The organism is Kitasatospora herbaricolor, from assembly GCF_030813695.1.
In the GTDB taxonomy this organism is placed as follows: Bacteria; Actinomycetota; Actinomycetes; order Streptomycetales; family Streptomycetaceae; genus Kitasatospora; species Kitasatospora herbaricolor.
Genome location: NZ_JAUSVA010000002.1, coordinates 3,079,112 through 3,194,012, shown reverse-complemented (window position 1 = coordinate 3,194,012; position 114,901 = coordinate 3,079,112). Strand labels below are relative to the sequence as shown.

Here is a 114,901-nt window from a genome sequence, read left to right as displayed (position 1 = left end):
GTCCTCGCCTGCGGCGCGGACGCGGAGAGCCTCTACTGGACGTGCATCGACGGGGTCGACGCCGGGTCCGAGTGCAAGGACCTGGTGGCCGAACTCCACCGGGCCGTCCGCAGGGCGGAGCCGGCGGGGGAGGAGGACAGGGGAACGGGGGCGGGAGCACGACGCGGGCGCGAGCCGGCGCTCGGCGAACGGATCGACGCGAGAGCCCGCCGACGGTCCGGCGAAAGGGCCGGTGGAAGGGCCGTTGAACCGCCGGACGACCTGACGGCCGAGGGGGCCGGGGACCGCACCACGGATCCGCTCGACACGGTCTGCTCGGCCGCGTCCGGGCGGGCCGGGGCCCGGGGCCGCCCCGACCGGCCCCGCCAACGGGCCGGCGCCCTGGGCCCGGCCCGGGGGAGCAAGCCGACCTGCGGTGCTCGGGCGGGTGGCGGCCCATCCGATGGCGGCGCGTCCGGTGGAGGCGCGCCGGTTCTCGTCGTCCCGCTGTCCCCGCCGTCCGGGGCCCGGGGCTACCGCGCCCCGGCGGAGCCGGAGGCGGCCGCCGGATCGGCGTGCTCGGCGGCAGCGGCCGGCCGGGCGCCCGAGGACTGCAGGGCGGCGCCCATGCCGGCCAGGTCGGCGTTCACGGACGCGAGCAGCTCCTGCATCTGCTCCAGCAGGCTCTTCGGAGTGGCGGGGGCGGCCGGGGCGCTCGGGTCGTGCGGTGCGGCGGGTGCCTCGGACCAGTGCTCGGACATGAGGGGACCTCTTCGGATCGGTGGCGTGCTGTGATGCGACGGACGTCGGTGCTGCCCGTCGTACGCCGCGCAGCAGGGGCAGCGCCGGCCGGCGCCACCGGGGCGGGGCCCCGCCGTTCCCAACGACCGCTGTCGGTGGCCGGTCACCTCGGACCACCCGATGCGGTCCAACACCCCGCCCGGGTACGTCCCACGGGTGAGCCCGGCTTGCGGGCGGCCACTCGGCTCGGCTAGGGCGGCCGTCCGCCGGACGGGCGCCGGCCCGATCCGCAACGCCCGATCCCCGTTCGGCTGCGCCCTCCGGGGCCGGGCCCGGCCGGCGCAACGCGACGGGCTCCCGACGCCGTCCGTGCGGACGGCGTCGGGAGCCCGGGGCCGCCGGCACGGCCGGCGGCGGACAACCAGTGAAGGAGGTCAGTTGTGCGCGTGCAGCTCCGCGTTCAGACCGCCCCAGGAGCCGGACCGGGCGATCACCTCGACCGCGCCGGTCTGCGAGTTGCGGCGGAACAGCAGGTTGTCCTGTCCGGACACCTCCACCGCCTTGGCGACCTTGCCGTCCGGCAGCGCCACCCGGGTGCCGGCGGTGACGTACAGGCCCGCCTCCACCACGCAGTCGTTGCCCAGCGAGATGCCGATGCCCGCGTTCGCGCCCAGCAGGCAGCGCTCGCCGACCGAGACGGTCTGCTTGCCGCCGCCCGAGAGCGTCCCCATGATCGAGGCGCCGCCGCCGATGTCGCTGTGGTCGCCGACCACGACACCCGCGCTGATCCGGCCCTCGACCATGGAGGTGCCCAGGGTACCGGCGTTGAAGTTGACGAAGCCCTCGTGCATCACGGTGGTGCCGACCGCGAGGTGGGCGCCGAGGCGGACCCGGTCCGCGTGCGCGATCCGGACGCCGGACGGGGCGACGTAGTCGGTCATCCGGGGGAACTTGTCGATCCCGTAGACGGCCAGCTGGCCGCCCTGGGCGCGGACCGCGAGGCGCGCCTGCTCGACGTTGTCCACCGGCACCGGGCCGATGCTGGTCCACGCGACGTTGGCGAGCAGCCCGAAGACGCCCTCCAGGCTCTGGCCGTGCGGCTTGACCAGGCGGTGGCTCAGCAGGTGCAGTCGCAGGTAGGCGTCGTGCGCGTCGATCGGCTTCTCGTCCAGCGAGGCGATCGTGGTGCGCACCGCGATCACCTCGACGCCGCGGCGCGCGTCGCTGCGCAGTGCGTCGACGGCGCCCGGGCCGAGTTCGGCCTCGGCCTGCTCGGCGGTCAGCCGGACGGTGCCGGCCGGGCCGGGCCCGGCGGCGAGCTCCGGAGCGGGGAACCAGGTGTCGAGGACGGTGCCGTCGGCGGCGATGGTCGCCAGACCGGCGGCGACGGCGCCGTTTGCGAGGGAGGTGGATTCAGCAGTCACACGGTGCACGTTAACCAATTCCGGCCCGGGCCGCCGAACGCGCTCACCGGACGGACACCCCCGCAAAACCCGATGCCCCCACCGACCGGCCTCGGCGATACTCGGGCGGGTGTTCATCTCGATCTCCACCACCGGCACGGCCGAGCGCCCCGCCACCGACCTGGGATTCCTGCTGCACAAGCACCCCGGCAAGGTGCAGCGCTTCGCGACCTCCCACGGCGAGGCCCATGTCTTCTACCCGGAGGCGACCGACGAGGTCTGTACGGCGGCGCTGCTGCTGGACATCGATCCCGTCGCGCTGGTCCGGCGGGGCATGGGCAAGGGCCGGGGCGGCTCGCCCGACTTCGCCCTCGCCCAGTACGTCAACGACCGCCCCTACGCCGCCTCGTCCCTGCTCGCGGTGGCGCTGCGCACCGTGTTCCGCACCGCCATGAAGGGTGTCTGCGAGAACCGGCCCGGGCTCGCGGACGAGACCCGGCCGCTGCGGATCGTGCTGCCCGCCGTGCCCGCGAACGGTCCCGGCGAGGGTGGCGGCGCGGCCATGGTGGCCCGGCTCTTCGAGCCGCTCGGCTGGCAGGTCGAGGCGGAGCCGATCCCGCTCGACGAGACCTTCCCCGAGTGGGGGGAGTCGCGCTACCTCCGGGTCGGGCTGTCGGGGACGCTGCGCCTGGCCGACGCGCTCCAGCAGCTCTACGTCCTGCTGCCGGTCCTCGACGGCGCCAAGCACTACTGGGTGGCGCCCGACGAGGTCGACAAGCTGCTCGCCGCCGGCGAGGGCTGGCTCGCGGACCACCCCGAGCGGGCCCTGATCGCCGGCCGCTACCTGGCCCGTCGCTGGTCGTTGACCCGCACGGCCATGCAGCGGCTGGAGCTGGCCCGGCTGGCGGAGGCCGACGACCGGGAGGCCGAGGAGTTCGACAACGCCGTCGACGACTCGGGGGAGACGGTGGACGCCACCGGGCCCGGCGCCGGCGGACCGGCCGACAGCCGGCCCGCCGAGGCCGGGGTGGCGTCCGGCTCCGACCCGGAGCCGGACGCCCCTGCGGCGCCGAAGGCCCCTTCCCTGGCCGAGCAGCGCCGCGCGGCGATCCTGGACGCCCTGCGCGAGGTGGGGGCGGCCCGGGTGGCCGACCTCGGCTGCGGGCAGGGCGAGCTGATCGCCGCTCTGCTCAAGGACGCCCGGATCACCGAGGTGATCGGCGTGGACGTGTCCTCCCGGGCGCTGTCCACCGCCGCCCGCAAGCTGCGCCTGGACCGGATGTCCGAGCGTCAGGCGGCCCGGGTCAGCCTCGTCCAGGGCGCCCTGACCTACACCGACGCGCGCCTCAAGGGGTACGACGCCGCCGTCCTCTCGGAGGTGATCGAGCACCTGGACCTGCCCCGGCTGCCGGCTCTCGAAGAGGCCGTGCTGGGGGTGGCCCGCCCGTCGGCCGTCGTCGTCACCACGCCCAACGTCGAGTACAACGTCCGCTGGGAGAGCCTCCCGGCCGGGCACGTCCGGCACCACGACCACCGCTTCGAGTGGGACCGCGCGCAGTTCCTGGCCTGGGCCGAGCGGGCCGCCGCGGCCTACGGCTACTCGGTCGTCGTCCGGCCCGTCGGGCCGTACGACCCGGAGGTGGGCGCCCCGACCCAATTGGCCCTGTTCCGCCTCGGTACAGCGGCGACCACCGAAGCCGCTTACGCTCCGGCCGGCGCTTCGGCTTCCCCCTCCGCCACCGGTTCCTCCTCCGCTTCCGCGACCACCCCCGAAGGGGGCGACACCCGATGACCGACGCCAACCGCCCCACCGGGCCGACCGGGACCGCCCCCGGGACCGCCCCTCCCGCCGCGGCCGGCTCCGCCGCGCCGCGCGTCCTCCCGGTCACGGACGTCTCCCTCGTCGTGCTCGTCGGGACGAGCGGCGCGGGGAAGTCCAGCTTCGCCCGCAAGCACTTCCGGCCCACCCAGGTGGTCTCCTCGGACTTCTGCCGCGGCCTGATCGCCGACGACGAGAACGACCAGTCGGCCTCCGCCGAAGCCTTCGAGCTGCTCCACCACATCGTCGGCAAGCGGCTCGCCGGCGGGCGGCTGACCGTCGTGGACGCCACCAACGTCCAGCCCGAGGCCCGCAGGCAGCTGATCAGGATCGCGCGGGACCACGACGTGCTGCCGATCGCGATCGTCCTGGACGTCCCGCCCGGCGTCTGCGCCGAGCGCAACAGGACCCGCCCGGACCGTCAGCTTCCGCCGCACGTCGTCCCGCGCCAGAACCGCGAGCTGCGCCGCTCGCTGCGCGGCCTGGAGCGCGAGGGCTTCCGCAAGGTGTACATCCTGCGCGGCGAGGCCGAGGTCGACGCCGCCGAGATCGTCACCGAGAAGCGCTACAACGACCTGCGCCACCTCACCGGCCCGTTCGACATCGTGGGGGACGTCCACGGCTGCCGCTCCGAGTTGGAGACCCTGCTCACCCGCCTCGGCTACACCGTCGACCGCGACGCCGAGGGCCGTCCGGTCGACGCCACGCACCCCGAGGGGCGGACGGCCGTCTTCGTCGGCGACCTGGTCGACCGGGGCCCGGACACCCCGGGCGTGCTGCGCCTGGTGATGGGCATGGTCGGCGCCGGCCACGCCGTCTGCGTGCCCGGGAACCACGAGAACAAGCTCGGCCGCGCCATGGACGGGCGCAACGTCACCGTCTCGCACGGCCTGCAGGAGTCGCTGGACCAGTTGGCCGCCGAGCCGGAGGAGTTCCGGCAGGAGGTCCGCGCCTTCATGCGCGACCTGGTCAGCCACTACCTGCTGGACGGCGGCCGGCTGGTGGTCTGCCACGCCGGTCTGCCGGAGAAGTACCACGGCCGCACCTCCGGCCGGGTCCGCTCGCACGCCCTGTACGGGGACACCACCGGCGAGACCGACGAGTACGGCCTGCCGGTCCGCTACCCGTGGGCGGAGGAGTACCGCGGCAAGGCACTGGTGGTCTACGGCCACACGCCCGTCCAGGTGCCCGGCTTCGTCAACAACACCATCTGCCTGGACACCGGCTGCGTCTTCGGCGGCAGCCTCACCGCGCTGCGCTACCCGGAGCGCGAGCTGGTGAGCGTCGAGGCGGAGCAGGAGTGGTACGCACCGGTCCGCCCGCTGACCACGGACGCCCCGGCGCCCCACGAGGGCCGGCCGCTGGACCTCGCCGACGTGGCCGGCCGCCGCGTCGTGGAGACCTCCCTGCACGGCCGGGTCAGCGTGCGGGAGGAGAACGCCGCGGCCGCTCTGGAGGTGATGAGCCGCTTCGCCCTCGACCCGCGACTGCTCGCCTACCTGCCGCCGACCATGGCGCCGAGCGCCACCTCGCGCCGCCCCGGTTACCTCGAACACCCCGAGGAGGCCTTCTCCGGCTACCGCACCGACGGCGTCCAGCACGTCATCTGCGAGGAGAAGCACATGGGCTCCCGGGCGGTCGTCCTGGTGGCCAGGGACGACACCGCGCTGGAGAAGCGGTTCGGCATCGCCGGCCCGGGGGCGATCTGGACCCGGACCGGCCGGGCCTTCCTCAGCGACGACGCGGTCACCGGCGCCGTCCTGGAGCGGGTCCGCGGCGCCGCCGAGAAGGCCGGGCTCTTCGACGAGCTGGAGACCGGCTGGCTGCTGCTGGACGCCGAGCTGATGCCGTGGTCGCTGAAGGCCCTGGAGTTGCTGCGCCGGCAGTACGCGGCCGTCGGCGCGGCGGCCGGGGCGGCCCTGCCCACGGTGCTGGCGGCCCTGGAGCAGGCCGCCGGCCGGGGGCTCGATCTCGGCGAGCTGACCGAGCGCCAGCGTCGGCGCGCCGCCGACGCCGAGGCCTTCGTCGCGGCCTACCGCCGCTACTGCTGGCCGACCGAGGGCCTCGCGGGCATCCGGCTGGCGCCGTTCCAGGTGCTGGCCGCGGAGGGGGCCAACCTCGCCGTGCGCCCGCACGACGAGCACCTCGGCTGGATCGACCGGCTGGTAGCGGCGGACGACCACGAGGTCCCGCTCCTGCGCGGCACCGGCCGGCTGCTGGTCGACACCTCGGACGAGCGGTCGATCGAGGCGGGCATCGCCTGGTGGGAGGAGCTGACCGGTGCGGGCGGCGAGGGCATGGTGGTCAAGCCGCTCTCCTCGCCGGCCCGTGGCAGGGCGGGGGAGGGACGCCCGGGCGGCCTGGTCCAGCCGGGGGTGAAGGTGCGCGGAAGGGAGTACCTGCGGATCATCTACGGCCCCGACTACACCGAGTACCTGGACCAGCTGCGCCAGCGGTTCCTCGGCCACAAGCGCTCCCTCGCCCTGCGCGAGTACGCCCTCGGCATGGAGGCGCTGGACCGCCTGGCGGCCGGCGAGCCGCTCTGGCGGGTGCACGAACCGGTGTTCGCCGTGCTGGCCCTGGAGTCCGAGCCGGTCGACCCCCGGCTCTAGGAACGCGGGCGGGTGGCCGGCGGCGCGTCCGCGCACGCCGGCCACCCGCCGACCCGCCCCACGACGAGGGCGGGTCCAGGGTCGCGAGGGAGTCCCGCCGCGGGCCGCGACGGTCACTCCGACCCGTGCGCCCACCGGGTCTCCGGCGGGCCCCGCCCCCTCTGCATAGAAATTCGAAGGATCGTATATAATTGCCGCTTCACGGTCCGCGTCACCCACTCAGGAGCCCGGCATGGCGTTCAACCTCCGGAACAGGCACTTCCTCAAGGAGCTCGACTTCACTCCCCAGGAGTTCCGCTTCCTGGTGGACCTCGCGGCCCAGCTCAAGGCCGCGAAGTACGCGGGCACCGAGCAGCCCCGGCTGCGGGGCAAGAACATCGCGCTGATCTTCGAGAAGACGTCCACCCGGACCCGCTGCGCCTTCGAGGTCGCCGCCCACGACCAGGGCGCCAGCACCACCTACCTGGACCCCTCCGGGTCGCAGATCGGCCACAAGGAGTCGATCAAGGACACCGCCCGGGTGCTCGGCCGGATGTTCGACGGCATCGAGTACCGGGGCCACGGCCAGGAGATCGTCGAGGAGCTCGCCGCCCACGCCGACGTCCCGGTCTGGAACGGGCTCACCGACGAGTGGCACCCGACCCAGATGCTCGCGGACGTCCTGACCGTCCAGGAGCACTCGTCTAAGCCCTTCGCCGAGACCGCCCTCGCCTACCTCGGCGACGCCCGCTCCAACATGGGCAACTCGCTGCTCGTCACGGGCGCCCTGCTCGGCATGGACATCCGGATCGTCGCCCCCAGAGAACTCTGGCCCGCCGAGGACGTCCGGAAGGCGGCGCTGGCGCTCGCGGAGGAGACCGGCGCCCGGATCACCCTGACCGAGGACGTCGCCGCGGGTGTGGCCGGCGCCGACTTCCTCTACACGGACGTCTGGGTCTCGATGGGCGAGCCCAAGGAGGTCTGGGCCGAGCGGATCGAGCTGCTCAAGCCGTACCAGGTCTCGATGGACACCGTCCGGGCCACCGGGAACCCGGCCGTGAAGTTCCTGCACTGCCTGCCGGCCTTCCACGACCTCGGCACGGCACTCGGCCGGCAGATGTTCGAGGCCACCGGGATGACCGAGCTGGAATGCACCGACGAACTCTTCGAGTCGGCGCACTCGGTGGTCTTCGACCAGGCGGAGAACCGGCTGCACACCATCAAGGCCGTCCTGGTCGCGACCCTGGGCGCCTGAGCGGGCCGGGCCGGCCGCGCCGGCCCGGCCCGGCCTGTTCGGGCCCGGCCCGGTGCGGCCCGGTGCGGCCTGGTTCGGCATGGCCCGGCCCGGCGTGGCCTCGTTCGGTCTCTCCAGGCGGCCCTCAGCCCTCGCCGCGGGTGATCCCCTGGATCTCGCAGCGCGGTCCGCTGGCCCGCATCAGCCGCAGGTCGGCCGTCACCAGCGGGACGCCGTACCGCTCCGCGACCGCCACGTACGCGGCGTCGTCCGGCGTCAGGTTGTCCTTCAGCTCCCAGATCCGCTCCAGCAGCGGCGCGACCGCCACCGTGCGGACCGTGAGCCCGGGCAGCTCCGCTGCCACTTCGGCCACCCGCGCGGCCGTGAGTTCCTTCGCCAGGTACAGCCCCCGCAGGGACTGCATCACCTCGATCAGCAGATGCTCCGGGGCCACCCACTCGCCGCCGGCCGCGAGCAGCGCCCGCGCGCGGTCGCCGCGCCCGCCCTCGTCCGCCAGGGCCAGCACCAGTGCGGAAGCGTCCACCACGATCATTCACGGCCTCCGGCCTGTCGGTACGTCACGGTCGGGGCCCGCCGCGGGCCCGCCCCGCTCACGCTGGTGCTCCGACCGCCTGGGTCCACCGGGTCGGCGGTGGCATGGTCCGGACCTGTTGGACGGCAGTCGGCATCCAGGGTTCGGGGAGGCCTGGTGGCGGAGCCGGTCAAGGTTCGGAGACCGACGGATCCCGCCACCCCGACGTCCTCGCAGCCCAGCGCCGCGAACCCGCCCGCATCCGCAGCGAGAGGGGAATTCACCGGGGCGGACACCCCCTCGCTGCCGCAGCCTGACCGAGTGAGGGATCCCGCCGTGCCCGGTTGTGGAGATCAGCCAGCGGCCAGGCTCTTCGCCATGACCCGTTCCCGGCCGACGCCATCGGGCAGAAGATCGCCGGGCTCACCCGTGTCCGTGAAACCGCGCCGCTCGTAGAGCGCGGTTGCCTCGCGGTTGTCCGGCATGACGGACAACCGCAGCGTCGTGGCCCCGCGCTCCACCGCCCACCGCTCGACCGCCTGGATCAGGCAGTCGCCCACGCCCTTGCCCCGAGCCGTGGGGTCGACCCACATCGAGATCAACTCCACCTTCTCCGCTCCGTCGCCCGGCACTCCGCTGGCCATGCCCACCGGAAGGCCGTCCAGGAGCGCGACGAGATCGTGCGCGCCGGGGATCGACAGGCGGGCACGCCAGCGTTCCTCCCGGTCGCCCGCTCCCTGCCACTGGGCCAGTGTCGATCCGAACGCATAAGGCGCCTCGGCAAGGGCAGCCAGTCGCAACTCCCGCCAAAGGGGCCAGTCGTCCGATTTCAAGGTCCTTAGTTCAAGCATGATCCAGACCCTGCCCGCCCGCCGGGGCGGGCAGCAAGTCGATTACCACCGTGCACCGGGGTCGTTCACCCCTGCGACCGACCGAGACCGGGGAGCAACGGTGACTCGCGCACCCGCCGACCACGAGACTTCGGTGACCCTGTCCGGTCACGGCACCGGCCGCCGTCAGCCGGCCGCCAGGCCCCGCGCCACCAGCATCCCGGCCAGTACCGAGGCCGCGTTGGCGGTCAACGAGGCCGCGTGGGGCAGCGGTCCGCGACAGCCGGCGAGGCGTCCGACCAGGGCCGCCTCGACGGCGACGACGGCCAGCTCCGCGAGGGCGACGGCCGTCCAGTATTCTGCGGCGGTCGCGCCGGTGAAGCGGCCGAGGAACCACCAGAGCGGCGGGTGCGTCGCACAGTTGACCGCCACGGCCGCCGCCGCGGCGCGGGCCCGCCCGGCGCCGCCGAGCGCGAGGGCCCCGACGTACAGCGGCACCTCGACCAGCAGGGTGAGCGCGAAGGCGAGGAGATACGGCACGGGCGTGATCGTGCCAGGTGCGGGCCGGCGCCGGAACGCGGGGGACAGGGAGGGGACAAGAATGGCCACTGCGGCACTCGCCGCCCCGACACGCGGGGTGGGCGCCGCACCGCTGGCGGGGTTCCTCGCGGCCACCGTCCTGGCGCTGGCCGCCGCGCTGCGGGCGCCCGCAGGCACGGCCGTCCTCGGCCTCGCGCTCTTCGGCATCCTGCACAACGTCCTCGAACTGCGCTACGTCACCGGCCGCTTCGAGACCGTGCTGGCCGGGCCGTTCCTGAAGCTGCTGGTGGTGCTGATCACCGGCATCGTGCTGTGCCGGCTGCTGCCGGTCTCCGACGCCTCCCGCGCCGCCGAGATCATGCTGGTGTACGGGCTGCTGGCGGCGGCCTGCCTGCACGCCCTGCGCCGGCGCCCGTGGCTGCTGGCGGCGTCGGCGGTGCTCCTGCTGCTCGCGGCCGCCGCCTCGCTGAGTTTTCCGGGCTACCACTTCGTGGTGCTGACCCACCTGCACAACCTGGTGCCGCTGCTGTTCCTGCTGGAGTGGTCGCGCGGGCTGCCGCGCGGGCGGGCCGCGTTCATGGCGGTGCAGTGCGGCTGGGTGCTGGTCGTCCCGGCGCTGCTGCTCGGCGGGGCCCTGGACGGCTGGGCGGCGCCGGCCACCGCCACGGCCGACCGGCTGGCCGCCTCCTACACGCCGCCGGGCTGGCTGGACGGCTCGGCCGGGCTGCGCTTCGTGGCGGTCTTCGCCTTCCTGCAGACCATGCACTACGTCGTCTGGGTGTGGTTCCTGCCGCGCTACGCCCCCGAGGCGAGCGCCGCCTTCGAGCGCCGGGCCCCGGCCCTGCGCGGTCGCCGGGCCTGGGCGCTCGGGGTGGCGGCCGGCGCGGCGCTGGCCGTCCTGTTCGTCAGTGACTACGCCCAGGGCAAGGCCTTGTACGCGGCGTTGGCGAGCTACCACGCCTACCTCGAGTTCCCCGTCCTGCTCGTGCTCGTCCTAGGTATCGACCCCACCGGGAGGAACCCCCGTGCGTCTCGCTGACATCGCCCCCGAACCCGACGGGTCGGCCGGTCTGCTGGTGGCCGTGATCGTGGTGACCGCCGCCGTGCTCGTCGGGGTGGTGCTCCTGGTCCGGATCGCCCGCTCCCGCCGTCGGGACTGACCGCCCCCGCCGGCGGCCGGCCCGCCGCGCTGTCCGGTGCCGGTACCCCTGTCGCCGGGCGCCCGTACGGTCCGGCGCCCGGGCGGGCGGCGCCTGTGCCGCCAGGGGTCCGTGCCGCCAGGGGTCCGTGTCGTCCGGCGCCCTGGCGCGCGGCGCGCCGGGCCGCCTCCGGCCACCTGCCGCTTCCTCGCCGTTCGTGTCCCCGCGGGACCCTTGGCGGGTGAGCGGCCTGCCCCGCGTCATGTCCCGCGGGGCCGAATCCGGGCAGGGCGGCACACGGGCATGCCGGGCGCGTGCTTGCGCGAGACATGCACTATGGTTTATCTCGACATCGAGATAACTGCCCACTACTATTTATCTCGACATCAAGATACTTGCCGAGAGGCGCTCACCGGCGATCCGGGTTAGGTAGACCTAAGTTAGGCAGACCTTAGCACCGAGGGGCCGGGCACCGCACGAAGCACCTAAAAGGAGTCAGTCGTGTCCGCGAACAGCTTCGACGCCCGCAGCTCGCTGCAGGTGGGCGACGAGTCGTACGAGATCTTCAAGCTCTCCGCCGTCGAGGGCTCCGAGCGGCTGCCCTACAGCCTCAAGGTGCTGCTGGAGAACCTGCTCCGCACCGAGGACGGCGCGAACATCACCGCCGACCACATCCGGGCCCTGGGCAACTGGGACGCCACGGCGGAGCCGAGCGAGGAGATCCAGTTCACGCCCGCCCGCGTGATCATGCAGGACTTCACCGGCGTCCCGTGCGTGGTCGACCTCGCCACCATGCGTGAGGCCGTCAAGGAGCTGGGCGGCGACCCGGCGAAGATCAACCCGCTGGCCCCGGCCGAGCTGGTCATCGACCACTCCGTCATCGCCGACAAGTTCGGCACCAAGGACGCCTTCACCCAGAACGTCGAGATCGAGTACGGCCGCAACAAGGAGCGCTACCAGTTCCTGCGCTGGGGCCAGACCGCGTTCGACGAGTTCAAGGTCGTCCCCCCGGGCACCGGCATCGTCCACCAGGTCAACATCGAGCACCTGGCCCGTACGGTCATGGTCCGGGGCGGCCAGGCGTACCCCGACACCTGCGTCGGCACCGACTCGCACACCACCATGGTCAACGGCCTGGGCGTGCTGGGCTGGGGCGTCGGCGGCATCGAGGCCGAGGCCGCGATGCTCGGCCAGCCGGTCTCCATGCTGATCCCGCGCGTGGTGGGCTTCAAGCTCAACGGCCAGCTCCCGGCCGGCACCACCGCCACCGACCTGGTCCTCACCATCACCGAGATGCTGCGCAAGCACGGTGTGGTCGGCAAGTTCGTCGAGTTCTACGGCGAGGGCGTCACCGCGATCCCGCTGGCGAACCGCGCCACCATCGGCAACATGTCGCCGGAGTTCGGCTCGACCTGTGCGATCTTCCCGATCGACGCCGAGACCATCAGCTACCTCAAGCTCACCGGCCGCGACGCGCAGCAGCTCGCCCTGGTCGAGGCGTACGCCAAGGAGCAGGGCCTCTGGCACGACCCGTCGGTCGAGCCGGTCTACTCCGAGTACCTGGAGCTGGACGTCTCCACCGTCGTCCCGTCGATCTCCGGCCCGAAGCGCCCGCAGGACCGCGTGATCCTGGCCGAGGCCGCCGAGCGCTTCGCCGAGGCGCTGCCGACGTACTCCTCCGAGGCCTCGAAGCCGACCACCGTCACCGCCCCCGACGGCTCGTCGTACGAGATCGACAACGGCGCGGTCGTGATCGCCTCGATCACCTCCTGCACCAACACCTCCAACCCCTCCGTCATGCTGGGCGCGGCCCTGCTGGCGAAGAAGGCCGTGGAGAAGGGCCTGCACGTCAAGCCGTGGGTCAAGACCACCCTGGCCCCCGGGTCCAAGGTCGTCATGGACTACTACGAGAAGGCCGGCCTGCTCCCGTACATGGAGAAGCTGGGCTTCAACCTGGTCGGCTACGGCTGCGTCACCTGCATCGGCAACTCGGGCCCGCTGCCCGAGGAGGTCTCGGCCGCCGTCAACGAGTCGGACCTCGCGGTCGTCTCGGTGCTCTCCGGCAACCGCAACTTCGAGGGCCGGATCAACCCGGACGTCAAGATGAACTACCTGGCCTCGCCGCCGTTGGTGGTCGCCTACGCCCTGGCCGGCAACATGAACGTCGACATCACCAAGGACGCCCTGGGCCAGGACGCCGACGGCAACGACGTCTTCCTCGCCGACATCTGGCCGACCGAGAAGGAGGTCGCCGACACGGTGGCCGGCTCGATCGACGAGGCCATGTTCGACAAGGGCTACCAGGACGTCTTCGCCGGTGACCACCGCTGGCAGTCGCTCCCCGTCCCGACCGGCAACACCTTCGAGTGGGACGCCGAGTCGACCTACGTCCGCAAGCCCCCTTACTTCGAGGGCATGGCCAAGACCCCGAGCCCGGTGAGCGACATCGCCGGCGCCCGCGTGCTGGCCAAGCTGGGCGACTCGGTCACCACCGACCACATCTCCCCGGCCGGCAACATCAAGCCGGGCACCCCGGCCGCGCAGTACCTGACCGAGAACGGCGTGGAGAAGCGCGACTTCAACTCGTACGGCTCGCGTCGCGGCAACCACGAGGTGATGATCCGCGGCACCTTCGCGAACATCCGCCTGCGCAACCAGATCGCCGAGGGCACCGAGGGCGGCTACACCCGCGACTTCACCCAGGCCGACGCGCCGGTGTCGTTCATCTACGACGCCTCGCAGAACTACCAGGCCGCCGGCATCCCGCTGGTCGTCCTGGCGGGCAAGGAGTACGGCTCGGGCTCGTCCCGCGACTGGGCCGCCAAGGGCACCGCGCTGCTCGGCGTCAAGGCCGTCATCGCCGAGTCCTACGAGCGCATCCACCGCTCGAACCTGATCGGCATGGGCGTCCTGCCGCTGCAGTACCCGGCCGGCCAGACCGCCGAGTCGCTGGGCCTGACCGGCGAGGAGACCTTCTCCTTCACCGGTGTGACCGAGCTCAACGAGGGCCGCACCCCGAAGACCGTCAAGGTCACCGCGGGTGACGTCAGCTTCGACGCGGTCGTGCGCATCGACACCCCCGGCGAGGCGGACTACTACCGCAACGGCGGCATCCTGCAGTACGTGCTGCGCAGCCTGATCGGCTGACCGACGCCGTAGGCACCGGGCCGGGCCGCATCCCCACGGGGGTGCGGCCCGGCCTTCGTCGTGCCAGGAACCGTGCCCGGACGGGATGTTGGCGGCCCGTCCGGGCGAATCCGTGGGCCGCTACCCCTTGTGCGGAGGTGCCCGAGTGGACTAAACCTCTGTTTCAGCTTGGTCCAGACCATTAAGTGCTGACTCAGAGAGAGCCACGGGGTCTTCTCGTATGCGCATGCCCAGCCGCACGGCCGCCCTCCTCGCCGCCCTCACGGTGGCGACCCTGGCGGCGGCTCCCGCCGCCCAGGCCCACGACGACCACCACGCACCCCGCCTGAAGGGCCAGCGCGTCGGCTACTTCACCCAGTGGGGCATCTACAGCGGCTTCTCCGCCAAGAAGGTGCAGGACTCCGGCCAGGCCGGGAAGCTCACCGTCATCAACTACGCCTTCGGCAACGTCTCCTCGGACGGCACCTGCTTCGAGGCCAACGCGGCCGGTGTCGGTGACGCCTGGGCCGACTACCAGCGCCCGGTCGGCGCCGAGGAGTCGGTGGACGGCGTCGCCGACACCGCCGAGCAGCCGCTCAAGGGCAACTTCAACCAGCTGCGCAAGCTCAAGGCCAAGAACCCCCAGCTCAAGTCGGTGATCTCGCTGGGTGGTTGGAGCTGGTCGAAGTACTTCTCGGACGCCGCGCTCACCGACGCCTCGCGCAAGAAGTTCGTCGCCTCCTGCATCGACCTGTACATCAAGGGCAACCTCCCGCAGCTCGGCTCGGCCGAGGGCGGCGCCGGCGCCGGCGCGGGCACCTTCGACGGCATCGACATCGACTGGGAGTACCCGGGCGGCGGCGGTGACGCCGGCAACATCGTGCGCCCGGAGGACGGCCGCAACTACACCCTGCTGATGCAGGAGTTCCGCAAGCAGCTGGACGCGCTGAGCGGCCGCAAGGGCCCGCACTACCTGCTGACCGCCGCCGTCGCCTCCAACGAGGGCCGCGCCGACCAGCTGGAGCTGCGCAAGGTCGCCAAGTCGGTGGACTGGCTCAACCTGATGACCTACGACCTGCACGGCAGCTGGGACACCCTCGGGCCGACCAACCACAACGCGAACCTGTACGCGGACAAGGCCGACCCGGCCACCGACAACAAGTTCTACAGCGTCGACCGGGTGGTCCAGCACTACCTGGACAACGGCCTGCCCGCCGACAAGGCCGTGCTCGGCGTGCCGTTCTACGGCTACGGCTGGACGGGCGTGCCGGCCGGCACCCGCAGCGGCCTCTTCCAGCCGGCGACCGGCCTGGCCCGGGGCGGCAGCCTGCCCTACAACCAGATCAAGGACCTGCCCGGCAAGGTCAGTTACGACCGCCAGCACGGGGCGACCTGGAAGTACGACGGCACCGAGTTCTGGTCCTTCGACACCCCCGAGCTGCTCACCCGCAAGGCCGAGTACTCGCGCTGGAACGACCTGGCCGGCGTGATGGCCTGGGCGCTGGACAACGACGACGCCCAGGGCTCGCTGGTGAAGGCGCTGGACAAGGGCCTGCAGGGCCGCTGAGCCGGCGAAGGGGCCGTCCGGGGTGGGAGTGCCACCCCGGACGGCCCCTTCCGCGTGCCGGGGTCAGACGCGGTCGCAGGCCTGGGCCCGCAGCGCCCGGGCCAGGTCGTCCCGGCACTCCAGCACGAGCCGGCGCAGCGCGGGCGCAGCGTCCGGGTGGCCGCTCAGCCAGGCGTCGGCGGCGGCCAGCGTCCGGGTGCTGATCTGCAGCCGGGGGAAGAACCCGCCGACGATGCGCATCGCGATCTCGATGGTGCGCTCCGCCCAGATCCGCTCCAGCACCCCGAAGTACCGCTCGGCGTACGGGGCGGTGAGCTCGCGCTGGCCGGCCGGGGCGAAGCCCGCGATCTGCGCCTCCACCAGGGCGTTGGGCAGCTCGTCGGACTCGATCACGGCGGACCAGGCGGCGGCCTTGGCCTCGGGGGTCGGGCGGGCGGCCAGGCACTGGGTGTACTGCCGCCGGCCGCCGGCGGTGTTGTCGGCGGCGAGTTCGCCGGCCAGTTCCTCGTCGGTCGCCTCGCCGGCGGCGGCGAGCGCCAGCCAGAACGACCAGCGCAGCTCCTGGTCGACGGCCAGGCCGTCGATCCGGGCGCTGCCGGCCAGCAGGCCGCGGACCAGGCGCAGGTGCTCGGAGCCGCTCGCGGTCTGGGCCAGGAAGCGTGCCCAGGCCAGCTGGTGGTCGCCGCCGGGCGCGGCGGCGCGCAGCTCCCGCAGCGCGCCCTCGGCGAGCAGCCGGCCGCCCTCGGCCCGCCAGGCCGGGTCGGCGTAGAGGTCGACCGCGTCCTTGACCTGCTGGTGCAGGGACTGCAGGACGCCGATGTTGGACTCCTGCCCGGCGAACCGCAGCACCAGCGCGACGTAGTCGCGGGCGGGCATCAGGCCGTCCCGGGTGAGGTTCCAGACCGCCGACCAGCTGAGCGCCCGGGCGAGGCCGTCGCTGATGTCGCCGAGGCCGGTGCGCAGGGTCTCCAGCGACTCCGCGTCGAAGCGGATCTTGCAGTACGTGAGGTCGTCGTCGTTGACCAGCACCAGGGCCGGCCGGGGCCGCCCGGCGAGTTCGGCGACGACCGTGCGCGCGCCGGTGACGTCGAGCTCGATCCGGTCGGTGCGCACCAGGGCGCCGTCCGCGTCCCGGTCGTAGCAGCCGACGGCGACCCGGTGCGGGCGCTGCGGCTCGCCGTCCTGCAGGACGGCGAGCTCGGTGATCCGGCCCTCCGCGTCGACGGTGAGCTGCGGGGTGAGCGCGTTGACGCCCGCGGTCTGCAGCCAGGCGCGGGCCCAGGAGGTGAGGTCGCGCCCGCTGGTCTCCTCCAGCGCGCCGAGCAGGTCGTCCAGGACGGTGTTGCCGTAGGCGTGCCGCTTGAAGTAGCGCCTGGCGCCCTCGAAGAAGGCGTCCCGTCCGACGTACGCCACCAACTGCTTGAGCACCGCGGCGCCCTTGGCGTAGGTGATGCCGTCGAAGTTGAGCTTGGCGTCCTCCAGGTCCCGGATGTCGGCGGTGATCGGGTGGGTGGTCGGGAACTGGTCCTGCCGGTAGGCCCAGGCCTTGCGCTGGTTGGCGAAGGTGATCCAGGCCGAGCCGTACTTGGTGCCCGCGGCGAGCAGCGCGTACGAGCCCATGAAGTCGGCGAAGGACTCCTTCAGCCACAGGTCGTCCCACCAGCGCATGGTGACCAGGTCGCCGAACCACATGTGCGCCATCTCGTGCAGGACGACGTTGGCCCGGCCCTCGTAGGCGGCCTCGGTGACCTTGGAGCGGAAGATGAACTCCTCGCGGAAGGTCACACAGCCGGGGTTCTCCATCGCGCCGATGTTGTACTCGGGGACGAAGGCCTGGTCGTACTTGCCGAACGGGTACGGGTAGTCGAACTCCTGGTGGAAGTAGTCCAGGCCCTGCTTGGTGACGCCGAGGATCTCGTCCGCGTCGAAGTAGGGGGCCAGCGACCTGCGGCAGAGCGCCGAGAGCGGGATCTCCAGGGTGCTGCCGTCGGGCAGTTCGCGGCTGTAGTGGTCGCGCTCGACGTGGTACGGGCCGGCCACCACGGCGGTGAGGTACGTCGAGATCGGCCGGGTCGGCGCGAACTCCCAGGTGCGGGCGGTGCCTTCGTCCTTGACGTTCTCGTGGACGGCGTTCGACCAGACGTCCCAGGCGGCCGGCGCGGTCACCGAGAAGGTGAACGGCGCCTTCAGGTCGGGCTGTTCGAAGTCGGCGAAGACCCGGCGGGCGTCGGCCGGCTCGTAGTGGGTGTAGAGGTAGGTCTCGCCGTCCGCGGGGTCCGTGAACCGGTGCAGGCCCTCGCCGGTGCGGCTGTACGCGCAGTCCGCCTCCACCTCCAGGACGTTCTCCGCGGCCAGGCCCGCCAGGGTGATCCGGGCGCCGTCGAAGACCTCGGCCGGGGCCAGCTCGCGGCCGTTGAGGCGCACCGAGCGCACGGCGGGTGCCAGCAGGTCCACGAAGGTGGCGGTGCCCGGCTCGGAGCAGCGGAAGCCGATGGTGGTGCTGGAGCGGAAGGTACCGGCCGCGGGGTCGGTGGCCGAGGTCACGTCGAGGTGCACCCGGTAGCCGTCCACCTCCAGGATGCCGGCCCGCTGCTGGGCTTCCTCACGGCTCAGGTTCTTGCCCGGCACGGCGGTACTCCTTTGTCCGGCTCGCACGGTGGTGCGTTCTGCGGTCCGCGGGCCGCTGGTCGGCGGCCGGCGCTTTCCCGGGCATCCTTTCACGGGCCCGCCGGTCGGTACCATTGCACAGGCCGGTGACGGCCGGGCGGAATCAGCGGGCGGGTTGGGGCGTTGGGCCCTTGGGTACTACCCGTGTCCGGAGCCCGACTCACCGAAGGATCACAAGGCCGTGACTGCTGCCGAAGACCGCAAGACCGCCGACTTCTGGTTCGACCCGCTGTGCCCCTGGGCCTGGATGACCTCGCGCTGGCTGATCGAGGTTCAGCAGCTGCGCCCGGTGGACGTGCGCTGGCACGTGATGAGCCTGGCCGTGCTCAACGAGGACAAGGACATCCCGCCGGCCTACCGCGAGCTGCTCGCCGGCGCCTGGGGCGCGGTCCGGGTCTGCATCGCGGCCGCCGAGAAGCACGGCGACGAGGTGCTCGGCCGGCTCTACACCGAGATCGGCACCCGCTTCCACAACCAGGCCCTGCCGCGCGACCGCGCCACCATCGAGGCCGCCCTGGTCGCCGCCGGCCTGCCGGCCGAGCTGGCGGACGCCGCCGACACCGACATCCACGACGAGGCCCTGCGCGCCTCGCACGCCGAGGGCATCGGCCTGGTCGGCGAGGAGGTCGGCACCCCGGTGATCGCGGTCGAGGGGGCGGACGGCGAGCGCGTCGCCTTCTTCGGCCCGGTCGTCACCCCGACCCCGCGCGGCGAGGCCGCCGCCCGGCTGTGGGACGGCACCCTGCTGGTCGCCTCCACCCCCGGCTTCTACGAGATCAAGCGCACCCGTACGGCCGGCCCGTCCTTCGAGTAGGCGGCGCGGGCGGTACGACGAAGGGCCTCGTGCCCGTCCGGTCAGGACGGGCACGAGGCCCTTCGTCGTGCGGGTCGCGGCCCGCGCCGTCAGGGACGCAGCGCGCGGGTGCGGGCGTCGCGGCGCTGCTTGAGGTAGCCGCCCAGCGAGAGCACCGCGACCAGCACGCCCGCCGCGTACAGCTGCTCGCGGTTGCCCTCGGTGGTGGTCATCAGGCCGAGGATGGCGAGGACCGCCAGCAGCGCTGCCCAGGTCAGGTACGGGAAGCCCCACATCCGGACGGTGAGCAGCTCGGGGGCCTCGCGCTCCAGCCGGCGGCGCATCCGCAGCTGGACGACGCAGATGAAGAACCAGACCACCAGGATGGCCACGCCGGTGGTGTTCATCAGCCAGGTGAACACGGTGTCCGGCCAGAACTTGCCGGCCAGCACGGCGCCGAAGCCGAAGCCGCAGGAGGCGATCACGGCCAGCCGGGGCACCCCGCCGCTGATCTTCGCCAGGGCCTTCGGACCCTGGCCGCGGGCGACCAGCGAGTACGCCATCCGGGAGGAACCGTAGATGTTGGCGTTCATCGCGGAGAGCAGCGCGATCAGGACCACGACCTCCATGATGGTGCCCGCGCCGGGCACGCCCAGGTGCTGCAGGACGGTCACGTACGGGCCGTTCTCGACGATCGACGGGTCCTTCCAGGAGACCAGCGTGACGACCAGGGCCATCGAGCCGATGTAGAAGATCGCGATCCGCCAGACCGCGGTGCGCACCGCGTTGGCGACGCTGCGCCGCGGGTCCTCGGACTCGGCGGCGGCGATGGTGACGGTCTCCAGGCCGCCGTAGGCGAACACCGAGGCCAGCAGGCCGACGATCAGGCCGCTGGTGCCGTTGGGCAGGAACCCGCCCTGACCGGTCAGGTTGCCGGTGCCGGGGTGGCCGTCGCCGAGCACGCCCAGCACGCCCAGGGTGCCCAGGACGAGGAACGCGACGATCGCGGCCACCTTGACGGCGGCGAACCAGAACTCGAACTCGCCGAAGTTCTTCACGGCGGTCAGGTTGCTGGCGCAGAAGAAGGCCATGAATATGCCGACCCAGACCCAGGCCGAGACGCCGGGCACCCAGCCGTTCATGATCTTGCCGGCCGCGGTGGCCTCGGCGGCGACGCCGCAGCAGAGCATCACCCAGTACATCCAGCCGCTGGTGACCCCGGCCCACGGGCCGAGCTCCTTCTCCGCGTGCACCGAGAAGGAGCCGGAGGCCGGCCGGGCCGCCGACATCTCGCCGAGCATCCGCATGATCAGCATGACCAGCAGGCCGGAGAGGGTGAAGGCCAGGATGACGGCGGGGCCGGCGGCCGCGATGCCCGCGCCCGAGCCGACGAAGAGACCGGCCCCGATGACGCCGCCGAGGGCGATCATCGAGAGGTGCCGCTGCTTGAGTCCGTGGGCGAGCCGGGGGCCGTCGGCCGGTGCGGGGGCCGAGGTCGGGGCGGACGTCTCTTCGATCGCCGGTGGCGCGGTGATACGGGCCATGAGGGTGGTCCAGACTGTTCGGATACCGGGTGGAGCGGTCCAATATCCGGTGCCACCTCTGTCCATGCCAAGAAACCCGGGCCGGGGCTCAGCATGCGGACCGGATCATGACGAACCGTGACCGGATCCGTGCCATCCGGTCACGGTGGGTGCTGTCGGTCACGCCGATCCCGACAACGGCGCCGGGCGGCCCTTTGTCGGTTTCCCTGACGGTGCCGCAGCTGCCGGACGCGTAGGTTCACAAGGGTTGACCGGCTTCCAGACTGCGGAGATCCCCGATGGCCACTGCCAGCACCACCGCCAGCACCCCGATAAGCACCGGCGCCGTCCTCGCCGACCTGCTGCCCTCGGCGTCCACCCGCCTCGGCGCGCAGGCCCGCGACCTCGCCCTCGTGGCAGGCGGCGCGGCCCTCACCGGGCTGGCGGCCCAGCTCTCGGTGAACGTCCCCGGCTCGCCCGTGCCGGTCACCGGCCAGACCTTCGCCGCGCTGCTGGTGGGCACCGCCCTCGGCGCCCGCCGCGGTATCGCCTCGCTCGGCCTCTACCTGCTCGCCGGCATGGCCGGCCTGCCCTGGTTCGCCCAGGGCACCTCGGGCTGGGCGATGCCCTCGCTCGGTTACGTGATCGGCTTCGTCCTGGCGGCCGGTCTCACCGGCGCGCTCGCCCGCCGCGGCGCCGACCGCAGCCCGTTGCGGACCGCCGGCGCGATGATCCTCGGCACCCTCGCCATCTACGCCGTCGGCGTCCCGTACCTGGCCGTCGCGCTGCACGTCCCCCTCGCCCGCGCGGCCGAACTCGGCCTCTACCCGTACCTGGTGGGCGACGGCCTGAAGGCCCTGCTGGCGATGGGGGCGCTCCCGCTGGTCTGGAAGCTCCTCAAGCGCGGCTGAGCGCTCCCGGCGCGCCGCTGGGCCCCCGGCGGGCCGGCGCGCGCGGGGGTCCCGGCCGGCGGCGGGGGGCCGCGCCGGCCGTGCGAGGCACGGCCGAGCCCCTGCCGCGGTCGGCCGAGGGCGCATGCCACACTCATACGCATGCGCGTGTACCTGGGTTCCGACCATGCCGGATTCGACCTCAAGAACCACCTCGTCCAGTGGCTGAAGGAGGCCGGCCACGAGCCGGTCGACTGCGGACCGCTCATCTACGACGCCGAGGACGACTACCCGCCGTTCTGCCTGCGCGCCGCCGAGCGCACCGCCGCCGACCCCGAGGCGCTGGGCATCGTGATCGGTGGTTCGGGCAACGGCGAGGCGATCGCCGCGAACAAGGTCAAGGGCGTCCGCGCCGCGCTGGCCTGGAGCGAGCAGACCGCCGAGCTGGGCCGCGAGCACAACAACGCCAACGTGATCAGCATCGGCGGCCGGATGCACACCGAGGACGAGGCGACCAAGTTCGTCGAGATCTTCCTCAACACCCCGTACAGCGGCGCCGACCGGCACACCCGCCGGATCGAGATGCTCAGCGACTACGAGATCACCGGCGAGCTGCCCCCGATCCCGGCGCACCACCCGCAGGGCTGATCCCCCCTCACGACCACGTTCGTACGGCCGGCCGCTCGCCCGCAGCGGCCGGCCGTCGCCGTTCCGGGCCGCGCGGCACCCGGGACGCCGTGATCGGCCGCGGCCCGCCCGGTCGGCTGCCACCGCTTCGCCCGGTCGCCTGCCCGCAGGGCCGCCCGGCCGGCCGTTCGTCCGGCCGGATGTGCCCTTCCGTCCGCCCGCTTCTGCCCTTCCGTCCGCAGCCCGGCGCGGGTGCGGCAGGGCGCGGCTGTGGCGTGCGACACAGCAGTGGCAGCGCCCGGGGGCGCGCGGAGAGCACCGCGCGCGTCCCGCGCACACCGCGCTCCTGTTCCGCCGACCCACCCGTCCAAGCCTGTTGACGGAACGGTTGGCCGCTGCGGCACTCGGCCGAAACCCGTTGGCGCCCCGCAGGAACTCCGGACGGCACTCGCGCATCCCGTCGACGGCGGCCAGTGCCGGTGGATATGGTCGGACCCCATGGCTGGCAGACCTCCGGGCGCAGCGCCCCAGACAACAGCGACGAGGCCCGACGCCGCCCAGGTGGCCACGGACCCCGTCGCGGCCAGGCTGCGCAAATGGCAGCGCAAGGTCCGTCGCAAACTCCGCACGGCGGGCGTCGACTACTTCCGCGGCGGCGCCGCCGACTGGCCCGTCCTCGGCGCGCTCGCCCTGCTCGTCCCGGTCCTGGTGGTGCTCAACGTCTGGGCCCCCGCCTGGGCCCCTCCCACCGCCCTCGTCCTGCCGATCCTGGCCGCCGCCCTGCTGCTGCGCCCCGGCAGCCTGGTGGTCCTCTACGCGCTGGCCGCGGTCGGACTCTCCGCCGAGTCGGTCATCCACACCGGCGAGCGGGTCGCCAGCGAGAACCCCGACGCCTACACCTACGGCGTCACCCCCGGCGCCGCCCTGGTGGTCGGCGCGGCCGGGGTGGCCGGCCTGCTGCTGGCGCAGTTCCGCAGCCGGGTCGGCGTGCCCTGGTGGGGCGGGTCCACGATGCTCTTCGACCTCCGCGAGCGCCTGCGGGTGCAGAGCCGGGTGCCCGAGCTGCCGGTGGGCTGGCACGCCGACATGGCGCTGCGCCCGGCCGGCGGGCAGTCCTTCTCCGGGGACTTCGTGGTCGCCTCCCGCACCGGCCCCGCCCAGCGCGTGCTGGAGGTGGTGCTGGCGGACGTCTCCGGCAAGGGCATGGACGCCGGCTCCCGGGCCCTGCTGCTCTCGGGCGCCTTCGGCGGCCTGCTCGGCTCGCTGCCCGCGCACGAGTTCCTCCCCGCGGCCAACGGCTACCTGCTGCGGCAGTCCTGGGACGAGGGCTTCGCCACCGCCGTCCACCTGGTGCTGGACCTGGACACCGGCGAGTACGAGCTGCTCTCGGCGGGCCACCTGCCCGGTATGCAGCGGCTCTCCGGCGCCGGGCGCTGGGAGGTCAAGGAGACCACCGAGGGCCCGCTGCTCGGGATCTACGACGGCGCCAAGTTCGAGGGCGTCCGGGGCCGGCTGAACCGCGGTGACGTGCTGATGCTCTGCACCGACGGGATGGTGGAGGCGCCCGGCCGGGACCTCTCCGAGGGCATGGACCGGCTGATGGGGGAGGCGGACCGGCTGGTGCCGGGCGCCGGCCCGGCCAGCCGGCACGGCGCGGCCGCCCGCCTGATCGAGACGGTGGCCAAGGACATCAACGACGACCGCGCGGTCCTGCTGCTCTGGCGCGACTGACCGGAGGTCACCCTGGCCGGCGCGCCCGTCCGAAGGTGCGGTCGGTCCGTGCGGCCCGGTCGGCTGCCCGGCCCCGGGGCTCCGCGCCGCTCGCCGTCACCCGTCGTGGCTCCCCGCCGGCCCTGCCGGCCCGCCGACCTGGCCGGACGGGCGTCACCGGGGCGTCGCCGCCCACCCCTCGTGGCCCGTTCGCCCCGGTGCATGTGCCGCTGTCAACCCCTGTTCCGCGGCGCAGCTGATCTTCGGCCATTCCTGGTCGGCGGTCAGGGGAGCGCGGGCCCCCCGCGCGCGCTCCCTCGGACCGGCGCCTGCCGGTGCCCCCGCACCGTTCAGCGCCGCCCCGCCGACGATCCGTCAGCACCGCTCCGCTATCGTCTCGGTCGGCGGAAATTCGTCTCACATCGCAGGATCTCGGGCTCCTGCTGCCGGTAACACCTTTACGCAACCCGCACGGTCGACCACACTGAGTCCGGGCGGGACTGGTTGTGACTCGGGGACTCGGGGGATTGGGGGCGTCAGGTGCGGCGCGGTATGCACCGTAGGGCCGCCGGGCGCGCCGACCGCGATGCGATCGATCGACTTCCGCCTCGGGACCGTCGGACAGACCGGGGTCCGGCTTCGCACGGAGCTTCTGGGCGAAGCTCCCAATGAAACGAGGAAGTGAGTCCGGGTGGCACTCTCCGTCTCCGCGCTGGTCCTGTTCGGCGTCATCTGCATCATCTTCATCCGCAACAAGCAGCTGAAGATCGGTCACGCGATCCTGGCCGCGCTCTTCGGCTTCATGCTCAACCAGAGCACGGCCGCCAAGCCGATCCAGGACTTCCTCAGCCAGTTGGCGAAGACCATCTCCGGCGTCGCCAGCTGACGGGTCAGTAGGCCCCGGCGGCCGGGACGGGGCCCGACAGGGCTACTGGCCGGCCCGCCGGGCCTGGCGCCACCGGCCGAGCAGTCCGCGCGGGCGCACCCGCGCCGGTCCCGTCGTGGGCACCGGTGCCGATCCGGCATGCCCCGGGGCGGCGGGGGAGAGGCCTTCCGCCGTGCTCAGCAGGATGAACAGGCGGGCCCAGCAGAGCCGTTCGCCGCGCGGCCAGTCCAGCGCGCGCAGGGCCGCCGACGCGGCCTCGGACACCTCGCCGTCGACCCGGACCTCGGCCACGTCGTCACCGGCCTTGCCGCCCAGGAACAACTTGACGCCGTGGACCGGCGGACCGCTCAGTGCCGGCAGCAGCGCGGGGGCGAGCGCCGGCAGCACCTGGTGCTCCGACAGCCACTGGGCCAGCCGCTCGTTGCCGAAGCCGAACACGGCCGCCGGGCCCTGGACGGCCTGCCAGCCCGGCAGTTCCCGGGGCTCGTAGTGGTCGCCGTGCTCGCCCCGCCCGTCCTGCACCTCGACCAGCGTGGCGGCGGTGGTGGTCGCCCACATCCGGACGGCGTTGGCGAGCTTCTCCTCCTCGGTCTGCCCGAGCCCCGCCGCGCAGTCCCAGACGACGGGGGCGTCCGCCCGGCCGAGCCGCAGCACGAAGCCGAGGTCGACGTGCCCGGCGCCGTCCTGGCCGGGGTGCTCGCGGACGGCCACCGCCGTCGTCCCGGGGCCGCGGACCACACTGCCCTCGACCGTGAACTCCTGACCGAGCCGTGCCATCTCCTGGACCACGCTGCGTTGTATGACGTCCAGTCGCTCCTGGGGACGCACGGGACACTCCTCACCCTTGAAGCTCGAACGCCCGGGTGGGGCTCGAACGTACGGTCCGGCGTCGAACTGACGTCGGACGCCAGCGAGGCTATCGGCCGTGGCCCCGGCCGGGAAACCGTCCTCACGCGGGCGGCGTCAGCCACTCCTGCAGTTCCACCAGGTTCCCCTCGGGATCGGTGAGGTAGGCCACCCGCAGGCGTCCCCACTGCACCTGGGGCTCCGCCAGCAGCTCGTGCCCCCGGGCGGCGATCCGGGCGGCCGCCTCGTCCACGCTGTCGACCTTGAGCACGACCAGGGCCCGGGGGCCTCCGGGGGTTCCGGTGTCGAGGGCCCCGTCCGGCAGTGCCCGGGCGAAGTGCTCCCGCTGCTGCAGGGTCACGGCCGCCGCGCCGGCCGGCGGGCTCAGCTTGCCGTACGGGCCGCTCTCGTCGTCCTGCTGCGGGGTCAGTCCCAGGACGTCCCGGTAGAAGCGGAAGCAGCTGCCGAAATCGTCCACGAGCAGCCGTACTTGCGTGAGTTCCATGCTGTCCTCCCCGAGTCCGGCGGCGGTCCGCCGCCGGACGGGAGCCTACGCCGGGGGTGCGGCCCCGGGGTGGGTGGCCCGGTGGTCGGGAGCGGGCCGGGCGGAGCCGGGGCGCGGCGCCCCGGCTAGCGGAATGCGCCGGTATGCACCATTTTGGGTAGCAATACCCGCCGGCCCGCGCAGGAGCAGACGCCATGACCCGCACCACTCCGAGGCCCCCGCCCCCGCCGTTCGTCCTCACCCCGGACGGCTCCGGCCTCGCCGAGGAGATCGAGGCCTACCTCGCCACCCTCCCGGCCCCGGCCCGGCACCCGGCGATCCCGTACGTCGCACCGCTCGGCAGCGTCGTCCAGCCCTGGAACGCCGCCCACCCGCTGCCCCGGCCCACCCTGCTCGACCGGATCGCCCGCCGCCCGCCCCGCCCCCTGCGCCTCACCGCGGCCGGTCACCTGCGGCTGACCTCGCGCTACATCGGCGCCTTCGGCTGGCTCCAGGGCGCCATGTGGGACGAGGCCGGCCGGGTCTGCCTGCTCGGCGCCCAGGCGGCCGTCCTCGCCCACGGCTACGGCACCCCGCTGACCGTCCAGACCGCCCGCGTCCAGGTGATGGAGATCCTGCACGCCACCGGACGCCCGGTCAGCTCCCCCGACGAGTACAACGACCGCCCCACCACCCGTGAGGCCGACATCCACCAGCTCCTCGACCGGGCCGCCGCCCGCGCCCAGTCGCTCGGGCTCTGACCGCGCCCGGCCCCTCGGCCTCCGACCGCCCTGCGGCGTGGCTCCGGCCCTGAACCCCACCCGGGCGTGGATCAGGGCCGGAGGCGGTGACGGGTGCCGGCCGGCGCCCCCCAACGGCAATGCCCCGCAACGACTTCGGCCCCTGGCCGGCGGAAGTACCGCCGGCCAGGGGCCGAAGTGACGGAGCGGGCGACGAGAATCGAACTCGCGTGGCTAGTTTGGAAGACTAGGGCTCTACCATTGAGCTACGCCCGCACGCGTGCCCGGGAGCACGCACCCCGCGGCCGTTGCCGGTCGCGAGGACGGGGCCAGCCTACCTGGTCCGGTCGGGTGTGTGCACACTCCTTTCGCCGCGGCGGCCTCGGAGAATGTCGGCGAGCCGTGGGGGCCCGGCGTGTACGCTTCCTCTCGGCACCACGGGGTGTGGCGCAGTTTGGTAGCGCGTCCGCTTTGGGAGCGGAAGGCCGTCGGTTCGAATCCGGTCACCCCGACAGTGCGGCAGGGTCTCGTCGGACAGGCGGGGCCCTGTTGTCGTTCCGCGGTGCGGGCGCTGTTCGGCCGGGTGTTCCGCGGCCTGGGCCGGTGCGGTGCGACGGGTGCTGCCAGGGGTGGGTGCGTCCCCCTTCAGGCCTTCTCCGTGCTTCAGGCCTTCTCCGTGCCGGGTCGAACGTGCACGTCCGCCCGGTCCGGTCACGGACTCGCGCTTCGCGCCGCGGTCGGGCAAGGTGGAATGTTGATTGTTCACCAAAAGCTGGAGACCGGATGCCCGCCCCCGACCCCACCGTCCCACCGCGCCGGGGGATCAACGCGAAGACCGCCGTCGGCGTCGTCTTCGTGGCCTCGCTGTTCATGTCGATCATGGACACCACCATCGTCAACGTGGCGCTGCCCTCGATCGGGCGGCAGTTCGGCGTGGACCCGGCGGGCGTCGGCATCGTCAACGTCGGCTACCTGGTCAGCCTCGCGGTCTTCGTCCCGCTGTCCGGCTGGCTGGGCGACCGCTACGGCACCCGGCGGGTCTTCCTGGTCTCGCTCTCCCTCTTCACCGTCGCCTCGCTGCTCTGCGGCGCCGCCGACTCGATGGCGCAGCTCACGCTCTACCGGATCTTCCAGGGCGCGGCCGGCGGCATGCTCACCCCGGTCGGGATGACCATGCTCTTCCGGGCCTTCCCGCAGGAGGAGCGGATGCGGGCCACCCGGGTGCTGATGCTGCCGACCGCCGTCGCGCCCGCGCTCGGCCCGGTGCTGGGCGGCTGGCTGGTCGACGGCTGGTCCTGGCACTGGGTGTTCATCGTGAACATCCCGGTCGGCGTCGCGGCCCTGGTCTTCGGCCTCCTCTTCCTGCCCGACTACCGCGTCGAGCGGGCCGGGCGCTTCGACGCGGCCGGGTTCCTGCTCTCCGCGGCCGGCTTCGGCCTGCTGATGTACGCCCTCGCGGAGGGGGCCGGCCAGGGCTGGGGGAGCGCCCGGATCCTGGTGTCCGGCGTGACCGGGGCGCTCGCCCTGGCCGCACTGGTCGTGGTGGAGCTGCGCCGCCCGGAGCCGATGCTCGACCTGCGGCTGCTGCGCGACCGGATCTTCCGGACGATGAACCTGCTCTCCCTCTTCTCCGGCGCGGCCTTCCTGGGCATGCTCTACCTCTTCCCGCTGCTGATGCAGGACGCGCTCGGGATGGACGCGCTGCACAGCGGCCTGATGGTGTTCCCCGAGGCGATCGGCGTGATGATCGCCTCACAGGTGGCGGGCCGGCTCTACCCGCGGATCGGCCCGCGGCGGATCCTGGTCGTGGGCGCCACCGTGGTGGCGCTCTGCCTGGCGGCGATGACGGCGATCACGCCGGAGAGCAACCTGTGGGCGGTGCGCGGGCTGATGTTCGTCACCGGGTTCGCGATGTCGCACGTCTTCATGCCCTCGCAGACCGCCGCCTTCGCCACCGTCCCGGCCCGCGCGACCGGGGCGGCGTCCACCCTGTACAACGCCCAGCGGCAGCTGGGCTCGGCGCTCGGGGTGGCGGTCCTCGGCACCGTCCTGACCGCGGTCGGGACGGTCACGGTGGACACCGCGGGTACGCCCGTGGCGAACCTGGCCGCGTACCGGGCGGCCTTCCTGGTGGCCTCCGGGCTGGCCCTGGTGGCGGCCGTCATCGCGTTGTCCGTCCGGGATTCCGATGCGGCGGCGACGATGCGAAAGGTTCCCGGGCCTGCCGCGGAGCCCGCCGGCGAGGCCCTCCGGGACGCCTCGCGGGCGGTCTGAGAGCACTTCGGCGGCGGCGTCCTGGCGTCCGCCTTTCGTGGTACCGGTAGGATGGGCCGCTGGTGGTAGTGCCTGTGGTGTATACCCAGGTCAGCCACCCGAGGGCGAGGAGTCACTCTCAGCGTCCACCCCCACGGGAGATGCAGCCCCAACCGCCCATCGCCCGTCTCGCCCGACCTGACCGGCCCATGCCGGCCGCCGGGAACGGCGGAGACAACCCTGACCGCAAGCCCAATAGGAGACCCAACCGTGAAGAGCGCCGTCGAGACTCTGAACCCGACCCGGGTTCGACTCACCGTCGAGGTGCCCTTCGAGGAGCTCAAGCCCAGCCTCGACGCGGCGTACAAGAAGATCAACCAGCAGGTCTCGGTCCCGGGCTTCCGCAAGGGCAAGATCCCGAACCGTGTCATCGACCAGCGCTTCGGCCGTGCGGCCGTGCTGGAAGAGGCCGTCAACGACGCCCTGCCGCGCTTCTACACGCAGGCCGTCGACGAGGGCAAGATCGAGGTCCTCGGCCAGCCCGACATCACCGACATCGAGGGTGTCGAGAAGATCGCCGACGGCGGTGACCTCAAGTTCACCGCCGAGGTCGACATCCGCCCCGAGGTCACCCTCCCCGACTTCACCGAGATCTCGGTGACCGTCGACCCGATCGTCGTCTCCGACGAGGACGTCGACAAGTCCCTGGAGCAGCTGCGTGAGCGCTTCTCCTCGGTCAAGGACGTCGAGCGCGAGGCGGCCGCCGGCGACATCGTCGTCGTCGACCTGGAGGCCAAGGTCGACGGTGAGGTGCCGGACGACGGCATCGCGTCGGGCGTCAGCTACGAGATCGGCTCCGGCCGGCTCATCGACGGCATCGACGACGCCGTCGTCGGCCTGGCGGCCGGTGGCACCGCGACCTTCAGCACCGAGCTCAAGGGTGGCACCCAGGCGGGCAAGACCTCCGAGGTCACCGTCACCGTCACCGCCGTCCAGGAGAAGGAGCTCCCCGAGCTGGACGACGAGTTCGCCCAGCTGGCGAGCGAGTTCGACACCCTGGACGAGCTGCGTGCCGACTCCCGCAAGCGCCTTGAGCGCATGAAGGAGTTCGACCAGGCCACCCAGGCCCAGGAGAAGGTCCTGGACGAGCTGCTCTCCAAGGTCGAGATGGACTACCCGGAGAAGCTCCTCAAGGACGAGATCGAGACCCGTCGCCACAACCTCGAGCACCACCAGCTGGAGCCGATGGGCCTGACCCTGGAGGCCTACCTCGCCACCCAGGACAAGTCCCTGGAGGACTTCCTGGCGGAGACCGAGGAGCAGGCCAAGAAGGGCATCAAGACCCAGTTCGTCCTCGACCAGATCGTGGGCAACGAGGAGCTGGGCGTCAACCAGGAGGAGCTCACCGAGCACCTCATCCGCCGTGCCGCCGGCTCGGGCCTGACCCCGGACCAGTTCGCGCAGCAGGTCGTCCAGGGTGGCCAGGTGCCGCTGCTGGTCGGCGAGGTCGCCCGCGGCAAGGCGCTGGCGCTGGTGGTCGAGGCCGCCAAGGTCGTCGACACCGAGGGCAACGAGATCAACTTCGACGACGACGAGACCGACGAGTCGGCCGAGACCGTCGAGGCCGCTGCGGCGGACGAGACCGCCGAGGGGTCGACCGAGGCCTGAGCCCCGGTAGACGCCTGATCGAGCAGTGGGCCCGGACGCCGTGCAGCGGCGCCCGGGCCCACTGCCGTCTGTGCGCGGGGCGTGTGCGCACGGCACTTCGGGGCCCTTCGGGGGCCGCCGGACCCTGCGCTCACAGCGAACAGTTCTGCGTGGGGGATTCTGCGGCCCGGCCTGCGCGTTAGGGTCCTTGGACAGCGACATTCACGCAGTGATATCTCAAGCTGTGCGACAAAGTGACGGCCGTGGAGCGACCGTCCAAATCGACTGAGCAGGTGGCTAAGTGACGTTCCCGCAGATGCAGATGCCTGGCCTGATGGCGCCGCACGCCGCCGGTGGTGACGTGCTCGGCGGCCTGGGCGACCAGGTCTACAACCGGCTGCTCAACGAGCGGATCATCTTCCTCGGCCAGGCGGTCGACGACGACATCGCGAACAAGATCACCGCGCAGCTGCTGCTCCTGGCGGCTGACCCCGAGAAGGACATCTACCTCTACATCAACTCCCCGGGCGGCTCGATCACGGCCGGCATGGCGATCTACGACACCATGCAGTACATCAAGAACGACGTGGTCACCATCGCGATGGGCATGGCCGCCTCGATGGGCCAGTTCCTGCTGACGGCCGGCGCCAAGGGCAAGCGCTTCTCGCTGCCGAACGCCAACATCCTGATGCACCAGCCCTCGGCCGGCCTCGGCGGCTCCGCCACCGACATCCGGATCCAGGCCGAGCAGCTGCTCCGCACCAAGAAGCGGATGTCCGAGCTGATCGCGCACCACAGCGGCCAGACCTTCGAGCGCGTCACCGCGGACTCCGACCGCGACCGCTGGTTCACCCCGGAGCAGGCCAAGGAGTACGGCCTGATCGACTCGATCATGCACAGTGCCGCAGATGTCCCCGGCGGCGGCGGCACCGGCGCCTGAGCGCCCCCTCCCGCACCCCACACACGACGGCACGCACGCATTCGGAGGACGGAACTCCCATGGCCAGCAACACCCCCTTCGGCCCCAACACGCCGCGCGCCGAGTACTTCGGCGCCCGCTCCGAGTCCACTGCCCCGCGGGCAGAGGGCCGTTACATCGTCCCGCGCTTCGTCGAGCGCACCTCGCAGGGCGTTCGCGAGTACGACCCGTACGCCAAGCTGTTCGAGGAGCGCATCATCTTCCTCGGCTCGCAGGTGGACGACGTCTCGGCGAACGACATCATGGCCCAGCTGCTCTGCCTGGAGTCGATGGACCCGGACCGCGAGATCCAGATGTACATCAACTCGCCCGGCGGCTCCTTCACGGCGCTGACCGCGATCTACGACACCATGCAGTACGTCAAGCCGGACATCACCACCGTCTGCATGGGCCAGGCGGCCTCCGCCGCGGCCGTGCTGCTGGCGGCCGGCACCCCCGGCAAGCGGATGGCGCTGCCGAACGCCCGGATCCTGATCCACCAGCCGTACACCGAGACCGGCCGCGGTCAGGTGTCGGACCTGGAGATCCAGGCCAAGGAGATCTTCCGGATGCGCGAGCAGCTGGAGGAGATGCTCTCCAAGCACTCCAAGAAGCCGGTGGAGCAGGTGCGCGACGACATCGAGCGCGACAAGATCCTGACGGCCGAGGAGGCGCTGGAGTACGGGCTGATCGACCAGATCATCTCCACCCGCAAGACCTCGCTGACCGACTGAGGTCACCGGCGGTCCGGGCGGGGCGCACTTCCGTGTTCGAACGAGCACCGTGCGTCCCGCTCCGGCGGTCGCGGCACTGCCCGCCCGGCCGCCCCCAGCACGGCCCACGCCTGCCGGACGGCATCTGTTCGGTATCAATTCGCCCAGGGCGTAGGGCAGACCTGCCGAAGACAGCGGAATCACCGGCCCGGCAGAGTACCGTCGGATAGCGAGACCGAGCGCCATCGGCGTTGACGGTCCACAGCACCAGGCCCCGGAACCCCCGCGGGGCCCCTGGCGAAGGGGAAGCACCTCGTGGCACGCATCGGAGACGGTGGCGACCTGCTCAAGTGCTCGTTCTGCGGCAAGTCCCAGAAGCAGGTGAAGAAGCTCATCGCCGGGCCTGGCGTGTACATCTGCGACGAGTGCATCGACCTCTGCAACGAGATCATCGAGGAGGAGCTCGCCGAGACCTCCGAGGTGCGGTTCGAGGAGCTCCCGAAGCCCCGCGAGATCTACGAGTTCCTCGACCAGTACGTGGTCGGCCAGGACACGGCGAAGAAGTCGCTGTCGGTGGCCGTGTACAACCACTACAAGCGCGTCCAGGCCGGTGAGGCCGGCCGAAGCGGCGGCAACGGCCGTGAGGACGCGATCGAGCTCGCGAAGTCCAACATCCTGCTGCTGGGCCCCACCGGCTCCGGCAAGACGCTGCTCGCCCAGACCCTGGCCCGGATGCTCAACGTGCCGTTCGCGATCGCGGACGCCACGGCGCTGACCGAGGCCGGGTACGTCGGCGAGGACGTCGAGAACATCCTGCTCAAGCTGATCCAGGCGGCGGACTACGACGTCAAGAAGGCCGAGACCGGGATCATCTACATCGACGAGATCGACAAGGTCGCCCGCAAGAGCGAGAACCCGTCGATCACCCGTGACGTCTCCGGCGAGGGCGTCCAGCAGGCGCTGCTGAAGATCCTGGAGGGCACCACCGCCTCGGTGCCGCCGCAGGGCGGGCGCAAGCACCCGCACCAGGAGTTCATCCAGATCGACACCACCAACGTGCTGTTCATCGTGGGCGGTGCCTTCGCGGGCCTGGAGCGGATCATCGAGGGCCGGGCGGGTGCCAAGGGCATCGGCTTCGGCGCCAACATCCGCTCCAAGCGGGAGAGCGACTCCAGCGACCACTTCCGCCAGGTGATGCCCGAGGACCTGGTGAAGTTCGGCATGATCCCCGAGTTCATCGGCCGTCTGCCGGTCATCACCAGCGTGCACAACCTGGACCGCGAGGCGCTCCTGCAGATCCTCACCGAGCCGAAGAACGCGCTGGTCAAGCAGTACCGCAAGCTCTTCGAGCTGGACGGCGTCGAGCTGGAGTTCTCCCGCGACGCGCTGGAGGCGATCGCCGACCAGGCGATCCTGCGCGGGACCGGCGCGCGCGGCCTGCGCGCCATCATGGAGGAGGTGCTGATGTCCGTGATGTACGAGGTCCCCTCGCGTCAGGACGTCGCCCGCGTGGTGGTGACCGGGGACGTCGTCTCCAAGCACGCCATCCCGACCCTGGTGCCGCGCGACATGATCAAGCGGGAGCGGCGCGACAAGAGCGCCTGACCCGGAACACGCAGGGGCCCCGCACACCGTCCGGTGCGCGGGGCCCCCGCATGTCGGGCGCGGCCGGCCGTCAGTCGGTCACTTGGCGATCTCGGCGGCCAGGCGCAGTTCGCGGGCGGCGGCCGCGGCCCGGTCCAGGTCGGGTTCGACGTCCGGGCCGCCGCTCAGCACCATCACCACGGAGCTGTTGTCGGCCCAGACGCAGACGCTGTCCGTCTCCTCGGGGGCCTTCATGGTCTCGCAGGTCAGGTAGCCGCCGAGCGGGCCCGGGTCGAAGGTCCGGCGCGGGCCGAAGGTGGTCCCCTGCGCCTTGCCGCTGGACTCGAAGCCCTCCAGGAACTTCCGCAGCTCGCTCTCCGGCCTGACGACCTTGCCGTACCCGCCGGCCACGATCACGCCCGTCCCGTGCTCCTGGTCTGCGTAGACCCCGGCCACGGCGGTGGGCTTCCAGGGGTTGCTGCCGCTGGAGTACACCTCGGCCAGGCCGCTCTGGAGGGTCCGGGCGGTGGGGTTGTCGTCGTCCCGCTCGGCGCCCTGGAAGGTCGCGGGCAGCACCACCTTGTGGGTGCCGGTCTTCGATGCGACGTCCCAGAGGAACCAGCCGAGCGTGCCGCCGCCGAGCAGCACCGCGCCGGCCACGCAGCCGAGCACGATCCACAGCGTCCGGCGGGACTTCTTCGGCGGCACGGGCTGCGGGTAGCCGTAGGCGTAGCCGGGCGGGACCGGCCCGCCCTGCGGGGGCACCGCGCCGTACTGCGGCGGGGCGGCGTACGGCTGGGCCGGCGGCGGGCCGAAGGGGTTCTGGTCGGACACGGTGGCCCTCTCTGCTGAGCGCTCGCACGGCGATCGGTGGTGGTCCGGCCGGGCTCGGTCTGCACCCGGACGAAAGCTCGTGCGAGTGCGGCGCACGCTATCGCAGGAGGCTCGTGCCGCGCTCGGAATACCGGCCCCGCCGACCCGCCCCGCGCGGCCGGCCGGGAAAGCGGTTCGTAACCCGCGTCCGCCGTTACGTAAACTGTGCGTCGTGACCGACACCACGAACCAGCGCCCCGAGAACTCCCATGGGGACGACGCAGCAGCGACCACCGCCAACGGCGGCGGCATCCCCACGACCTACGCCCCGGCGGAGGTAGAGGGCGCGCTGTACGAGCGCTGGGTGGAGCGCGGCTACTTCACCGCCGACGCCAAGAGCGACAAGCCCGCGTACACCATCGTCATCCCGCCGCCGAACGTCACCGGTGCCCTGCACCTGGGCCACGCCTTCCAGCACACGCTGATGGACGCCCTGACCCGCCGCAAGCGCATGCAGGGCTTCGAGGCCCTCTGGCTGCCCGGCATGGACCACGCGGGCATCGCCACCCAGAACAAGGTCGAGCAGCAGCTCGCCGAGTCCGGCCTCTCCCGCCACGACCTGGGCCGCGAGGCCTTCGTCGAGAAGGTCTGGGAGTGGAAGGAGCAGTACGGCGGCAAGATCCTCGGCCAGATGCGCCGCCTCGGCGACGGCGTCGACTGGTCGCGCGAGCGCTTCACCATGGACGAGGGCCTCTCGCAGGCCGTCCAGACCATCTTCAAGAAGCTCTTCGACGACGGCCTGATCTACCGCGCCGAGCGCATCATCAACTGGTGCCCGCGCTGTCTCACCGCACTCTCCGACATCGAGGTCGAGCACGAGGACAGCGCCGGCGAGCTGGTCTCGATCCGCTACGGCGAGGGCGAGGACTCCATCGTCGTCGCCACCACCCGGGCCGAGACGCTGCTCGGTGACACCGCGATCGCCGTCCACCCCGAGGACGAGCGCTACGCCCACCTGGTCGGGCGCACCGTCGCGCTGCCGCTGACGGACCGCCGGATCCCGGTCGTCGCCGACGAGCACGTCGACCCGGAGTTCGGCACCGGCGCCGTCAAGGTGACCCCGGCGCACGACCCGAACGACTTCGCCATCGGCCAGCGGCACGACCTGCCGAACCTGACCGTGATGGACGAGCACGGCGTGATCACCGTGCACGGCCCCTTCCTCGGCCTGGACCGGCTGGAGGCCCGCTCGGCCGTCGTCGGCGCCCTGCGCGAGCAGGGGCGCATCGTCGCCGAGAAGCGCCCCTACATGCACGCCGTGGGCCACTGCTCGCGCTGCCACACCATCGTCGAGCCGCGGCTGTCGCTGCAGTGGTGGGTCAAGGTCGAGCCGCTGGCCGCCGCCGCGGGCGACGCCGTCCGCGACGGCCGGGTCGCCATCCACCCGAAGGAGCTGGAGGGCCGCTACTTCAGCTGGGTCGACAACATGCACGACTGGTGCATCTCGCGCCAGCTCTGGTGGGGCCACCGGATCCCGGTCTGGTACGGCCCCGAGGGCCAGGTCGTCTGCGTCGGCCCCGACGAGGAGCCGCCCGCCGGCGAGGGCTGGCACCAGGACCCGGACGTCCTGGACACCTGGTTCTCCAGCGCCCTGTGGCCGTTCTCGACCCTGGGCTGGCCCGAGCAGACCCCGGACCTGGAGAAGTTCTACGCCACCGACGTCCTGCTCACCGGCCACGACATCATCTTCTTCTGGGTCGCCCGGATGATGATGTTCGGCCTGTACGCGATGGACGGTCAGGCGCCTTTCCACACCATCGCGCTGACCGGCCTGGTCCGCGACCAGTTCGGCAAGAAGATGTCCAAGTCCTCCGGCACCGCCGTGGACCCGCTGGACTGGATGAACGAGTACGGCGCCGACGCCGTCCGGTTCACCCTGGCCCGCGGCGCCAACCCCGGTGCCGACGTGCCGATCGGCGAGGACTGGGTCAAGGGCTCGCGCAACTTCTGCAACAAGATCTGGAACGCCACCCGCTTCGCGCTGATGAACGGCGCCACCGTCGAGGGCCCGCTGCCGGCCCCCGAGGAGCTGACGGCGGTCGACCGCTGGATCCTGTCCCGCCTCAACGCCACCGTGGCCGAGGTCGACGGGCTCTACGACGACTACCAGTTCGCCAAGGTCGCCGACACCCTGTTCCACTTCGCCTGGGACGAGGTCTTCGACTGGTACGTCGAGCTCTCCAAGACCACCCTGGCCAAGGGCGGCCCGCAGGCCGACGCCGCCCGCCGGGTGCTCGGCGAGGTCCTGGACGTGACGCTGCGCCTGCTCCACCCGGTCGTCCCGTTCGTCACCGAGGCGCTCTGGACCACCCTCACCGGTGCCGAGTCGCTGGTCGTCACCGCCTGGCCGACCGCCGACCCGGCCCGCCGGGACGCCGCCGCCGAGGCCGAGGTCGCCACCCTTCAGCAGGTGGTCACCGAGGTCCGCCGGTTCCGTTCGGACCAGGGCCTGCAGCCCGCGCAGAAGGTGCCGGCCACCCTCGACCTGGCCGGGACGGTGCTGCCCCCGCACGAGGACGCGATCCGTTCGCTGCTGCGGCTGACCGCTCCCGAGGAGGGCTTCGCGGCCACCGCCTCGCTGCCGGTCGCGGGGGCCACGGTGGCCCTGGACCTCTCCGGCACCATCGACGTCGCGGCGGAGCGCAAGCGCCTCGCCAAGGACCTCGCGGCGGCCGAGAAGGACAAGGCGCAGACCACCGCCAAGCTCGGCAACGAGGGCTTCCTCGCCAAGGCGCCGGACGACGTGGTGACCAAGATCCGGGCTCGCCAGGAGGCCGCCGAGGCCGACATCGCCCGGATCACCGCCCAGCTCGCGGCGCTGCCGCAGGCCTGATCCACGGCGCCCCGGCCGGCCACGGCAGGCGCGGGCCCGCCCGGACGGTCCCCGAGGGCCGCACCCCGTCACCAGGGGTGTGGCCCTCGGGCGTTCCCGGCGCATTCCTGCGGATTCCGTGGCCGGCCGGGCGACGGCGGCGCGATCGCCTCGGGAAAGTCCGACCGGAATTCACCCGGACGGCCCGGTTCGGATCCGGGCCTTGCGCTGTTCCGGCGAATATTCATCACGGCTGTCACCGGAAACCCGTTCGGCGGTATTCCGGGGGTACCGGCAATCGGCCGCATCCTTCCGGCGGCGGCCCCGGGACGCCGGGCTCCCGAGCGGTGGCCGGCCTGGGGGGAGAGGCCCGGCCGGGGTGAATTCTGCTTCCCGTACGACTGATTCCTGTGGCCATTCGCGGGTAATCGGCCTGCTCCTGGGGGAAGGTGGGGAAATCCGTGCCGCACTCTGGTCAAAACCCGGTCGATTTCCTTCCGGTCTTGTACGGGCGGGTTCGGCGAAGTTCGCAGGTCGGCTGTGTACGGTGGGCAGGAGTTCTGCGGAGCCGACTGGCTGACGGGAGGGCATGGCGTGGTGGTGACCGAGGAGTTGGCCGACGAACTGCCTGCGGAAGCGGTGGAGGAGGCCAAGGCCCGCGCGGCCACCCTGCTGCTCGCCTTCCGGCACGGCAACCAGCTGGCGTACGACCACGCCCTGGACCGGCTCTTCGCGGAGCACGCCGAACGCGAGGTGACCACCCTGCTGGTCTGGATCGCCGCCGAGGCGGTGCGCAAGGCCTATGCGCCCGAGGTCGGCGACCGGGTGCTGCGCGGGCTGGCCCGCCGCGCGCCCGCCGACACCTCGCGGGTCGCGATCGACGAGGAAACCGCGGACGCGGCCCGGCTGCTGGAGGCCGTCGGGGCAGGCGAGGTCGGCGTGGTGCGCGCGCTGGTGGCCGAGACCGCCGACACCACCTTCCTGCTCGGCGGGCTGCTGCAGGCGGTGGCGATGATGCTCCCGCTGCTCCCGGAGGGGGAGGCCGGCGAGGTGGTGGCCGAGCTGCGCCGCCGGCACTGCGGCCCCGTCCCGGAGATCCCGGAGGCCCGGGGCGAGGCGTAGCGCGCGAACGGCCGTACCGGCCGGCCCCGGGGTGCGGGCCGGCCGGTACGGACCGGGTCGTGGGGGCCGTCACCGGCCGCCGGTCAGGGCATCGCGTGCAGGTGGCTGCCGACGGTGCCGGCGATCGGGCCGCCGGCCTTGGCGTCGTGGTTGGTCGACCAGGTCATCGCGCCACCGATGTCGGGCCACTTGGTGTCGGGCTTGAAGGTGCCGCAGTTGGTGCCGGCCGCCAGGCAGTCCAGCGCGTTGTCGACCACGCTCGCGCTGACGTACCCGCCGCCCGCCGCGCTGGTGGAGGCCGGTACGCCGAGGCCGACCTGGCTGGGCTTGAGGCCGCCCTTGAGCTGGATGCAGGCCAGCGCGGTCAGGAAGTTCACGGTGCCCTGCGAGTAGACCTGGCCGTCGCAGCCGAGCATCGCCCCGGAGTTGTAGTACTGCATGTTGACGATGGTCAGGATGTCCTTGACGTTCAGCGCCAGCTTGAAGTACTCCATGCCGGTCGACTGCATGTCGATGGTCTGCGGTGCCATGGTGAGCACGAAGCCGGCCCCGACCTTGCCCGCCAGGGTGTGCAGCGCCTGGCCCATGTAGGTGGCGCTGACGCCGTTCTCCAGGTCGATGTCGATCCCGTCGAAGCCGTACTGCTGGATCAGCGTGTACGCGCTGTTGGCGAAGTTGGTCGCGGAGGCCGAACTGCTCACCGAGATGGTGCCGTTCTGGCCGCCGATCGACAGCACCACCTTCTTGCCCGCCGCGTGCTTCGCCGCGATGTCGGCCTTGAACTGGGCGTCGGTGTAACCGCCGAGGCGGCTGGAGAGCGTGCTGTCCAGGGTGAAGCTGATCGCGCCGGGCGTGCTCGTCGCGTCGGCGAAGGACACCGCGATGATGTCGTAGGCCGCCGGGACGTCACTGATCCGCTGGACTGTGGCGCCGTTGTCGAAGTTCTGCCAGTAGCCGGTCAGCAGGTGCCTGGGCAGGCCGGGGCCGGTCGAAGTGGCCGTCGGGGTCGGGGTGGTGGCGGTCGGCGTGGGGGTGGTGGCCGTCGGCGACGGGCTGGTGCTGACGGTCGGGGTGGGGGTGGCCGGCCCGCTCGTGCTGCCCGACGGGGAGGGCGACGGGGTGCCGGGCCCGATCAGCGAGACGTTGTCCACCAGGTAGGAGCCCTGGCCGTACCAGCCGTGGACGTAGACGGTGACGCTGGTGGTGCTCGCCCCGGTGGTGAAGGTGGTGCTCAGGTTGTTCCAACTGGTGCTGCTGGACCAGGTGCTGGGGTCCGCGCCGCCGGTGCCCCGGGCGCCCAGGTAGACGTACGGGCCCTGCACCTCGGAGCGCAGGGTGTAGGTCGAGGACGGCTTCACCGTGACGGTCTGGGTGCACTCGCCGCTGTCGCTGCTGGTCGGGGTGACCCGCAGCGCGATCGAGGGGTGGTCCGCCGGGGTGGTGGGCGTGGTGCCGGCCGGGCAGTTCCAGTTGGTCAGGTGATTGCCGTACTCGAAGCCGCCGTTGGCGATGAGTTCGATGTCGGCGGCCTGGGCGCCGGCGGTCGACAGGACCAGGCAGCTCAGGCCGATCGCGATCGCCGCGGATCCGGCGATCGCGGTCTGGACGCCGCGGGCGCGGCGGTGTCGGGCAGGTGGCATGACTCCATCTCCAGTGGGGGAGGCCGGCCGACCCGGTGGGGGCGGGTCGTGCCGGGTGTCGATGGTGCGCGCGGGAGCGTCCGACAGTTCAAGTCGCCGGTAGGTCCGGGTACTTGCCTCACAAGGTGGAGTAGACCAATCCGGCTGTCAAGACCGCGGGGCGGCTTGCGCCGGTCCGGTGGCGGCCGGGCGGCCGGACCGGCGGCCCTCGCACGTCGCTCCGGGGGAGGGGTGGCCGCCGGCGACGATCACGAGGGCGGTGGGCCGGTGCCCGCGGGGCGGGCGAGCGGTCGCCGGCCGGCCGCGCCCGCCCGTTGCGCGGAAGACCGGACAAGCACCTCATTCGCCCCGGAGCGGACAAATCGGAAACAGTCGGTGCGCCCACCCGCACCGCGGCGGCCGGCCCCCCGGCGGCTCCGTAGACTGACCCCGTGAGCGACAAGGCCGAGCAGAACCCGTACACCATCCGCCCCGACGGCGCCGAGCCCGCAGAGACCCTGCGCGACGTCGAGCAGGAACTCGCCAAGCGCTGGCCGGAGAACAAGCTGGAGCCCTCGCTCGACCGGATCGAGGCGCTGATGGACATCCTCGGCCAGCCCCAGCGGGCCTTCCCGTCGATCCACATCACCGGCACCAACGGCAAGACCTCCACCGCCCGGATGGTGGAGCAGCTGCTCAACACCTTCGAGCTGCGCACCGGCCGCTACACCAGCCCGCACGTGGAGTCCGTCACCGAGCGGATCAGCCTGGACGGCAGTCCGATCAGCGTCGAGCGCTTCGTCGAGACCTACCGCGACATCGAGCCGTACGTCCGGATGGTCGACGAGGGCCAGCCGGTGGCGATGTCCTTCTTCGAGGTGCTCACCGGCATGGCGTACGCCGCCTTCGCCGACACCCCGGTGGACGTCGCGGTGGTCGAGGTCGGCATGGGCGGCTCCTGGGACGCCACGAACGTGATCGACGCCGCCGTCTCGGTGATCACCCCGATCTCGCTCGACCACACCGACAAGCTCGGCTCCACGACCGGCGAGATCGCCGTCGAGAAGTCCGGGATCATCAAGCCGGGGGCGATCGCGGTGGTGGCCCAGCAGCAGCTGGACGCCGCCCAGACGATCCTCAGGCGCGCCGTCGAGGTGGACGCCACGGTGGCCCGCGAGGGCATGGAGTTCGGCGTGCGCCACCGCGAGGTCGCCATCGGCGGCCAGCTGATGACGCTGCGCGGGCTCGGCGGCGAGGACTACGAGGACGTCTTCATCCCCCTGCACGGGGAGCACCAGGCCCAGAACGCCTCGCTGGCGCTCGCCGCCGTGGAGGCCTTCTTCGGTGTCGGCGGCGCCCGTGGTGGCAAGCTCGACATCGACAAGGTCCGCCAGGCCTTCTCGGGCGTCAGCTCGCCCGGCCGCCTGGAGGTCGTCCGGCGCAGCCCCACCATCCTGCTGGACGCGGCCCACAACCCGGCCGGCGCCGAGGCGACGGTCGCCGCGATCAGCGAGTCCTTCGGCTTCACCAAGCTGGTCGGCGTGATCGCGACCAGCGGGGACAAGGACGTCTCGGGTCTGCTGTCGGCCTTCGAGCCGCTGCTCTCCGAGGTCGTCGTCACCCAGAACTCGACCCACCGCCGGATGCCGGTGGACGAGCTGGCCGCCGTCGCGGTCGAGATCTTCGGCGAGGACCGGGTCCAGGTCGAAGCCCGGCTGGACGAGGCCATCGACGCCGCCGTCACCCTGGCGGAGGAGGAGGGTGACCTGGGCGGCTGCGGCGTGCTGGTCACCGGTTCGGTCATCACGGTGGGCGAGGCGCGCCTGCTGCTCGGAAGGAAGTGACATGAGGACGCTCTGTTCCTCGACCCTGATCGGCGAGGTGCTGCTGATCATGTTCGCCGGGCTGGTGGCCACCCGGCTCACCGACGTCTCCGGCGCCACCGTCTGGACGGTCAGCGCCGTCGCGATGGTGCTCTGCGTGCTGCTCTGCGGCATGATCACCCGTCCCGGCGCGGTGGCGGTCGGCTGGGTGCTGCAGATCGGGCTGATCGCCAGCGGCTTCGTGCTGCCGACCATGTTCGGCCTCGGGCTGGTCTTCGCCGGCCTGTGGTGGTGCTCGGTGCACTACGGCCGGAAGATCGACGAGATCAAGGCCGCCCGGGCCGCGCAGAGTGCCGGGCCGGCGGTAGTAGCCTGACGCCGGAGCCCGCCCGCGCGGGGCGTCCCGACGCTCTCCGACGCCTCGCCGCTCAGGGCCGGCCCGTCCCGCCGGTCCCGGGGGCGGCCCGATGAGCTGCGGCGCTCACGCAAGGTAACCTTCGGAGCAGCCGCATACACCATGCCGAACCGATTCCCCTGGAGCCGCACCGTGTCCCAGCGCACTCTCGTCCTGCTCAAGCCCGACGCCGTCAAGCGAGGCCTGGCCGGCGAGATCATCAGCCGGATCGAGCGCAAGGCCGGCTGGCAGCTCGCCGCCGTCGAACTGCGGACCTTCGACCGGGCGACGCTGGAGCAGCACTACGCGGAGCACGTCGGCCGCCCGTTCTACGAGCCGCTGCTCGACTTCATGACCTCCGGCCCGTCGATCGCGCTGATCGTGGAGGGCGAGAACGTCGTCCCCGGCATCCGTTCGCTGGCCGGCGCGACCGACCCGCTGCAGGCCGGTCCGGGCACGATCCGCGGTGACTTCGCCACCATCACCCGCGAGAACCTGATCCACGCCTCCGACTCCGAGGCCTCCGCCGAGCGCGAGATCAAGATCTTCTTCCCCTCGCACGCGTGAGCGGACACCCCGGTCGGCCGCCCTTGGGCCGGCCGGGGCATTCTTATCCTCAAATACGGAACTCCGGGCTCCGACACGGCGTCCCAATCCTCGTAGAAGCGATCACGCGCCGGACAATGGGTGCTGTCCCGTCCACCTCCGCCCACCCGGACGGGCGTGGCTACGATGGACACAACTCATGGGCCCGGTACGGCTGCTCAGCTGGTGTCCGCCCTGTCACGGGCGTGCGCGATCGGTCCACCCCCGCCATTGACTCCGAGCCCGGGAAGGCACACCAACCCCATGGCCAACAACCTGTCGTTCATCGGCCGTGACATGGCGATCGACCTCGGCACTGCCAACACGCTGGTGTACGTCAGGGGTAAGGGGATCGTCCTCAACGAGCCGTCCGTGGTCGCGGTGAACACCAACACCGGCGGCATCCTCGCGGTCGGCTCCGAGGCGAAGAAGATGATCGGCCGGACCCCCGGCAACATCGTCGCCATCCGCCCGCTCAAGGACGGCGTGATCGCCGACTTCGAGATCACCGAGCGGATGCTCCGCTACTTCATCCTGAAGATCCACCGCCGCCGCTACCTGGCCCGCCCCCGGGTGGTGGTCTGCGTGCCCTCCGGCATCACGGGGGTCGAGCGCCGCGCCGTGATCGAGGCCAGCTCGCAGGCCGGCGCGCGCCAGGTGCACATCATCGAGGAGCCGATGGCGGCCGCGATCGGCGCGGGCCTGCCCGTGCACGAGGCCACCGGCAACATGGTGGTCGACATCGGCGGCGGCACCACCGAGGTCGCGGTCATCTCGCTCGGCGGCATCGTCACGGCGCAGTCGATCCGGGTGGCCGGCGACGAGCTGGACAACGCGATCGTGCAGCACATCAAGAAGGAGTACTCGCTCCTGCTCGGTGAGCGCAGCGCCGAGCAGATCAAGATGAGCATCGGCTCCGCCTTCGCGCTGGAGGGCGAGAAGGACGAGCACGCCGAGATCCGCGGCCGGGACCTGGTCAGCGGCCTGCCCAAGACCGTGGTGATCTCCGCGGCCGAGGTGCGCGAGGCCATCGACGAGCCGGTCAACTCCATCATCGACGCCGTCAAGACCACCCTGGACCAGTGCCCGCCGGAGCTCGCCGGCGACGTGATGGACCGCGGCATCGTGCTCACCGGCGGCGGCGCCCTGCTGCGTGGCCTGGACGAGCGGCTGCGCCGCGAGACCGGCATGCCGATCCACATCGCCGAGAACCCGCTCGACTCGGTCGCGCTGGGCTCCGGCAAGTGCGTCGAGGAGTTCGAGGCGCTCCAGCAGGTGCTGGACGCCCAGCCGCGGCGCTGAGCAACCGCACGCCGCACACGGACGTCCCTCGACACGGACGGCCTATCAACTGAAGGGCCCTCACCCGCCCACAGCCCGGTGGGGGCCCGGCACCAGGACTCGGACGAAGGGGCAGCTCCAGCACCGTGAGGGACACACGAGAGAGCCGCTTGTTGCTCATCCTGCTGGTGGCCGTCGCCTTCGCCCTGATCACCGTGGACATCAAGGGCGGCGAGAGCTCGCCGCTCGGCGGCGCCCGGCGGGCCGCCGCGGGTGTCCTTGGACCGGTCGAGCGGGGCGCCGCCTCGGCGGTCGACCCGGTCGCGGACACCGTCCGCGCCTTCCGCGAGGCCGTCACCAACCGCGGCCGGACCGACCAGCTCAACAAGGACAACACCGAGCTGCGCCAGAAGCTGGCCTCCTCGGACGCCGCCGCCGGGCGCACCAAGCAGCTCGACGACCTGCTCAGGACGGCCGGCGCCGGCGGCTACACCGTCAAGGCCGCCCAGGTGATCGCGATCGGCCCGGCCCAGGGCTTCTCCTGGACCATCACCGTCGACGCCGGCAGCGACGACGGCCTCACCCGCGACATGACCGTCATCAACGGCCAGGGCCTGGTCGGCCGGATCACCACGGTGGCGCCGACCACGGCCACCGTGCTGCTCGCCTCCGACCCCGGCTTCAGCGCCGGCGCCCGGCTGGAGGGCGGCGGCGAGATCGGCTTCGCCTCCGGGCAGGGCACCGGCCCGATGAAGGTCTCGCTGCTGAACGGCCGGGCCCAGGTCAAGGAGGGCGACCGGATGGTCACCTTCGGGTCGCAGAGCGGGCGGCCCTTCGTGCCCGGCGTGCCGATCGGCAAGGTGGTGGAGGTCGAGGCGACCCCCGGCCAGCTCACCAAGACCGTCATGGTCGAGCCGTACGTCCAGTTCACCCGGCTGGACCTGGTCGGCGTGGTCGTGGTGCCGCCCCGCACCGACCCCCGCGACGCCGTCCTGCCGCCGGCCGTCGCCGCGGCCGCCCAGGCCCCCGCCGCACCCGCGGCCCCGGCGGCCGCCGCTCCGCCCGCCAGTCCCACAGGGGGGAACTGACCCATGCGTCTCACCCGGATCCCGGTCTCCGCCGTCCTGATCCTGCTCGGCCTGGTCCTCCAGGTCAGTGTGTTCGGCCGGCTCCAGCTGCCCGGCGCCACCCCCGACGTCCTGCTGCTCGTCGTGATCGGCCTCGCCATGGTCTACGGGCCGACCGGCGGCTGCCTGGTCGGCTTCGCCGCCGGCCTGCTGGCCGACCTCGCCCCGCCCTCCGACCACGCGATCGGCCGCTACGCGCTCGTCCTGTGCCTGATGGGGTACGCCGCCGGACTGCTCCGCGGCGAGCACGGCCGCCAGCGCTCGGTGGGTGGGGCGCTGCTGGTGGTCGCCGCGGCCGCCGCGGTCTCCACCCTGCTGTACGCGATGGTCGGCGCCCTGGTCGGCGACACCGCCGCCCGGCACGTGGGCCTCGTCGGCCTGGTGGTCAGCGCCCTGCTGTACGACCTGCTACTGGCCCCGTTCGTGGTGCCGGTGGTGATGCTGGTGGCCCGGCGCTTCGAGCACGACCCGGTGGCCGCCGCGAACGGCGACAGCGCCGGCAGCGGCGGGAACCTGGGCACCCTGGCCCGCTACCGCACCACCCGGGAGGCCTCGGCCGGCCCCGGCTACGGCAAGAAGAAGCGCGGCCTGGGCCTGGCCAAGCGCCCGTAGCGCCCCCGCGCGGGAGCCGGCCGGGCTCCCCGAACCACCGCCCGAAACCTCGCCCTCTGGAGCACACGCGACGTGAGCAACATCCCCGAGACCGGACGAACCCGGCGGGTGACGATCCGTCTGGTGGTCCTGCAGATCCTGGTGTTGTCCCTCCTGGCGACGCTCGGCGGGCGGCTCTGGTACCTGCAGATCCGCAGCGCCAGCGAGTACACCGCCAAGGCGACCGGCAACCACATCCGCGAGGTGGTCGAACCGGCCGTCCGCGGCGAGATCCTGGACGCCTCCGGGCGCATCCTGGCCGCCAACGAGGCCCGCCTGGTGGTCTCGGTCAGCCGCACCTCGCTGCTCCAGCAGAAGGACGGCGGCAAGGGCGTGCTGGGCCGGCTGGCCGAGGTGCTCGGGATGCCCGCCAAGGACATCCAGGAGAAGGTCCGGCTCTGCGACGCCAAGACGCCGCAGCCCTGCTGGAACGGATCGCCCTACCAGCCGATCCCGGTCACCAAGGAGGCGACCACCCAGCAGGCGATGCAGATAATGGAACGCCGTGAGGACTTCCCCGGCGTGACCGCGCAGCCCACCGCCGTACGCCACTACACCGGCGTCGAGGGCGCCAACGCCGCCCAGGTGCTCGGCTACCTCTCCCCGGTCACCGACGAGGAGGTCACCAAGAGCGCCGCCAAGTCCGGCCGGGACCGCTACCTGCCGGCCGACCAGATCGGCCGGGCCGGGCTGGAGTCGGTGTACGACAGCGACCTGCGCGGCACCGCCGGCATCACCAGCCTGGAGGTGGACAACCTCGGCCGGGTGATCGGCACCGCCGGCACCGTCGAGGCGCAGCCCGGGAACAACCTGGTCACCAGCATCGACGCCCGGGTCCAGAAGGTGACCGAGGACAACCTGCTGCAGGCCATGGCGGACGCCCGCAAGACCTACGACAAGGTCACCAGCCGCAACTACGAGGCGGACTCCGGGGCCGCCGTCGTGATGGACGTGCACACCGGCCGGATCGTGGCGATGGCCAGTGCGCCGAGCTACGACCCCAACCTCTGGGCGGGCGGCATCTCCGGCAAGGACTACCAGGCGCTGACCAGCAAGGAGTCCAACTTCCCGCTGCTCAACCGGGCCATACAGGGTCAGTCCGCCCCCGGGTCCACCTTCAAGGTGATCTCCACCACCGCCGCCGTGCAGGCCGGCTACTCGCTCGACGGGACGTACCCCTGCCCGACGAGCCTGACCATCGGCGGCCGCGAGTTCAAGAACTTCGAGGCCGAGAGCTTCGGTTCGATCACCCTGGAGAAGGCGCTGGAGGTCTCCTGCGACACCGTCTTCTACGGCCTGGCCTACGACCAGTGGATGAAGGACGGCGGCATCAAGCCGAAGAAGGACCCGGGCGACTGGTTCTACAAGACCGCCCACCAGTTCGGCCTGGGGGCCAGGACCGGCATCGACCTGCCGGCCGAGGTGACCGGACGGGTGCCCGACCGGCAGTGGAAGCAGTCGTTCTTCGACAACAACAAGGACGCCTGGTGCGCGCAGGCTGCCAAGGGCGGCAACAGCTACTCCGACCAGATCGCCAAGGAGAACTGCGTCGACGGCTACGTGATGCGCGCCGGTGACTCGGTCAACTACGCGATCGGCCAGGGCGACACCCTGGTCACGCCGATCCAGATGGCCCGGATCTACTCGGCGCTGGCCAACGGCGGCACGCTCTACCGGCCGACCATCGGCAAGGCCGTGGTCAGCCCGGCCGGGGATCTCGTCCGCGAGATCGCCCCGCACGAGGACGGCCGGATCCCCGGCGACCAGAAGCTGCTGAGCTACATCAACCAGGCCACGGCCGGCGTCGTCACCACCGGTACCGCCGCCTGGAAGTTCACCAGCGTCGGCTGGCCGCAGAACAAGATCGAGCTGCATGCCAAGACCGGCACGGCCGAGGTCGAGGGCAAGCAGACCACCTCGTGGCTGACCACGTACAGCAGCGACTACGCGGTCGTGATGACGATCAGCCAGGGCGGCACCGGCTCCGGCGGTTCCGGTGACGCCATCCGCCGGATCTACCAGGCGCTCTACGGCGTGGACGACAAGGGCAACATCGACAGCGGCAAGGCACTGCTGGCCAAGCCGCAGGCCGAGCTGCCCAAGTTCGGCCCCGACGGCACCGCGATCGTGAAGCCCGCCGCCTACCAGTACGACCGTCCGGCCTTCCTGGACCCGGCGCAGCCCACCGGCGGCCCGGCGTACTGGACGACCGCGGGCCCGGCCCTCGAACCCACCCGCAGTACCTGGAACGGCAGCTCCGGAAGGGGGCGGTGATGACCTCCTACGGCTCCTACCGTCAGGTCCGGCTCTCCCCGCAGCGCGGGGCGGTGTCCAAGGCGCTCGCCAAGGACTCCCCGCTGCGCAAGCTCGACTGGATACTGATACTGGCCGCACTGGTGCTGTCGCTCGGCAGCGCGCTGCTGGTCTGGTCGGCCACCCGCGGCCGCGACAACCTGACCCACGGCGACCCGCAGTACTTCCTGTACCGCCACCTCACCAACCTGGTGATCGGGCTCGCGCTCTGCGCGGTGGTGATCGGGATAGGGAGTCGGCGGTTCCGCACCCTGGTGCCGTTCGTCTACGTCGCCGTGATGCTGATGCTGGTGGCCACGCTCAGCCCGCTGGGCTCCACCATCAACGGGCAGCACTCCTGGATCCAGTTCGGCGGCGGGTTCTCGATGCAGCCGGCCGAGTTCGCCAAGCTGGCGATCGTGCTCGGGATGGCGGTGATCCTCTCCGCCCGGGTGGACGCCGGCGACCGCGAGTTCCCCCCGGACCGCAGCGTCTTCCAGGCCCTGGTCGCGGCGAGCATCCCGATGGCGATCGTGATGCTGATGCCGGACGCCGGGTCGGTGATGGTGATGGCCGTCATCGTGCTGGGCATCCTGCTGGCCTCCGGCGCGGCCAACCGCTGGACCTTCGGGCTGCTGCTGGCCGGCGTCGGCGGCTGCGTCGCGATCTGGAAGCTCGGCGTGCTGAGCAAGTACCAGATCGACCGCTTCGCGGCCTTCGCCAACCCGGCGCTGGACCCGTCCGGCGTGGGCTACAACACCGCCCAGGCCCGGATCGCGATCGGCTCCGGCGGGCTGACCGGCAAGGGGCTCTTCCACGGCACCCAGACCACCGGCCAGTTCGTCCCCGAGCAGCAGACCGACTTCGTCTTCACGGTGGCCGGCGAGGAGCTCGGCTTCCTCGGCGCCGCGGCGATACTGCTGCTGCTCGGCGTCGTCCTGTGGCGCGCCTGCCGGATCGCCCGGCACGCCACCGACCTGTACGGCACGATCGTGGTCGCCGGCGTCGTCGCCTGGTTCGCCTTCCAGGCCTTCGAGAACATCGGGATGTGCCTGGGCATCATGCCGGTCGCCGGCATCCCGCTGCCGTTCGTCAGCTACGGGGGATCGTCGATGTTCGCGGTCTGGGTCGCGATCGGGCTGATGCAGGCCGTGCACAGCCAGCGGCCGATAGGGGTCTGACCCCCGCGCGGCGCCGCCGGCCCGGTTCGGGCCGGCGGCGCCTTCCGCTGTCCGGCCCGGTCCCGAGCCGCTCCCGCCCAGGGGCGCCGCGGGGCTCCGGCGGGGCCGGGAGCCGCCCGGTTCAGACCAGGCACTCGAAGGCCGCGACCGCGCTCCGGGCGTGGTGGTCCACCTGGTCACGCACCGGCACCCAGCGGGCCCCGAAGCCCGACCGCAGCAGCTTGCAGCGCTCCTCCACCAGCTGCCTGACCCGGGCCCGCAGCCGCTCGGCCCCCGCACCGCCGGCCGCCGCCAGCAGCCGCAGCAGCGCCGCGGAGATCCGTAGCGGAATCCGCTCGGCCACGATCTCCAGCCCGGTCACCCGCGACACCGAGACCCCGGCCCCGGTGTCCACCACGGCCCGCCACTCCTCGGCCATCCCCGGGCAGACGCCGAGATTGAACTCCACGAACCGCACGGCGGGCCCGTCCGGCTCCGCGGTGCACCGCCGGACCCGCTCCAGCAGCCCGGCCAGCTCCTCCGTGCCGTCCAGCAGCGACCGGGCGGCCGAGTGCACCGCCCGCCGGGGATCGGCGTGCCGCGCACCGTCCCCGACCGCGTCCACGGCCCACATCGGCGCCTCCAGCAGCGCGGTGACGCCGCCGTACCGTCCAGGGTAGGACCAGGTCGACCGGGCGGGGTCGTCCGGCAGCGGGGAGGGGCCGCCCCGGCCTCCCGGCGGCATCAGGTACGTCCCCGGCGCGGGGCTGGGCCAGCCGAGGGCGTCGTACGTCCCCACGTCCAGCGGGACGCCCGCCAGGGCCGCCGAACCGGCGAAGCGGGCCGCCAGCCCGGGCACCTCCCGGGTCAGCTGGAGGAAGGTGCCGCCGAAGTCCACCCCGTGCAGCGAGACCTGCAGGAAGGGCCGCAACTCGTCGATCACCCGCAGTAGCGCGGCGGTCTCCGGCATCGCCTCCCGGCCCGAACCGGCCGGCGGCAGCCATTCCGGCTGCTCCTCGAAGGCGGGCCGGTGGAAGTGCTCGAAATGCCTGGCCATCGTCGGCGGGCCGTGCAGCCAGCCCTCGTTCAGCGCCGCGCCGTCCGGGTCCAGGCAGAGCAGGAAGCTCCAGCCGACCCCCGGACGGTCGGCCAGCTCCGGCCGCCCCAGCACCTCCCGGGCGATCCGCAGCGCGCCCGCCACCCCGGACGGCTCGTTGGGGTGCGGCCCGCCGACCACCAGGACGTGCCGGGGCCCGTGGCCGACCGACAGCAGCACCAGCGGCCGGCCGCCGCGGGACACCCCGACCTGGCGCAGCCGGCATCGACCGGGGTGGTGCCGGACCAGCCGGCGGGCGGCCGCCACCGCCTGGGCGACGGTCGGAAAGCGGTCGGCGCCGGGCCGCGGGCGGGCCGGCCGGTCGGTGTGGCTCATGACTCTCCCGGGGACGGGCGCGCACGGCCCGCCGGCCGCCCGCACGACATCGCCGCGCGGGCCCGGCCGCGCCCGGCGGTGCCCGCGCGGCCGGTTCACCGGCTCAGTTGCCGGTGGAATTGCTCGCGTTGGTGGTCTCCTTCTTCTCCAGACGGCGGATCACGATCGCCACCGGCGCACCCGCGGGTTCGTCCGCCTCCGGCCCGAACTCTCTCGGTGCGGCGGGTTGGTCGGGCTGTTCCGTCATCTTTGCTCCCGGGACTCGGCGGTGCCTCAGGTCGCCGGCCGGCCTGCGGGCCCGGACGGCCTTGCCAGTACCGCACGCCCCGGAAGAGCATGTCAACAGGGCTGACCGGAAGGGACGTTGGGGAAATGCCAGAGGTGAAGCCAATGCGACGGCCACGGATCAAACCCGAGCACACCGCCTATCGCACCACCGCGGGGAACGTCCGGATCGGCGGACTGGTGCACGGGATCGGCGCGGAGATCGAGGACCCGGCCGGCTGGGTCTGGACCCTCACCACGCTGACCGACGGCACCCGCCCGCCCGACGAGATCGCGCAAGCCGTCAGCGCCCGGCACCCTGCCGTCGGATTCGTCCAAGTCGTCGACGCCCTGGCCATGTTGACCGAAGCCGGCTTCCTGGAGGAGGCCGACGCCCCGCCCCCGCCCGCCCTCAGCCGCCGGGAGCGGGAGCGCTACAGCCGTGGCGTCGGCCTGCTCCGCTGGATGGACACCACGCCCCGGAGCAGCAGCTGGGACGTCCAACTGCTGCTCCGGGACGCCGCCGTCCTCGTCATCGGCCTCGGCGGCACCGGCGGCACCCTCGCCCTGGCCCTCGCCGCGTCCGGCGTCGGCCGGCTGCACTGCGTCGACTTCGACACCGTGGACCTCTCCAACCTCAACCGGCAGACCCTCTTCACCGAGTCCGACCTCGGCAGACCCAAGGCCGAGGCGGCGGCCGTCCGGCTGCGCGCGGCCAACACCGACATCACCGTCACCGCCGAGCACCGCCGGATCACCGGCCCCGGCGACCTCACCGACCTGCTCGGCGCCGGCCGAGCCGGCTACGGCCTGCTGGCCCTCTGCGCCGACCGGCCCGCCGGCATCCGCCGCTGGGCGAACCAGGCCTGCCTGGCCACCGGCGTCCCCTGGGTGGACGGCGGCTACCACGGCCCGCTGGCCACGGCGGGTCTTTACCGGCCCGGTGACGGCGCCTGCTGGGAGTGCCTGCACACCGCCGAGCGGGAGGGCCGCGACCTCGGACTCGCCCCCGGCACCGACACCCCCGCCCTGCCCGCCACCCCCTGGAACCCGGTCAACGCCGTCACCGCCGGACTCTCCGGCGCCCTGATGGCCCACGCCGCCCTCTCCCTGCTCACCGGCGTTCCCCGGCCGGTGCCCGGCCGCCGCTTCGGGATCAACCTGATGCTGCCCGGCGAACCCGTGCTGGAGGACGCCCCGCGCCGCCCCGACTGCCCCGCCTGCGGGGACCGGCCGCCGGGCCCGGGCCGGTGAGCACCCCGCACGGCCCGGCCCCGCGGGGCCGGCCGCCCGCGACCACGATCACCCCCGCGACCACGATCACGCCCGCCAGCACGCTCGCCGCCACCAGCACGAGCCCCCTCGCCCCCACCAGCACCTTGCGCCTGCACCGGCTCACCACCCGCCGGGAGAGCGCCGACTGGCTCGTCGGCCGGCTCGACACCGGCGTGGTGGTCGCCCTGCCCGACACCGGCGAACAGGCCCTGCGCCTGCTCGGACAGGGCCGCACCCTCGCCGACACCGAACGCGCCCTCACCACCGGCACCGGCCGGCGCCCCGACCTGACCGGCTTCGTGCACGCCCTGCTCGACCTCGGATTCGTCCGCGAAGTCGACGGCCGGCCCGTCCGCGGCCCCGCCCCGCCGCGCCCGACCCTGCCCCGGCTGCGCCCGCGGCACGTCCGTTGGGTGCTGAGCCCCGCCGTCCCCGCACTGCTCGGCGCGCTGACCGCCGCCGCGGCCGCCGCCGTGCTGCTCGGCCCGCGCCCGCTGCCCGGCTACCGCGACCTGCTGTGGAGCCCGCACGGCAGCCTGGTCCTCGGCTCCGCCCTGCTGGTCTCCTGGCTGCTCGTCCTGCTGCACGAGGCCGGACACCTCGCGGCGGCCCGCGCCACCGGCGTGCCGGCCCGGATCCGCTTCGGCACCCGGATGCAGTTCCTGGTCCTGCAGACGGACCTCAGCGGCATCGAACTCGCGCCCCGGCGCCACCGGCTGACCGCCTACCTGGCCGGCATCGCGGTCAACCTCGCGGTGGCCTCGGCCGCCCTGCTGCTCGCCGCGGCGCTGCCCGCGACGCCCGCCGGCGGCCCGGCCCGGCCGCTCTCCGCGCTGGCGCTGCTCTCCCTGCTGCAGATCCCGTTCCAGGCCCTGGTCTTCCTGCGCACCGACCTCTACTTCGTCCTCCAGGACCTCACCCGCTGCCGAGACCTGCACGGGGACGGCGCCGCGTACGCCCGCCACCTCGCCCGGCTGGCCGGCCACCGGCTGCGCCGCCGGAGCGGACCGGGCCCCGCCGACCCCGGCCGGGGCCTGCCTGCCGGGGAGCGCCGCGTCGTACGGGCCTACAGCGCGGTGCTCGCCCTCGGGGGCGCCTCGGCCCTCGCCGGACTGCTCTGCGTCACCCTCCCGGCCGACCTCACCCTGCTCGCCCGCGCCGTGGCCGGCCTCGGCGCCGGCCGGCCGCTCACCGGCCGGCTCGACTCCGCACTGGTCCTGCTGGTGCTGGGCGGCACCCAGGTGCTCTGGCTGCTCACCCGCCACCGCGAGCGCCGCCGCCCCGCGTCCCGCGCCCGGCAGGATCCGCCGGACCGGCGGTCCTAGGGCCGGTCCTGGCCGCCGCCGGCCGGCTGCGCCGCGGCGCCGAGGACGGCCGGCAGCAGGCCGGGGAACAGCGCGTCCAGGTCGTCCCGGCGCAGTCCCGTCAGCCGCCTGGTGCCCTCGATCCTGGTCCAGGTCACCCCTGCCTCGCGCAGCACCTTGAGATGGTGGGAGAGGGTCGACTTGGAGAGCCGGACGTCCAGTTCGGCGTCGGCGCCTGCGCAACCTGGGCTTCGCGGGCGAGGCCTACCTCGACCCGGTGGTGGCCCGCGCCGTCCGGGACACCCCGGCCGACCTGATCACCCTGGAGATCGGCACCAACGCCTACATCCGCGGGGTCTTCACCGCCCGCAGCTGGGGTTCGGCGCTCTGCGGATTCGTGGAGACCGTCCGCGACGGCCAGCCGGACACCGCGATCGCGGTGATCACCGCCCTGCCCTCGGTCGAGCGCGAGCAGGTCGTGAACACCGCCGGCGTCACCCTGGCCGGGATCCGGCAGCTGACCGCCGACGCCGTCCGGGTGCTCCAGGGGCTCGGGGACCGGCGGCTGCACCTGGTGGACGGCCTCACCGTGCTGCCGGTCGCCGACGCCGACGGCCTCTACGCGGACGGACTGCACCCCACGCCCGAGGGCGAGCACCAACTCGCCGGGCGGATGGCTCCGTTCCTGCGGGCGATCCCGCTCGGGCGGTAGCGGCCGGGCCGGTCGGGCGGCCGGCGCCGGGAGCCCCGCCAGCGCCGAGGCCGCGGAGGCGGAGGGGGAGGCGGAGGGGGAGGGGGAGGCGGAAGATCGTCCCGTCCGGACGCCCCGGCGGTTCGGCTACCCTTGAGGGTCACCCCAGTTCCTGTCGTAAGGGTTCCTAGTTACATGACTGTCGAATCGGTCTTCCCACGCCTGGAGGCCCTCCTCCCGCACGTCCAGAAGCCGATCCAGTACGTCGGCGGCGAGCTCAACTCGACCGTCAAGGACTGGGACGCCTGCGACGTCCGCTGGGCACTGATGTACCCCGACGCCTACGAGGTCGGCCTGCCGAACCAGGGCGTCATGATCCTTTACGAGGTGCTCAACGAGCGCGAGGGCGTCCTCGCCGAGCGGACCTACAGCGTCTGGCCCGACCTCGAAGCCCTGATGCGCGAGCACCGGGTGCCGCAGTTCACCGTCGACGCGCACCGCCCGGTCAAGGCCTTCGACGTGTTCGGGCTCTCCTTCTCCACCGAGCTCGGCTACACGAACATGCTCACCGCCCTCGACCTCGCCGGCATCCCGTTGGAGGCCAAGGACCGCACCCTCGACGACCCGATCGTCCTCGCCGGCGGCCACGCGGCCTTCAACCCCGAGCCGATCGCGGACTTCATCGACTGCGCGGTGGTCGGCGACGGCGAGCAGGCCGTCCTCGACATGACCGAGATCATCCGGGCCTGGAAGGCCGAGGGGCGCCCCGGCGGCCGCGACGAGGTGCTGCTGCGCCTCGCGAAGACCGGCGGCTTCTACGTGCCGCGCTTCTACGACGTCGAGTACCTGCCGGACGGCCGCATCGGCCGGGTCGTCCCCAACCGGGCCGGCGTGCCGTGGCGGGTCTCCAAGCACACCGTCATGGACCTCGACGAGTGGCCCTACCCCAAGCAGCCGCTCGTCCCGCTCGCCGAGACGGTGCACGAGCGGATGTCCGTCGAGATCTTCCGAGGCTGCACCCGAGGGTGTCGCTTCTGCCAGGCCGGCATGATCACGCGCCCCGTGCGGGAGCGAAGCATCACCGGCATCGGCGAGATGGTCGAGCGCGGGCTGAAGGCGACCGGTTTCGAGGAGGTGGGCCTGCTCTCGCTGTCGAGCGCCGACCACACCGAGATCGGCGACATCGCCAAGGGCCTGGCCGACCGCTACACCGAGGACAAGATCGGCCTGTCGCTGCCGTCCACCCGCGTCGACGCCTTCAACATCGACCTCGCCAACGAGCTGACCCGCAACGGCCGCCGCTCGGGCCTCACCTTCGCCCCCGAGGGCGGCAGCGAGCGGATCCGCAAGGTGATCAACAAGATGGTGTCGGAGGAGGACCTGATCCGCACCGTCTCCACCGCCTACGGCAACGGCTGGCGCCAGGTGAAGCTGTACTTCATGTGCGGCCTGCCGACCGAGACCGACGAGGACGTGCTGCAGATCGGCGAGATGGCGAAGAACGTCATCCAGAAGGGCCGCGAGGTCACCGGCCAGAACGACATCCGCTGCACCGTCTCCATCGGCGGGTTCGTTCCCAAGCCGCACACCCCCTTCCAGTGGGCCCCGCAGCTCTCCGCCGAGGACACCGACGCCCGGCTGACCAAGCTGCGCGACTCCATCCGCGGCGACCGCAAGTACGGCAAGAACATCGGCTACCGCTACCACGACGGCAAGCCCGGCATCGTCGAGGGCCTGCTCTCACGCGGCGACCGCCGCATCGGCGCCGTGATCCGCGCCGTCTACGAGGACGGCGGCCGCTTCGACGGCTGGCGCGAGCACTTCAGCTACGACCGCTGGATGGCCTCCGCCGAGAAGGGCCTGGCCGGCACCGGCGTCGACGTCGACTGGTACACCACCCGCGAGCGCACCTACGAGGAGGTGCTGCCCTGGGACCACCTGGACAGCGGCCTCGACAAGGACTGGCTCTGGGAGGACTGGCAGGACGCCCTCGAAGAGGTCGAGGTCGACGACTGCCGCTGGACGCCGTGCTTCGACTGTGGCGTGTGTCCTCAGATGAGCACCGAGATCCAGATCGGCCCGACCGGTGTGAAGCTCCTGCCGCTGACCGTGGTCAACAAGTAGGCAGCACCGCCCGACCCGGCAGGCCCCGTCGTTCCCCGACGGGGCCTGCCGCCGTTCCGGGACGCCCCGGTGACGACCCCCTGCACTACGATCACCCTCTCGAAGCCACCGTGGCGCGCGCCGGGCTGACGGCCTGTCGGCGGACGACGGGCGGTTCGGACGACGGGCGGTCCGGACGACGGGCGGTTCGGACAACGGGGGGCGGGCGGGGCATGACTGGATCCGAGGGACCGGTACCGGCGGCGGACCTGGCGAAGGGCGCGGCCGGGCCGGCGGCCACGGGGGAGGGCGACCGGCCGGCGCAGGCCGGTTGCCTGGTGGCGGTCGTCCGGGTGCCGGTGCGGGTCTTCGCGTTCGCGGTGATCCTGCCGCTGCGGTTCCTCTGGGAACTGCTCGTCCTGGTGGCCCGCCCGGTCGGGGCGGCGCTCGGGTGGACCGGGCGGGCGGCGGGGCGGGGCCTGTACCGGCTGCTGGTGCAGCCGTTCGTCGCGCTCCACCGCCACCTGCTGGCGCCGCTCGGCCGGGGACTGGCCCGGGCCGGCCGGCTGGCGGCGCACCTGCTGCTCCGGCTCTGCACGGGTCTCTGGCGGACGGCGCTGCTGCCGGCGCTGACCTTCCTCGGGCGCTTCCTGCTGCGCCCGCTCGGGCGGTTCGCGGAGTGGCTGCTGCTGGGGCTGGTCCGGCTGGTGGCGGGTGCCTTCGAACTGCTCCTGCGCCTCTTCGACCTGGTGGTGCTGCTGCCCGCCGGCTGGCTGGTGCGGGCGGTGCTGGTGCCGGTCGGCAAGGCCCTCGGCCGGTTCGGCCTGGCGCTGGGCCGGCTGCTGGGGAGTTCGTTCGAGCTGCTGGTGGTCCGCACGGCCCGCTGGCTGTGGCGGTACGTGCTGCGCCCGTCCGGGGCGGCCCTGCGCCGGCTCGGGGCCGGGCTGGTCCGGCTGGCCGTCGACGCGGTGGGGCTGGCGGCGCGGCTGCTGGTGGCCACGGCCCGGCTGCTGGTCCGGCTGTTCGTCCTGCTGCTGGTCCGGCCCGTGGCATGGCTGGGCCGGTCGGTGCTGGCCCCGGCCGGGCGGTGGCTGATCGCGGCGGACGTCGCGCTGGGCCGGGCACTGGTGCTGCTCGCCCGCCTGCTGCTGACGGCGTTCGCCCGGCTGGTGGAGTACCTGGTGCTGATCCCGCTGGCCGCGCTGGGACGGTACGTGCTGCGTCCGGCGGCCGACATGCTGATATGGCTGGTTGAGCACCTGCTGCTGGTCCCGCTCGGGTGGCTCTGGCGGGTCCTGCTGTTCCCGCTGCTGCGGGAGCTGGGCCGGGCCGTGCTGCGGGCCTGGCGGCTGGGCGGACGGATCTGGCGGTTCGCGGTGGTGCGCCCGTGCCGGTGGGCCCGGCGCGAGGTGTGGTGGCCGGTCAAGGAGGAGCTCCGCCGGGCCCGGCGGACGGTGGGCGAGACGATCCGGGAGGTCCGGCGCTCGGTGCGCGAGACCATCCGGGAGGTCCGGCGCTCCTTGACCGGGTGACCGCCTCCGGCCTGCGGCGCCGCTCCCGGTCAGGCTTCTGACCAGGGGCGGAGCACGAGGGCCCGCCGGGCGCGTACCCTTTGGTACGACAGAGTCCGGGCCGGGCCAGCGCGCGCGGCCGGACGGGGACACTGACTAAGGACTGAGCGACCTGGCACGCCGTACGCCCGACGGTCCGCCGCCCGCGCCGACGGTGCAGCGCATCCGTCTCCGCTACACCAAGCGCGGCCGGCTGCGCTTCACCAGCCACCGTGACTTCCAGCGCGCCTTCGAGCGCGCGCTGCGCCGCTCGGCCGTCCCGATGGCCTACTCGGCCGGTTTCACACCGCACCCCAAGGTCTCGTACGCCAACGCCGCCCCGACCGGGGTGGCCAGCGAGGCGGAGTACCTGGAGATCGGCCTGGCCGCCGTCCGCGACCCGGAGGCGCTGCGCGCGCAGCTCGACGAGTCGCTGCCGGCCGGGCTGGACGTCATCGACGCCGTCGAGGTCCGCACCCCGCACTTCGTGGAGCGCCTGGAGGCCTCCGAGTGGCTGGTCCGGCTGGACGGGGTGGAGCAGGACGAGGCCGCCCGCGCGGTCGCGCTGTTCCTCGCCGCCGAGCAGGTCGAGGTCGAACGCCTGACCAAGAACGGGGTCCGCCGCTTCGACGCGCGCGGCCCGGTGGCGGCGCTCGAAATCGTCGCGCCGCAGGTGGGAAATGGTCCGGACGGGCACTTGGAGGGGGAGTCCGATGTTCGGACGGCCCGTCCCTGTGCGATACTGCGCCTGGTAGTACGACACGCCACACCCGCCGTACGACCCGACGACGTTTTGTCCGGTCTCCGTGCGACGGCCGACCTGGCGCCGCCGGTCCCCGCTGAGGTGACCAGGCTGGCGCAGGGGCCGCTCGACGAGGAGACCGGCACGGTGACCGACCCGCTGGCGCTCGACCGCGCCGCGGCCCCGGCCGGCCCTGTAGAGGCTGCCGGGCCGCGCGCAACCGCGTCCGCCTAGCGGGCGGAGGCCGGGTCCAGGACAACTGGACCGTCTGGCGCTCCAGGCCCCCGCGGCTCCCCAGGGGAGCGAGCGTCGTCGAAGCACAGGCCGGCCCCTTGCGGCCCGCCGACCCCGATGGTCGGCGGGCCCGAGGACCCCTTCCGGGAGCCACCCGGGGTTGGGGGACGGCGCAGCTTGGGAACACCTGAGAAGACTGGTCAGACCAGAAGACTTTCGACACCCCGCAACTGTGCGGGGCGCCGAGCGAGACTACGAGTTCCTGTGCGGCCTCGCGTCCGCACGGTGGCACCGAGGAAGGTCCGGCAGGGGCATCCGTGAGGATGCCGGCCGGCCACCGGTGCCGCACCGTGCCCGATGCGGAGCCCGGGGGCCTGACGGGAGATCCACCCGCATGCTCGATAACACCGATCCGCAGCAGTCCGCTGCCGCGGGAGACAACGAAGCCGGCACCGAGGGTACGTCCGCGGCGCCGCCGCGGCGCCGTCGCCGTGCCGTGTCCCGCCCGGCGGGTACGCCGCAGAGCGCGGCCGGCGAGAGCGCCGAGACCGTGGTTCCGGTGGCCGAGGCCGCCGCTCCGGCCGCCGAGCCGGTCGTCGAGGCGCCGGCCGAGGCCGCGCCCGCCGAGAAGCCGGTCCGGGCCCGCCGGACCCGCAAGCGCGCCGAGGCCCCCGCCGGGGCGCCGGAGGCCGCCGAGATCATCGTCACACCGGTGGCCGAGGCCGCCGAGCCGGTCGCAGAGCCGGTCGTCGAGGCGCCGGCCGAGGCCGCGCCCGCCGAGAAGCCGGTCCGGGCCCGCCGGACCCGCAAGCGCGCCGAGGCCCCCGCCGGGGCGCCCGCCGCCGAGGCCGCCCCCGTGGTGGAGCCGGTCGCGGAGCCCGTCGTGGAGCAGCCTGTCGCCGAGCAGCCCGCCGTGGAGGAGGCCCCGGCCGCCCCCGCCCGCCGGCCCCGCCGCCGTCGCGTGGTGGAGAGCGCCCCCGTGGTCGAGGAGACCCCGGCCGCGGTCGAGGAGCCGGTCGAGGAAGAGGTCGTCGAGGAGCCCGTCGAGGAGCCCGTCGCCGCCGCCCCGGTGGCCGAGCCCGCGCCCGTGGTGGCCCCGCCGGCCGAGGACGGGCCCGCGCCGCGGGCCCGCCGCCGGGCCGTGCGCCCGTCCACCGCGATCTTCCAGGCCCCGGTCTTCCAGGAGCCCGCCCCGTTCGTCGCGCCGGCCCAGGCCGCCGCGCCCGCCGCCGCGGCCCCGGCGACCGCCCCGGCCGCCAGGCAGGCCCCGGCCGCCGCCGCGAAGCAGGCCCCGGTCGCCGCTCCGGCCGCCGAGGACGAGGACGAGTTCGAGTACAGCGGCGTCGGCCGTCGTCGCCGGACCCGGACCCAGGTCCGGGTGCAGACGCCGTCCCGCCAGCGCCCGGCCGCCGCCGAGCGGCAGGCCCAGCAGCCCGTCCAGCAGGCCGCCCCGGCGGCGCCGGCCCCCGCGCCGGTGGAGGCTCCCGCGCCGGCGCAGGCCGTCGAGCCCGAGCCCGTCACCGCCGGTCCCGAGCAGGACAGCGAGTGGGAGGACGACCGTCCGTCGCGCCGCCGCCGCCGGGGCGGCCGTCGCCGTCGCCGCGGTGAGGCCGAGGAGTTCGAGCCGGAGACGCAGGAGGCCGCCGAGCAGCCCGCCGAGGAGCCGGCCGTCGCCGAGGAGGAGGACGAGGACGACGACCTGGCCTCGGGCCTGGCCTCCTCGCGCCGCCGTCGTCGTCGCCGTCGCCGCAGTGGCGAGAGCGGCGCCGAGCCGGCCGAGAGCGACTCCGCCGAGGACGGCGTCCGCACGGTCGTGAAGGTCCGCGAGCCGCGCCGCCGTTCCACCGAGCCGTCGTTCGACCCGGACGAGGTGCAGTCCATCAAGGGCTCCACCCGCCTGGAGGCGAAGAAGCAGCGCCGCCGTGAGGGCCGCGAGCTGGGCCGCCGCCGGGTGCCGATCATCACCGAGGCCGAGTTCCTGGCCCGCCGCGAGTCGGTCGAGCGCGTGATGGTCGTGCGCCAGAACGGCCTGCGCACCCAGATCGGCGTGCTGGAGGACGGCGTGCTGGTCGAGCACTACGTCAACAAGGAGCAGGCCACCAGCTACGTCGGCAACGTGTACCTGGGCAAGGTCCAGAACGTGCTGCCGTCGATGGAGGCCGCCTTCGTCGACATCGGCAAGGGCCGCAACGCGGTGCTGTACGCCGGTGAGGTCAACTTCGGTTCGCTGGGCGGCCACGGCGGCCCGCGCCGGATCGAGTCGGTGCTGAAGTCCGGCCAGTCCGTGCTGGTGCAGGTCTCCAAGGACCCGATCGGCCACAAGGGCGCGCGCCTGACCAGCCAGATCTCCCTCCCGGGCCGCTACCTGGTGTACGTCCCCGAGGGCTCGATGACCGGGATCAGCCGCAAGCTGCCCGAGAACGAGCGGGCCCGCCTGAAGCAGATCCTCAAGCGGATCGTCCCCGAGGACGCGGGCGTCATCGTGCGCACCGCCGCCGAGGGCGCCAGCGAGGACGAGCTGACGCGTGACGTGCAGCGCCTGCAGGCGCAGTGGGAGGAGATCCAGAAGAAGGCCGCCACCGGCAACGCCCCGGCGCTGCTGTACGGCGAGCCGGACATGACCGTCCGGGTCGTCCGCGACATCTTCAACGAGGACTTCACCAAGGTCATCGTCTCCGGCGACGAGGCGTGGAAGACCATCCACGAGTACGTCGGCGGGGTCGCCCCCGACCTGGCCGAGCGTCTCCAGCGCTGGACCTCCGACGTGGACGTCTTCGCGACGTACCGGATCGACGAGCAGCTGATGAAGGCGCTGGACCGCAAGGTCTGGCTGCCCAGCGGCGGTTCGCTGGTGATCGACCGGACCGAGGCGATGATCGTCGTCGACGTCAACACCGGCAAGTTCGTCGGCCAGGGCGGCAACCTCGAAGAGACCGTCACCCGCAACAACATCGAGGCGGCCGAGGAGATCGTGCGTCAGCTGCGGCTGCGCGACCTCGGCGGCATCATCGTGATCGACTTCATCGACATGGTGCTGGAGTCCAACCGGGACCTGGTGCTGCGCCGTCTGCTGGAGTGCCTGGGCCGTGACCGGACCAAGCACCAGGTGGCCGAGGTCACCTCGCTGGGCCTGGTCCAGATGACCCGCAAGCGGGTCGGCCAGGGCCTGCTGGAGTCCTTCTCCGAGCCGTGCGTGCACTGCAACGGCCGCGGCGTCATCGTGCACATGGAGCAGCCGACCGCCCCCGGTGGCGGTGGCGGCCCGGTGGGCACCTCGGGCGAGGCCGGCTCCACCGGCGGCAAGCGCCGCCGTCGGGGCAAGGGCGGCGCGGGCCAGGAGGAGCCGCAGCCGCACCTGCTGGACGAGGAGACGGCCGACGAGGGCGCCGACCACGACCACGAGCACGAGGAGTTCGAGATCATCTCGGGCGGCGAGCAGCTCGTGATCGACGTGCCGCAGGGCCCGACGGCCGAGGTCGCCGAGCCGGCCGCACCGGTCGAGGCCGAGCCGGCCGCGCCGGAGCGTCCGAGCCTGGTCGAGATCCCGGCCACCCCGGTGGCCGGCGGCCGTACCCGCCGTCGGGCGGTCCGCAAGGCCACCGCCCCGGCCGGCGCCCCCGCCGAGGCCGAGATCGTGGTGCTGCAGGCCCGGGCCGACGCGGCGATGGAGGCGGCGCTGGCAGCCGCCGAGACCGCCCCGCAGGCCGAGCCCGAGGCGCCCGCCGCCCCGGTGGAGCCCGAGCCGGTGGCCGAGGCCCCCGTCGAGGTCCCCGCCGAGCCGGTGGAGGCCGCCGAGGCCGAGGAGGAGCCCGCGCCGAAGAAGCGGGCCCCCCGCAAGGCCGCCGCGAAGAAGACCGCCGCCAAGAAGACCACCACGGCAGCGGCGAAGAAGACCACCGCCCGCAAGACCGCCACCAAGCGGACGAGCGCGGCGGCCAAGAAGGCCGCGGCCGCCGAGGGTGATTCGGCAGCCGAGTAGTCCGCCGCCCGGCGGGGTGGGCGTTCGCCGCCCACCCCGCCGGGCGTTGTACGGGTCCGTCGCGCGCCCGCCCTCCGGGGCGGCGGGGCCGGTTTGCTCCAGCGGCGGCGGATCCGTATTCTTGACATTCGGCGTGTCTACGCCATGCTCCCGAGCAGATCACCTCCCAGACCCTTCGGGGGACGGGGGAGGCCGCCTGTGTCCGTACCCAGGCGGCTGGCATCGAGAGTTCCGACCGAGTAGAGAAAGCAGGTACCGCATGTACGCGATCGTTCGCGCCGGCGGCCGCCAGCACAAGGTCGCCATCGGCGACGTGCTGGAGATTGACCGCGTTGACGTCAAGCCGGGTGACTCGGTCGAGCTCTCGACCATCCTGCTTGTCGACGGCGAGGCCGTCACCTCCGACCCGTGGGTCCTCGCCGGTGTGAAGGTTCACGCCGAGGTCGTCGACCACACCAAGGGTGAGAAGATCGTCATCCTCCGCTACAAGAACAAGACCGGCTACCGTCGGCGCCAGGGTCACCGCCAGCGCCACACCGCCGTCCGCATCACGAGCATCGACTCCGCGAAGTAAGTAAGGGGATTGCGAGATGGCACACAAGAAGGGCGCAAGCTCTACCCGTAACGGCCGCGACTCGAACGCCCAGCGCCTCGGCGTCAAGCGCTTCGGCGGCCAGGTCGTCAGCGCCGGCGAGATCCTCGTCCGCCAGCGCGGCACCCACTTCCACCCGGGTGCGGGCGTCGGTCGCGGTGGCGACGACACCCTGTTCGCGCTGAACGCCGGTGCGGTCCAGTTCGGCACCCACCGTGGCCGTCGCGTCGTGAACATCGTGGCCGTCGAGGCCTGATCTTCCTGACGCCGCGTCACCGTGGTGCAAGGTAGGACATTCTGGAGGGTGGACCGGAAATTTCCGGTCCACCCTCTGGGTTTTGACCCCGGGGCGGTTCATCCGTTCTGACCCGATTTTTCTCCTAGCTGGAAGGCACACCGATGACCACCTTCGTGGACCGCGTCGAACTGCACGTCGCCGCGGGTAACGGAGGCCACGGCTGCGCCTCCGTGCACCGGGAGAAGTTCAAGCCGCTCGGCGGCCCCGACGGCGGCAACGGCGGTGAGGGCGGAAGCGTCATCCTCACCGTGGACGCCAGCATCACCACGCTGCTGGAGTACCACCACTCGCCCAAGCGCAAGGCCACCAACGGCAAGCCGGGCGCGGGCGGCCACCGCACCGGCTCCACCGGCGGCGACCTGGTCCTGCCGGTGCCGGACGGCACCGTGGTGATGGACCGCGAGGGCAACGTGCTCGCCGACCTGGTCGGCCACGGCACCAGCTTCATCGCCGCCGCCGGCGGCCGCGGCGGCCTCGGCAACTCCTCGCTCGCCTCCGCCCGCCGCAAGGCCCCCGGCTTCGCGCTGCTGGGCGAGCCCGGCGAGGCCCGTGACATCGTCATGGAGCTCAAGTCCGTCGCCGACGTGGCGCTGGTGGGGTACCCGAGCGCCGGCAAGTCCTCGCTGATCTCGGTGCTCTCCGCCGCCAAGCCGAAGATCGCGGACTACCCCTTCACCACCCTGATCCCCAACCTCGGCGTGGTCACCGCCGGCGACACCGTCTACACCGTCGCCGACGTCCCCGGGCTGATCCCCGGCGCCAGCCAGGGCAAGGGCCTGGGCCTGGAGTTCCTGCGCCACGTCGAGCGCTGCACCGTCCTGGTGCACGTGCTGGACTGCGCGACCCTGGAGCCGGGCCGCGACCCGCTCACCGACCTGGAGACCATCGAGGCCGAGCTGTCCCAGTACGGCGGCCTGGACGACCGGCCGCGGCTGGTGGCCCTCAACAAGGTGGACGTCCCGGACGGGCAGGACCTCGCCGACATCACCCGCGCCTCCCTGGAGGAGGCCGGCTACCGCGTCTTCGAGGTGTCCGCCGCCTCCCGCCAGGGCCTGCGCGAGCTGAACTTCGCGATGGCGCAGATCGTCGCCGAGGCCCGGGCCGCCAAGCCGATCGAGGAGAACACCCGGATCGTGCTGCGGCCGACGGCCGTCGACGACGCCGGCTTCACCGTCACCGAGGAGGACGGCGCCTACCGCGTGCGCGGCCTCAAGCCCGAGCGCTGGGTCCGCCAGACCGACTTTTCCAACGACGAGGCCGTCGGCTACCTCGCGGACCGTCTGGCCCGCCTCGGTGTCGAGGACAAGCTCTGGAAGGTCGGCGCCCAGGAGGGCGACACCGTCATCATCGGCGCCGAGGAGAACGCGGTCGTCTTCGACTGGGAGCCGACCATGGCCGCCGGCGCCGAGATGCTCGGCCGCCGCGGCGAGGACCACCGCTTCGAGAGCCCGCGCCCGGCCGTCGACCGCCGCCGCGAGAAGGCCAAGGGCCGGGACGCAGCCGAGTCCGAGTACCTGGCCTTCGAGGCGCTGTCCAGCGGCCGCCCGGGCGCCATCGACGAGGGCGACGACGAGGACCACTGACCGGCCCGTTGAACGGCCGGTCAACACCGAGGCGCCCGCCACCCGTTGAGGGGGGCGGGCGCCTCGGCGCTAGTACGCCGCCCGCCCCGCCCGGGCCCCGGCGGGGGCGGCTCGTCCAGCCGGTGAAATGGCGTTCGGGCGGCTCGCGCCGATCGCGTAGATTGCGGGGAGCGGCAGGCTCGGGCGCCTGTCGCCCGGCAACGGCGAAGGGCACCAGCGCGATGAGCGAGCAGTCACTCCGTGAGGAGGTCCTGACCGCACGGCGGATCGTCGTCAAGGTCGGCTCCTCCTCACTCACCACCGCCGCCGGCGGACTGGACGCCGACCGGGTCGACGCCCTGGTGGACGCGATCGCCAAGGTGCGCAGCCAGCCGGACGCCCCCGAGGTGGTGCTGGTCTCCTCCGGCGCCATCGCCGCCGGCCTCGCCCCCCTCGGCCTGGAGCGGCGCCCGCCGGACCTCGCCCGCCAGCAGGCCGCCGCCAGCGTCGGCCAGGGCCTCCTGGTGGCCCGCTACACCGCCTCCTTCGCCCGGTACGGCATCCGGGTCGGCCAGGTGCTGCTGACCGCCGAGGACGCCAGCCGCCGGGCCCACTACCGCAACGCCTACCGCACCCTGGACCAGCTGCTGGCGATGGGCGCGATGCCGGTCGTCAACGAGAACGACACCGTCGCCACCGCCGAGATCAAGTTCGGCGACAACGACCGGCTGGCCGCCCTGGTCGCCCACCTGGTCCGCGCCGACCTGCTGATCCTGCTCTCCGACGTGGACGGCCTCTACGACGGTGACCCGGCGCGCCCCGGCACCAGCCGGATCGCCGAGGTGCGCGGCCGGCAGGACCTGGAGGGCATCGAGATCGGCAGCGCCGGCAAGGCCGGGGTCGGCACCGGCGGCATGGTCACCAAGGTCGAGGCCGCCCGGATCGCCACCGGGGCGGGCATCCCGGTGGTGCTGACCGCCGCCAGCCAGGCCGCCGACGCCCTCGCCGGGCGGCCCACCGGCACGCTGTTCCTGCGCACCGGCAGCCGCACCGCCGACCGGCTGCTCTGGCTCGCCCACGCCAGCAGCCCGCGCGGCGCCCTGCACCTGGACCCGGGCGCGGTCCAGGCCGTGGTGTCGGGCGGCGCCTCGCTGCTCCCGGCCGGGGTCACCAAGGTCGACGGTGATTTCGCCGCCGGCGATCCGGTGGACCTTCTTGGCGAAAACGGCCACATCGTCGCGCGCGGGCTGGTCAACTTTGATGCGAGGGAGTTGCCCCGCCTGCTCGGCCGGTCCACGCGTGACCTGGCACAGGAGTTCGGTGCCGCGTACGAGCGCGAGGTCGTCCACCGCGACGACCTGGTGGTCCTGCGCGGCTGACGGGCCGCTCCGTACGGGTGGGCGGGCGCGCTGCGCCCGGTTCCGGGCGAGGGAGGGGCAGCCGTACGCGCCGGGGCCGGCGCCGCGGTTCGCACGACGACACGACATCGCCGAACAGGAGGCCGCCGGTGGGACGCAGGCGCGACGGAGCGCTGCCCGGAGCAACGGCCGAGCGCAGGCTCAGCAGCATCGGGGGCGGGCGCGGCCCCGCGGAGCCGGCCGCGACCGGCCGCCCGGCGCCGGCGGAACCGCTGGACACGGTGCGGGAGTTGCGCCCGGACACCGGCGGTGGCCCCGGCCCGGCCGGGACACCGGACCAGGCCAGGCTCTGGCACGTGGTGCTGAGCGTGGCGGGCGAGGCCACCGGACTGTCCGAGCTGCGGGCCGGGCTGGAGCGCCTCGCCCACGACCACTCGTTCTTCCTCACCGCCCGCTACGCCGCCGACCACGCCGAGATCCGCTACTGGGAGCAGGCCCGCGACCTGCACGACGCGGCGGCCATCGCGCTGCGGCTGTGGGGCGAGCACAAGGCGACCGCGAACCTGCCGCCCTGGGAGATCGTCGGCCTGGAGGTGGTGGACCGCCCGACCTACCACAAGCGGGTCGCCGAGGGCTTCGGCGAGCCGCCGCAGCGTCCGGGCGGCGTGCAGCCGTACTGACGTCCAGCCGTACCGGGCCGGGCCCGTCCACCGCGCCCGTCCGGGGGTGCCGCCGTGCCGGGGCGGGGGAGCCGCGGCGGGGCCCGTCTCATCGGACGGTACGGCGCCCGGCGAGCGGCCCGCAGTCGTTAGGCTTTACGCCATGACCAGCGATCCCGCCACCGCAGACAGTCCCGTCACCACCGTCGCCCGCCGGGCCCGGGAGGCCGCGGCCGCCCTGGCCCCGCTGCCGCGCCGGGCGAAGGACGCCGCCCTGCTGGCGATCGCGGACGCGTTGGTCGCCCGCAGCGCCGAGATCACCGCCGCCAACGCCGAGGACGTGGCCCGGGCCCGCGCGGCCGGCACCGCCGACTCGGTGGTCGACCGGCTCACCCTCGACGACGCGCGGATCGCGGCCATCGCCTCCGACGTCCGGGACGTGGCCGGCCTGCCCGACCCGGTCGGCGAGGTGGTCCGCGGCTACACCCTGCCCAACGGGCTGGACGTGCGCCAGGTGCGGGTGCCGCTCGGGGTGGTCGGCATCATCTACGAGGCCCGCCCCAACGTCACCGTGGACGCCGCCGCGCTCTGCCTGAAGTCCGGCAACGCCGTCCTGCTGCGCGGCTCGGCCTCCGCCTACCGCTCCAACACGGCGCTGACCACCGTGCTGCGCGACGCGGTGGCCGCGGCCGGCCTGCCCGCCGACGTGATCCAGCTGGTGCCGGGCGAGAGCCGCGAGTCGGTGACCGAGCTGATGCGGGCCCGCGGCCTGGTGGACGTGCTCATCCCGCGCGGCGGCGCCTCGCTGATCCGTACCGTGGTCGAGGGCTCGACCGTCCCCGTGATCGAGACCGGTACCGGCAACTGCCACGTCTACGTCGACGCGCAGGCGGACCTGGCGATGGCCGTCGGGATCCTGCTGAACTCCAAGGCGCAGCGGGTCAGCGTCTGCAACTCGGCCGAGACGCTGCTGGTCCACCAGGACATCGCCGACAGCTTCCTGCCGCTCGCGCTGGCCGCCCTGGCCGGGGCCGGGGTCACCGTGCACGGCGACGACGCGGTGCTGAAGGCCGCCGAGGGCACGGGGGCCACCGTGCTGCCCGCCACCGACGCGGACTGGGAGGCCGAGTACCTCTCCTACGACATCGCGGCCGCCGTGGTGCCCTCGCTGGACGAGGCCGTGGCGCACATCCGCCGCTGGTCCTCGGGCCACACCGAGGCCATCGTCACCGCCTCGCAGGGCGCCGCCCGCCGCTTCACCCAGCTGGTCGACGCGGCCACCGTGGCGGTCAACGCCTCGACCCGGTTCACCGACGGGGGTGAGTTCGGCTTCGGCGCCGAGATCGGCATCTCCACCCAGAAGCTGCACTCCCGCGGGCCGATGGGCCTGCCGGAGCTGACCTCCACCAAGTACATCGTCACTGGTGACGGCCATGTCCGGGGCGAGGCGGCGCAGACCGTGGGCGGCGCCGGCACCGCCGTCTGAGCGCCGTCCGTCACACGTGTGACGGACCAACTGCGAGGAGCCACAGACAAAACGGCCGACCGGTAATACGCTGAATCCGTGGCTGAGGATGTGGGGGGCTCTCCGTACCCTGACGGCGCCGACCACGGTGGTGCGGACGACGAGTTCGCCACCGTGGTGTTCGACGAGGCCTTCGTCCGTTCCGCGGCCGTGCACGAGCCGAGCGCCAAGGAGCGGCAGCTGGCCGCGGCCGAGGCCCGATTCGAGCCGGAGACCGCCGGACCGGGCTGGGGCTACGATCTGCCGGCTGCCGACGGACTGCCGTTGGAGCTGCGCCCGTACCCGGGCGCGCTGGACGACGACCGGCTCTACCCGGACCCGTGGTCGGGCCCGGGGCGGGCCGCCGGGCGCCGGGCGGGCCGCTGGGGCCGCTCCGGGCGCTGGGGCCGGCACGCGGGCTACGACCCGGCCAGGGCCGCCCGCGGCCGTACGGTGGCCCAGCAGCGCTGGCACCGGCCGGTGGCCTGGATCCTCGCCGTGATCATGGGCGTCAGCCTGGTCGCGGTGGCGGTGGCCGCCGTCTACCAGGGTTTCGACGCGGCCGGCGGCTCGCAGCGGCGCCCCGACAGCGGCAGCAGCAGTCCGGGCACCGCCTCGGTGCCGCCCTCCGCCGAGCCCTCGCTCGCGGTGATCGCTCCGGCCGGCTGACCCGGTTGTCCCGGTCGCCGAGCGTCACGCAGAAGTTGTCCGCCAGCCCTCGTGGCGCGCGGCGCAGCGCCTTACCCTGGTTGTATGGGTGACCCGCGAGAGCCTCCTGAGGGTGTACCCGAGGGCGGTTCTGGGAACGAGGACGAGTACCGATCCGTCGTCTTCGACGAGTCGTTCGTCCGGGCTGCCCGGATCCAGGAGCTCTCGGCGCGCGAGCGCCTCAGCGGCGGTTTCGGCCGCGCCACCCGGCCCCGGATCGGTCTGGGCGCGCTGGGGACGGTGCCGCGTCAGGCGGTCGCCCTGCTGTTGCTGATCGTGGTGGCCTTCGCGGCCGCCGTCTACTTCGGCATCAGTTCACCGGGCCGGCCGGGCGCCGAGCCGGCCGGCAGCCAACTGACCGTCAGCCTGGTCGCCCTCAGTCCGATTTCGCCGGTGCAGCCGGTCGCCGATCCCGCCGCGCCGTTCGCCGGCCTGCCCGCGGGGTACACGGACGGTTCCGCCGGCCTTGGCGTCCCGGCCGGGGCCGCCACGGCGCACTACACCCGGGTCGAGGTGACCCGGGCGCTGGACACCGCGCAGCGCTACCTGGTGGCCTCCGCGCTCGCCCCCAGGACGCTGGTGCAGGGGGTGACCACGGACGTCCGCTCCTTCGTCACGACCGGTGAGCAGGTGCAGTTCGACCAGAGCGTGACCAGCCCGCGCGACGACCAGCACCACGCGGCCACCGGCTGGATGGTCCGCTTCGACCCGTCGAAGACCGCGCTGGCCGCCGACACCGTCAAGGTGGCGGGCACCATGCGGATCGAGGAGGCGGAGAACGGCGCCCTGCAGATCACCACCGACCACACCTTCGTCTACGCGCTGCGGGCGGCGGACGGCCCGGCCACCGGCCCGGTCACCCTGCTGAGCGTCCGCCGCGAGCTGCGGATGGAGTTCGACCGGGGCGACATCGCGGTCGCCCAGCTGAGGCTGGTCGACGCGGTCGTGCAGACCGGTCCGACGGCCTGCGGCACCCCGCAGACCACCTTCCTCCAGCCGATCATGGCCACCCCCGGCGGCACCGCGCCGCCCGCCCCGCCCGCCGTGGACCCGGCCGACCGGGCGGCCCCGGCCTGGCAGCAGTGCGGCGTGCTCGCCGCACCCTGAGTGAGGGCCCGGCCGGGGCAGGTGAGGTCAGCGGCTCCGCACGGTGACCTGCCGGGCGTCGTCCGTGTCGGCCTTGCCCTCGGTTTCCTCGGCGTCCGCCCGGGCCGCCGGGAGGCGGACCACCACCCGGGCACGGGTGCCGCCCGGCGGGTCGGTGAAGGCCACCGTCCCGCCCAGGTCGCCGGTGGCCGGGAAGACACCGCGGCCCCGGACGCCGGGGGCGTCCGGGGCCGGCAGCGGGTCGCTCAGCCGCGCGGGGCGTCGTCCGCGGGGGCGGCGGAGTCGGTGCCTCCGGCCGGGGCGCCGCTGCGGGCGCCGGTGAAGGTGTCGCGGAGCTTTCCGCCGACGGTGCCGACGCCGCCGGCCACGTCGCGGAGCAGGCCGATCAGCGGGTCCTTGCTCTCCTTGACGGAGGTCGAGTAGTGGTCGGCGGCGGCCTTCCACTGGTCGCTGACGGAGGCGTTGGCGTCGCCGTCGCGGCGCGGGTAGGCGCCGGCCAGGATGGAGCGGTACTCGTCGCTCTCCGACCACTTCTTCAGCTGGGCGACCCGGACCACCGCGAAGGGGTGGGTCTGCGGCAGCACCTGGAGCAGCTTCAGGACGCCGTCGCGCAGGTCGCCGGCCTTCTCGTACTCCTCGGCCTGCTCCAGGAACGCGTCCACGTTCATCTCGCCGAGGTTGTGGCCGCCGGCGAGCTTCATCAGGCCGCGCATGGACGCCTGGAGGTCCTGTCCGGCGAGCAGCCCGGCCCGGTCGCAGGAGAGTTCGGCCTTGCGGAACCACTCCTTGAGCGCGGTGATCAGCGCCATGATGGCGAGGTTGCCGAGCGGGATCCAGGCGATCCGGGTGGCGATGTTGGTGAGGATCAGCAGCATCGTCCGGTAGACGGCGTGGCCGGACATCGCGTGGCCGACCTCGTGGCCGACGACCGCGCGCAGCTCCTCCTCGTCGAGCAGCTCGACCAGGCCGCTGGTCAGCACGATGATCGGGGTGTCCATGCCGATGCACATCGCGTTGACCGTCGGGTCCTGGGTGACGTAGAGGTCCGGGACCTTCTCCAGGTCCAGGACGTACGCGGCGTCGCGCACCATGTTGTACAGCTCGGGGAACTGGCGCTCGGACGTCTTCACGGCGGTGGCCAGGAACATCAGCCGGATCGAGCGCTCGGAGACCAGCCCGGCGAGCTTCTTCAGCACGTCGTCGAAGCCGGTGAGCTTGCGCAGGGCGACCAGCGCGGAGCGGTCGGCGGGGTGCTCCCAGGCCCGGGTGGAGATCTCCGGGAAGCGCTGGCGGCGCCGGCTCGGGCTCTTCGCCTGGTTGGTATCGGTCATGGTCTGAGTACCTCCTGGTCGACGCCGGTCCCGGCCGGTGGCCGGCCCCCGCTCTTCTTCGCCTGCAACGACAGTCTGTGCAACGTGTGCGGTTGCGTACTCGTCCCCGCGGTCACCCTACGCGGTGCCCGGCCCGGCTCCGAGGGTCCGGCCCGGGCCGGACGCTTCGGCGCCGGGCCGGTCCGGGGGTGGTGGCGGACCGGCGGACCGGCCCGGTCTACGCTGGGTGTCCTGGAGAACCGGGACCGGACCTGGCCGCGGTGCAGAGCAGACCGAGGAGCCCGAAGATGTCCCCCGACACCCTTGTCACCCTGGCCGGCCCGATCTCCACGGAGGCCGGCCCCGGGCTGTTCCTGCGCGTGGTCGTGGTTGCCTCCTTCGTCGGCGTCGGCCTGCTGGCCTGGGTCCTGCTGCGGGCCGGTCGCAAGAGCTGAGCCGCGCTCCGCGCGCGGCGCGGGCTCACGCGGGCTCAGACGCGGTGGGCCGCCGCGCGGTTGCGCCGGGGCCACCCGTACGATGGCCCGGTGGGCCCTCACCGGCCCAGACCCCTGGTCCGTCACCCGAGCCGAGAAGGTCCTGCGACCATGAGCACTGCCGCTGCACTCCCCGTTCTCAACCTGATCGCCGAGGGCGAGGGTGGCAACCACGACAGCCTCAGCCCCTACCTCACCGGTGGCGCCGGGCTGTTCATCCTGCTGCTGCTGCTCTTCATCACCACCCGGTTCAACCGCGACCGCTGAGTCCGCGGCGCCCGGCGTCGTGACGCCGGGCGGACAGGGCCAGGGAGCGCACCGCGAAGCGGCGGACGCTCCCTTTGCCATGTCCGCGCCCGCGCGTGCCCCGGGGGGACGCGCGGGCCGACAGGCGTCGCGTAAGGTGTGGCGGCATGGGACAGCAGGCCGAGACCCCCGGCGGACTCCAACCGGCGAAGAAGCGCCTCGGCGTGATGGGTGGCACCTTCGACCCGATCCACCACGGGCACCTGGTCGCCGCCAGCGAGGTGGCGAGCGCGTTCCACCTCGATGAGGTGATCTTCGTGCCGACCGGGCAGCCGTGGCAGAAGGACGACCGTCGGGTGACACCGGCGGAGGACCGCTACCTGATGACAGTCATCGCCACCGCCGAGAACCCGCAGTTCTCGGTGAGCCGGATCGACATCGACCGCCAGGGCCCGACCTACACCGTGGACACCCTGCGCGACCTGCGGAGCCTGCACCCGGACTCCGACCTGTTCTTCATCACCGGTGCCGACGCGCTCGCCCAGATCCTGTCCTGGCGCGACTCCGAGGAACTCTTCTCGCTCGCCCACTTCATCGGGTGCACCCGGCCGGGACACACCCTGACCGACGCCGGACTCCCGGTGGGCGGGGTCTCCCTGGTGGAGGTCCCCGCGTTGGCCATCTCGTCCACGGACTGCCGCAACCGGGTCGCCAAGGGCGAACCGGTCTGGTACCTCGTCCCGGACGGCGTGGTCCGCTACATCGACAAGCGGGCGCTCTACGCGCCGGCCCAGCCTTGATCCCAGGAGGGTCGGCGTGACCGGAACGGCAGACCGCAGGGGCCAGCAGGACGACGACTGGCCGGCCGGGCAGTACCAGCAGCAGCCCTACCAGCCGTACCAGCAGCCGGGCTACGAGCAGTCCGGCTACGAGTCGGGCTACGAGCAGGCCGGCTACGGGCAAGGCGGGTACGAGCCGCAGTACGACCAGTACGGGCAGCCCTACCCGCCCCGCCGGCCGCAGCAGCCGGCCCGGCCGCAGTCCGGCCACGGCCAGGACCCGTACGGTCGGCCCGAGCAGCCGCAGGCCTACCAGCCGCAGTACGACCAGTACGGGCAGCCGCAGCAGGCCTACCAGCAGCCGCAGGCCTACGAGGAGTACCAGCAGCCCGGCTACGGGCAGCAGCCCTACCAGCCGTACCAGCAGCCGGCCGTCCCCCGGCCCGGGTACGAGCAGTCCGGCTACGAGCAGTCCGGCTACGAGCCGGGCTACGAGCAGCCGGTGTACGAGCAGCCCGGCCAGGAGCACTTCGGCGCCGGGCCGCAGTCGCCCGCCGCCGCTGCCGCGCCCGCCGCCGCACCGGTGGCCGCCGCCCCCGCCGCGCCGCCACGTCCGCGCCCGGCCCGCCCCGCGCCGCAGGCGGCCCCGGCCAAGCCGGAGCAGCCCTCCGAGCAGGTCGGCGGCTCCCGGGCGGCCAAGGGCCCGAAGGCGCCCGCCGACGCCTACGCCACCGGCGAGTTCACCTTCGTCGAGGAGGAGGCGGAGGAGTCCGAGGACGTCATCGACTGGCTGAAGTTCGCGGAGTCGCGCACCGAGCGCCGGGACGAGCGCCGCCGCAAGCTGCGCAGCCGGCTGATCGGTGCGGTCGTCGTGCTGGCCGTGCTCGGCGGCGCCGGCACCGGTTACCTCTGGTACACCGGCAAGCTCGGCGGCGCGAAGACGGCGGCCGCCGCGGCCGGGCCGCGCCAGGTCAACGTGGTGCACCTGCGCGACCTGCAGGGCAAGGTCTCGACCGCGCTGCTGGTCAACGACGCCTCCGGCCACAAGGGCTCGGTGCTGCTCCTGCCGGAGAGCCTCAAGCTGCCCGGCGTGGGTGACGCGGCGACCGTCCCGCTCGGCCAGGCGATGGACACCATCGGCACCTCCAGCACCCGTGAGGGCCTGGGCACCGTCCTCGGCGCCGCCGTGGCCGGCACCTGGCGGCTGGACACCCCGTACCTGCAGCTGCTGGTCTCCCAGCTCGGCGGCGTCCGGGTGGACACCGACGTGGAACTGCGCGAGGGCGGCAAGGCGGACGGCAAGGTGCTGGCCGCGGCCGGCAAGAACGTCCTGCTCAGCGGGCAGGCGGCAGTGCTCTTCGCCACCTACCAGGCGGCCGGCGAGAGCCGGGACGTGCAGCTGGCGCGGTTCGGCAAGGTGCTGGAGTCGATCGTCCGGACGATGCCGACCGACCTGAAGGACGCCACAGACGTGGTGCAGCGGGTGGGCGCGGTGCTCGACCCCTCCCTCCCGCGGGACGCGCTGGCCGGCGTCCTGGTGCAGCTCGCCCAGCAGGGGAAGGACGGCCACCTGGCCACCTCGGCGCTGCCGGTCAAGCCCGACGGCACGCTGGACGACGCCACCGCCGGCAAGCAGGTCAAGGAGGTCCTCGGCGGCACGGTGCGCAACGCCGACAGTGCCGGGGCCGCCGCCCGGGTCGCCATCCAGGACGCCTCCGGCAACGACCAGGCGGCCGCCGCGGCCCAGGTCCAGGTGCTCAACGCGGGCCTGACCTTCGTGCCCGGCGCGGCGAAGAGCAGCCCGCAGGCGACCACCGAGATCCGGTACACCGACGACGCCCGGCTGGAGGCCGCCAAGTCGCTGGCGACCAGCCTGAACCTGCCGGAGACGGCCGTGAAGAAGGTCACCGAGGCGCAGAACGCCGACCTCCTGGTGGTGCTCGGCAAGGACTACCAGGTGCCCAAGCCGCAGTAGCGCCCGCACGGCGCGCCGCCCGGGCAACGGCCCGCACCGCCGCGGCCCCACCGTTAATCGGTCCGGGGCCGCGGCGGCGGCGTGAGATCCTGGACTGGGGTCCTCCTGCCCTGGAGCCGGCACAGCCGCCGGCGGGCGGGGCGAGGGCGCCATCTCTGCAGCCGAGCCGGAAGAACACAGTGACCGTCACCGACCACAGCCAGGAACTCATCAACGTCGCCGCGCAGGCGGCGGCCGACAAGCTGGCCCACAACATCATCGCGTTCGACGTCAGCGAGGTGCTGTCGATCACCGACGCCTTCCTGATCGCCTCCGCGAACAACGACCGCCAGGTGAAGTCGATCGCCGAGGAGATCGAGGATCAGCTGCGCGAGCAGCTGGACGTCAAGCCGGTGCGCCGCGAGGGCGAGCGCGAGGGCCGCTGGATCCTGCTCGACTACCTGGACATCGTGGTGCACGTCCAGCACTCCGAGGAGCGCTCCTTCTACTCCCTCGACCGGCTCTGGAAGGACTGCCCCGAGCTGGCCCTGCCCGAGGACGCGCTGGCCTCCCGCAACCGCCCCGAGGGTGCCGAGACCGACGCGGCCGGCAACGTCACCGCCCCGCCGGCGGACGACTTCGGGGTCGGCATCTACGTCGCCGAGGACCACAGCTGAGCCGGGAGGCGCGGGGACCGCGCATCGTCTTCTGGCGGCACGGCCAGACCTCCTGGAACCTCGAATCGCGCTTCCAGGGCACCACGGACATCGAGCTGACCGGCCAGGGCGTGCAGCAGGCGCAGCGCGCCGCCCGGCTGCTCGCCGGCCTCCACCCGGACCTGCTGATCTCCTCCGACCTGCAGCGGGCCGCCCGCACGGCCGCGGAGCTGTCCCAGGTCACCGGCCTGGAGGTGCACCACCACGAGGGCCTGCGCGAGACGTACGCGGGCGAGTGGCAGGGCCTGACCAACGCGGAGATCCGGGCCCGGTTCCCGGAGCAGTACGAGGCCTGGGCGCAGGGCGAGCCCGTCCGGCGCGGCGGCGGCGAGCTGTCCACCGAGGTCGCGGACCGGTCCGTCCCGGTGGTGCTGGAGGCGGTCCAGAAGCTGCCGGAGAACGGCACCCTGGTGGTGGTCAGCCACGGCGGCACCATCCGCACCATGCTGGGCCGGCTCCTGGGCCTGGAGCCGGAGCTCTGGGAGTGCTTCGGGGGCCTGTCCAACTGCTGCTGGTCCGTCCTCGGCCAGGGCGCCCGCGGCTGGCGCCTGCTGGAGCACAACGCGGGCACCCTGCCGCAGCCGGTGATCGGCGACGACACCTGAGGCCGGCGGGTCTGCCGCAGGCGGGATTTCGCAGTTCCGGGCCTGACCAGCTAGAGTCTTCCTCGTTCGCAGGTGAGAACGCGGCCCGGAAGGGAAGCGGGAAAACCCACGAGTGCGGGGCTGTAGCTCAGTTGGTAGAGCGCTTGCATGGCATGCAAGAGGTCCGGGGTTCAATTCCCCGTAGCTCCACTCCGCACCACCGGTCCGTGAGGGCCATTCGTGTCGCGGGGCTGTAGCTCAGTTGGTAGAGCGCTTGCATGGCATGCAAGAGGTCCGGGGTTCAATTCCCCGTAGCTCCACAACAGTTCGGAAGGCCGTCACCCCTCGGGTGACGGCCTTCGGTGCGTCCGGGCCCCCTCGGACGGCCCGGCGCCCCGGGCACGGAGCCTCAGTGCGGGCAGCGGGGCGAAGGCTGCGGCGGCAGCGCCGCCATCCGCTCCACCCGCTCCCGGTCCTGCGGGCCCTGCGGCGTGTAGACCACCATGTAGTGCTCGGGGACGGCCGGCAGGGTCAGGTAGGCCGCGGTGAAGCGCAGCTCCCCGACCACGGGGTGCCGGAACACCTTCAGCGCGCTCCTGGCCGGTGCCACCTCCTGCCGGGCCCACAACGCGCCGAACTCCTCGCTCGCCAGCGTCAGCTCCCGGATGTAGCACTCCCAGACCGGCTCGCCCACGTGCTTGCCGTACGCGGCCCGCAGCACCCCCACCATCCGGGGCAGCTCCTCGTCGCGGTTGAGGAACGGGTTGCAGCAGACCGGCGCCGTGACGGTGCACCACAGGCTGTTGAAGGTCCCGTGCGGAGCGGTCGGGCGGTCCGCCCCGAACAGCGACTCGTACGGCGCGTTGTGCAGCAGCACGTCGTAGCGGGTGTTGCAGACCGCCGCCGGCAGCGGCGCCAGCGCGTCCAGGATCACCTGCACGGACGGGTCGAGGTTGGGGTGGGCCGGCGACGGCCGCAGCTCGACGCGCACCCCCGCCAGCCGGAACATGTGGTCCCGCTCGGTGGCGTCCAGCCGCAGCGAGCCGGCCACTGCGGCCAGCACCTGCTCGCTGGCGTTGATCGGCCGCCCCTGCTCCAGCCAGGTGTACCAGGTGACCCCCACCCCGGCTAGCTGCGCCACCTCCTCGCGCCGCAGCCCCGGGGTGCGGCGGCGCAGGCCCGGCGGCAGGCCCACCTCCTCCGGGGTGACCCTGGCCCGGCAGGCCTTCAGGAACCCGGCGAGTTCGGTCCGGCGGCGGTCCTGCGGCTGCGGCCGGCCCTGCGGGCCGCGGACCGGCGGGGCGCTCTCCTCGAAGGTGGTCATCCCGCCATCGTGCCGCAACCCGGGCCGCCGTCCCAGGTGTTGCCGGTACCAGGATCAGCAGGCTCTAACCACCAGTACCCGTACCCGCGCACGCTGGCCCCATGACGGACCTTCAGACCCGACCCGCCGCCCCCGGCGGGCCCGCCCGGCCCCCGGCCAGGGCCACCCGGCCCGGGCTGCTCCTCGCCCTGGTGCTGAGCGGCCAGTTCATGGCCGTCCTCGACATCTCCATCGTCAACGTGGCCGTGCCCACGATCCGCACCGACCTGCGCGCCTCCGGCGCCTCCCTCCAACTCGTCGTCGCCGGCTACACCATCGCGTACGCCGTGCTGCTGATCACCGGCGCCCGGCTGGGCGCCCGCTACGGGTACGACCGGCTGTTCCGGTCCGGCCTGGCGGCCTTCACCGCCGCCTCGCTGGCCTGCGGGCTGGCGCCCGGCACCGGCTGGCTGATCGCGTTCCGGGTGCTCCAGGGGCTCGGCGCCGCGCTGATGGTCCCCCAGGTGATGAGCCTGATCCAGCGCACCTTCACCGGCGCCGCCCGGACCAGGGCGCTGGGCCTGTACTCGGCGGTGCTGGCCGGCGGGCTGGCGGTAGGCCAGGCGGCCGGCGGGCTGCTGGTCGGCGCGGACCTGTTCGGGACAAGCTGGCGCCCGGTGTTCCTGGTCAACGTGCCGCTCGGGCTGGCCCTGCTGGTGGCCGGCGCCCGGTTGCTGCCCCGGCTGCCCGGGGACCGCAGCCGCGGCTTCGACCTGCCCGGCCTGGTGGTGCTGGCGGTGGCCCTGGGCCTGCTGGTGGTGCCGCTGGTGCTCGGGCACGAACTGGGCTGGCCGGCCTGGGGCTGGGGGATGCTGGCCGGGAGCGCGCTGATGCTGGGCGTGTTCCGGTCGGTCGAACGGCGGGTCGCGGCGCGCGGGGGAGAGCCGCTGATCTCCGGGAGGGTGCTCGCGGCGCCGGGGCTGCTGCCGGCCGCCGGGGCGATCTTCACGATCATGGCGGCCTTCTCCGGCTTCATGTTCGCCTTCGCCCTGCACCAGCAGGTCGGGCTCGGCAGCAGCGCCCTGCGGGCCGGACTGCTCTCCGTGCCCGTCTCGGTCGGCTTCGGGCTCTCCAGCCTGCACTGGCAGCGGCTGCCGGCCCGCCTGCACCCGGTGCTGCCGGTCCTCGCCACGGTGCTGGTCGCGCCCGGGTACCTGCTGCTCGGCCTCCTGCTGCGCGGCGGCGCCCCGATCGGGCCCCTCGAACTGGCCCTGACCACCGGGCTCGGCCTGGCTGCGGGCTGCGCGTACGCCCCGCTGTTCGCCCGGGCGCTCGGCAAGGTGGCGCCGCAGGACGCGGCGGACGCCAGCGGGGTGGTCGTCACCGTCATCCAGCTGGGCCAGGTGGTCGGCGTCGCCGTGCTCGGCACGGTCTTCCTCGGGGCGGCGCACCTGCCGGCGCCGGCCCGGCAGTCCGGGCACGCGCTGCTGGTCACCACCGGTGCGATCGCCCTGGTGGTGGCGGCCGCGGGCGTGCTGGCGGCCCGCACCCGGCGGGTGGCGGACGACGGGTGACGGGCCGGCCGCCGGCCGTGGCGGGCGGCCCGGGGTTATGGATTCGTGGAGCACCCCTTCGACCGTGTAAAGTGGGCGATGTCGCCGAGGGAAACCACCGAAGAGTGGGGCCAGCGGTGACATCGCAGGTCAAGGGGCTGTAGCTCAGTTGGTAGAGCGCTTGCATGGCATGCAAGAGGTCCGGGGTTCAATTCCCCGTAGCTCCACAGCAACAAGGGCCGCCTCCCGCACAGGGAGGCGGCCCTTGGCGTTTCCCTGGCCGGGCGGCACCGTCACCCGCTTCACGTCCGGCGCCGCCCGACCTCCCGGTCGCCCGGGCCGTCCGGGGCCCGCGCCGCCGGAGGGAGAACCGGCCTACCGGGCGGTGCAGGTCGCCCGCTACCGTCGTGGCCATGGCCGACCTGGCGCGCAAGCGGAACGAAGAGCTGGCCCGGATACTCCACCAACTCGGCTGGAGCCCGGAACGGCTCTCCCGCGAGGTCAACCTCACCCTGCCGAACGGGCTCGCGATCAGCTCCACGGCGCCCTACAAGTGGCGCGACCGGGGCATGGTGCCGCGCGCACCGCACGACCAGACGGTGTGCGAGGTGCTCAGCCGCACCCTCGGCATCGCGGTCACCTACGAGCAGCTCTGGGGCCCGATGGGCGGCAACCGGGGTGCCAAGATCCTCTCCGCGGGCCTGCTCACCGACCCGTGGACGGCCGACACCGCGCAGACCGCGCTGCGCGAGGCCGGCGCCCACGGCGGCCCGGTCCGCCTCACCGACCTGTTCCGGGGCGACGAACTCGAACAGGCCGCCCGGCACTGGGCCTCGCCCCCGCCGCCCGTCACCGGCGGCGAGGGCGCCCTGCGGATCGCCCCCGAGCAACTCGTCGACCTCAGGCTCGGCCACGACAGCAAGCGGCGCCTGGAGCGGGCCTGCGGCGGCGGACTGATCCTCGACCCGGCCCGGGCCGAGTTGGCGATGGTCGGCAAACTCCTCGAACTCGGTTCGTACGGCGAGCCGCTCGGCCGCGAGCTGTACGCCGCCGCCGCCCGGCTCGCCCGCCTGGTCGGCTGGGCCGCCCACGACATGGGCTACGAGGCCGCCGCCCAACGCGCCTTCGTCGCCGCACTGCGGGCCGCGCACGTCTGCGGGGACCCCCGCCTGGGCGTGAGCGTCGTCGGCTGCCTGGTCGTCCAGGCCACCCACACCGCCGGCGGCCGCGGCCTGGACGCGGTGGCGATGCTCACCGCCGCGCTGGCGGCCGCCGACGGCCGGCTGACCCCGGCCGAACTCGCGCTGCAGCTCGGCCGGATCGCCCGCGCGCACGGCCGCCGGGGCGAGCGGGAGGAGGCCGAGGCCGCCGCCGCCCGGGCGTTCCGGGCCCTGGACGGCGTGCCCGGGCGCCGGCAGGAACGCGCCGACCTGGACGGCATGGTGGGGGAGGGGTACCTCTTCCTCGGTGAGCACGAGCGGGCCCGCGCCCTGCTGTCGGGCGCCGTGGCCGTGCTGGAGCCGGCGCGGGCCCGGGCCCGCGCCCTGCTGATGGTGCGACTGGCCGACTCCTACCGGCGGACCGGCGACGGCGAGGACGCCGCGCGGACGGCCGACCGGGCGCGGCTGCTGGCCGCCGGCATGCAGTCCGAACGGGTCGCCCGGGCCCTGCGCGACTTCGACTCGGCCACCAGGGCGGGATAACCGCCGGGCCGCCGACGGGCTTGCGGTACCCTGAGCCCATGCGAACCGTGTGCCTGCTCCTTAGCCGGCCGCGCTGACCAGAGCCGGCCGCGCCCCCGGGCGGGTGCCGGAGTCGGCGTGGCGTCCCCTCCTGCGAGGGGCCTTTTTGCTTTCCGGGGCCGTTTCCGGCGGACACAGCCCGATTTCGCAGCAGCCGAGACCGGCCGCTGGTTCGCGCACCGACATCGATGGAGCCTGAAGGACCATGAGCGAGACGACACCTGCCTCCGGCCCGGCCGAGGACGCAACCGAGCCCATCCGCGCGGAGTCTGCTTTCAAGTACACCGCCGCGCTGGCGGCCGACATCGAGTCCCGCTGGCAGGACGTCTGGGAGAAGGAGGGGACGTTCAACGCCCCCAACCCGGTCGGCGCGCTGGCCGACCCGGCCGCCGGTGACGTCGCGGCCAAGCCGCACAGCTTCATCATGGACATGTTCCCGTACCCGTCGGGCTCCGGCCTGCACGTCGGCCACCCGCTGGGCTACATCGCCACCGACGTGTTCGCCCGCTACCAGCGGATGACCGGGCACAACGTGCTGCACACGCTGGGCTACGACGCCTTCGGCCTGCCCGCCGAGCAGCACGCGGTCGCCACCGGCGAGCACCCCCGGGTCTCCACCGAGGCGGCGATGGCCAACATGCGCCGCCAGCTGCGCCGGCTGGGCCTGGGCCACGACTCGCGCCGCTCGATCGCGACCATCGACCCGGACTACTACCGCTGGACGCAGTGGATCTTCCTGCAGATCTTCAACTCCTGGTACGACGGCGAGGCCGGCCGGGCCCGCCCGGTCGCCGAGCTGATCGCACAGTTCCGGGACGGCTCGCGGCCGACCCCCGACGGCCGGCCCTGGGCCGAGCTGTCCGGCGCCGAGCGCGAGGACGTGCTGGGCGAGTACCGGCTGGCGTACTCCAAGGAGGTGCCGGTCAACTGGTGCCCCGGCCTGGGCACCGTGCTGGCGAACGAGGAGGTCACCGCGGACGGCCGCTCCGAGCGCGGCAACTTCCCGGTGTTCAAGTCCAACCTGCGCCAGTGGATGATGCGGATCACCACCTACTCCGACCGCCTGATCGCGGACCTGGACCTGCTGGACTGGCCCGAGGCCATCAAGCAGCAGCAGCGCAACTGGATCGGCCGCTCCGAGGGCGCCCGGGTCGAGTTCGCGGTCGACGGGCAGGGCGCCGACGGCCCGGCGATCACCGTCTTCACCACCCGCCCCGACACCCTGTTCGGCGCCACCTACATGGTGCTGGCCCCCGAGCACGCCCTGGTCGACTCGATCGTCCCGGCCGCCTGGCCGGCCGGCACCCACGACGACTGGACGGGCGGCGCCGCCACCCCGGCCGAGGCCGTGGCCGCCTACCGCGCGACCGCCGCCGCCAAGTCGGACGTCGAGCGCCAGGTCGACGCCAAGGTCAAGACCGGTGTCTTCACCGGCGCGTACGCCACCAACCCGGTCAGCGGCGAGCCCGTCCCGGTGTTCATCGCCGACTACGTGCTGATGGGCTACGGCACCGGCGCCATCATGGCCGTCCCCGCCCACGACCACCGCGACTTCGCCTTCGCCCGCGCCTTCGACCTGCCGATGCGCTGCGTCGTCAAGCCCACCGACGGCCGCGACCAGGACCCGCACACCTGGGACGACGCCTTCGACACCTACGACTCCGTCATCGTCGACTCGGCCCGTTCCACCGACGACGTGGCCGCCGAGGACGGCATCTCGCTGGACGGCCTGAGCGTCGTCGATGCGAAGCAGGCCGTCACCGCCTGGCTGGCCGGCCGCGGCATCGGCGAGGGCACCGTCAACTACCGCCTGCGCGACTGGCTGTTCAGCCGCCAGCGCTACTGGGGCGAGCCCTTCCCGATCGTCTACGACGAGGACGGCGTGATGCACGCGCTGCCCGACTCGATGCTGCCGGTCGAGGTGCCCGAGGTCGAGGACTACTCGCCGCACACCTACGACCCGTACGACTCCACCTCCTCGCCGAAGACCCCGCTGTCGCGCAACGAGGAATGGGTCAACGTCGAGCTGGACCTGGGCGACGGCGTCAAGAAGTACCGCCGCGAGACCAACACCATGCCCAACTGGGCGGGTTCGTGCTGGTACGAGCTGCGCTACATCGACCCCGCGAACGGCGAGAAGGTCGTCGACCCGGCCAACGAGCGGTACTGGCTGGGCGCGACCGCCGAGAAGCCGGCCGGCGGCGCCGACCTGTACGTCGGCGGCGCCGAGCACGCCGTGCTGCACCTGCTGTACGCGCGGTTCTGGCACAAGGTGCTGCACGACCTGGGTCACGTCTCCTCGGTCGAGCCGTTCCACAAACTGTTCAACCAGGGCATGATCACCGCCGACGTCTACCGCGACGAGCGGGGCTTCCCGGTGCCCGCCGCCGAGGTCGCAGAGGACGGGCGCGGCGGCTACACCTGGAACGGCGAGGTGGTCAAGCGCGAGGCCGGCAAGATGGGCAAGTCCCTGAAGAACGCCGTAGCGCCGGACGAGATCGCCGACCAGTACGGCGCAGACACCCTGCGCCTGTACGAGATGTCGATGGGCCCGCTGGACGTCTCCCGCCCCTGGGACGACCGCGCCGTGGTCGGCTCGTACCGCTTCCTGCAGCGGCTGTGGCGCAACATCGCCTCCGAGTCCACCGGTGAGCTGGTCGTCACCGACGAGCCCGCCGACGAGGCGACCCTGCGGGCCCTGCACAAGGCCATCGACGGCATCCGCGGCGACATGGCCGGCCTGCGCTTCAACACGGCCGTCGCCAAGGCCATCGAGCTGAACAACTTCCTGGTCAAGCGTGGTTCCACGCCGCGTGAGGTGGCCGAGCAGATCGTCCTGCTGGTCGCGCCGCTGGCCCCGCACATCGCCGAGGAGCTGTGGCGCAAGCTGGGCCACGCCGAGTCGCTGGCGTACGCCGACTACCCGGTCGCCGACCCGGCGTACGTGGTGGACGAGTCGGTCACCTGCGTCGTCCAGATCAAGGGCAAGGTCAAGGCCCGGCTGGAGGTCTCCCCGGAGATCACCGACGCCGACCTGGAGACGCTGGCACTGGCCGACCCGGCCGTGATCGCCGCCGTCGGCGACGCCGCGGTGCGCAAGGTGATCGTGCGGGCGCCGAAGCTGGTGAACATCGTCACCGGCTGACGGATCGTCGGTGGAGGTCGGCCCCGCCGGTTGTCCGGCGGGGCCGACCTTTTGCGTCCGTCGCCTGTGCCTGTCGCCTGTGTCCGTTGCCCGTGCCCATTGCCTGCGTCCGCTGCTTCGGGGCTGCCGTGCCCGCGCCTGCCCCATGCCGGTTCCTGTTCCCGGGCCTGTCCCGGGCGTCCGTCGGGGGCGATCCGCCCCTTACGGTCCCCGTCAAGGCTGGGGGAGAACCCCGATCTGTCCCTGATCTCGGCCGCGGTGCCCGGTTTGCCCCGCCCCCGGCCCGGCGGGACGGTTACCGTGGAAACCTCGGTGACCGCTGCGGGCCGTTGCCCGGCGGCGGGAGGTCCGGTGCGGCCGGGTCGGCGTGCTCGGTTTCGGTGGAAGGTGGCTCGTGATGGACGCGGTCGGAGTGGTGCTGGGCCTGGTCCTGCTGATCGGTGTCGGCCTGCTGAGCCTTGCCGTGGTCGGCACGGTCAAGGCGGCCAAGGCGATGGCGGCCAAGGTCGAACGGCACGAGGCGAACGCCAGGCGTGCCGTGGAGAACGTCGCCCTGAAGGCGAAGACGTACACCAAGCCGGGCGCGCAGGGGCAGATCTCCGCCACCCGCCTCGCCCTGCGGACCTCGCTCGACGGCACCCGTCTGGTGCTGGAGTCCGGCCTCGCCGAGGACCACCAGCTGGCCGAGTCGCTCCAGCTGCTGGCCCGGCTGGACGTGCACGCCGCCGAGCTGGACGGGGAGTTGCGGATCCTGGAGCGCGAGCCCGACACCGGCCGGATCGCCGCCAAGCTCCCCGAGCTGCGGGAGCGCGCCGAGCGGATCACGCATTCCGCCGAGACCATGCGCTGGGCCGCCCAGGACCGCATGCACCGCTTCGCCGAGGACGAACTGACCAGGCTCAGCAAGGAGTGCGAGAGCGAGGCGGGCGCCCTGCGGCACTGGGACGCGGCGCCGCGGGTGCCGGGCGCCGCCGGCTCCTCGGCGGGCGGGTCCGGAGCGGCTCCGCTGGACGGCTCCGGGGCGGGCGGCGGCTCGGGGGCCGGTACGCATGGCCGGGCGGGCCTGACCACCGGCCCGGGCGGTCCGGGCGCGGAGGAGCTCCTCGGCCTGGGCGACCCGCTCTCGCGCCTCGCGCAGCGTCTCCGCAAGCCGTCGACGGGCCCCTCCGCCGGCTGAGGCATCCGGCGGGACCCACGATTCCCCGCCCGTGCCCGAGGGGACGCTCGGGCACGGGTCACCGGCCCCCGACGCTCGGGCACGGGTCACCGGCCGATGCGGCTCGTTCGATCACGAAGGCTGGACAGGACGGCCAGGGCCGGTACGGCGCTGTCCTCCGGGGCGTACGGGGAGTAACCTCCGGCTCATGCCCGCTGACCTCGCCATCGTCACCGATTCCACGGCCTACCTGCCGCAGGACGCAGTCGACCGCCACGGGATCACCGTGGTGCCGCTGAGCGTCGCGGTCGGTGACGAGGTGCTCGACGAGGGCGTGGAGATCTCGCCCAAGGACGTCGCCGAGGCGCTGCGCGGCAAGCGCCGTGTGACCACCTCCCGCCCCAACCCGGAGACCTTCGCGGCGGCGTACCGGGCGGCCGCCGAGTCGGGTGCCACCGGTGTGGTCTCGCTGCACCTGTCGGCCGAACTGTCCGGCACCTGCGAAGCCGCCCGGCTGGCGGCCGCCGAGGCTCCGATCCCCGTCCGGGTGGTGGACAGCCGCCTGGTCGGCATGGCTCTGGGGTACTGCGTGCTGACGGCCGCCCAAGGCGCCGAGTCCGGCCTGACCTTGGACGAGGTGGCCGCCTCGGCCACCCGGCGAGCCGGTCTGACCAGCGGATTCTTCTACGTCGACACGCTGGAGCACCTCCGCCGGGGCGGCCGGATCGGCGCCGCCCGGGCGCTGCTCGGCTCGGCCTTGGCGGTCAAGCCCCTCCTCCACCTCTCGGGCGGCCGGATCGAGCCCCTGGAGAAGGTCCGCACCGCGTCCAGGGCGATCGCCCGGCTGGAGGAGATCGCCGTCGATCGGGCGGCCGACCGTGAGGTGGACATCGCCGTCCACCACCTCGCCTCCGCGGACCGGGCCGAGCCCCTCGCCGAGCGGCTGCGCGAACGCGTTCCGGGACTGCGCGAGCTGTACGTCGGTGAGGTGGGCGCGGTGATCGGCGCGCACGTCGGGCCGGGCCTGCTCGCGGTGGTCCTCTCCCCGCGCTGAGCGGCCTCCGCGTTACAGCTCGGGCCGCGATGCACTCCTGTGGGTGACGCCGGATATCCACAGGCCGGGGTTGTCCACAGGCTGTGAGCGGGTTTCCCGCAGGTACGGGGGCGGTGCGTACCGTCCTGGGCCATGAGAACCCTGACACCGGGCGCCGCCAAGCGCCGAGAGACCGCCGAGACCGTCCGCGCCCGGATGGCGCAGCTCCTCGCCGGGTGGCCGCCGGGCGAGCCTGCCGTCCCCGTCCCTGATCCCGACCCCGCTCCCGACCCCGGTCCTGCCTCCGGCTCCGCCTCTCCCGCACCCTCCGCACCCTCCGAGTCTGCCGAGGCGGAGGCCGATCGCCGGCCCGGCCTTCCTGGCCGTGGTGAGCCTCCGAGCGGCACCGGGCGGGGCACGCGCGGCGGTGCCGGCTCCGACTTTCCCCCGCCCCACCCGGATCCGCTCTTCCGGGCGCCTCCCGGTGGGGTGCCTCCACCGGTCCTTCCACTCGTGTCGCCGCCCGGATCCCCGCCAGGGCCTTCGCCGGAACCCCCACCGGATCCGGGTGCGTCGCCCGCCCAGGTGTCCGGGGCGGACGACGGGTGGGAGCCGGCGGCAGCCGTGGCTCCTCGCCCACCGTGGCCGAGACTGCGTCCGGCCTTCGGATTCGACCGGCGGGCGGTGCTCGGTCTGGCCGTCCTGCTCGCGCTGGCCGTCGCGTACGCGGTGCAGCACTTCTGGTTCGGGCGCCCCGAGACCGTCCAGGTACCGCCTGCGGCGTCGCCGACGGTGCGTGCCGGCCCCGAGCTCCCGGCCACCTCCACCGAAGGTGCCCAACCTGCCCGACCCGTCGGACCTGCGCAGTCCGCCGGTGCGGCCGGTCAACCGGGACCGCCCGAGGCCGGCGGAGTCGTGGTGGTGGACGTCGCCGGCAAGGTCCGGACCCCGGGGATCCGGGCCCTGCCGGGCGGCTCCCGGGTGGCCGACGCCCTGCGCGCGGCGGGCGGCGCACTGCCCGAGACGGACACCAGCACGCTGAACCTGGCCCGTGTCCTGACGGACGGTGAGCAGATCCTGGTCGGCGGGCCGGCGCCACCGCCGGCCGCGGGGCCCACCAGCAGGAGCCCGGTGAGCCTCAACCACGCGACGACCGAGCAACTCGACGCACTGCCCGGCGTCGGGCCGACGCTCGCCCAGCGCATCGTCGCCTACCGGGAGGCGCACGGCGGGTTCCGCTCCCTGGACCAGCTCCGCCAGGTGAGCGGAATCGGCGAGCGGACGTACGCCGAGTTGAAACCACTGCTGACCCTCTGACCCGCCCCCGACCGGGCGTGGGCCTGCCCCGGCACACCTGGGCGAGCCGACAGCGAGGAGGTGAACCATCGTCGATCCAGCCGTTCCTCCCCACCCCGCCCGCCTGCCCGACCGCGGCGATCCTGGTCCTGTCCCCGGTCCCGCTGCTCCTGCTCCTGCTCCCGCTCCTGCTCCCGCTCTCGCTTCTGCGCCTCCTCCCGCCCCCGTGCCCGCCGCCGGCGACGGCCCTCGGCACCACGAAGCCGGCGGAGCAGCCGTCCCGGTGCCCGCGGCGGACCTCCGGCTGCTGCTGCCGGCCGCCTCGGCCTGGGGTGCCGCGGCGGCGGTGCTCCACCTGGTCCCCGGCCAGCGCCCGGCTGCCGCTGTCGCCGCCTGCCTCCTCGCGGTCGTGGCGACCGTCCTCCTGCTCCTCCGTCGCGGCTTCCAGGGCCGGGCCGCCGCCACCCTGGCCGCCGTCCTCCTCACCGCCGCCACGGCGACCGCCACCACCCTGCTGCACACCGCCGACCTGCACCGCGGCCCGCTCCCCGCCCTCGCCCGCCCCGAGTCCGCCGCAGCCCCACCCCAGACCGCTCCGGGAGCCGCCACCGCGACCTCTCCCTCACCGGCCCGATCGCCGGCCGCCGGCGCCGAGCTGCGGGTCGAACTCACGATCACGGGCGACCCCAAGTCCCGTACCTCGCGGGCCCGGGGAACGGCTCCGGGGCAGTCCCTGGTCACCGTCGAGGCCGTCGCCGATCAGGTGGCCGTTCCCGGCGCGGGCGGCCGGGTCACCGTCACCCGGGGCAGAACCCCGGTCCTGGTCATGGTGCGGGCCCAGGACGCGGGCCCCTGGCTGCCGCTGCTGCCGTCGACCCGTCTGGCCGCCGAGGTGAGGGTCCTCCCGGCGGGCGAGGGGTTCCGCGACAGCGCGGCCGTCCTGCTGGCGCACGGCCCGCCCCGGCCGATCGCAGGTCCGAGCCTTCCCCAGCGCATCGCCGGCCGGCTCCGGGCCGGGCTCCGCGCCGCCTGCGACGGACTGCCCGCCGATGCCCGTGGTCTGCTCCCCGGCCTGGTGGTGGGGGACACCTCCCGCCTTCCGGACGACCTCAGGGAGGACTTCCGGGCCACCGACCTGACCCACCTGACGGCGGTCAGCGGGGCGAACCTGGCGATCCTGCTGGCGGTGCTGCTCGGCGCTCCCGGCCGGGCGGGCACCCCCGAACGCCGTGGGCTCGCCGCGCTGCTCGGGCTCTCCCTGCGCAAGACCGCACTGCTGGGGACGGCCGTGACACTCGCCTTCGTCACCGTCTGCCGCCCCGACCCGAGCGTGCTCCGGGCGGCCGCCACCGGCCTGATCGGGCTGCTGGCCCTGGCCTCGGGCCGGCCCCGGCACGCGCTGCCGGCGCTCTCCGGCGCGGTGCTCGTCCTCGTCCTGCTCGACCCCGAGCTCGCCCGCTCCTACGGGTTCCTGCTCTCGGTGCTCGCCACCGCCGGACTGCTGGTGCTGGGCCCGCGTTGGGCGGCGGCCCTGCGGGCCCGGGGCTGGCCGGGCCCGCTGGCGACGGGCGTCGCGGCCGCCACGGCCGCGCAGGCCCTCTGCGCCCCCGTCACGGTGCTGCTGGCACCACGGGTCAGCCTCGTCGCGGTGCCCTGCAACCTGCTGGCCGAAGTGGCCGTGGCGCCGGCCACCCTGCTCGGCTTCGCCGTCCTGGCGCTCGAACCACTCGCACCCTCGCCTGCACGACTGCTGGCCTGCGTGGCCGGGATCCCGGCCGGCTGGCTGGCCACGGTCGCCCGGGTCGGCGCGTCCCTCCCGGGCGCCCAGCTCGCCTGGCCCGGCGGACTGTTCGGCGCGGGCACCCTGATCGTGGCGACCCTGGCCGCGTGCTGGGCAGCGCCGCTCCTGCTGCCTCCGCCCACGGCCCCGGGCGGCGTGCCCGGACCACGGGGCGTCCGCTCGCGCCGGGTCCGGGTGCTGTCGGCGGCCGTCCTCGCCCTGACCCTGCTGCTCGTCCTGTTGCGCCCGCCGGCCCTCACCAGGATCGCCACGGGCTGGCCGCCCGAGGGATGGCGGCTCGCCATGTGCGATGTCGGCCAGGGCGACATGCTCGTGCTGCCGGTCCTCCCGGAGGACCGGGCGGGCGCCGTGGCCGATGGTGCGCCGTCCGAGAACGGGGCGTCCGAGAGCGGGGCGTCCGAGAGCGGGGTGTCCCAGAGCGGGGTGCCCGACGGCAATCCGCCCGACAGTGCCGTGGTCGTCGACGCCGGACCGGACCCGCGCGCCGCCGACGCCTGCCTGCGGAGCCTCGGCATCACCCGCGTCCCGCTCCTGCTGCTGACCCACTTCCACGCGGACCACGTCGAGGGCGTGCCGGGCGTGCTGCGCGGCCGGCAGGTGGGGGCCGTCGAGACCACCGTCCTGGACGAGCCGCCGGCCGAGGCCGCCAGGGTGCGGGGCTGGGCGACAGCGGCCGGCGTACCGCTCCTCCGGGCCGGCCCGGGGGAGCATCGGACGGCGGGGCCGGGGCTGTCCTGGGAGGTGCTCTGGCCGGCCGGGGAGCACGGTGTCGAGGCACCGGGGGCCAACAACGCCAGCGTCGCGCTGCTGGTCACCCTCGGGCGCGCCGGCGGCTCGGCCGGGGGCCTGCGCGTCGCCCTTCTCGGGGATCTGGAACCCCCGGCGCAGGCCGCCCTGCTGGCCGGGCGCGGAACCGGCCGGGTGGACATCCTCAAGGTGGCCCACCACGGCTCCGCCCACCAGGACCGGAGCCTCGCCGCGGCCCTTCGCCCCCGGCTGGCCCTCATCTCCTGCGGCCGGGACAACCCCTACGGCCATCCCGCACCCCGTACGGTCGAGCACCTCCGGGAGCTCGGCGCGACCGTGCTGCGCACCGACCTGGCCGGCGACGTCGCGGTCGTCGGTGACACCCCTGCCACCCTCGGCGCGCTCACCCGTCCCCACGACCGGGAGGCGGGCTCCCCCCGATGAGGACTTACCCCGCCGCCCCGCCTCCCCGCACCTCGCCCGCCCGCACCGTGCCGCCCGTACTCCGGCCCCGCGGCTCGGCCTCCCGTGGCTCAGCCTTCCTCGCGCCAGCCCTCGTACTCGACCGCCAGGGCGTCGAGCTCGGCGAGCAGGTCCGTCGTCCACCCGCTCTCCGGCGGCTCCACGACCACCAGCCACTGCGCGTCCTCGGCGTCGTCCTCACCGGCCAGTGCGTCCCGGACGACGTCGAGGTCACCGAGCGAGGGCTGACGGGCGGAGAGGTCCTCCGCCGCCTCGTCGGCGGCGTCACGATCGGGCAGTACGAGCAGTTGGCGGGCGTGGAGGTCGATGTCGTTGTCGTTCACGCCCCCATTCTCCAGATCCCGCCCAGGTGCCCCGCACCCCGTACCCGTACCCCTGCCGGTCCCGCACCCTGGCCGGTCCCGCACCCTGGCCGGTCCCGCCGCCGCACCCCGAACCGGCCCGCCCGTCCACCGCCGACCGCCCGTCCACCGCCGCCCGCTCGCCGACCGCCTGCTGCCGCTGCTCCCGCCGGGATTGTCCGGGCCGCGTGGGATGCTGGTACGCGATGGCCAGGAAGAGTGCACCCGACGATCTGCTCGCCCCGCTGACCCTCGTGGTCGGCCAGGAGGAGCTGCTGCTCGACCGCGCGGTCGCCCAGGTGGTGGCGGCGGCCAAGGCGGCCGACCCTGACACCGACGTACGCGATCTGGCGCCCGGAGGCCTGCAGCCCGGCAGCCTGGCCGAACTCACCACGCCCTCGCTCTTCGCCGAGCGCAAGGTCATCGTGGTCCGCGCGGCTCAGGACCTCTCGGCCGACTCCGTGAAGGAGGTCAAGGCGTACATCGAGAACCCGGCCGAAGAAGTGATCGTGGTCCTGGTGCACGCGGGCGGCGTGAAGGGCAAGGGTCTGCTGGACGCCGGGCGCAAGGCGGGCGGACGCGAGGTCACCTGCCCGAAACTGACCAAGGCCGGTGACCGGCTCGCCTTCGTCCGGGGCGAGTTCCGCACCCTCGGCCGCTCCGCGAGCCAGGAGGCCTGCCAGGCCCTGCTCGACGCACTCGGCAGCGATCTGCGCGAACTCGCCGCCGCCTGCAGCCAGCTGACCGCCGATGTCGAGGGCACCATCGACGAGACCGTGGTGGCCCGCTACTACAGCGGCCGGGCCGAGGCGACCGGCTTCGAGGTGGCGGACCTGGCGGTCACCGGCCGGGCCGCCGAGGCGCTGGAGCGACTGCGCTGGGCGCTGGCCGTCGGGCAGCCGCCGACCGGCATCACCTACGCCTTGGCCTCGGGCGTCCGCAGCATCGGCCGACTCGCCACCACCGGGCGGAACATGCGTCCGGCCGACCTCGCCCGTGAGTTGGGCATGCCGCCGTGGAAGGTCGACCGGGTCCGCCAGCAGATGCGCGGCTGGACGGGCGACGCCGTCGCCACCGCCCTGACCGCCATCGCCCAGGCCGACGCGGCGGTCAAGGGCGGATCGGACGACCCCGCCTACGCGCTGGAACGCGCCGTGGTCGCGGTCGCGAAGGCGGCCCGCTCCGGAGCCCGCTCCTACTGAGCCCGGGCCGGCGCCCGGAGCGGTCAGCGCCCGCCGATCGCCTTCAGCAGGTCCCGGCTGTCGGCGAGCAGCGCCTGGCGGATCGTCTCCTGCTCGGGCACGGTGGTCCGGCCCTCCTGGTAGCTCCCCGACCAGGACAGGTAGTACGTCATGCCGCCCTCGCGGAGCAGCAGTTCGTGCGTGATGCTGTGCCAGCTCTTGTCCGTCCCGCTGGGTTCGTCCCGGTAGGCGGTGTAGGCCGAGTCGCCGAAGCCGGGAACGTCGGTGACCCGGTACCCGGCCTGCCGGCGTCCGTCCTTCTCGGCATCGAACTCGGCGCTCACGTTGACCGCCTTGTGCAGGCCGACCTGCGCGTACAGCGAGGCGTAGTCGGCGTCACCGTCGCTGCCGCCGACCGACCCCTGCTGGAGGGAGAGCACGCAGCTCATCGAGTCGAGGGCGGTGGCCCGGTCGGTGCGGTGGTTCGGGGTGTCGTCCGGCTTGCGGTAGATCTGGTTGAACTTGACCAACTTGGCCGTGGCGCAGAGGTCGTCGACGGCGTGGTAGCCGCGCAGGCCCAGCGGCGAGCCCTTGGTGGTGACCATCCCGGGCACGGTCAGCACCACGGCCGTCCACACGACCGAGACCAGGGCGGCGCCCACGAAGGCCCAGCCCGCGTTTCGCCGCAGGTTTCCCCGACGGCTCTCGGACACCGGCTGCACCGGCTGGGGGTTCGGGAGACCGTAGCCGGGCGCCGCGGTCTGCTGCGCAGGGAATCCTCCGTAGCCCGTGCCGGTCCGCGGTGGCGTCGTCATGAAATCCCCCTGAGATGTCCAGCGTCGTGGGGCATCGGTATGCCGGTTCGAAGACGATAGCGGCAGTGTTCGTCGGCCTCCGCGGGAAGGCCGGCCTACGGCGACCCGGCTCCTGAGTGCACGTCGCGTCCCCGCCCGCACGTCGCGTCCCCGCCCGCACGTCGCGTCCCCGCCCGCACGTCGCGTCCCCGCCCGCACGTCGCGTCCCCGCCCGCACGTCGCGTCCCCGCCCGCACCTCGTCTCCCCGTACGCCCGCCGCGTCACCGCCTCGCGCAGGAGTGGGGCCCCGTGATCACGAGGCCCCACTCCCGCGGGACGCGCCACGGGCCCGCCCTCAGCGGGCAGTCACCGTCAAGTCCGCCGTCCAGGCCGCCGTCGCGGCGTCATCACGGTAGTCATCGCGGCGGTCATCGCGGCGGTCATCGCAGCGCTCGTCACGGCCGCGATCAGACTCCCAGCTCGGTCGAGGCCAGGGCGGTGCCCTCGATCCGCGCGGCGATCTTGGCGAAGGCGGTCTCCCTGGAGGTGGAGCGGTCGTCGGCGAACGGCGCGAAGCCGCAGTCGTCGCAGGTGCCGAGCCGCGACGGGTCGATGTACTCGGCCGCCGTCAGCACCCGGTCCCGTACCTGCTGCGGGGTCTCGACCACCGGGTCGATCGGGTCAGTCACGCCGACGAAGATCTGCTGGTCCTCACCCGCGTGCTTGGCCACCAGGTCGAGCACCCGCCGCGGCTCCGCCTCCCCGGCGAGTTCCAGGTAGAACGCACCCGCCCGGAGGGCGAAGAGGCGGGGCAGCAGCTGGGCGTAGTCCACGTCCGCGCTGTGCGTGGAGTCCTGGTCGCCTCCGGGGCAGGTGTGCACGCCGATCCGGGCCCGGTCCTCGTCGGAGAACCGCTCCAGCACGCTGTTGTTGAGCGCGACGAAGGAGTCGAGGAGCCCGCCCGAGGGGTCGAGCTTCAGCGCGAGGCGCCCCTCGGTGAAGTCGATCTGGACGCGCTGGGCGCCCGCCCGCAGGCAGCGGCGGATGTCCTGCTCCGCCTGGTCCGCGAGGTCGGCGACGAACTGCTCGCGCGGGTACCCGGCGATGCCGTCGGCGGGGTAGATCAGGCTGATCGCCGAGGGCGCGATGACGGCCTGCTTGACCGGCACCTTGGCGTACTGCTGGGCGGCGAGCAGGTAGCTGTCGGCGTACGTCCCGTAGCGGAACGGTCCGGCGGTGAGCAGCGGCAGTTGACGCGTGTGCCCGTCCGCGAACGGGATGACGGCGCCGTCCGGGGCCAGGCCGGTGAGCCCCTCCAGCGGGTAGGTGGCAAAACTGGACTTGGCCTGCTCGCCGTCGGTCACGACGGGTGAGCCGAGGGCTTCGAGGCGCGCGATGGTGTCCCGTACGGCGTCCTGCCGCTGCTGCGCCAGCGAGGCGTCGTCGAGCTGACCTGCGGCGTGCTGCTCGACCGCCGCCAGGAGCTGGGCGGAGCGGGGAAGACTGCCGATGGGTTCCGTGGGGAGCGTCATGGGCAGCACACTATCGACACGCAGAGCATCCGGTCCATCACCATGAGCATTCAAGGTGCTTCGTGTGTCGACCAGTTGACGCCCGTGGCAGGGGTGCCCGGCGAAGCGGCCGTGGTGGGGCGGGTGCAAGGGGCGCATGCCGCCGCGACTCGTCCCGATGACGGGAGCGCATGTTCGTCGTACCCGAGTTGACGATCGGTCGGAGAAGCCGACTGTCGATCGCGGGAGGCAGGTCGCCGCGGTGCGGTTCCGAGGGGCGGCGCCGGTAACGGGTCCGCAACTCCCCGGCGGCTCCGCCGGTAGGCCTGGAAGCGTGTGCCGTGCGTGTGTGCCGCCGCGTTGACCACGACCCTGGAGCGCAAGTGAAGAAGACCGACGCCGGCTACCCGGACGCCCTCGCGGCCACGGTGCAGATCCTCAGGGCCTGGGCGGCCGAAGGGCGGGAGGCGACGCCGAAGACGTACACGGACCTGTCCTCGGCGCTGCGGGAGCGGAACGTCCGGGACGTCCCCCCGCACGGCGGGATCATGCCGCACCTCCTGGAGGACGCCTCGCTCTGGGAGAACGAGGACGGCAGGCGCCCGATGCTCTCCGCCCTGGTGACGAGCAAGGAGCTGGGGATGCCGTCGATCGGGTTCTTCGAACTCGCCGCCCGGTCCCCGTTCTCCCGTCCGCTCCGGGGCGCCGAGCTGTGGGAGCGGGAACGGGACGCGGTCCACGCGGAGTTCGCCCGGCCCGGCCGTACCTGACACACGGCGGGCCGGCCGGCCCTAGAGTCCTTCCTGTGGCGGATCATCAGGACGAGACCAGGACCGCCTACGACGGGGTCGTCGAGCTGTACGCGTCGCTGTTCGCGGACCGGCTGGAGGGGCAGCCGTTCGCCCGCGCCATGATCGGCACGTTCGCCGAACTGGTGCGGGCGACGGGCAACCCGCGGGCGGCGGACGTCGGGTGCGGGCCCGGACATCTGACGGCCCTGTTGCACGAACTGGGCCTGGACGCCTTCGGACTCGACCTCTCCCCGGGCATGGTCGACCACGCCCGGCGGGCGCGTCCGGCGCTGCACTTCGAGGAGGCGCGGATGGAGTCCCTGCCGGTCGAGGACGGCGCGCTCGGCGGCGTGCTGGCCCACTACTCGATGATCCACACCCCGCCCGGAGAGCTGCCGGCGCTGCTCGCCGAGCAGGCACGCGTCCTGGCGCCGGGCGGCCTGCTCCTGGTCTCCTTCTTCGGGACCGACGGACCGGAGCCGGTCCGGTTCGACCACAAGGTCACGCCTGCCTACAGCTGGCCGGTGGACCGCCTCGCCGGACTGGTCGCCGACGCCGGCCTCACCCCTTTCGCCAGGCTGCTCCACGACCCGGCCTCCGAACGGGGCTTCCTCGACGCCCACCTGCTCGGCCGCCGGTCGTAGGCCAGGAGAGGGCGTCCGCCGCGCCGTAGGGAAAGTCGGAAGAAAACTTCGGCCGCCGATGTCGAGAACCCGTGACCTGCTCCGTCCCAGGGGTGAATGCGACCACAATGGGTCGCACAGCACCGAGGAGTCACACCATGGCCAAGTACCTGCTGCTCAAGCACTACCGCGGCGCCCCGGCCCCGGTCAACAACGTGCCGATGGAGAAGTGGACGCCGGAGGAGATCTCGGCCCACGTGCAGTACATGCGCGACTTCGCCACCCGGCTGGAGGGGACGGGCGAGTTCGTCGACGGCCAGGCGCTCGCCCCGGGCGGCACGTTCGTCCGCTACGACGGCGAGGGGCGCCCGCCGGTGACCGACGGCCCCTTCGCCGAGACCAAGGACCTGATCGCCGGCTGGATGGTGATCGACGTCGACAGCTACGAGCGCGCCGTCGAGCTGGCCGGGGAGCTGTCGGCCGCGCCCGGGGCGGGCGGGGAGCCGATCCACGAGTGGCTGGAGCTGCGTCCGTTCCTGACCGAGCCGCCCACCGTCACGGAGTGACCCTGCCCATGGACGAGGCACTGCTGCGCAGCCTCACCCCTGGTGTGCTCGGAGTCCTCGTCCGCCGCGGAGCCGACTTCGCGGCGGCCGAGGACGCCGTGCAGGACGCCCTGGTCGAGGCGGCCCGCGTCTGGCCGGCCGACCGGCCGCGGGACCCGAAGGCCTGGCTGGTGACCGTGGCCTGGCGCCGGTTCCTCGACGCGGCCCGGGCGGACGCCGCCCGCCATCGGCGTGAGCTCCTGGTCGACGAGGAGCCGGCGCCCGGACCAGCGCCCTCGACGGACGACACGCTCCAGCTCTACTTCCTCTGCGCCCACCCGTCGCTGACGCCGTCGTCCGCGGTCGCCCTCACGCTGCGGGCCGTCGGCGGGCTGACCACCCGACAGATCGCCGAGGCCTACCTGGTGCCCGAGGCGACGATGGCGCAGCGCATCAGCCGGGCCAAGCGCACCGTCTCGGGTGTACGGTTCGACCGGCCCGGCGATGTCGCCACCGTGCTGCGCGTCCTCTACCTGGTGTTCAACGAGGGCTACTCCGGCGACGTCGACCTCGCCGCCGAGGCGATCCGGCTCACCCGTCAGCTCGCGGCCGCGATCGACCATCCGGAGGTGGCGGGGCTGCTCGCGCTCATGCTGCTCCACCACGCCCGGCGCGCTTCCCGGACCGCGCGCGACGGCAGTCTGGTGCCGCTCGCCGAGCAGGACCGCAGTCGCTGGGACACCGCGTCGATCGCCGAGGGGGTCGAGATCCTCCAGGCGGCCCTCGCCCGCGACCGACTGGGGGAGTTCCAGGCCCAGGCCGCCGTCGCAGCCCTGCACGCCGACGCTCCCACCGCCGAGGAGACCGACTGGGTGCAGATCGTCGAGTGGTACGACGAACTCGTGCGGCTGACCGACAGCCCGGTCGTCCGGCTCAACCGCGCGGTCGCCGTCGGCGAGGCCGACGGACCGCGCGCCGGGCTGGCCGCGCTCGCGGCGCTGGACGACGCCTCCCCGCGCTCCCGGAACGGGGGACACCCCGTCCCGCGCTACACGGCGGTGGCGGCGTACCTGCACGAGCGCGACGGCGACCTGGCCACGGCCGCCCGGCTCTACGCCGAGGCGGCCCGGGAGGCGTCGAACCTCGCCGAGCGCGACCACCTGACGCGCCAGGCCGCCCGCCTCAACGCCCGCCGGTCACCCTGACGGCTCGCGCGCTCGACTGTCGCGGCCCTGCGCAGTGTCCCGAGCCGGCAGCTCCCCCCGTCCGCCGCTCGCCGCCCGGTGGCCCGCCGGCCCGGCGAATCGGGGCCGGACGTCAGGCCGGGCGCGGCCAGCTTCGCGCCGTCCGTGGTCCGGCAGGTCGACCGGACGCCGGGAGCGAATCCGGTGGGCCTGCCCTGCCGTGTTCCGTCCGGCAGGACCGCAGGACGGCAGGACCGGCGACTCGCCCCGCGCCAAACGCGTACTGCCCGCCAGGGCATCCCTGGCGGGCAGTAGCGGAGGCGCCGGCGAGCCGGCACTTCGGTCGATCCATGTGCACCGCACCCGCGTGGCGAACGCAGGCCGCGTGTGTTCGAAGCATCTGACTGACCTGCAGAAACAGCCTCATAGGCCGGTTGACCTGGGGAAACGCAATCCCGCGTTATCCCGCGATATCCCGGCTTATCCCTGCCTCATGTGTACTGAATGTGTACTGCGAGACAGGACGGCGCCGCCCGGTGGTTGCACACCGGGCGGCGCCTGAGCCGGACCCCTCCAGAACAGGGAGTCCGACCTGATGAACGACCCTACCCCCGCCATGCCCGCCCGCCGGCGGCGACTGCCGGACTACGCGGCGGACGGCCCGCTGCACCTGCTCATGCTGAACATGGGCCTGAGCGTCGACGACCCGCGGGACGTCCTGCTCGCCGCGGCCTACCGGCTCGCGGCCCGCCTGGAGCGCCGCACGGCGCCGTGGGACGCCGAGGGCGACGACCTGCTCGACGCCTCGTACGCGGCCCGCCTCACCGCCGGCCCGTACAGCGCCCACCTTCGCGCCCACTTCGCTGAGTACACCGACCTCGGGCGGGGTGTCCTGTGAGCGCCGGCCGCACCGTGACGGTGCACACCAGCGACCACGGCCCCGTGACGGCCCCCGAGCCCGCGTGGTGCACCGGCCGGCACGAGGACGGCCTGCACCTGGTCGACCTCTCCCACGACGGCCCCGAGACCGTGCTGACCGTCGGCGCCGAGCACGGCGACGTCGGGGTGATGCGGCTGTTCCTCACCCGGTCCCCGTACTCCGGCCGGCCCGAGAACCGGCGCACCAGCCTGGTGGTGGAGATCGGCGGCGACTGCCACCGGTTCCGCGACGACACCGCCCTGTACGCCCTCGCGGACACGCTCGCCGGGCACGCAGTCGAGCTGCGGATCCTCGCCCGGCAGCTGGCGCTCATCCTTCGCGTGGAGGGTGCCCTGTGATGCGCGACCACTCCCGCCGGCTGACCGCCGCCGCGGCCGCCGTGATCGGCCTGCTGACCGGCTCCGCGTTCTGGCTGTCCTACGCCCACCTGCACACCGTGGCCGCCGAGCACGGTCTCGGCGGGTCCGAACCCCGGGCGTGGGCGTGGCCGGGCTGCCTGGACCTGTTCATCGTCGCGGGCGAGCTGTTGATGCTCCGCGCTTCGCTGTCCCGCCGCACGGACTGGTGGGCGATCGCCCTGACCGTGGTGGGCTCGGGCGGGTCCATCGCCCTGAACATCGCGGGCGTCGGCACTCACGCCCAGCCGCTGGACTACGTGGTCGCCGCGGTGCCGCCGACCGCTGCGCTGCTGGCCTTCGGTGCGCTGATGCGGCAGGTCCACGACGCGCTGAGCGACGGTGCAGGTCAGACCGCCCTAAGCACTGCTGAGACCCCTGCGGGCGACCTCGTTCACATTGTCAACGAGGTCTCTGACCAGGCTTTTCCGGCGATCGCCGAAACAGGAACGGCCTCTGACCTGCAATTTTCCCGGATCCGGGAAAATGCCCCGGCAGCCGGGCAGGGGCGTCCGCTCACCGGACCGGTGGGGGACAGGCCGTCCCTCACAGAGGGACACCCTGTCCCCCTGTCTGTTGGGTCCCTCGGGGACCTTACAAGCGGGGAGGGTACTCACCGGCTGAGTACCCCTGGCGCCGCGAACGGTCTCCACAGTGCGGAGACCCCCGAGGTTCCGTCAGCTGTCGTGACGGAATTCGTGACGGAAAGGCCGTCCACGACCATGGACGCCGCCACGAAGGGTGTGCACACTGCGCACACCCCCGGGGACTACCGGAGCGGTACCCCCTCGGACGGGGTCGGCCTGGCCGACTTCATCGACGGCCCGGTGTACCCGGAGCCTGTACCCGCCGCGTACCCGGCGGAGCACGAGCGGGTACAGCTGGCGTTCCTGCCGCTGCCCGACCGGCCCCGGGCAGTCGTTGCTCAGACGGCAACGGTTGCCGCCGAGCCGCCACGTACCCGGCTGCAGGTCGACGCCGAGTACGTACCCGAGGACGGCCAGGACCCGGGTACGGGCGAGTCCGAGGACGACCTGACCGCCCGGGCCCGCGCCGAGTTCGCCGACCGGATCGCGGACGGCAAGGTGCCCCCGATCAGGGAGATCCGGGCCGTACTCGCCGTCGGCCAGGACCGGGCCAAGCGGGTACAGGACGTCCTGCGCCGCGACGTCGAGAGCGGGGTGCGGGCATGAGCACCGACCACCGCTGCACCTGCGGACACGACCACGGGCACGCCATGTACCCGGCCCAGCAGACGCCGTACCCGCCCGCGTACCCGGTGTACCCGCAGCCCCCGGTGCCTGTACCCGCCCGCCCGATCGGCGGGTACGTGGCAGCCGGCGTCGGCGCCGCGGCCGTCCTGGTGCCGGTCCTGATGACCATCACGGCGCTGCTGCTCGCCCTCGGCCTGGCCGCGGTTGCCATTGCGGTGTGCGCGCTGGTGTGCCGCTGGATCATCCGCGACATCCGCCGGCCCTGACCTTCCCCTCGCCCCGCCCGGGGTTCCGTCCGCCGCCGGATCGAACCCCGGGCCACCCTCAGGAGACCCCTGTGTCCGAAGCCTTCGCCACCCGCCCGCACCTGACCGCCGTCCCCGACCCGGCCGAGCCCCTCGACCTCACCAAGCCGGCCCCCACCCTCACCACTGATGAGGGTGACCTCGACGGCGTCGAGGCCGTCGACCGGCCGGGCAACCCCCTCGCGGACTGGCTGTCCGTCCCGGACGTGCCGATCCTCCCGGCGTGGGCCCGCACCCCCGCCCTGGTCCGCGCCAACGCCGGCGCCCTGTGCCGCCTGACGGCCTACCACGGCGCCTTCCACACCCTGCGGCTGCCGAAGTACGGCGCCCGCAGCGTCTGGCTCGCCACCCGCGGCGCCTGGCGCGCCAGCATCCGGCTGTGGCCCGTCCTCACCGCCGCCGACCACACCAAGACCGTCAAGGCGATGGCCGCCCAGTCCAAGGCCAAGCCCGACGACGCCGACGTCGCCCTGCGCCACCAGACCGCCCACCGGCTGCGCACCGAAGCGCGCCGCTCCCGGTGGGGCGCCGCCGCCGCTGTCGTCTCCGCCGCCGTCGCGGCCGGCGCCCTCGCCCCGCCGCTATGGCAGTCGGTCCTCGGTGCCGCGCTGCTGGCTCTGCTCGCCGTCGCCGGCCGGGGTGAGGACAGCCCCTTCCTCGACCAGCCCGACGTGCCTCTGCGCATCGACATGAACGCCCAGCAGCTCAACGACGCGCTGCGCTCCGTCGGCCTGCTCAAGGCCGGCAAGGGCGAGGAGGAGGGGCCGCGGGTGCGCTGCAGCATGGGCCCGGTCCGCGACGGGTCCGGGTGGGCGGTCATCTTCGACCTGCCGACCGGCGGCGGGAAGAAGGCCGCGGACGTCCTCGCCAAGCGCGAGGAGATCGCCGCCGAGCTCGGCGTCGACGAGATCCAGCTGATCATGTCGAGGGTCCGGGCGTCCGGCGGGGGCAACGCCGGCCGGGTGTCGATGTGGGTCGCCGACGACGACCCGTACCTCGGCACGCCCACCCCCTCACCGCTGGTCGCCCTGCGGGAGTTCTCCGTGTGGGAGCCGATCCCGTTCGGCGCCGACGCCCGCGGCAACCGCATCGACGTCCCCGTCATGTGGCAGTCGATGTTCTTCGGCGGCCTGCCCCGGCGCGGCAAGACCTTCACGCAGCGCCTGCTGACCGCCGCCGGCCTGCTCGACCCGTATGTGCGGCACTACGTCGCCGACGGGAAGGGCGGCGCTGACTGGATGCCCATGAAGGCCGTCGCGCACCGCCTGGTGATGGGCGCCGAGGACGACGCCGTCGAGGCGCTCAAGGCGATGCTGAAGGAGCTGCTCGGCGAGATGGAACGGCGCTTCGCCCTGCTGCGGGGCCTGCCCACCTCGGTGTGCCCCGAGGGCAAGCTCACCCCGGAGATCGTGAAGCGGTTCAACGTCCCCGTCATCTTCGTGACCATCGACGAACTGCAGGAGTACTTCACCGCCATGGAGAAGGAGGACCGGGACCAGGTCATCGACGACCTGTGCCGCATCGCCCGCCGGGGGCCGGCTGCCGGGTTCATCTCCAACTTCGCCAGCCAGCGCCCGGACGCCGACTCGGTGCCGACCAAGCTCCGCGAGATCGTCACCATCCGGTACTCGACGCAGGTCATCGACCGGGCGTCCTCCGACATGGTGCTCGGGAAGGGGAAGGCGGCGCAGGGCGCCGATGCGTCCGTGCTGTCCGAGGAGCACAAGGGTGTCGGCGTGCTGGTGACCGGCCCGGCCAGCTTTGTCACGGTCCGCGCGGACTACCTCGACGGCCCCGCGTTCGCCGAACTGTGCCAGCGCGGCCGCGCCCTGCGGGTCGAGGCGAAGACGCTGACCGGCGACGCCACCGGGGATGTCACAGCGGCCGCCGACGACGCCGGCCTGAACATCGCCCCCGTCCTGTCCGACTGCCTCGACGTCATGCGGCACACCGAGCGGATGCACACCGTCGAGCTGCTCGACCGCCTGGTCAACCTCGACGACGACCGGTACGGGGACTGGGACGGCGAGCGCCTCGCCCGCGAACTCGACGCCGCCGGCGTCGTGCGCACCACCAAGCAGGTCAACATCAAGGGCAAGAACCTCGCCGGCTACCGCCGCTCCGACCTCGAAGGCGCGGTGCCCGCCGAATTGCTGCTCGCCGCCCGCGGGTAGACCCCGGGGCCCTACCCGGGCCCGCTACCGACACCCCTCCGGCCCCCCACTACGGTCCCCAGGATCTAGCGGGGGGCCACTTCGTGCGTAGAGGGGCCCCGCACGGGCCCTCACCTCGGGAGTAACGGCCCCTAGAGGCACCCGTCACGGGCGGCCGGAGGCACCTGTGGGGCCGGACATGGCGATGCGCCCGGCCGCCGTGGCAGCCGGGCGCATCGTGGTGGATCAGGCGGTCAGGTCGACCTCGACGATCGCGGACGGGCGCAGGATCTCCAGGCCGAACCGGCCCTCGAACCGGAAGCGGATCATGTTCCGCTCGAAGTCGGACGCGCCGACCCCGGCCCCGAGGGCGTTCGGGTCGTAGAGGTTCTCCGACCAGTCGAGCGTGCCGTCCTCCAGGACGTGCAGGCGGGTCGCGGCCTGCCAGTCGACCAGGTGCGTGGTGCCGACCGTCTGCGACGACGACGTGACCACCGGGGCGCCCCACAGGCGGCGCGAGGTCGGATTCACCGCGTTGCCCGGGCCGCCGTAGTAGAACCGCGCCTCGTTGTCCTGCAGCAGCTCGAACGCCTCCCAGTCATCGGGGTGCATCAGCCAGCCGGCGCCGGTCAGGTGTCCGACCTTCTCCAGCTTCGTGACGGCCTTGCGGGCGGTCGTCAGGATGTCGGTGGTGAACGCCTGGCTCTGCGACCCGGAGACGTTCGCGACGCCCGTCATGTGCTCGCCGGTGCCGTCACCGTTGAGGATCTCGCCCTCAAGGCCGAGCTCCAGACCCAGGCGCATCTCCTGGTCGAGGAACTGACGCAGCGACGGCGCGTCCTCCAGGTCGAACTTGTTGATCGGCTCGGACAGGTGGGCGATCGTCCGGACCCGGTCGTCGAACCGGGTCAGGGTGTAGAGGCTGGTCGGCTTCTTCGCGCCGGCCGCCACCACGGCGGCGTTGTTCGTGCGGGTGGTCTGCCGCAGGTAGGAGAACCGGGGCCCGGTGTTCGGGGCGACCGGGATCAGCTGCCGCAGGGACAGGACCGGGACGTCGGTGCGGATCGGCTCCGGGTCGAGCGGCACCGACACCGGGACCGTGCCGGCGGCCAGCAGACCCTTGAAGTGGCCGAACTCGTCGGTGCTCCGCCTGATGACCGTGTCGGCCCAGGTGGAGCCGCCAGCCGCCTTCACCCGCGGGTCGAGGTGGTGACCCTTCGAGCCGAAACCTCGCCCACCCTGGTTGCGGTCACCGTCCTTGAGCCGCGGCCCGTCGATGGCGGCGCCGAACTCGGCGAGTTCCTTGCGGGTTGCCGCGTCGGCCTTCGCCTGCATGGCCCGACCCTTGATGCGGTACGCCTCGGCGATCAGGTCCTTGCCCTCGATGATCTCTTCGGCCGTCAGTTCGCGGCCCTCAGCCTCGGCCTTCAGCGCGATCGCTTCCGCCGTCTCAAGCTTGGCGCGGAGCTCCATGGCCAGATCCTTGTACACAGACATGTTCGTCCCCTTGGGAAGTCGTGGATGCTTCCCGGTGATCTGGAGACGGACCGCACTACGCGACCGCAGAGCGGCGGCGGGGGTTGGCCTCACAGGTGGTACCGGGGGCGCCGACTTGGCGGACGAGATGCGGCGGGGCGGGCCGTCCGGCTGCCAGTCGCGGGGCGGGCGACTTGGCGGGCGGAGTCTCACCGCTGGCCGCCGCACGCACCCCGTGCCGGTCCTACTCACGGACGGTCTCACGCCCGGCCGCTTGCGCTGGCCGTCGATCAACCTGCCTACAGGCTACTCCAGTCGAGCGACAAACCGGGAGGTCTCCATGCCGGATTCGTAAACCGTCAGCTCGACGCACGAACACGGGCAGACCAGCGCGACCAGGCGCACCACCCGGCCGGGCTCGGCGAACCACGTCACGTCCTCGCCGTCGAGCAGCTGGCCGGCCGCCTGCCGCACCAGCCACGGCCGCGGCGGCTCCACCGGCGCGTGCTCCATCACATCGAGGACCACCCTCATGCCCTGCGGCACCGTCCCGTCCACCGTCCGCACCAGACGCTCGCTCATGCCCGCCTCCAAATCCGCTCGTCCCACTGGTCCGCCCACTCGTCGGACACTTCGGTCGTACGGGGCCTGCCAAGCGGGCCCGCTTCGCGCTGGTCTTCCTTCAGCACCACCCTGTGGGTGGCCGGCCGTGCCGACTGCTCGACCGCGGCCTGTCCGTCGTCTCGCTCTGCCATGTCCTCTTCTCCTTGATCATTGCGATGCCATACACCCGATCTGACCTCGGCGGGAGGCCGCCAGACCCCCTATGCCGGATTCTGAGTGGGCGTCTTCTTGGTTAACCGCGACGGGGCCCCGAGGTGGTGCCGCCGTGATGGCGACACCCCTTCCCCTGGTCACGCTGCGGTCGGTCCGTTGGGGTCGTCGTCCTGCTGGCCGAGCCGGGCGAGCTTGGCCCGTACACGGGCTTGCAGGCCGTAGGCCCGGGCTGCGGCGTAGCGGGCGCGCCGGGTCTTCTCCGCGTCCCGCTGGCGGGCAGCTTCGGCGATGAGCTCGGCCACGCGGTCGTGGGCGGTCACCGGGCCGCCCCCTTCGTGGTGGTGGGCCGGTAGCGGCTGGTCTCGGGCTTCTCGCCGGGCGGGACCAGCCACCAGCCGGCGGTCACGCCGCCGCGTGCGGCCGGGTCGCCGACCAGCAGGGTGCCGGCCTTGGCGAGGACGGGGCAGCCGGAGCCCATGACGAACTCCCAGGCGATGACCGGCTCGGACCAGCCGGTGCCGTCGTCGTTGAGGCCAGCGACCTGCCAGCCGCCGCCGGGGATGTAGTCGTAGTCGCTCACGTGGAACTTCCTTCCGGGTCACTGTGTGATCGTTCTGGGATTTGTGGGACGTGATTCACAGGGTGGTGGTCTCGGACTTGGTGTAGATCAGCGGGTGCACGTCGAACCTGGGCGAGGGCTTCCGGCCCCGGACCCCGGGGCGGTCGGGTGGCGGCAGGAAGGCGATCCACCCGTGGTCCTCCAGCTCGCCGAGTGCGGTGGTGACGTCCTCTGCCTCTCCGGCCCACTTGCGCCCCTTGAGGGCCTGCCAGGCGTCGCGGACGGAGAACGAAGCGGCCGGGTCGGGTCGTCCGCGCAGCCAGGCGAGGAGGTCGCGGAGGGGCCCGAGACGCCCGTCACCGTCGGCTCCCATGAGGTCGAACACGGCCTTGGCGTGCGCGATGAAGTACGGGGCCATGGCCAGCACCGAGGCCATGCGCTCGCGGGTGATGTGCGTCGCTTCGGGGTTCTCGTAGACGGTGAGACAGCCGGCGATCCGGATGAGCTGGCCCCGGAACTTGCCGGCCCAGTCAGCAACGTCGTGCAGGTCGCCGCCCGGCTTGCGGCGCTTGGCGAAGCCGTTGTAGAACTCGCCGAACATGATCCGCGCGTCCTGGTCGAGGTCGAGGGCGAGCACTTCCTCGCGGTTCCACACCCGCTCGATCAGGGACCGGATGCGCTTGGCGTACGCATCGGTGACGCCGTGCGGCACGGGCGGGGAGTCGAAGGTGTCCTCTTCGGTGGGCGCCGGGCGGGCGAACAGGAACCGCCCGAGCAAGCCGTTCTCGCGGAACTCCGGGTTCTTCTTCTCCAGCCCGGCAAGGACACCCGGCTGAATGATCAGCCCGACGGACAGGAACGTCGTGGACATGCGCGCCGACGATCGGCCAGTGCGGTCGATGGTGTACGGGCTGCCCGTGTAGGCCTCCAACAGCAGGTCGGTGTTCGCCTTCCCGTTGCTGCCGTACAGGCCGCCGGCGACCTTGATGAGGCCGCCTTCGGAGGCGAGGAGTCCGATCCGACCGCCCTGACCGTGCATCACCTTGGCGATGGCCTCCAACGTGGCGTCGCGGATCAGCAGCCGGGGCAGCTCGGGCTGCTCGCCGAGCTCCAGCAGTTTCATGCGGAAGCCCTCGGCGTCCGCGAGGGCGTTCTCGGGCTTGTCCCCGGTTGCTTTCTGTTCGGCCTTGGCCATCTGTCCTTGGGTGATCCGGATCTCCTGGGCCATGGCCTCAACCTGCGGGCGGGCGGCCTCGATCAGGATGTCCTCGATCTCCCGCAGGGGGGCGGCAGCGGCGTTGAGTGCCGGCGTCTTCTTCTCGGAGGAGTCGGCGAGGGCCGCGAGGTAGAGCGCCAGGGACTCGCGCCAGTCCGCCTTGACTCGCACCTGTCGCCGGCCGCCGGTCGCGGTCGAGATGGTGGCGAGGGCGGCGAACGCCACCAGGTCGGGCGGGACCTGCAAGGAGGCGGCGTTGGCCGTGACGAACGCGCCGAGCTCGCCCAGGTGCTCGACGGGAAACGGCGGCAGCGGCCGGGCATCGAGGGGGATCGGAACGTCCCACCCGTCATCCTCGAATCGCGTCCCAGAAATCCCAGAATCGCCATGAGGGTCCGCAGGCTGAGACTGATTCGGGATTGTGGGATATGTGGGACGCGGATCCACGGTCACCAGCTCCGCGAAGCCGAGACCGGCCGCGAGGTGGTCGGAGACGTCCTTGCCGGCGGCCGGCTCGACGACCCGGTGCGGGATCCCGGCGCGCTGCAGGGACTCGGCGACCTGGGCGGCGTGCGCCCGGCCGGGGCCGTCCTTGTCCGCGACGACGACGATCTCGCCGGCGCCGAGCAGGTGCCGGGTGTGGTCGTCGGTCCACTTCCCGGCGCCCCCGGCGTTGCAGGTTGCCACGACCCCGGCGGTGGCGAGGTTGTCGACGTCCTTCTCGCCCTCGACGATCAGGACCAGGCCGCCGGCGCGGGCCTCGGCGAGTACGGCGGGCAGCCGGTACGGGACGCGGCGGATGCCCTTGACGCTCGGGGTGCCGTCGGCGGCGAACTGGCGGAACGTCTTCGGCGTGTAGCGGGCGACCTTGTACAGCAGCTCGCCGTTCTCGTCGCAGTACGGGTACTCGGCGACCTTCACGGGGCGGCTGTCCTTCTTCTGTGCGGGCTCGTCGTACAGGTCGGCGAGGGTGAGGCCGAGGGCCGCGACGACGTCCTCGTTGGCGCATCCGGCGTGGCAGTGCAGGACGACGTCGGCGCCCTTGGTGCCGGCCCCGACGGACAGGGACGGGTTGCGGTCCTCGTGTGCGGGGCACTGCCAGGAGCGGCCCGTCTGGTCGCTGCGGGAGCCGTGGCTCGTGAGGGCGTCGCGCACGCGGTCGAGGGCGCTCACCATGCGGTCACCTCCTTCTCGCTGTTCGTGGTGGGGTGGCGGTCTGCCACTGGCGGGGATTGCCGAAGCGGCGGTGGATTTCCCACAGCTGCCACCCGGCGGCGGCGAGGCGGCGGAGCTCGGCGCGCGCCTCGCCGGGGGTGAGTCCGTAGGGTGCGGGCCCGGGGGCCCCCGCCAGGACGGCGGGGACCTCCGGGGTGGTGCGGGTGGTCACTCGTCCTCGCCCGTGGCGGCGTACAGCTTGGGGCGGGCGCATCGTGCGATGGCCAGTTCGACGGAGGCGTACAGCCCGTCGCGGGTGTCGAGCGCGCCAGCGGCCGCGGTGAGCCCGTCCGCCTGGGCGCCCTCGGCGTGACGCTGGACGACCTCGGAGATCAGGGTGTCGGCGGCGCGGTAGAACGGGTTGGACGCCCGGTCGGCGTTGGTCCAGTCGGACTGGTCGCAGAACGGGCTGACGTCCTCGGCGATCTCGACGACGGCGAGGAGGAGTCTGCGCACGACGTCGTGGGGGCGGTCGGCGGCGGTCAGTGCCGCCCGGATGGCGTTCTCGGCGAGCCGCATCCCGGCGGGCAGAACCTCGGCGGCCGGCGGGCACTGGATGTCCCCGCACGTGTGGAGCACGTGGCCGTCGGGGGTGATCGCCCACGGCAGCAGCGGGACGTCGTCGCCGGGGTCGACGGCGTGAACGGCGCACTCTCCGCCGTCGAGCTGCAGGCCGTTGTAGTCGCCGGCCGGGGCGGCGGGCAGCGCGAGGGTGATCGCGGCGATCTGGTCGAGGTGGGGGTACTTGGTGCGGCGGTCGGCGTCGTGCCAGAAGTGGTCACCGCCGAACGGGGCGACGAGCTCAGTCGGGGTGGTGGTCTTGGTGATGGTGCCCTTACTGTGGTTCACAGCGTTCTCCTTCGTGAGGTCGTTGCCCCGGGTCGCTGGCAGGCGATGAGCCCGGGGCTTCGTCGTGTCGGAGTGCGTCAGGCCTCTACCTGGATTCGCGTCCAGGTGGGGGCCGTTCGCGTTTTCATGCCGCGATGGTCTGGGCGTCGAGCCACTTCTCGACGCCGCGCCGGCTGTAGCGGACGCGTCCGCCTCGGCCGGGCGAGAGCTTGCGGTAGGTCGGGCCTACGCCCAAGTACCGCCAGTTCGACAGGGTCTTCTCGGTGACGTTCACCAGCACGGCAGCTTGAGCCGGCGTCAGGCTCTCGTCCTGCACGATCCACCTCCGGAACTTGACCGAGCAACTGGCTCGGTATGACCAGAGGCTGCCATGGGATGCGCCACCCGGTCAAGTAGGTCCGGGTGAATCGGGGAAACTCCGGGGGTTGCGCGATCAAGTTGATCGGGGCATCATGGCTGGCATGGAGCAGCCAGAGATCATGTCCTTCGGTGCGGGTGGCTGGGTTCGAGTTACGTGGCGAGATCGCCCGTACCGGGTTCTTGCCAAGACAGCCGAACAGCGCGGCCGGCGCGTGATCACCGACCTGGTGGTGCGCTCGGACACCCGCGTCGATTCGGGCGTCCTCAAGTCCTTGCCGATTGGCTGGCTGGAGGGGGTCGTCAACGTTCCCGAGCGCTCCGCAAGCCTGCAGAGCGCCGAGAATGCCGGCACTACCCACACCGGGTCGTCCATGGCCGAGCTCCTGACGGAGCTGGAGATCTCTATCGACGGGATGGCATCGGGCGGCGGCGGAGAGAAGTTGCCGGCGTCGACCCGGGTTGCTCTTACTCGGCCGACGGGCATGGACCCAGAGGACTTCTATGGACGGGTTGCCGAGGCCTACAACGACGTTGTCCAGCGCACCAATGCGGTGGCCCCGGCATTGGCCGAAGAGGCGGGCGTGCCAGTAGCGACGGTTCGTCGATGGATTCAGGAGTCGCGGCGCCGGGGCTTTCTGCCGCCCGCGCGAAGGGGAAGGGCTGGCTGATGGCCAGGGTCTGGATTGAAGACCGGGCGACACAGAAGGACTACGCCGCCGCGATGGAGAAGTGGCGGGCGGCGAAGAAGGCCGGCAGTAAGCGCGCCGAGCCCGGCCGATGGCGGGTCCGCTGGTACGGGCCGGACGGCAAGCCGAAGGCGCTGACCTGCGCCAAGCTGCCGCAGGCAGAGAAGGAACAGCAGGAGCTCATCCAGCGCCTCGACAAGGGCACCTACCGGGACCCGAAGCAGGGCAAGGCGCTGTTCTCCGAGGTCGCCGAGCAGTGGTACGGGGCGCTCCGCCGGCCCGGGGAGCGCACCAAGGCTGACTACCGGGAGCTGCTCGACCTCTACGTCCTGCCGAAGTGGGGGACGTGGCCGGTCGCGTCGATCCGGTGGGAGGACGTCTCCGCGTGGCTGACCGTGCTGTGCGAGACGCCCGGCAAGCGCGGGCGGGTCCTGTCACCGGCCCGGATCGGCAAGACGCACCTAGTGCTCTCCATGGTGATGAAGTACGCCGTGAAGACCGGCAAGGTGTCGACCAGCCCGGCCGCCGATCACGAGCTTCCGCCAGACGAGGACGACGACGATCACGTCTACCTCACGCACGAGCAGGTCGCCGACCTGGTCGAGGCGGCCGGCCCGAACGGCCTGCTCCTCCTGGTGCTGGCCTACTGCGGGATCCGCTGGGGTGAGGCGTCGGCACTGAAGGTCGGCCGGGTGCAGCTCGGCGCCCGCCGGCTGCGCATCGTGCAGGCATACACCCGCCAGCGTGGCGGCGGGCTGCTGCTCAAGGACGTGAAGAACCACGAGAAGCGGTCCGTCCCGCTCCTGGCGTCACTGGTCTCGGACCTCAAGGCCGTGGTCGACCGGCGCCCGACCGATCAGCTGGTGTTCCGCGGCGCGGGCGGCGAGGCGATGACGTACTGGGAGTTCCGGTCCGGCATCTTCGACCCTGCGGTGAAGGCGGCCGGCCTCGACGGGCTCGGCATCACCCCGCACAAGCTGCGGCACACGGCGGCCTCGCTCGCCATCGCGGCCGGCGCGGACGTGAAGGTCGTGCAGCAGATGCTCGGCCACAAGTCGGCGGCCATGACCCTGGACGTCTACGGGCACCTGTTCCCGGAGCGGCTGGACGAGGTCGCGGACGCCCTCGACATCGGCCGGGCGGCCGCACTCGCGGCCCGTACTGCGCTCGCCGCCTAGAGAGGCACCAGGATCCATGTGTACAAAATGCGTACTGCCCGCCAGGGCATCCCCTGACGGGCAGTAGCGAAAGCGCCTATGAGCTGGCACTTTGGGTCAATCTGTGTGCACCGCACCCGCGTGGCGAACGCAGGCCGCGTGCGGTACGAGTCTGTGCGCCTCAGGGTCCCGGGTAGAGGGCCGGTTCGACCTGAGGGGGTGGGGCCGTGACGGCCCCGGGGCGTCAGGCCTGGACGGTCGCGTTGACGCGCTTGGTGATGGCCGACTTCTTGTTGGCGGCCTGGTTGGCGTGGATGACGCCCTTGCTGACGGCCTTGTCGAGGGCCTTGGAGGCCTCGCGGGCCAGCACGGTGGCCTTCTCGGTCTCGCCGGCAGCAGCGGCCTCGCGGGCCTTGCGCAGGGCGGTCTTGAGCGAGGACTTGACGGCCTTGTTGCGCAGGCGCGCCTTCTCGTTGGTCTTGTTGCGCTTGATCTGGGACTTGATGTTCGCCACGAAGGAGCCTCAGTCTTTTTCGTAATGGTTCTGGAGGTACCTCCCGGCCGAGACCGGGGGAGGCAGCACCGCACGGTCCGGTCTGCTGAGAGGGCATGCCAGGGCCAGGTGCAGCGGCCAACGCTACCAGGGGCGGGCGGCTCGCCCCAAACCGGCGGGGCCCGCGGACGTGCCGGGCCCGGCACGTCACCGTCCCGGCGGGCCCCGGGCCGACGGCGCCGCGCTACGCGGTGAGCACGGGCTCCCCGTAGTGCTCGACCTCGGGGAACGGCGAGTAGTAGGGGTGCAGCAGGGCGCGCCAGCGCCCGTACTCGGCGGAGCGGCGGAAGCCCTCGGTGTGGTCGGCCAGGGTCTCCCACTCCACCTGGAGCAGGAAGCGCGAGCCGCGGCCCTCGTCGAGGCAGCGGCGCAGCTGCAGCGAGCGGAATCCCGGCTGGACCGCGATCAGCGGCTTGGCCTCGGTGAACGCCGCGAGGAAGTCCTCCTCGCGGCCGGACACTACGTCGAGCAGTGCGCTTTCCAAGATCATGGAAGGCAGTCTAGGAGCGGTTCCGGCGACGGGTTCCCGGCTGGACGGTGAGCCGATGCCCGCTCGTGGGAAGATGGTCGGAGCCATATCGATCGGACGAGACCGTCCGGTCCCCGGGAAGCGGCTCCTCAGCCCGACGTCGAGTGCGACGGCGAGGGGGCGAGCGCCCGGCCCCCGGACCAACGGAGAATCGGACCAAGGTGCCCGCGACCCCCAGCAATGTGCCACAGCCCAGCCGTACCGACCCGGCGCTGATCCGCAACTTCTGCATCATCGCCCACATCGACCACGGCAAGTCGACCCTCGCCGACCGGATGCTGCAGATCACCGGCGTCGTCGACCCCCGGCAGATGCGTGCCCAGTACCTCGACCGCATGGACATCGAGCGCGAGCGCGGTATCACCATCAAGTCGCAGGCGGTCCGCCTCCCCTGGGCGCCGACGGTCGGGGAGGGTGCGGGGAAGACCCACATCCTCAACATGATCGACACCCCGGGCCACGTCGACTTCACCTACGAGGTGTCCCGTTCGCTCGCCGCCTGCGAGGGCACCATCCTCGTGGTGGACGCCGCCCAGGGCATCGAGGCGCAGACCCTCGCCAACCTGTACCTGGCGCTGGAGAACAACCTCACCATCGTCCCGGTGCTGAACAAGATCGACCTGCCGGCCGCCCAGCCGGAGAAGTACGCCGCCGAGATCGCGCACATCATCGGCTGCGAGCCGGAGGACGTCCTCAAGGTCAGCGCCAAGAGCGGCCTCGGCGTGCCGGAGCTGCTCGACCACCTGGTCGAGAAGATCCCGGCCCCGGTCGGCGTCAAGAACGCCCCGGCCCGCGCGATGATCTTCGACTCGGTCTACGACACCTACCGCGGCGTGGTCACCTACGTCCGGGTGGTCGACGGCGAGCTCACGAAGCGCGAGCGGATCGAGATGATGTCCACCGGCGCGACCCACGAGCTGCTGGAGATCGGCGTCATCTCGCCCGAGCCCAAGGTCGCCGACGGCCTCGGGGTCGGCGAGGTGGGCTACATCATCACCGGTGTGAAGGACGTCCGGCAGTCCAAGGTCGGCGACACCATCACCTCGATGCACAAGGGCGCGACGGAGCCGCTGGGCGGCTACAAGGAGCCCCGCCCGATGGTGTTCTCCGGTCTCTACCCGCTGGACGGCAGCGACTACCCGCTGCTGCGCGACGCCCTCGACAAGCTCCAGCTCAACGACGCCGCCCTGGTGTACGAGCCGGAGACCTCGGTCGCGCTGGGCTTCGGCTACCGCTGCGGCTTCCTCGGCCTGCTGCACCTGGAGATCGTCCGGGAGCGGCTGGAGCGTGAGTTCAACCTCGACCTGATCTCCACCGCCCCGAACGTGGTCTACCGGGTGGTGATGGAGGACGGCACCGAGCACACCGTCACCAACCCGAGCGAGTTCCCGACCGGCAAGATCTCCGAGGTGCACGAGCCGGTGGTCCGCGGGTCCATCCTGGTGCCGAACGAGTTCGTCGGTGCCGTCATGGAGCTCTGCCAGAGCCGTCGCGGCAACATGCAGGGCATGGACTACCTGTCCGAGGACCGGGTGGAGCTGCGCTACACGCTCCCGCTCGCCGAGATCGTCTTCGACTTCTTCGACATCCTGAAGTCCAAGACCCGCGGCTACGGCTCCTTCGACTACGAGCCGATCGGCGAGCAGACGGCCGACCTGGTCAAGGTCGACATCCTGCTGCACGGCGACGCGGTCGACGCGTTCTCCGCGATCGTGCACAAGGACAAGGCCTACAACTACGGCATCATGATGGCCGGCAAGCTGCAGAAGCTGATCCCGCGCCAGCAGTTCGAGGTGCCGATCCAGGCCGCCATCGGCTCGCGGGTGATCGCCCGTGAGACCGTCCGCGCGATCCGCAAGGACGTCCTCGCCAAGTGCTACGGCGGTGACATCTCGCGCAAGCGCAAGCTGCTGGAGAAGCAGAAGGAGGGCAAGAAGCGGATGAAGATGGTCGGCCGCGTGGAGGTCCCGCAGGAGGCCTTCATCGCCGCGCTGTCCACCGACGCGGACGCCCCGAAGGAGAAGAAGTAGCCCGCGGGCCGGTGTCCGTAGGCGGAACCCGGTAGCGCACGAGGGCGCCGCCACCCCGGCCGGGGTGGTGGCGCCCTCGTGCGTCGCCCGGACGGTCCGGCCCGGTCAACCGCGGTGCTCAGGCCCCGCCGGGGAAGGCCGGGTCGACGGTGATCACCGCCTGCGGCGCGTACCTCGCGATGGTGTTCAGCAGCTGCCGGACGTCGAGTTCCCAGAGGTGGATCGGGCGGCTGGCGGTCACCAGCGCGATG

At 73.0% G+C, this 114,901-nt stretch carries 101 protein-coding genes, 5 tRNA genes and 1 pseudogene (2 of these 107 cut by a window edge); 75 read left to right on the top strand and 32 right to left on the bottom strand.

The window, feature by feature from the left end; translation table 11 throughout:
* Positions 1-774, top strand: the 3' portion of a protein-coding gene (locus J2S46_RS14345) for a DUF6099 family protein (protein ID WP_191289305.1). The gene continues 339 nt to the left of window position 1, outside the view; 774 of the gene's 1,113 nt are visible here — the last part of the coding sequence; its start codon lies off the left edge, out of view; the stop codon is at positions 772-774.
* A gap of 380 nt (positions 775-1,154) precedes the next feature.
* On the opposite strand, the gene dapD is transcribed toward J2S46_RS14345, so the two are convergent.
* A complete protein-coding gene (dapD, locus tag J2S46_RS14340; RefSeq protein WP_229912551.1) occupies positions 1,155-2,144 on the bottom strand; it encodes a 2,3,4,5-tetrahydropyridine-2,6-dicarboxylate N-succinyltransferase in 990 nt (329 codons plus the stop codon).
* A gap of 109 nt (positions 2,145-2,253) precedes the next feature.
* On the opposite strand from dapD, the gene J2S46_RS14335 reads away from it, so the two are divergent.
* From J2S46_RS14335 to argF, 3 genes are all read left to right on the top strand, one after another.
* Entirely contained in the window at positions 2,254-3,915 is a 1,662-nt protein-coding gene (locus J2S46_RS14335; RefSeq protein WP_191289303.1) for a 3' terminal RNA ribose 2'-O-methyltransferase Hen1, read from the top strand.
* Complete coding sequence (locus J2S46_RS14330) at positions 3,912-6,554, top strand: polynucleotide kinase-phosphatase (RefSeq protein WP_191289302.1); 2,643 nt, start codon at positions 3,912-3,914, stop codon at positions 6,552-6,554. Before J2S46_RS14335 ends, J2S46_RS14330 begins: the two co-directional genes overlap by 4 nt.
* A gap of 232 nt (positions 6,555-6,786) precedes the next feature.
* Complete coding sequence (gene argF, locus J2S46_RS14325) at positions 6,787-7,788, top strand: ornithine carbamoyltransferase (RefSeq protein ID WP_191289301.1); 1,002 nt, start codon at positions 6,787-6,789, stop codon at positions 7,786-7,788.
* A gap of 124 nt (positions 7,789-7,912) precedes the next feature.
* Here argF and J2S46_RS14320 read toward each other — a convergent pair whose 3' ends face one another.
* Positions 7,913-8,320 (bottom strand): type II toxin-antitoxin system VapC family toxin, encoded by a 408-nt coding sequence (locus J2S46_RS14320; protein WP_191289300.1) that lies wholly within the window; start codon positions 8,318-8,320, stop codon positions 7,913-7,915.
* A 191-nt stretch (positions 8,321-8,511) separates the two neighbouring features.
* Here J2S46_RS14320 and J2S46_RS41040 point away from each other — a divergent pair.
* Positions 8,512-8,616 (top strand): annotated as a pseudogene (locus tag J2S46_RS41040) (integrase); the annotation flags it as partial.
* A 36-nt stretch (positions 8,617-8,652) separates the two neighbouring features.
* Here J2S46_RS41040 and J2S46_RS14315 read toward each other — a convergent pair.
* Both J2S46_RS14315 and J2S46_RS14310 read right to left on the bottom strand, forming a co-directional pair.
* Positions 8,653-9,150 carry a GNAT family N-acetyltransferase gene (locus J2S46_RS14315; protein ID WP_191289299.1) on the bottom strand — a complete coding sequence of 166 codons (498 nt, stop codon included), beginning with the start codon at positions 9,148-9,150 and terminating at the stop codon, positions 8,653-8,655.
* Between the two features lie 165 nt (positions 9,151-9,315).
* Positions 9,316-9,669, bottom strand: coding sequence for a hypothetical protein (locus J2S46_RS14310; protein ID WP_191289298.1), 354 nt, complete (start codon positions 9,667-9,669; stop codon positions 9,316-9,318).
* 61 nt (positions 9,670-9,730) lie between these two features.
* Between J2S46_RS14310 and J2S46_RS14305 the strand changes: the two genes are divergently transcribed.
* The 4 genes from J2S46_RS14305 (at position 9,731) to J2S46_RS14290 (ending at position 15,501) form a co-directional block, all read left to right on the top strand.
* Positions 9,731-10,708 carry a hypothetical protein gene (locus tag J2S46_RS14305; RefSeq protein ID WP_191289297.1) on the top strand — a complete coding sequence of 326 codons (978 nt, stop codon included), beginning with the start codon at positions 9,731-9,733 and terminating at the stop codon, positions 10,706-10,708.
* Positions 10,695-10,829 carry a hypothetical protein gene (locus J2S46_RS14300; protein WP_268255680.1) on the top strand — a complete coding sequence of 45 codons (135 nt, stop codon included), beginning with the start codon at positions 10,695-10,697 and terminating at the stop codon, positions 10,827-10,829. Before J2S46_RS14305 ends, J2S46_RS14300 begins: the two co-directional genes overlap by 14 nt.
* A gap of 480 nt (positions 10,830-11,309) precedes the next feature.
* Positions 11,310-13,955 carry an aconitate hydratase AcnA gene (gene acnA / locus J2S46_RS14295; protein WP_191289296.1) on the top strand — a complete coding sequence of 882 codons (2,646 nt, stop codon included), beginning with the start codon at positions 11,310-11,312 and terminating at the stop codon, positions 13,953-13,955.
* A 226-nt stretch (positions 13,956-14,181) separates the two neighbouring features.
* Entirely contained in the window at positions 14,182-15,501 is a 1,320-nt protein-coding gene (locus tag J2S46_RS14290) for a glycoside hydrolase family 18 protein (protein WP_191289295.1), read from the top strand.
* A gap of 63 nt (positions 15,502-15,564) precedes the next feature.
* Here the strand turns inward: J2S46_RS14290 and pepN are convergent, their stop codons facing one another.
* Positions 15,565-18,129, bottom strand: a complete 2,565-nt coding sequence (pepN, locus tag J2S46_RS14285; protein WP_191289294.1) for an aminopeptidase N — start codon at positions 18,127-18,129, stop codon at positions 15,565-15,567.
* A gap of 220 nt (positions 18,130-18,349) precedes the next feature.
* On the opposite strand from pepN, the gene J2S46_RS14280 reads away from it, so the two are divergent.
* A complete protein-coding gene (locus tag J2S46_RS14280; protein WP_073927846.1) occupies positions 18,350-18,982 on the top strand; it encodes a mycothiol-dependent nitroreductase Rv2466c family protein in 633 nt (210 codons plus the stop codon).
* Between the two features lie 89 nt (positions 18,983-19,071).
* On the opposite strand, the gene J2S46_RS14275 is transcribed toward J2S46_RS14280, so the two are convergent.
* Positions 19,072-20,505 carry an amino acid permease gene (locus J2S46_RS14275; protein WP_191289293.1) on the bottom strand — a complete coding sequence of 478 codons (1,434 nt, stop codon included), beginning with the start codon at positions 20,503-20,505 and terminating at the stop codon, positions 19,072-19,074.
* Positions 20,506-20,783: 278 nt separating this feature from the next.
* On the opposite strand from J2S46_RS14275, the gene J2S46_RS14270 reads away from it, so the two are divergent.
* From J2S46_RS14270 to J2S46_RS14255, 4 genes are all read left to right on the top strand, one after another.
* The gene (locus tag J2S46_RS14270; RefSeq protein WP_191289292.1) at positions 20,784-21,395 is read left to right on the top strand and encodes a biotin transporter BioY; all 612 of its coding nucleotides are present in this window, start codon (positions 20,784-20,786) and stop codon (positions 21,393-21,395) included.
* 141 nt (positions 21,396-21,536) lie between these two features.
* Positions 21,537-22,022 (top strand): ribose-5-phosphate isomerase, encoded by a 486-nt coding sequence (locus tag J2S46_RS14265; protein WP_073927843.1) that lies wholly within the window; start codon positions 21,537-21,539, stop codon positions 22,020-22,022.
* Positions 22,023-22,499: 477 nt separating this feature from the next.
* Complete coding sequence (locus tag J2S46_RS14260; protein ID WP_191289291.1) at positions 22,500-23,732, top strand: SpoIIE family protein phosphatase; 1,233 nt, start codon at positions 22,500-22,502, stop codon at positions 23,730-23,732.
* 670 nt (positions 23,733-24,402) lie between these two features.
* Positions 24,403-24,597, top strand: a complete 195-nt coding sequence (locus J2S46_RS14255) for a hypothetical protein (protein WP_073927841.1) — start codon at positions 24,403-24,405, stop codon at positions 24,595-24,597.
* 42 nt (positions 24,598-24,639) lie between these two features.
* Here the strand turns inward: J2S46_RS14255 and J2S46_RS14250 are convergent, their stop codons facing one another.
* Entirely contained in the window at positions 24,640-25,425 is a 786-nt protein-coding gene (locus J2S46_RS14250) for a DUF6348 family protein (RefSeq protein WP_191289290.1), read from the bottom strand.
* 121 nt (positions 25,426-25,546) lie between these two features.
* Positions 25,547-25,948, bottom strand: coding sequence for a VOC family protein (locus tag J2S46_RS14245; RefSeq protein ID WP_191289289.1), 402 nt, complete (start codon positions 25,946-25,948; stop codon positions 25,547-25,549).
* 194 nt (positions 25,949-26,142) lie between these two features.
* On the opposite strand from J2S46_RS14245, the gene J2S46_RS14240 reads away from it, so the two are divergent.
* On the top strand, positions 26,143-26,688 hold the full coding sequence (locus J2S46_RS14240; protein WP_191289288.1) for a DUF6197 family protein: 546 nt from the start codon (positions 26,143-26,145) through the stop codon (positions 26,686-26,688).
* 184 nt (positions 26,689-26,872) lie between these two features.
* Here the strand turns inward: J2S46_RS14240 and J2S46_RS14235 are convergent.
* Positions 26,873-26,943, bottom strand: a tRNA-Gly gene (locus J2S46_RS14235).
* A gap of 162 nt (positions 26,944-27,105) precedes the next feature.
* On the opposite strand from J2S46_RS14235, the gene J2S46_RS14230 reads away from it, so the two are divergent.
* The 6 genes from J2S46_RS14230 (at position 27,106) to clpX (ending at position 33,843) form a co-directional block, all read left to right on the top strand.
* Positions 27,106-27,179, top strand: a tRNA-Pro gene (locus tag J2S46_RS14230).
* A 271-nt stretch (positions 27,180-27,450) separates the two neighbouring features.
* On the top strand, positions 27,451-28,941 hold the full coding sequence (locus J2S46_RS14225) for an MDR family MFS transporter (RefSeq protein WP_191289287.1): 1,491 nt from the start codon (positions 27,451-27,453) through the stop codon (positions 28,939-28,941).
* 249 nt (positions 28,942-29,190) lie between these two features.
* Entirely contained in the window at positions 29,191-30,588 is a 1,398-nt protein-coding gene (tig, locus tag J2S46_RS14220; protein WP_191289286.1) for a trigger factor, read from the top strand.
* A 301-nt stretch (positions 30,589-30,889) separates the two neighbouring features.
* Positions 30,890-31,507, top strand: a complete 618-nt coding sequence (locus J2S46_RS14215) for an ATP-dependent Clp protease proteolytic subunit (protein ID WP_286158465.1) — start codon at positions 30,890-30,892, stop codon at positions 31,505-31,507.
* 59 nt (positions 31,508-31,566) lie between these two features.
* Positions 31,567-32,259: an ATP-dependent Clp protease proteolytic subunit gene (locus J2S46_RS14210; protein ID WP_073927835.1), complete on the top strand. Its 693-nt coding sequence runs from the start codon at positions 31,567-31,569 to the stop codon at positions 32,257-32,259.
* Between the two features lie 294 nt (positions 32,260-32,553).
* Positions 32,554-33,843: an ATP-dependent Clp protease ATP-binding subunit ClpX gene (clpX, locus tag J2S46_RS14205; RefSeq protein ID WP_073927834.1), complete on the top strand. Its 1,290-nt coding sequence runs from the start codon at positions 32,554-32,556 to the stop codon at positions 33,841-33,843.
* A gap of 78 nt (positions 33,844-33,921) precedes the next feature.
* On the opposite strand, the gene J2S46_RS14200 is transcribed toward clpX, so the two are convergent.
* Positions 33,922-34,656: a hypothetical protein gene (locus J2S46_RS14200; RefSeq protein ID WP_191289285.1), complete on the bottom strand. Its 735-nt coding sequence runs from the start codon at positions 34,654-34,656 to the stop codon at positions 33,922-33,924.
* Between the two features lie 211 nt (positions 34,657-34,867).
* Here J2S46_RS14200 and J2S46_RS14195 point away from each other — a divergent pair, with 211 nt between their 5' ends.
* Both J2S46_RS14195 and J2S46_RS14190 read left to right on the top strand, forming a co-directional pair.
* A complete protein-coding gene (locus tag J2S46_RS14195) occupies positions 34,868-37,528 on the top strand; it encodes a valine--tRNA ligase (protein WP_191289284.1) in 2,661 nt (886 codons plus the stop codon).
* 573 nt (positions 37,529-38,101) lie between these two features.
* Positions 38,102-38,629 (top strand): hypothetical protein, encoded by a 528-nt coding sequence (locus J2S46_RS14190; RefSeq protein WP_073927832.1) that lies wholly within the window; start codon positions 38,102-38,104, stop codon positions 38,627-38,629.
* An 83-nt stretch (positions 38,630-38,712) separates the two neighbouring features.
* On the opposite strand, the gene J2S46_RS14185 is transcribed toward J2S46_RS14190, so the two are convergent.
* Positions 38,713-40,269, bottom strand: a complete 1,557-nt coding sequence (locus tag J2S46_RS14185; RefSeq protein ID WP_191289283.1) for a chitinase — start codon at positions 40,267-40,269, stop codon at positions 38,713-38,715.
* A 431-nt stretch (positions 40,270-40,700) separates the two neighbouring features.
* Between J2S46_RS14185 and folC the strand changes: the two genes are divergently transcribed.
* The 8 genes from folC to rodA all read left to right on the top strand — a co-directional run bounded on the left by folC (position 40,701) and on the right by rodA (position 49,582).
* Complete coding sequence (gene folC / locus J2S46_RS14180) at positions 40,701-42,092, top strand: bifunctional tetrahydrofolate synthase/dihydrofolate synthase (protein ID WP_191289282.1); 1,392 nt, start codon at positions 40,701-40,703, stop codon at positions 42,090-42,092.
* Position 42,093: 1 nt separating this feature from the next.
* Entirely contained in the window at positions 42,094-42,447 is a 354-nt protein-coding gene (locus J2S46_RS14175) for a DUF4233 domain-containing protein (RefSeq protein WP_073927830.1), read from the top strand.
* Positions 42,448-42,618: 171 nt separating this feature from the next.
* Positions 42,619-43,032, top strand: coding sequence for a nucleoside-diphosphate kinase (gene ndk, locus J2S46_RS14170; RefSeq protein WP_073927936.1), 414 nt, complete (start codon positions 42,619-42,621; stop codon positions 43,030-43,032).
* A 294-nt stretch (positions 43,033-43,326) separates the two neighbouring features.
* The gene (locus J2S46_RS14165) at positions 43,327-44,352 is read left to right on the top strand and encodes a rod shape-determining protein (RefSeq protein WP_073927935.1); all 1,026 of its coding nucleotides are present in this window, start codon (positions 43,327-43,329) and stop codon (positions 44,350-44,352) included.
* 125 nt (positions 44,353-44,477) lie between these two features.
* Positions 44,478-45,419, top strand: coding sequence for a rod shape-determining protein MreC (gene mreC, locus J2S46_RS14160; RefSeq protein WP_191289281.1), 942 nt, complete (start codon positions 44,478-44,480; stop codon positions 45,417-45,419).
* Between the two features lie 3 nt (positions 45,420-45,422).
* Positions 45,423-46,070, top strand: a complete 648-nt coding sequence (mreD, locus tag J2S46_RS14155; RefSeq protein WP_191289280.1) for a rod shape-determining protein MreD — start codon at positions 45,423-45,425, stop codon at positions 46,068-46,070.
* Positions 46,071-46,142: 72 nt separating this feature from the next.
* A complete protein-coding gene (gene mrdA / locus J2S46_RS14150) occupies positions 46,143-48,383 on the top strand; it encodes a penicillin-binding protein 2 (protein WP_191289279.1) in 2,241 nt (746 codons plus the stop codon).
* Positions 48,383-49,582, top strand: coding sequence for a rod shape-determining protein RodA (gene rodA / locus J2S46_RS14145; protein ID WP_191289278.1), 1,200 nt, complete (start codon positions 48,383-48,385; stop codon positions 49,580-49,582). Before mrdA ends, rodA begins: the two co-directional genes overlap by 1 nt.
* A gap of 121 nt (positions 49,583-49,703) precedes the next feature.
* Here rodA and J2S46_RS14140 read toward each other — a convergent pair whose 3' ends face one another.
* Together J2S46_RS14140 and J2S46_RS14135 are read right to left on the bottom strand one after the other, a co-directional pair.
* Positions 49,704-50,993, bottom strand: a complete 1,290-nt coding sequence (locus J2S46_RS14140) for a M14 family zinc carboxypeptidase (protein WP_191289277.1) — start codon at positions 50,991-50,993, stop codon at positions 49,704-49,706.
* A 103-nt stretch (positions 50,994-51,096) separates the two neighbouring features.
* Complete coding sequence (locus tag J2S46_RS14135) at positions 51,097-51,240, bottom strand: hypothetical protein (RefSeq protein ID WP_191289276.1); 144 nt, start codon at positions 51,238-51,240, stop codon at positions 51,097-51,099.
* 143 nt (positions 51,241-51,383) lie between these two features.
* Here J2S46_RS14135 and J2S46_RS14130 point away from each other — a divergent pair, with 143 nt between their 5' ends.
* Both J2S46_RS14130 and J2S46_RS14125 read left to right on the top strand, forming a co-directional pair.
* Positions 51,384-52,511: a HesA/MoeB/ThiF family protein gene (locus tag J2S46_RS14130; protein ID WP_229912546.1), complete on the top strand. Its 1,128-nt coding sequence runs from the start codon at positions 51,384-51,386 to the stop codon at positions 52,509-52,511.
* Entirely contained in the window at positions 52,508-53,857 is a 1,350-nt protein-coding gene (locus J2S46_RS14125) for a hypothetical protein (RefSeq protein ID WP_229912544.1), read from the top strand. The genes J2S46_RS14130 and J2S46_RS14125 overlap by 4 nt, the downstream gene beginning before the upstream one ends.
* Here J2S46_RS14125 and J2S46_RS14120 read toward each other — a convergent pair.
* The gene (locus J2S46_RS14120) at positions 53,854-54,012 is read right to left on the bottom strand and encodes a hypothetical protein (RefSeq protein ID WP_370882189.1); all 159 of its coding nucleotides are present in this window, start codon (positions 54,010-54,012) and stop codon (positions 53,854-53,856) included. The two genes, J2S46_RS14125 and J2S46_RS14120, sit on opposite strands and share 4 nt — an antisense overlap.
* 101 nt (positions 54,013-54,113) lie before the next feature.
* Between J2S46_RS14120 and J2S46_RS14115 the strand changes: the two genes are divergently transcribed.
* The 13 genes from J2S46_RS14115 (at position 54,114) to J2S46_RS14055 (ending at position 70,923) form a co-directional block, all read left to right on the top strand.
* The gene (locus J2S46_RS14115; RefSeq protein ID WP_229912543.1) at positions 54,114-54,548 is read left to right on the top strand and encodes an SGNH/GDSL hydrolase family protein; all 435 of its coding nucleotides are present in this window, start codon (positions 54,114-54,116) and stop codon (positions 54,546-54,548) included.
* 174 nt (positions 54,549-54,722) lie between these two features.
* A complete protein-coding gene (locus J2S46_RS14110; protein ID WP_191289275.1) occupies positions 54,723-56,651 on the top strand; it encodes a TIGR03960 family B12-binding radical SAM protein in 1,929 nt (642 codons plus the stop codon).
* A gap of 212 nt (positions 56,652-56,863) precedes the next feature.
* Positions 56,864-58,162 (top strand): hypothetical protein, encoded by a 1,299-nt coding sequence (locus J2S46_RS14105; protein WP_191289274.1) that lies wholly within the window; start codon positions 56,864-56,866, stop codon positions 58,160-58,162.
* A gap of 193 nt (positions 58,163-58,355) precedes the next feature.
* The gene (locus tag J2S46_RS14100) at positions 58,356-59,156 is read left to right on the top strand and encodes a TIGR03936 family radical SAM-associated protein (protein ID WP_191289273.1); all 801 of its coding nucleotides are present in this window, start codon (positions 58,356-58,358) and stop codon (positions 59,154-59,156) included.
* A gap of 394 nt (positions 59,157-59,550) precedes the next feature.
* Positions 59,551-63,135: an Rne/Rng family ribonuclease gene (locus J2S46_RS14095; RefSeq protein ID WP_191289272.1), complete on the top strand. Its 3,585-nt coding sequence runs from the start codon at positions 59,551-59,553 to the stop codon at positions 63,133-63,135.
* Positions 63,136-63,394: 259 nt separating this feature from the next.
* Complete coding sequence (rplU, locus tag J2S46_RS14090; RefSeq protein WP_073927817.1) at positions 63,395-63,709, top strand: 50S ribosomal protein L21; 315 nt, start codon at positions 63,395-63,397, stop codon at positions 63,707-63,709.
* A 16-nt stretch (positions 63,710-63,725) separates the two neighbouring features.
* The gene (gene rpmA, locus J2S46_RS14085; protein WP_057238555.1) at positions 63,726-63,983 is read left to right on the top strand and encodes a 50S ribosomal protein L27; all 258 of its coding nucleotides are present in this window, start codon (positions 63,726-63,728) and stop codon (positions 63,981-63,983) included.
* A 143-nt stretch (positions 63,984-64,126) separates the two neighbouring features.
* A complete protein-coding gene (obgE, locus tag J2S46_RS14080; RefSeq protein ID WP_191289271.1) occupies positions 64,127-65,608 on the top strand; it encodes a GTPase ObgE in 1,482 nt (493 codons plus the stop codon).
* Between the two features lie 221 nt (positions 65,609-65,829).
* Positions 65,830-66,966, top strand: coding sequence for a glutamate 5-kinase (proB, locus tag J2S46_RS14075; RefSeq protein ID WP_191289270.1), 1,137 nt, complete (start codon positions 65,830-65,832; stop codon positions 66,964-66,966).
* A 128-nt stretch (positions 66,967-67,094) separates the two neighbouring features.
* Positions 67,095-67,625 carry a DUF8830 family protein gene (locus J2S46_RS14070; protein WP_191289269.1) on the top strand — a complete coding sequence of 177 codons (531 nt, stop codon included), beginning with the start codon at positions 67,095-67,097 and terminating at the stop codon, positions 67,623-67,625.
* A gap of 142 nt (positions 67,626-67,767) precedes the next feature.
* A complete protein-coding gene (locus tag J2S46_RS14065) occupies positions 67,768-69,090 on the top strand; it encodes a glutamate-5-semialdehyde dehydrogenase (protein ID WP_191289268.1) in 1,323 nt (440 codons plus the stop codon).
* 78 nt (positions 69,091-69,168) lie between these two features.
* A complete protein-coding gene (locus J2S46_RS14060) occupies positions 69,169-69,777 on the top strand; it encodes an SCO2584 family spore wall biosynthesis protein (protein ID WP_191289267.1) in 609 nt (202 codons plus the stop codon).
* Positions 69,778-69,861: 84 nt separating this feature from the next.
* A complete protein-coding gene (locus J2S46_RS14055; protein ID WP_191289266.1) occupies positions 69,862-70,923 on the top strand; it encodes an SCO2583 family membrane protein in 1,062 nt (353 codons plus the stop codon).
* Positions 70,924-70,950: 27 nt separating this feature from the next.
* On the opposite strand, the gene J2S46_RS14050 is transcribed toward J2S46_RS14055, so the two are convergent.
* Both J2S46_RS14050 and J2S46_RS14045 read right to left on the bottom strand, forming a co-directional pair.
* Positions 70,951-71,088: a hypothetical protein gene (locus J2S46_RS14050; protein WP_191289265.1), complete on the bottom strand. Its 138-nt coding sequence runs from the start codon at positions 71,086-71,088 to the stop codon at positions 70,951-70,953.
* Positions 71,089-71,168: 80 nt separating this feature from the next.
* A complete protein-coding gene (locus tag J2S46_RS14045) occupies positions 71,169-72,254 on the bottom strand; it encodes a M48 family metallopeptidase (RefSeq protein ID WP_191289264.1) in 1,086 nt (361 codons plus the stop codon).
* A 287-nt stretch (positions 72,255-72,541) separates the two neighbouring features.
* Here J2S46_RS14045 and J2S46_RS14040 point away from each other — a divergent pair, with 287 nt between their 5' ends.
* From J2S46_RS14040 to J2S46_RS14005, 8 genes are all read left to right on the top strand, one after another.
* Positions 72,542-72,688: a hypothetical protein gene (locus tag J2S46_RS14040; protein ID WP_191289263.1), complete on the top strand. Its 147-nt coding sequence runs from the start codon at positions 72,542-72,544 to the stop codon at positions 72,686-72,688.
* 150 nt (positions 72,689-72,838) lie between these two features.
* Entirely contained in the window at positions 72,839-72,994 is a 156-nt protein-coding gene (locus J2S46_RS14035) for a hypothetical protein (RefSeq protein WP_190210007.1), read from the top strand.
* Positions 72,995-73,140: 146 nt separating this feature from the next.
* Complete coding sequence (nadD, locus tag J2S46_RS14030) at positions 73,141-73,773, top strand: nicotinate-nucleotide adenylyltransferase (protein ID WP_191289262.1); 633 nt, start codon at positions 73,141-73,143, stop codon at positions 73,771-73,773.
* 16 nt (positions 73,774-73,789) lie between these two features.
* Positions 73,790-75,727 (top strand): LCP family protein, encoded by a 1,938-nt coding sequence (locus tag J2S46_RS14025; RefSeq protein WP_191289261.1) that lies wholly within the window; start codon positions 73,790-73,792, stop codon positions 75,725-75,727.
* Between the two features lie 179 nt (positions 75,728-75,906).
* Entirely contained in the window at positions 75,907-76,383 is a 477-nt protein-coding gene (rsfS, locus tag J2S46_RS14020; RefSeq protein WP_229912535.1) for a ribosome silencing factor, read from the top strand.
* Entirely contained in the window at positions 76,380-77,027 is a 648-nt protein-coding gene (locus J2S46_RS14015; RefSeq protein WP_191289360.1) for a histidine phosphatase family protein, read from the top strand. The genes rsfS and J2S46_RS14015 overlap by 4 nt, the downstream gene beginning before the upstream one ends.
* A gap of 116 nt (positions 77,028-77,143) precedes the next feature.
* A tRNA-Ala gene (locus J2S46_RS14010) sits at positions 77,144-77,216 on the top strand.
* Positions 77,217-77,253: 37 nt separating this feature from the next.
* Positions 77,254-77,326, top strand: a tRNA-Ala gene (locus J2S46_RS14005).
* A gap of 89 nt (positions 77,327-77,415) precedes the next feature.
* Here the strand turns inward: J2S46_RS14005 and J2S46_RS14000 are convergent.
* Positions 77,416-78,330, bottom strand: coding sequence for a helix-turn-helix transcriptional regulator (locus J2S46_RS14000; protein WP_191289260.1), 915 nt, complete (start codon positions 78,328-78,330; stop codon positions 77,416-77,418).
* 101 nt (positions 78,331-78,431) lie between these two features.
* Here J2S46_RS14000 and J2S46_RS13995 point away from each other — a divergent pair, with 101 nt between their 5' ends.
* From J2S46_RS13995 to J2S46_RS13960, 8 genes are all read left to right on the top strand, one after another.
* Positions 78,432-79,883: an MFS transporter gene (locus J2S46_RS13995; protein WP_229912525.1), complete on the top strand. Its 1,452-nt coding sequence runs from the start codon at positions 78,432-78,434 to the stop codon at positions 79,881-79,883.
* 133 nt (positions 79,884-80,016) lie between these two features.
* Positions 80,017-80,089: transfer RNA gene (locus J2S46_RS13990), tRNA-Ala, on the top strand.
* A gap of 186 nt (positions 80,090-80,275) precedes the next feature.
* Positions 80,276-81,565, top strand: a complete 1,290-nt coding sequence (locus tag J2S46_RS13985; protein ID WP_191289259.1) for an NsdA family TPR-like regulatory protein — start codon at positions 80,276-80,278, stop codon at positions 81,563-81,565.
* 244 nt (positions 81,566-81,809) lie between these two features.
* The gene (leuS, locus tag J2S46_RS13980) at positions 81,810-84,749 is read left to right on the top strand and encodes a leucine--tRNA ligase (protein ID WP_191289258.1); all 2,940 of its coding nucleotides are present in this window, start codon (positions 81,810-81,812) and stop codon (positions 84,747-84,749) included.
* 397 nt (positions 84,750-85,146) lie between these two features.
* Positions 85,147-85,926 carry a hypothetical protein gene (locus J2S46_RS13975; protein ID WP_191289257.1) on the top strand — a complete coding sequence of 260 codons (780 nt, stop codon included), beginning with the start codon at positions 85,147-85,149 and terminating at the stop codon, positions 85,924-85,926.
* Between the two features lie 187 nt (positions 85,927-86,113).
* The gene (locus J2S46_RS13970; protein WP_191289256.1) at positions 86,114-86,959 is read left to right on the top strand and encodes a DegV family protein; all 846 of its coding nucleotides are present in this window, start codon (positions 86,114-86,116) and stop codon (positions 86,957-86,959) included.
* A gap of 603 nt (positions 86,960-87,562) precedes the next feature.
* Entirely contained in the window at positions 87,563-88,255 is a 693-nt protein-coding gene (locus J2S46_RS13965) for a ComEA family DNA-binding protein (RefSeq protein ID WP_229912523.1), read from the top strand.
* A 262-nt stretch (positions 88,256-88,517) separates the two neighbouring features.
* The gene (locus tag J2S46_RS13960; protein ID WP_229912521.1) at positions 88,518-91,226 is read left to right on the top strand and encodes a ComEC/Rec2 family competence protein; all 2,709 of its coding nucleotides are present in this window, start codon (positions 88,518-88,520) and stop codon (positions 91,224-91,226) included.
* 89 nt (positions 91,227-91,315) lie between these two features.
* On the opposite strand, the gene J2S46_RS13955 is transcribed toward J2S46_RS13960, so the two are convergent.
* Positions 91,316-91,552: a hypothetical protein gene (locus J2S46_RS13955; protein WP_229912585.1), complete on the bottom strand. Its 237-nt coding sequence runs from the start codon at positions 91,550-91,552 to the stop codon at positions 91,316-91,318.
* Between the two features lie 260 nt (positions 91,553-91,812).
* On the opposite strand from J2S46_RS13955, the gene holA reads away from it, so the two are divergent.
* A complete protein-coding gene (gene holA, locus J2S46_RS13950; protein WP_191289254.1) occupies positions 91,813-92,808 on the top strand; it encodes a DNA polymerase III subunit delta in 996 nt (331 codons plus the stop codon).
* A gap of 23 nt (positions 92,809-92,831) precedes the next feature.
* Here holA and J2S46_RS13945 read toward each other — a convergent pair whose 3' ends face one another.
* On the bottom strand, positions 92,832-93,500 hold the full coding sequence (locus tag J2S46_RS13945) for a hypothetical protein (RefSeq protein WP_307350017.1): 669 nt from the start codon (positions 93,498-93,500) through the stop codon (positions 92,832-92,834).
* A 549-nt stretch (positions 93,501-94,049) separates the two neighbouring features.
* Complete coding sequence (locus J2S46_RS13940) at positions 94,050-95,114, bottom strand: cobalamin-independent methionine synthase II family protein (protein ID WP_191289252.1); 1,065 nt, start codon at positions 95,112-95,114, stop codon at positions 94,050-94,052.
* Positions 95,115-95,476: 362 nt separating this feature from the next.
* Here J2S46_RS13940 and J2S46_RS13935 point away from each other — a divergent pair, with 362 nt between their 5' ends.
* The 9 genes from J2S46_RS13935 (at position 95,477) to J2S46_RS13895 (ending at position 103,264) form a co-directional block, all read left to right on the top strand.
* On the top strand, positions 95,477-95,863 hold the full coding sequence (locus J2S46_RS13935; protein ID WP_191289251.1) for a hypothetical protein: 387 nt from the start codon (positions 95,477-95,479) through the stop codon (positions 95,861-95,863).
* A gap of 35 nt (positions 95,864-95,898) precedes the next feature.
* Complete coding sequence (locus tag J2S46_RS13930) at positions 95,899-96,528, top strand: class I SAM-dependent methyltransferase (protein ID WP_191289250.1); 630 nt, start codon at positions 95,899-95,901, stop codon at positions 96,526-96,528.
* A gap of 137 nt (positions 96,529-96,665) precedes the next feature.
* On the top strand, positions 96,666-97,073 hold the full coding sequence (locus J2S46_RS13925; RefSeq protein WP_073927716.1) for a YciI family protein: 408 nt from the start codon (positions 96,666-96,668) through the stop codon (positions 97,071-97,073).
* Between the two features lie 8 nt (positions 97,074-97,081).
* Positions 97,082-98,257, top strand: coding sequence for an RNA polymerase sigma factor (locus J2S46_RS13920; protein WP_191289356.1), 1,176 nt, complete (start codon positions 97,082-97,084; stop codon positions 98,255-98,257).
* 574 nt (positions 98,258-98,831) lie between these two features.
* Positions 98,832-99,134, top strand: coding sequence for a hypothetical protein (locus J2S46_RS13915; protein ID WP_191289249.1), 303 nt, complete (start codon positions 98,832-98,834; stop codon positions 99,132-99,134).
* Positions 99,131-99,514 carry a DUF6907 domain-containing protein gene (locus J2S46_RS13910; RefSeq protein WP_191289248.1) on the top strand — a complete coding sequence of 128 codons (384 nt, stop codon included), beginning with the start codon at positions 99,131-99,133 and terminating at the stop codon, positions 99,512-99,514. The genes J2S46_RS13915 and J2S46_RS13910 overlap by 4 nt, the downstream gene beginning before the upstream one ends.
* On the top strand, positions 99,514-100,764 hold the full coding sequence (locus J2S46_RS13905) for a DUF2637 domain-containing protein (protein WP_191289247.1): 1,251 nt from the start codon (positions 99,514-99,516) through the stop codon (positions 100,762-100,764). Before J2S46_RS13910 ends, J2S46_RS13905 begins: the two co-directional genes overlap by 1 nt.
* Entirely contained in the window at positions 100,761-101,051 is a 291-nt protein-coding gene (locus tag J2S46_RS13900) for a SpdD protein (protein ID WP_191289246.1), read from the top strand. Before J2S46_RS13905 ends, J2S46_RS13900 begins: the two co-directional genes overlap by 4 nt.
* 71 nt (positions 101,052-101,122) lie before the next feature.
* Entirely contained in the window at positions 101,123-103,264 is a 2,142-nt protein-coding gene (locus J2S46_RS13895) for an FtsK/SpoIIIE domain-containing protein (RefSeq protein ID WP_229912512.1), read from the top strand.
* Positions 103,265-103,489: 225 nt separating this feature from the next.
* On the opposite strand, the gene J2S46_RS13890 is transcribed toward J2S46_RS13895, so the two are convergent.
* The 9 genes from J2S46_RS13890 to J2S46_RS13850 form a co-directional block, all read right to left on the bottom strand.
* Positions 103,490-104,740, bottom strand: coding sequence for a phage major capsid protein (locus J2S46_RS13890; RefSeq protein WP_191289245.1), 1,251 nt, complete (start codon positions 104,738-104,740; stop codon positions 103,490-103,492).
* Positions 104,741-105,025: 285 nt separating this feature from the next.
* Positions 105,026-105,301, bottom strand: coding sequence for a hypothetical protein (locus J2S46_RS13885; RefSeq protein ID WP_191289244.1), 276 nt, complete (start codon positions 105,299-105,301; stop codon positions 105,026-105,028).
* Complete coding sequence (locus J2S46_RS13880; RefSeq protein WP_191289243.1) at positions 105,298-105,474, bottom strand: hypothetical protein; 177 nt, start codon at positions 105,472-105,474, stop codon at positions 105,298-105,300. Before J2S46_RS13880 ends, J2S46_RS13885 begins: the two co-directional genes overlap by 4 nt.
* A gap of 159 nt (positions 105,475-105,633) precedes the next feature.
* Positions 105,634-105,816, bottom strand: a complete 183-nt coding sequence (locus tag J2S46_RS13875; protein WP_191289242.1) for a hypothetical protein — start codon at positions 105,814-105,816, stop codon at positions 105,634-105,636.
* Positions 105,813-106,076, bottom strand: a complete 264-nt coding sequence (locus tag J2S46_RS13870; protein ID WP_191289241.1) for a hypothetical protein — start codon at positions 106,074-106,076, stop codon at positions 105,813-105,815. Before J2S46_RS13870 ends, J2S46_RS13875 begins: the two co-directional genes overlap by 4 nt.
* Positions 106,077-106,131: 55 nt before the next feature.
* Positions 106,132-108,447, bottom strand: coding sequence for a DUF3987 domain-containing protein (locus J2S46_RS13865; RefSeq protein WP_191289240.1), 2,316 nt, complete (start codon positions 108,445-108,447; stop codon positions 106,132-106,134).
* A 4-nt stretch (positions 108,448-108,451) separates the two neighbouring features.
* Positions 108,452-108,658, bottom strand: coding sequence for a hypothetical protein (locus J2S46_RS13860; protein WP_191289239.1), 207 nt, complete (start codon positions 108,656-108,658; stop codon positions 108,452-108,454).
* Complete coding sequence (locus J2S46_RS13855; RefSeq protein ID WP_191289238.1) at positions 108,655-109,335, bottom strand: hypothetical protein; 681 nt, start codon at positions 109,333-109,335, stop codon at positions 108,655-108,657. The genes J2S46_RS13860 and J2S46_RS13855 overlap by 4 nt, the downstream gene beginning before the upstream one ends.
* Positions 109,336-109,459: 124 nt before the next feature.
* A complete protein-coding gene (locus tag J2S46_RS13850) occupies positions 109,460-109,651 on the bottom strand; it encodes a helix-turn-helix domain-containing protein (RefSeq protein ID WP_191289237.1) in 192 nt (63 codons plus the stop codon).
* Positions 109,652-109,796: 145 nt separating this feature from the next.
* Here J2S46_RS13850 and J2S46_RS13845 point away from each other — a divergent pair, with 145 nt between their 5' ends.
* Positions 109,797-110,363, top strand: a complete 567-nt coding sequence (locus J2S46_RS13845) for a hypothetical protein (protein ID WP_191289236.1) — start codon at positions 109,797-109,799, stop codon at positions 110,361-110,363.
* On the top strand, positions 110,363-111,559 hold the full coding sequence (locus J2S46_RS13840; RefSeq protein WP_191289235.1) for a tyrosine-type recombinase/integrase: 1,197 nt from the start codon (positions 110,363-110,365) through the stop codon (positions 111,557-111,559). The genes J2S46_RS13845 and J2S46_RS13840 overlap by 1 nt, the downstream gene beginning before the upstream one ends.
* A gap of 223 nt (positions 111,560-111,782) precedes the next feature.
* Here J2S46_RS13840 and rpsT read toward each other — a convergent pair whose 3' ends face one another.
* Positions 111,783-112,052, bottom strand: coding sequence for a 30S ribosomal protein S20 (rpsT, locus tag J2S46_RS13835; RefSeq protein WP_073927651.1), 270 nt, complete (start codon positions 112,050-112,052; stop codon positions 111,783-111,785).
* A 223-nt stretch (positions 112,053-112,275) separates the two neighbouring features.
* A complete protein-coding gene (locus J2S46_RS13830; protein WP_191289234.1) occupies positions 112,276-112,581 on the bottom strand; it encodes an antibiotic biosynthesis monooxygenase family protein in 306 nt (101 codons plus the stop codon).
* 200 nt (positions 112,582-112,781) lie between these two features.
* Here J2S46_RS13830 and lepA point away from each other — a divergent pair, with 200 nt between their 5' ends.
* Entirely contained in the window at positions 112,782-114,650 is a 1,869-nt protein-coding gene (lepA, locus tag J2S46_RS13825) for a translation elongation factor 4 (protein ID WP_073927648.1), read from the top strand.
* A 118-nt stretch (positions 114,651-114,768) separates the two neighbouring features.
* Here the strand turns inward: lepA and J2S46_RS13820 are convergent, their stop codons facing one another.
* A protein-coding gene (locus J2S46_RS13820; RefSeq protein ID WP_191289233.1) for a hypothetical protein crosses the window boundary here: on the bottom strand, positions 114,769-114,901 show its 3' portion. 461 nt of this gene lie beyond the right edge of the window; only the last 133 of its 594 coding nucleotides appear in the window; its start codon lies off the right edge, out of view; its stop codon occupies positions 114,769-114,771.

What these genes read in the sequence shown, in the direction of transcription:
- leuS (WP_191289258.1), top strand. Translation starts at nt 81,810, where the DNA reads ATGAGCGAGACGACACCTGCCTCCGGCCCGGCCGAGGACGCAACCGAG.
- J2S46_RS14210 (WP_073927835.1), top strand. Translation starts at nt 31,567, where the DNA reads ATGGCCAGCAACACCCCCTTCGGCCCCAACACGCCGCGCGCCGAGTAC.
- mreD (WP_191289280.1), top strand. Translation starts at nt 45,423, where the DNA reads ATGCGTCTCACCCGGATCCCGGTCTCCGCCGTCCTGATCCTGCTCGGC.
- J2S46_RS14140 (WP_191289277.1), bottom strand. Translation starts at nt 50,993, where the DNA reads ATGAGCCACACCGACCGGCCGGCCCGCCCGCGGCCCGGCGCCGACCGC.
- J2S46_RS13880 (WP_191289243.1), bottom strand. Translation starts at nt 105,474, where the DNA reads ATGGCAGAGCGAGACGACGGACAGGCCGCGGTCGAGCAGTCGGCACGG.
- proB (WP_191289270.1), top strand. Translation starts at nt 65,830, where the DNA reads ATGAGCGAGCAGTCACTCCGTGAGGAGGTCCTGACCGCACGGCGGATC.
- J2S46_RS13890 (WP_191289245.1), bottom strand. Translation starts at nt 104,740, where the DNA reads ATGTCTGTGTACAAGGATCTGGCCATGGAGCTCCGCGCCAAGCTTGAG.
- J2S46_RS13985 (WP_191289259.1), top strand. Translation starts at nt 80,276, where the DNA reads ATGGCCGACCTGGCGCGCAAGCGGAACGAAGAGCTGGCCCGGATACTC.
- J2S46_RS14330 (WP_191289302.1), top strand. Translation starts at nt 3,912, where the DNA reads ATGACCGACGCCAACCGCCCCACCGGGCCGACCGGGACCGCCCCCGGG.
- J2S46_RS14315 (WP_191289299.1), bottom strand. Translation starts at nt 9,150, where the DNA reads ATGCTTGAACTAAGGACCTTGAAATCGGACGACTGGCCCCTTTGGCGG.
- J2S46_RS14240 (WP_191289288.1), top strand. Translation starts at nt 26,143, where the DNA reads ATGACCCGCACCACTCCGAGGCCCCCGCCCCCGCCGTTCGTCCTCACC.
- J2S46_RS14215 (WP_286158465.1), top strand. Translation starts at nt 30,890, where the DNA reads ATGCCTGGCCTGATGGCGCCGCACGCCGCCGGTGGTGACGTGCTCGGC.
- J2S46_RS13995 (WP_229912525.1), top strand. Translation starts at nt 78,432, where the DNA reads ATGACGGACCTTCAGACCCGACCCGCCGCCCCCGGCGGGCCCGCCCGG.
- J2S46_RS13970 (WP_191289256.1), top strand. Translation starts at nt 86,114, where the DNA reads ATGCCCGCTGACCTCGCCATCGTCACCGATTCCACGGCCTACCTGCCG.
- J2S46_RS13840 (WP_191289235.1), top strand. Translation starts at nt 110,363, where the DNA reads ATGGCCAGGGTCTGGATTGAAGACCGGGCGACACAGAAGGACTACGCC.
- J2S46_RS13920 (WP_191289356.1), top strand. Translation starts at nt 97,082, where the DNA reads ATGGACGAGGCACTGCTGCGCAGCCTCACCCCTGGTGTGCTCGGAGTC.
- J2S46_RS13830 (WP_191289234.1), bottom strand. Translation starts at nt 112,581, where the DNA reads ATGATCTTGGAAAGCGCACTGCTCGACGTAGTGTCCGGCCGCGAGGAG.
- J2S46_RS14320 (WP_191289300.1), bottom strand. Translation starts at nt 8,320, where the DNA reads ATGATCGTGGTGGACGCTTCCGCACTGGTGCTGGCCCTGGCGGACGAG.
- obgE (WP_191289271.1), top strand. Translation starts at nt 64,127, where the DNA reads ATGACCACCTTCGTGGACCGCGTCGAACTGCACGTCGCCGCGGGTAAC.
- J2S46_RS13885 (WP_191289244.1), bottom strand. Translation starts at nt 105,301, where the DNA reads ATGAGCGAGCGTCTGGTGCGGACGGTGGACGGGACGGTGCCGCAGGGC.
- J2S46_RS13915 (WP_191289249.1), top strand. Translation starts at nt 98,832, where the DNA reads ATGAACGACCCTACCCCCGCCATGCCCGCCCGCCGGCGGCGACTGCCG.
- J2S46_RS14135 (WP_191289276.1), bottom strand. Translation starts at nt 51,240, where the DNA reads ATGACGGAACAGCCCGACCAACCCGCCGCACCGAGAGAGTTCGGGCCG.
- J2S46_RS14065 (WP_191289268.1), top strand. Translation starts at nt 67,768, where the DNA reads ATGACCAGCGATCCCGCCACCGCAGACAGTCCCGTCACCACCGTCGCC.
- J2S46_RS14045 (WP_191289264.1), bottom strand. Translation starts at nt 72,254, where the DNA reads ATGACCGATACCAACCAGGCGAAGAGCCCGAGCCGGCGCCGCCAGCGC.
- J2S46_RS14185 (WP_191289283.1), bottom strand. Translation starts at nt 40,269, where the DNA reads ATGCCACCTGCCCGACACCGCCGCGCCCGCGGCGTCCAGACCGCGATC.
- rpmA (WP_057238555.1), top strand. Translation starts at nt 63,726, where the DNA reads ATGGCACACAAGAAGGGCGCAAGCTCTACCCGTAACGGCCGCGACTCG.
- J2S46_RS14035 (WP_190210007.1), top strand. Translation starts at nt 72,839, where the DNA reads ATGAGCACTGCCGCTGCACTCCCCGTTCTCAACCTGATCGCCGAGGGC.
- rplU (WP_073927817.1), top strand. Translation starts at nt 63,395, where the DNA reads ATGTACGCGATCGTTCGCGCCGGCGGCCGCCAGCACAAGGTCGCCATC.
- nadD (WP_191289262.1), top strand. Translation starts at nt 73,141, where the DNA reads ATGGGACAGCAGGCCGAGACCCCCGGCGGACTCCAACCGGCGAAGAAG.
- J2S46_RS14055 (WP_191289266.1), top strand. Translation starts at nt 69,862, where the DNA reads ATGGGTGACCCGCGAGAGCCTCCTGAGGGTGTACCCGAGGGCGGTTCT.
- J2S46_RS14225 (WP_191289287.1), top strand. Translation starts at nt 27,451, where the DNA reads ATGCCCGCCCCCGACCCCACCGTCCCACCGCGCCGGGGGATCAACGCG.
- J2S46_RS14130 (WP_229912546.1), top strand. Translation starts at nt 51,384, where the DNA reads ATGCGACGGCCACGGATCAAACCCGAGCACACCGCCTATCGCACCACC.
- J2S46_RS14305 (WP_191289297.1), top strand. Translation starts at nt 9,731, where the DNA reads ATGGCCACTGCGGCACTCGCCGCCCCGACACGCGGGGTGGGCGCCGCA.
- J2S46_RS14110 (WP_191289275.1), top strand. Translation starts at nt 54,723, where the DNA reads ATGACTGTCGAATCGGTCTTCCCACGCCTGGAGGCCCTCCTCCCGCAC.
- J2S46_RS14000 (WP_191289260.1), bottom strand. Translation starts at nt 78,330, where the DNA reads ATGACCACCTTCGAGGAGAGCGCCCCGCCGGTCCGCGGCCCGCAGGGC.
- J2S46_RS13865 (WP_191289240.1), bottom strand. Translation starts at nt 108,447, where the DNA reads ATGGTGAGCGCCCTCGACCGCGTGCGCGACGCCCTCACGAGCCACGGC.
- holA (WP_191289254.1), top strand. Translation starts at nt 91,813, where the DNA reads ATGGCCAGGAAGAGTGCACCCGACGATCTGCTCGCCCCGCTGACCCTC.
- J2S46_RS13905 (WP_191289247.1), top strand. Translation starts at nt 99,514, where the DNA reads ATGCGCGACCACTCCCGCCGGCTGACCGCCGCCGCGGCCGCCGTGATC.
- J2S46_RS13940 (WP_191289252.1), bottom strand. Translation starts at nt 95,114, where the DNA reads ATGACGCTCCCCACGGAACCCATCGGCAGTCTTCCCCGCTCCGCCCAG.
- J2S46_RS13975 (WP_191289257.1), top strand. Translation starts at nt 85,147, where the DNA reads ATGGACGCGGTCGGAGTGGTGCTGGGCCTGGTCCTGCTGATCGGTGTC.
- J2S46_RS14175 (WP_073927830.1), top strand. Translation starts at nt 42,094, where the DNA reads ATGAGGACGCTCTGTTCCTCGACCCTGATCGGCGAGGTGCTGCTGATC.
- J2S46_RS14260 (WP_191289291.1), top strand. Translation starts at nt 22,500, where the DNA reads ATGGCTGGCAGACCTCCGGGCGCAGCGCCCCAGACAACAGCGACGAGG.
- J2S46_RS13925 (WP_073927716.1), top strand. Translation starts at nt 96,666, where the DNA reads ATGGCCAAGTACCTGCTGCTCAAGCACTACCGCGGCGCCCCGGCCCCG.
- J2S46_RS14095 (WP_191289272.1), top strand. Translation starts at nt 59,551, where the DNA reads ATGCTCGATAACACCGATCCGCAGCAGTCCGCTGCCGCGGGAGACAAC.
- J2S46_RS13845 (WP_191289236.1), top strand. Translation starts at nt 109,797, where the DNA reads ATGGAGCAGCCAGAGATCATGTCCTTCGGTGCGGGTGGCTGGGTTCGA.
- rodA (WP_191289278.1), top strand. Translation starts at nt 48,383, where the DNA reads ATGACCTCCTACGGCTCCTACCGTCAGGTCCGGCTCTCCCCGCAGCGC.
- argF (WP_191289301.1), top strand. Translation starts at nt 6,787, where the DNA reads ATGGCGTTCAACCTCCGGAACAGGCACTTCCTCAAGGAGCTCGACTTC.
- J2S46_RS14105 (WP_191289274.1), top strand. Translation starts at nt 56,864, where the DNA reads ATGACTGGATCCGAGGGACCGGTACCGGCGGCGGACCTGGCGAAGGGC.
- J2S46_RS14040 (WP_191289263.1), top strand. Translation starts at nt 72,542, where the DNA reads ATGTCCCCCGACACCCTTGTCACCCTGGCCGGCCCGATCTCCACGGAG.
- J2S46_RS13900 (WP_191289246.1), top strand. Translation starts at nt 100,761, where the DNA reads ATGAGCACCGACCACCGCTGCACCTGCGGACACGACCACGGGCACGCC.
- J2S46_RS14270 (WP_191289292.1), top strand. Translation starts at nt 20,784, where the DNA reads ATGGCCACTGCCAGCACCACCGCCAGCACCCCGATAAGCACCGGCGCC.
- J2S46_RS14265 (WP_073927843.1), top strand. Translation starts at nt 21,537, where the DNA reads ATGCGCGTGTACCTGGGTTCCGACCATGCCGGATTCGACCTCAAGAAC.
- J2S46_RS14275 (WP_191289293.1), bottom strand. Translation starts at nt 20,505, where the DNA reads ATGGCCCGTATCACCGCGCCACCGGCGATCGAAGAGACGTCCGCCCCG.
- J2S46_RS14245 (WP_191289289.1), bottom strand. Translation starts at nt 25,948, where the DNA reads ATGGAACTCACGCAAGTACGGCTGCTCGTGGACGATTTCGGCAGCTGC.
- J2S46_RS14290 (WP_191289295.1), top strand. Translation starts at nt 14,182, where the DNA reads ATGCCCAGCCGCACGGCCGCCCTCCTCGCCGCCCTCACGGTGGCGACC.